General features: G+C 72.4%; 100 protein-coding genes, 4 tRNA genes and 1 pseudogene (2 of these 105 cut by a window edge). 41 read left to right on the top strand and 64 right to left on the bottom strand.

All coding sequences use genetic code 11. The features are described from left to right. From JOD66_RS25890 to thrS, 9 genes are all read right to left on the bottom strand, one after another. Positions 1-37 carry the 5' end (the start) of a hypothetical protein gene (locus tag JOD66_RS25890; protein WP_204839647.1) on the bottom strand. It extends 662 nt beyond the left edge of the window, so the window shows 37 of its 699 coding nt (coding positions 1-37); its start codon is at positions 35-37; its stop codon lies beyond the left edge, outside the window. 16 nt (positions 38-53) lie between these two features. Then, positions 54-608, bottom strand: coding sequence for a signal peptidase I (locus JOD66_RS25885; protein ID WP_307823723.1), 555 nt, complete (start codon positions 606-608; stop codon positions 54-56). Between the two features lie 23 nt (positions 609-631). Further along, on the bottom strand, positions 632-1,162 hold the full coding sequence (locus JOD66_RS25880) for an alternate-type signal peptide domain-containing protein (protein ID WP_204839646.1): 531 nt from the start codon (positions 1,160-1,162) through the stop codon (positions 632-634). Between the two features lie 214 nt (positions 1,163-1,376). After that, a complete protein-coding gene (gene pdxS / locus JOD66_RS25875) occupies positions 1,377-2,270 on the bottom strand; it encodes a pyridoxal 5'-phosphate synthase lyase subunit PdxS (protein WP_204839645.1) in 894 nt (297 codons plus the stop codon). Between the two features lie 31 nt (positions 2,271-2,301). Then, positions 2,302-2,940, bottom strand: a complete 639-nt coding sequence (gene pgsA / locus JOD66_RS25870; RefSeq protein WP_204839644.1) for a phosphatidylinositol phosphate synthase — start codon at positions 2,938-2,940, stop codon at positions 2,302-2,304. 176 nt (positions 2,941-3,116) lie between these two features. Further along, positions 3,117-3,689 carry an HIT family protein gene (locus tag JOD66_RS25865; protein WP_204839643.1) on the bottom strand — a complete coding sequence of 191 codons (573 nt, stop codon included), beginning with the start codon at positions 3,687-3,689 and terminating at the stop codon, positions 3,117-3,119. Further along, positions 3,686-4,426 carry a TetR/AcrR family transcriptional regulator gene (locus JOD66_RS25860; RefSeq protein ID WP_204839642.1) on the bottom strand — a complete coding sequence of 247 codons (741 nt, stop codon included), beginning with the start codon at positions 4,424-4,426 and terminating at the stop codon, positions 3,686-3,688. The genes JOD66_RS25865 and JOD66_RS25860 overlap by 4 nt, the downstream gene beginning before the upstream one ends. A gap of 53 nt (positions 4,427-4,479) precedes the next feature. Continuing rightward, a complete protein-coding gene (locus JOD66_RS25855; RefSeq protein WP_204839641.1) occupies positions 4,480-5,475 on the bottom strand; it encodes a glycoside hydrolase family 25 domain-containing protein in 996 nt (331 codons plus the stop codon). A gap of 3 nt (positions 5,476-5,478) precedes the next feature. Beyond that, positions 5,479-7,461, bottom strand: a complete 1,983-nt coding sequence (thrS, locus tag JOD66_RS25850; RefSeq protein WP_204839640.1) for a threonine--tRNA ligase — start codon at positions 7,459-7,461, stop codon at positions 5,479-5,481. A 152-nt stretch (positions 7,462-7,613) separates the two neighbouring features. Here thrS and JOD66_RS25845 point away from each other — a divergent pair, with 152 nt between their 5' ends. Then, positions 7,614-8,165 carry a Dps family protein gene (locus tag JOD66_RS25845; protein WP_204839639.1) on the top strand — a complete coding sequence of 184 codons (552 nt, stop codon included), beginning with the start codon at positions 7,614-7,616 and terminating at the stop codon, positions 8,163-8,165. A gap of 17 nt (positions 8,166-8,182) precedes the next feature. Here the strand turns inward: JOD66_RS25845 and JOD66_RS25840 are convergent, their stop codons facing one another. Continuing rightward, positions 8,183-8,458 (bottom strand): excalibur calcium-binding domain-containing protein, encoded by a 276-nt coding sequence (locus JOD66_RS25840; RefSeq protein WP_204839638.1) that lies wholly within the window; start codon positions 8,456-8,458, stop codon positions 8,183-8,185. Between the two features lie 75 nt (positions 8,459-8,533). Continuing rightward, positions 8,534-11,152 (bottom strand): PKD domain-containing protein, encoded by a 2,619-nt coding sequence (locus JOD66_RS25835; protein ID WP_204839637.1) that lies wholly within the window; start codon positions 11,150-11,152, stop codon positions 8,534-8,536. Between the two features lie 76 nt (positions 11,153-11,228). Here JOD66_RS25835 and JOD66_RS25830 point away from each other — a divergent pair, with 76 nt between their 5' ends. Further along, the gene (locus JOD66_RS25830) at positions 11,229-11,693 is read left to right on the top strand and encodes a hypothetical protein (RefSeq protein WP_204839636.1); all 465 of its coding nucleotides are present in this window, start codon (positions 11,229-11,231) and stop codon (positions 11,691-11,693) included. Positions 11,694-11,766: 73 nt separating this feature from the next. Here JOD66_RS25830 and JOD66_RS25825 read toward each other — a convergent pair. After that, positions 11,767-11,838 (bottom strand) — tRNA-Val (locus JOD66_RS25825). Positions 11,839-11,931: 93 nt separating this feature from the next. After that, positions 11,932-13,767 carry a flavin-containing monooxygenase gene (locus tag JOD66_RS25820; protein WP_204839635.1) on the bottom strand — a complete coding sequence of 612 codons (1,836 nt, stop codon included), beginning with the start codon at positions 13,765-13,767 and terminating at the stop codon, positions 11,932-11,934. Positions 13,768-13,860: 93 nt separating this feature from the next. Between JOD66_RS25820 and JOD66_RS25815 the strand changes: the two genes are divergently transcribed. Next, on the top strand, positions 13,861-15,039 hold the full coding sequence (locus JOD66_RS25815) for a GAF domain-containing protein (protein ID WP_204839634.1): 1,179 nt from the start codon (positions 13,861-13,863) through the stop codon (positions 15,037-15,039). Between the two features lie 3 nt (positions 15,040-15,042). Here JOD66_RS25815 and JOD66_RS25810 read toward each other — a convergent pair whose 3' ends face one another. After that, positions 15,043-15,870, bottom strand: a complete 828-nt coding sequence (locus tag JOD66_RS25810; protein WP_204839633.1) for an aminotransferase class IV — start codon at positions 15,868-15,870, stop codon at positions 15,043-15,045. A gap of 144 nt (positions 15,871-16,014) precedes the next feature. On the opposite strand from JOD66_RS25810, the gene JOD66_RS25805 reads away from it, so the two are divergent. From JOD66_RS25805 to JOD66_RS25795, 3 genes are all read left to right on the top strand, one after another. After that, positions 16,015-16,087, top strand: a tRNA-Gly gene (locus JOD66_RS25805). 50 nt (positions 16,088-16,137) lie between these two features. Then, positions 16,138-16,208, top strand: a tRNA-Cys gene (locus tag JOD66_RS25800). A gap of 17 nt (positions 16,209-16,225) precedes the next feature. Next, positions 16,226-16,300: transfer RNA gene (locus tag JOD66_RS25795), tRNA-Val, on the top strand. Positions 16,301-16,844: 544 nt separating this feature from the next. On the opposite strand, the gene JOD66_RS25790 is transcribed toward JOD66_RS25795, so the two are convergent. After that, positions 16,845-17,201 (bottom strand): response regulator transcription factor, encoded by a 357-nt coding sequence (locus tag JOD66_RS25790; RefSeq protein ID WP_204839632.1) that lies wholly within the window; start codon positions 17,199-17,201, stop codon positions 16,845-16,847. A 1,806-nt stretch (positions 17,202-19,007) separates the two neighbouring features. Then, a complete protein-coding gene (locus JOD66_RS25785) occupies positions 19,008-19,478 on the bottom strand; it encodes a winged helix-turn-helix transcriptional regulator (RefSeq protein WP_204839631.1) in 471 nt (156 codons plus the stop codon). A gap of 54 nt (positions 19,479-19,532) precedes the next feature. On the opposite strand from JOD66_RS25785, the gene JOD66_RS25780 reads away from it, so the two are divergent. Beyond that, positions 19,533-20,897, top strand: a complete 1,365-nt coding sequence (locus JOD66_RS25780; protein WP_204839630.1) for an MFS transporter — start codon at positions 19,533-19,535, stop codon at positions 20,895-20,897. Between the two features lie 197 nt (positions 20,898-21,094). Here the strand turns inward: JOD66_RS25780 and JOD66_RS25775 are convergent, their stop codons facing one another. The 6 genes from JOD66_RS25775 to JOD66_RS25750 form a co-directional block, all read right to left on the bottom strand. After that, the gene (locus JOD66_RS25775) at positions 21,095-21,499 is read right to left on the bottom strand and encodes a YjbQ family protein (protein WP_204839629.1); all 405 of its coding nucleotides are present in this window, start codon (positions 21,497-21,499) and stop codon (positions 21,095-21,097) included. Between the two features lie 554 nt (positions 21,500-22,053). Then, positions 22,054-22,263 (bottom strand): hypothetical protein, encoded by a 210-nt coding sequence (locus tag JOD66_RS25770; protein ID WP_204839628.1) that lies wholly within the window; start codon positions 22,261-22,263, stop codon positions 22,054-22,056. Positions 22,264-22,294: 31 nt separating this feature from the next. Further along, positions 22,295-22,678: a hypothetical protein gene (locus JOD66_RS25765; RefSeq protein ID WP_204839627.1), complete on the bottom strand. Its 384-nt coding sequence runs from the start codon at positions 22,676-22,678 to the stop codon at positions 22,295-22,297. A gap of 70 nt (positions 22,679-22,748) precedes the next feature. Next, the gene (locus JOD66_RS25760) at positions 22,749-22,919 is read right to left on the bottom strand and encodes a hypothetical protein (RefSeq protein WP_204839626.1); all 171 of its coding nucleotides are present in this window, start codon (positions 22,917-22,919) and stop codon (positions 22,749-22,751) included. 136 nt (positions 22,920-23,055) lie between these two features. Next, positions 23,056-24,171 carry a potassium channel family protein gene (locus JOD66_RS25755; protein WP_307823720.1) on the bottom strand — a complete coding sequence of 372 codons (1,116 nt, stop codon included), beginning with the start codon at positions 24,169-24,171 and terminating at the stop codon, positions 23,056-23,058. 9 nt (positions 24,172-24,180) lie between these two features. After that, a complete protein-coding gene (locus JOD66_RS25750; RefSeq protein ID WP_204839625.1) occupies positions 24,181-25,134 on the bottom strand; it encodes a YihY/virulence factor BrkB family protein in 954 nt (317 codons plus the stop codon). Positions 25,135-25,234: 100 nt separating this feature from the next. Between JOD66_RS25750 and JOD66_RS25745 the strand changes: the two genes are divergently transcribed. Then, positions 25,235-26,365 (top strand): phosphotransferase, encoded by a 1,131-nt coding sequence (locus JOD66_RS25745; protein ID WP_204839624.1) that lies wholly within the window; start codon positions 25,235-25,237, stop codon positions 26,363-26,365. On the opposite strand, the gene JOD66_RS25740 is transcribed toward JOD66_RS25745, so the two are convergent. Continuing rightward, positions 26,353-27,717, bottom strand: coding sequence for a cation:dicarboxylate symporter family transporter (locus JOD66_RS25740; RefSeq protein ID WP_204839623.1), 1,365 nt, complete (start codon positions 27,715-27,717; stop codon positions 26,353-26,355). The genes JOD66_RS25745 and JOD66_RS25740 overlap by 13 nt on opposite strands. A gap of 137 nt (positions 27,718-27,854) precedes the next feature. Here JOD66_RS25740 and JOD66_RS25735 point away from each other — a divergent pair, with 137 nt between their 5' ends. Together JOD66_RS25735 and JOD66_RS25730 are read left to right on the top strand one after the other, a co-directional pair. Then, positions 27,855-29,444: a sensor histidine kinase gene (locus JOD66_RS25735; RefSeq protein WP_204839622.1), complete on the top strand. Its 1,590-nt coding sequence runs from the start codon at positions 27,855-27,857 to the stop codon at positions 29,442-29,444. Continuing rightward, a complete protein-coding gene (locus JOD66_RS25730) occupies positions 29,441-30,133 on the top strand; it encodes a response regulator (protein WP_204839621.1) in 693 nt (230 codons plus the stop codon). Before JOD66_RS25735 ends, JOD66_RS25730 begins: the two co-directional genes overlap by 4 nt. A 1-nt stretch (position 30,134) precedes the next feature. Here the strand turns inward: JOD66_RS25730 and JOD66_RS25725 are convergent, their stop codons facing one another. Further along, a complete protein-coding gene (locus JOD66_RS25725) occupies positions 30,135-31,586 on the bottom strand; it encodes a glycine hydroxymethyltransferase (RefSeq protein ID WP_204839620.1) in 1,452 nt (483 codons plus the stop codon). A 347-nt stretch (positions 31,587-31,933) separates the two neighbouring features. Here JOD66_RS25725 and JOD66_RS25720 point away from each other — a divergent pair, with 347 nt between their 5' ends. The 4 genes from JOD66_RS25720 to JOD66_RS25705 are packed head-to-tail and all read left to right on the top strand — an operon-like array spanning position 31,934 to position 35,379. Further along, a complete protein-coding gene (locus JOD66_RS25720) occupies positions 31,934-33,652 on the top strand; it encodes a nitrite/sulfite reductase (RefSeq protein WP_204839619.1) in 1,719 nt (572 codons plus the stop codon). After that, positions 33,652-33,843, top strand: coding sequence for a hypothetical protein (locus JOD66_RS25715; protein WP_205126609.1), 192 nt, complete (start codon positions 33,652-33,654; stop codon positions 33,841-33,843). The genes JOD66_RS25720 and JOD66_RS25715 overlap by 1 nt, the downstream gene beginning before the upstream one ends. Then, positions 33,840-34,586 (top strand): phosphoadenylyl-sulfate reductase, encoded by a 747-nt coding sequence (locus JOD66_RS25710; RefSeq protein WP_204839618.1) that lies wholly within the window; start codon positions 33,840-33,842, stop codon positions 34,584-34,586. The genes JOD66_RS25715 and JOD66_RS25710 overlap by 4 nt, the downstream gene beginning before the upstream one ends. A 49-nt stretch (positions 34,587-34,635) precedes the next feature. Then, complete coding sequence (locus JOD66_RS25705) at positions 34,636-35,379, top strand: sirohydrochlorin chelatase (protein ID WP_204839617.1); 744 nt, start codon at positions 34,636-34,638, stop codon at positions 35,377-35,379. Between the two features lie 116 nt (positions 35,380-35,495). Here the strand turns inward: JOD66_RS25705 and JOD66_RS25700 are convergent, their stop codons facing one another. From JOD66_RS25700 to JOD66_RS25690, 3 genes are read right to left on the bottom strand one after another with little or no spacing between them, the layout of a single operon-like run. Next, complete coding sequence (locus JOD66_RS25700) at positions 35,496-35,906, bottom strand: DUF3037 domain-containing protein (RefSeq protein WP_204839616.1); 411 nt, start codon at positions 35,904-35,906, stop codon at positions 35,496-35,498. Further along, positions 35,903-36,697, bottom strand: coding sequence for a HipA family kinase (locus JOD66_RS25695; protein WP_307823718.1), 795 nt, complete (start codon positions 36,695-36,697; stop codon positions 35,903-35,905). The genes JOD66_RS25700 and JOD66_RS25695 overlap by 4 nt, the downstream gene beginning before the upstream one ends. After that, a complete protein-coding gene (locus JOD66_RS25690; protein WP_204839615.1) occupies positions 36,694-37,551 on the bottom strand; it encodes a polyphosphate kinase 2 family protein in 858 nt (285 codons plus the stop codon). Before JOD66_RS25690 ends, JOD66_RS25695 begins: the two co-directional genes overlap by 4 nt. Positions 37,552-37,770: 219 nt before the next feature. Between JOD66_RS25690 and JOD66_RS25685 the strand changes: the two genes are divergently transcribed. From JOD66_RS25685 to JOD66_RS25675, 3 genes are read left to right on the top strand one after another with little or no spacing between them, the layout of a single operon-like run. Beyond that, on the top strand, positions 37,771-38,511 hold the full coding sequence (locus JOD66_RS25685) for an ABC transporter ATP-binding protein (RefSeq protein ID WP_204839614.1): 741 nt from the start codon (positions 37,771-37,773) through the stop codon (positions 38,509-38,511). Beyond that, positions 38,508-39,803 (top strand): hypothetical protein, encoded by a 1,296-nt coding sequence (locus JOD66_RS25680; protein WP_204839613.1) that lies wholly within the window; start codon positions 38,508-38,510, stop codon positions 39,801-39,803. Before JOD66_RS25685 ends, JOD66_RS25680 begins: the two co-directional genes overlap by 4 nt. 29 nt (positions 39,804-39,832) lie before the next feature. Then, entirely contained in the window at positions 39,833-40,411 is a 579-nt protein-coding gene (locus JOD66_RS25675; protein ID WP_204839612.1) for a hypothetical protein, read from the top strand. A 9-nt stretch (positions 40,412-40,420) separates the two neighbouring features. Here JOD66_RS25675 and JOD66_RS25670 read toward each other — a convergent pair whose 3' ends face one another. From JOD66_RS25670 to hutH, 14 genes are all read right to left on the bottom strand, one after another. Next, entirely contained in the window at positions 40,421-40,933 is a 513-nt protein-coding gene (locus JOD66_RS25670) for a phosphoribosyltransferase (protein WP_204839611.1), read from the bottom strand. Then, entirely contained in the window at positions 40,923-41,474 is a 552-nt protein-coding gene (locus tag JOD66_RS25665) for a regulatory protein RecX (RefSeq protein WP_204839610.1), read from the bottom strand. The genes JOD66_RS25670 and JOD66_RS25665 overlap by 11 nt, the downstream gene beginning before the upstream one ends. A gap of 712 nt (positions 41,475-42,186) precedes the next feature. Beyond that, complete coding sequence (recA, locus tag JOD66_RS25660; RefSeq protein WP_204839609.1) at positions 42,187-43,239, bottom strand: recombinase RecA; 1,053 nt, start codon at positions 43,237-43,239, stop codon at positions 42,187-42,189. A gap of 195 nt (positions 43,240-43,434) precedes the next feature. After that, on the bottom strand, positions 43,435-44,712 hold the full coding sequence (locus JOD66_RS25655) for an MFS transporter (protein ID WP_307823717.1): 1,278 nt from the start codon (positions 44,710-44,712) through the stop codon (positions 43,435-43,437). After that, entirely contained in the window at positions 44,709-44,903 is a 195-nt protein-coding gene (locus JOD66_RS25650) for a DUF3046 domain-containing protein (protein WP_204839608.1), read from the bottom strand. The genes JOD66_RS25655 and JOD66_RS25650 overlap by 4 nt, the downstream gene beginning before the upstream one ends. Further along, entirely contained in the window at positions 44,900-45,448 is a 549-nt protein-coding gene (locus JOD66_RS25645; protein WP_372442809.1) for a DinB family protein, read from the bottom strand. The genes JOD66_RS25650 and JOD66_RS25645 overlap by 4 nt, the downstream gene beginning before the upstream one ends. A 49-nt stretch (positions 45,449-45,497) precedes the next feature. Then, entirely contained in the window at positions 45,498-46,025 is a 528-nt protein-coding gene (locus tag JOD66_RS25640) for a hypothetical protein (protein ID WP_204839606.1), read from the bottom strand. A gap of 23 nt (positions 46,026-46,048) precedes the next feature. Beyond that, entirely contained in the window at positions 46,049-47,011 is a 963-nt protein-coding gene (locus JOD66_RS25635) for a DUF389 domain-containing protein (RefSeq protein WP_204839605.1), read from the bottom strand. 4 nt (positions 47,012-47,015) lie between these two features. Further along, positions 47,016-47,579, bottom strand: coding sequence for a DM13 domain-containing protein (locus JOD66_RS25630; protein ID WP_204839604.1), 564 nt, complete (start codon positions 47,577-47,579; stop codon positions 47,016-47,018). Between the two features lie 27 nt (positions 47,580-47,606). Then, positions 47,607-48,761, bottom strand: coding sequence for an imidazolonepropionase (gene hutI / locus JOD66_RS25625; RefSeq protein ID WP_204839603.1), 1,155 nt, complete (start codon positions 48,759-48,761; stop codon positions 47,607-47,609). Next, positions 48,758-50,068, bottom strand: coding sequence for a formimidoylglutamate deiminase (locus tag JOD66_RS25620; RefSeq protein WP_204839602.1), 1,311 nt, complete (start codon positions 50,066-50,068; stop codon positions 48,758-48,760). The genes hutI and JOD66_RS25620 overlap by 4 nt, the downstream gene beginning before the upstream one ends. Next, positions 50,065-51,264 (bottom strand): allantoate amidohydrolase, encoded by a 1,200-nt coding sequence (locus JOD66_RS25615; protein ID WP_307823716.1) that lies wholly within the window; start codon positions 51,262-51,264, stop codon positions 50,065-50,067. The genes JOD66_RS25620 and JOD66_RS25615 overlap by 4 nt, the downstream gene beginning before the upstream one ends. A 4-nt stretch (positions 51,265-51,268) precedes the next feature. Next, positions 51,269-52,939, bottom strand: a complete 1,671-nt coding sequence (hutU, locus tag JOD66_RS25610) for a urocanate hydratase (protein WP_204839601.1) — start codon at positions 52,937-52,939, stop codon at positions 51,269-51,271. Further along, positions 52,936-54,480: a histidine ammonia-lyase gene (gene hutH, locus JOD66_RS25605; protein WP_204839600.1), complete on the bottom strand. Its 1,545-nt coding sequence runs from the start codon at positions 54,478-54,480 to the stop codon at positions 52,936-52,938. Before hutH ends, hutU begins: the two co-directional genes overlap by 4 nt. 107 nt (positions 54,481-54,587) lie before the next feature. Between hutH and JOD66_RS25600 the strand changes: the two genes are divergently transcribed. After that, positions 54,588-55,346 carry an IclR family transcriptional regulator gene (locus JOD66_RS25600; RefSeq protein WP_204839599.1) on the top strand — a complete coding sequence of 253 codons (759 nt, stop codon included), beginning with the start codon at positions 54,588-54,590 and terminating at the stop codon, positions 55,344-55,346. Positions 55,347-55,440: 94 nt separating this feature from the next. Further along, positions 55,441-56,250, top strand: a complete 810-nt coding sequence (locus tag JOD66_RS25595; protein ID WP_204839598.1) for a hypothetical protein — start codon at positions 55,441-55,443, stop codon at positions 56,248-56,250. A gap of 11 nt (positions 56,251-56,261) precedes the next feature. Here JOD66_RS25595 and JOD66_RS25590 read toward each other — a convergent pair whose 3' ends face one another. The 3 genes from JOD66_RS25590 to JOD66_RS25580 form a co-directional block, all read right to left on the bottom strand. Continuing rightward, positions 56,262-56,642: a VOC family protein gene (locus tag JOD66_RS25590; RefSeq protein WP_204839597.1), complete on the bottom strand. Its 381-nt coding sequence runs from the start codon at positions 56,640-56,642 to the stop codon at positions 56,262-56,264. 43 nt (positions 56,643-56,685) lie between these two features. Then, positions 56,686-57,690, bottom strand: a complete 1,005-nt coding sequence (locus tag JOD66_RS25585; RefSeq protein ID WP_204839596.1) for a hypothetical protein — start codon at positions 57,688-57,690, stop codon at positions 56,686-56,688. 64 nt (positions 57,691-57,754) lie between these two features. Next, positions 57,755-59,206, bottom strand: coding sequence for an HsdM family class I SAM-dependent methyltransferase (locus tag JOD66_RS25580; RefSeq protein ID WP_204839595.1), 1,452 nt, complete (start codon positions 59,204-59,206; stop codon positions 57,755-57,757). 59 nt (positions 59,207-59,265) lie between these two features. Between JOD66_RS25580 and JOD66_RS28805 the strand changes: the two are divergent. The 10 genes and pseudogenes from JOD66_RS28805 to JOD66_RS25535 form a co-directional block, all read left to right on the top strand. After that, positions 59,266-60,573 (top strand): annotated as a pseudogene (locus JOD66_RS28805) (nicotinate phosphoribosyltransferase); the annotation flags it as partial. Positions 60,574-60,576: 3 nt separating this feature from the next. Further along, a complete protein-coding gene (locus tag JOD66_RS29760) occupies positions 60,577-61,161 on the top strand; it encodes an isochorismatase family protein (RefSeq protein ID WP_239547124.1) in 585 nt (194 codons plus the stop codon). Next, positions 61,158-61,874, top strand: coding sequence for an NUDIX hydrolase (locus tag JOD66_RS25570; protein ID WP_204839593.1), 717 nt, complete (start codon positions 61,158-61,160; stop codon positions 61,872-61,874). Before JOD66_RS29760 ends, JOD66_RS25570 begins: the two co-directional genes overlap by 4 nt. Positions 61,875-61,881: 7 nt before the next feature. Further along, the gene (locus JOD66_RS25565; protein ID WP_204839592.1) at positions 61,882-62,541 is read left to right on the top strand and encodes a hypothetical protein; all 660 of its coding nucleotides are present in this window, start codon (positions 61,882-61,884) and stop codon (positions 62,539-62,541) included. Positions 62,542-62,986: 445 nt separating this feature from the next. Continuing rightward, positions 62,987-63,349 (top strand): ArsR/SmtB family transcription factor, encoded by a 363-nt coding sequence (locus JOD66_RS25560; protein ID WP_204839591.1) that lies wholly within the window; start codon positions 62,987-62,989, stop codon positions 63,347-63,349. Next, complete coding sequence (locus JOD66_RS25555) at positions 63,346-63,843, top strand: SRPBCC family protein (protein WP_204839590.1); 498 nt, start codon at positions 63,346-63,348, stop codon at positions 63,841-63,843. Before JOD66_RS25560 ends, JOD66_RS25555 begins: the two co-directional genes overlap by 4 nt. Then, the gene (locus tag JOD66_RS25550; protein WP_204839589.1) at positions 63,840-64,412 is read left to right on the top strand and encodes a TIGR03086 family metal-binding protein; all 573 of its coding nucleotides are present in this window, start codon (positions 63,840-63,842) and stop codon (positions 64,410-64,412) included. The genes JOD66_RS25555 and JOD66_RS25550 overlap by 4 nt, the downstream gene beginning before the upstream one ends. 41 nt (positions 64,413-64,453) lie before the next feature. Beyond that, a complete protein-coding gene (locus JOD66_RS25545) occupies positions 64,454-64,801 on the top strand; it encodes a TfoX/Sxy family protein (protein ID WP_204839588.1) in 348 nt (115 codons plus the stop codon). After that, positions 64,753-66,063, top strand: a complete 1,311-nt coding sequence (locus JOD66_RS25540; RefSeq protein WP_204839587.1) for an MFS transporter — start codon at positions 64,753-64,755, stop codon at positions 66,061-66,063. Before JOD66_RS25545 ends, JOD66_RS25540 begins: the two co-directional genes overlap by 49 nt. Positions 66,064-66,132: 69 nt before the next feature. Continuing rightward, complete coding sequence (locus tag JOD66_RS25535) at positions 66,133-67,407, top strand: MFS transporter (protein ID WP_204839586.1); 1,275 nt, start codon at positions 66,133-66,135, stop codon at positions 67,405-67,407. Here the strand turns inward: JOD66_RS25535 and JOD66_RS25530 are convergent. Then, positions 67,400-68,071 carry a class F sortase gene (locus JOD66_RS25530; RefSeq protein WP_204839585.1) on the bottom strand — a complete coding sequence of 224 codons (672 nt, stop codon included), beginning with the start codon at positions 68,069-68,071 and terminating at the stop codon, positions 67,400-67,402. The two genes, JOD66_RS25535 and JOD66_RS25530, sit on opposite strands and share 8 nt — an antisense overlap. 47 nt (positions 68,072-68,118) lie before the next feature. Between JOD66_RS25530 and JOD66_RS25525 the strand changes: the two genes are divergently transcribed. Genes JOD66_RS25525 through htpX form a run of 3 tightly spaced genes read left to right on the top strand, consistent with a single transcriptional unit; the run spans position 68,119 to position 74,382 of the window. Beyond that, positions 68,119-72,663: an ATP-dependent helicase gene (locus tag JOD66_RS25525; protein ID WP_204839584.1), complete on the top strand. Its 4,545-nt coding sequence runs from the start codon at positions 68,119-68,121 to the stop codon at positions 72,661-72,663. Beyond that, positions 72,656-73,453 (top strand): DNA-formamidopyrimidine glycosylase family protein, encoded by a 798-nt coding sequence (locus JOD66_RS25520; RefSeq protein ID WP_204839583.1) that lies wholly within the window; start codon positions 72,656-72,658, stop codon positions 73,451-73,453. The genes JOD66_RS25525 and JOD66_RS25520 overlap by 8 nt, the downstream gene beginning before the upstream one ends. A gap of 56 nt (positions 73,454-73,509) precedes the next feature. Then, positions 73,510-74,382: a zinc metalloprotease HtpX gene (gene htpX / locus JOD66_RS25515; protein ID WP_204839582.1), complete on the top strand. Its 873-nt coding sequence runs from the start codon at positions 73,510-73,512 to the stop codon at positions 74,380-74,382. A 48-nt stretch (positions 74,383-74,430) separates the two neighbouring features. Here htpX and JOD66_RS25510 read toward each other — a convergent pair whose 3' ends face one another. The 9 genes from JOD66_RS25510 to JOD66_RS25470 all read right to left on the bottom strand — a co-directional run bounded on the left by JOD66_RS25510 (position 74,431) and on the right by JOD66_RS25470 (position 93,633). Next, a complete protein-coding gene (locus JOD66_RS25510) occupies positions 74,431-78,000 on the bottom strand; it encodes a carboxypeptidase regulatory-like domain-containing protein (RefSeq protein ID WP_204839581.1) in 3,570 nt (1,189 codons plus the stop codon). 136 nt (positions 78,001-78,136) lie between these two features. Beyond that, positions 78,137-78,445, bottom strand: coding sequence for a helix-turn-helix domain-containing protein (locus JOD66_RS25505; protein WP_204839580.1), 309 nt, complete (start codon positions 78,443-78,445; stop codon positions 78,137-78,139). 55 nt (positions 78,446-78,500) lie between these two features. Further along, a complete protein-coding gene (locus tag JOD66_RS25500; RefSeq protein ID WP_204839579.1) occupies positions 78,501-79,016 on the bottom strand; it encodes a CinA family protein in 516 nt (171 codons plus the stop codon). A gap of 58 nt (positions 79,017-79,074) precedes the next feature. Further along, entirely contained in the window at positions 79,075-81,444 is a 2,370-nt protein-coding gene (locus tag JOD66_RS25495) for a bifunctional metallophosphatase/5'-nucleotidase (RefSeq protein WP_204839578.1), read from the bottom strand. A 77-nt stretch (positions 81,445-81,521) separates the two neighbouring features. Next, on the bottom strand, positions 81,522-87,080 hold the full coding sequence (locus tag JOD66_RS25490; RefSeq protein WP_204839577.1) for an ExeM/NucH family extracellular endonuclease: 5,559 nt from the start codon (positions 87,078-87,080) through the stop codon (positions 81,522-81,524). 217 nt (positions 87,081-87,297) lie between these two features. Beyond that, the gene (gene pgsA / locus JOD66_RS25485) at positions 87,298-87,933 is read right to left on the bottom strand and encodes a CDP-diacylglycerol--glycerol-3-phosphate 3-phosphatidyltransferase (RefSeq protein ID WP_204839576.1); all 636 of its coding nucleotides are present in this window, start codon (positions 87,931-87,933) and stop codon (positions 87,298-87,300) included. Beyond that, positions 87,930-89,372, bottom strand: coding sequence for a 30S ribosomal protein S12 methylthiotransferase RimO (gene rimO, locus JOD66_RS25480; RefSeq protein WP_204839575.1), 1,443 nt, complete (start codon positions 89,370-89,372; stop codon positions 87,930-87,932). Before rimO ends, pgsA (JOD66_RS25485) begins: the two co-directional genes overlap by 4 nt. A 65-nt stretch (positions 89,373-89,437) precedes the next feature. After that, positions 89,438-91,021 carry a helix-turn-helix domain-containing protein gene (locus JOD66_RS25475; protein ID WP_239547118.1) on the bottom strand — a complete coding sequence of 528 codons (1,584 nt, stop codon included), beginning with the start codon at positions 91,019-91,021 and terminating at the stop codon, positions 89,438-89,440. A gap of 5 nt (positions 91,022-91,026) precedes the next feature. Beyond that, positions 91,027-93,633, bottom strand: a complete 2,607-nt coding sequence (locus tag JOD66_RS25470) for an FtsK/SpoIIIE family DNA translocase (protein WP_204839573.1) — start codon at positions 93,631-93,633, stop codon at positions 91,027-91,029. A gap of 246 nt (positions 93,634-93,879) precedes the next feature. Here JOD66_RS25470 and JOD66_RS25465 point away from each other — a divergent pair, with 246 nt between their 5' ends. Beyond that, entirely contained in the window at positions 93,880-97,089 is a 3,210-nt protein-coding gene (locus JOD66_RS25465; protein WP_204839572.1) for a M4 family metallopeptidase, read from the top strand. 82 nt (positions 97,090-97,171) lie between these two features. Next, positions 97,172-97,795 (top strand): hypothetical protein, encoded by a 624-nt coding sequence (locus JOD66_RS25460; protein ID WP_204839571.1) that lies wholly within the window; start codon positions 97,172-97,174, stop codon positions 97,793-97,795. A gap of 7 nt (positions 97,796-97,802) precedes the next feature. Here the strand turns inward: JOD66_RS25460 and JOD66_RS25455 are convergent, their stop codons facing one another. The 8 genes from JOD66_RS25455 to gcvT form a co-directional block, all read right to left on the bottom strand. After that, positions 97,803-99,488 (bottom strand): ribonuclease J, encoded by a 1,686-nt coding sequence (locus JOD66_RS25455; protein WP_204839570.1) that lies wholly within the window; start codon positions 99,486-99,488, stop codon positions 97,803-97,805. Beyond that, positions 99,488-100,375, bottom strand: coding sequence for a 4-hydroxy-tetrahydrodipicolinate synthase (dapA, locus tag JOD66_RS25450; RefSeq protein ID WP_204839569.1), 888 nt, complete (start codon positions 100,373-100,375; stop codon positions 99,488-99,490). Before dapA ends, JOD66_RS25455 begins: the two co-directional genes overlap by 1 nt. Positions 100,376-100,465: 90 nt before the next feature. Then, the gene (locus JOD66_RS25445; RefSeq protein WP_204839568.1) at positions 100,466-101,404 is read right to left on the bottom strand and encodes an LLM class F420-dependent oxidoreductase; all 939 of its coding nucleotides are present in this window, start codon (positions 101,402-101,404) and stop codon (positions 100,466-100,468) included. 24 nt (positions 101,405-101,428) lie between these two features. Further along, a complete protein-coding gene (locus JOD66_RS25440; protein ID WP_204839567.1) occupies positions 101,429-101,950 on the bottom strand; it encodes a dihydrofolate reductase in 522 nt (173 codons plus the stop codon). Further along, a complete protein-coding gene (locus tag JOD66_RS25435) occupies positions 101,947-102,756 on the bottom strand; it encodes a thymidylate synthase (protein ID WP_204839566.1) in 810 nt (269 codons plus the stop codon). Before JOD66_RS25435 ends, JOD66_RS25440 begins: the two co-directional genes overlap by 4 nt. Positions 102,757-102,771: 15 nt before the next feature. Further along, positions 102,772-103,605, bottom strand: coding sequence for a PhzF family phenazine biosynthesis protein (locus JOD66_RS25430; protein ID WP_204839565.1), 834 nt, complete (start codon positions 103,603-103,605; stop codon positions 102,772-102,774). Continuing rightward, positions 103,602-103,871: a hypothetical protein gene (locus tag JOD66_RS25425; protein WP_204839564.1), complete on the bottom strand. Its 270-nt coding sequence runs from the start codon at positions 103,869-103,871 to the stop codon at positions 103,602-103,604. Before JOD66_RS25425 ends, JOD66_RS25430 begins: the two co-directional genes overlap by 4 nt. 2 nt (positions 103,872-103,873) lie before the next feature. After that, complete coding sequence (gene gcvT / locus JOD66_RS25420) at positions 103,874-104,992, bottom strand: glycine cleavage system aminomethyltransferase GcvT (RefSeq protein WP_204839563.1); 1,119 nt, start codon at positions 104,990-104,992, stop codon at positions 103,874-103,876. Between the two features lie 56 nt (positions 104,993-105,048). Here gcvT and JOD66_RS25415 point away from each other — a divergent pair, with 56 nt between their 5' ends. Further along, on the top strand, positions 105,049-106,581 hold the full coding sequence (locus JOD66_RS25415; protein WP_307823715.1) for a leucyl aminopeptidase: 1,533 nt from the start codon (positions 105,049-105,051) through the stop codon (positions 106,579-106,581). On the opposite strand, the gene JOD66_RS25410 is transcribed toward JOD66_RS25415, so the two are convergent. Continuing rightward, positions 106,526-106,885 (bottom strand): hypothetical protein, encoded by a 360-nt coding sequence (locus JOD66_RS25410; RefSeq protein WP_204839561.1) that lies wholly within the window; start codon positions 106,883-106,885, stop codon positions 106,526-106,528. The two genes, JOD66_RS25415 and JOD66_RS25410, sit on opposite strands and share 56 nt — an antisense overlap. A 112-nt stretch (positions 106,886-106,997) precedes the next feature. On the opposite strand from JOD66_RS25410, the gene sucB reads away from it, so the two are divergent. Then, positions 106,998-108,764, top strand: a complete 1,767-nt coding sequence (sucB, locus tag JOD66_RS25405; RefSeq protein ID WP_204839560.1) for a 2-oxoglutarate dehydrogenase, E2 component, dihydrolipoamide succinyltransferase — start codon at positions 106,998-107,000, stop codon at positions 108,762-108,764. An 11-nt stretch (positions 108,765-108,775) separates the two neighbouring features. Further along, complete coding sequence (locus JOD66_RS25400; protein ID WP_204839559.1) at positions 108,776-109,687, top strand: TIGR01777 family oxidoreductase; 912 nt, start codon at positions 108,776-108,778, stop codon at positions 109,685-109,687. On the opposite strand, the gene JOD66_RS25395 is transcribed toward JOD66_RS25400, so the two are convergent. Further along, positions 109,621-110,199 carry a hypothetical protein gene (locus tag JOD66_RS25395; RefSeq protein WP_204839558.1) on the bottom strand — a complete coding sequence of 193 codons (579 nt, stop codon included), beginning with the start codon at positions 110,197-110,199 and terminating at the stop codon, positions 109,621-109,623. The genes JOD66_RS25400 and JOD66_RS25395 overlap by 67 nt on opposite strands. 69 nt (positions 110,200-110,268) lie before the next feature. Here JOD66_RS25395 and lipB point away from each other — a divergent pair, with 69 nt between their 5' ends. From lipB to JOD66_RS25375, 4 genes are all read left to right on the top strand, one after another. Next, positions 110,269-110,997: a lipoyl(octanoyl) transferase LipB gene (gene lipB / locus JOD66_RS25390; protein ID WP_204839557.1), complete on the top strand. Its 729-nt coding sequence runs from the start codon at positions 110,269-110,271 to the stop codon at positions 110,995-110,997. Positions 110,998-111,048: 51 nt separating this feature from the next. After that, a complete protein-coding gene (lipA, locus tag JOD66_RS25385; protein ID WP_204839556.1) occupies positions 111,049-111,993 on the top strand; it encodes a lipoyl synthase in 945 nt (314 codons plus the stop codon). A gap of 17 nt (positions 111,994-112,010) precedes the next feature. Beyond that, positions 112,011-112,724: a DUF4191 domain-containing protein gene (locus JOD66_RS25380; protein WP_204839555.1), complete on the top strand. Its 714-nt coding sequence runs from the start codon at positions 112,011-112,013 to the stop codon at positions 112,722-112,724. A 107-nt stretch (positions 112,725-112,831) separates the two neighbouring features. After that, positions 112,832-113,085, top strand: the 5' end (the start) of a protein-coding gene (locus JOD66_RS25375) for a DUF6318 family protein (protein ID WP_204839554.1). The gene runs 331 nt beyond the window's last position; only the first 254 of its 585 coding nucleotides appear in the window; it begins with the start codon at positions 112,832-112,834; its stop codon lies off the right edge, out of view.

Below are 113,085 nucleotides of genomic sequence, written 5' to 3'. Positions count from 1 at the left end.
CGGCTGCGGCCACGAGCGAGGCGAGGCGGCGGATCATGGAGACCTTCCTTCGGTCAGCTGACGGTGCTGGTAGTGGTGGTGGAGCGGTGCGCGCCGCGGGCGGAGCGGCGGCGGTCCCGCAGGGCGCCGGCGAACATGAACGCCGCGTAGCCGATCAGCGCGCCCGAGACCGCCAGGACGGCGACCTCACGCTGCCGACCGCTCAGCGCGCTGTTGACGTAGCCCAGGTAGGGAATGGCGTACCAGAGCCGGCCCCGCACCTGGATCGGCCGGACCGGCGGGTCCGCCACGCCGTTGGCGTCGCCCTGGGTCGTGAGGACCAGGTCGCCGTTCAGCCGGCTGCCGACGGAGACCACCCGGTGGGTGACCACCGCGGCCTCCCCTGACTCGCGCTGATAGGTGATGACGTCCCCGGCCCGGAGGTCGGCGACGTCGACCGGCTTGACGACGACCAGGGTCCCAGGCGGGTAGGTCGGACGCATCGAGCCGGTGAGCACGGTGTACGGCGTCGCCCCGGCGAGTCGCGGTACGACGACCGCGACCGCCAGGACGGCCACGACACCGAGGATCACCAGCCAGGCGACGACCTGCCTGATCCAGGCGAACACGGTCCGGCCGAGAGCGATCGTCCCTAGTGCTTCTGGACCGCGGTGATCACGATGTCCTGCAGCACCTTCGACAGGTCGCCGTTGAGGTCGTTGTCAGCGACCGTGCCGTAGGGCCAGGTGACCGTGATCGAGACCGGGACGTTGTTGGCGCCCTGGTTCACCGCCACGCCGTTGGCACCCGTCGGCGAGCCGCTCACGGTGGCCGCGACGGTCAGCTCGTCCCACGGCGCCGCGAGCGCGCCGTTGGGCCCGGTCGCCTGGATGTCGACCGTGGCGAAGTGGGTGCCCTTGACGTTCACGACCGCGTTGCAGGTCTTGGTCAGCGTGTCACCCGGGATCAGGGTGTCGCTGGACGGGTTGAACGCGGTGCCGCCGTCGAGCTGCCAGCCGGTGTTGCCCTGGCAGGCCGACGCGTCGAGCGTCAGGTGTCCGCTGGTGATGGTGGCGCCGCCGACGGTGTCGTTGTCGGTCCAGTAGGCCAGGGTGCCCGCACCACCCATGAGCAGCACGGCCGCGGTTCCCGCCGCGAACGCGCCCTTCGTCGTCTTCTTCATCGAATCTCCAGTCCCCATGCCTGTTGTCCCCAGGTCTGGTCGTGATGGCCAGGGGGCAGGAAGCGCCCCGTGATCCAGAACGAAGGGGATCACACTCCGGCACGGCACGTCCGGAGAATCGGGACTTTGGTCCCGTAAAGAACCGGGCCGTGGTCCCGGTTCCGGGACCACGGCCTCGATGGGTCGTGCGGGAGGGCGGGTGGCCCGCCCGAGATCACCAGCCGCGCTCGGCGAACTGGATCGAGCGGGCCGGCTCGTCGACGTTGATGCCGACCATGGCCTCGCCCAGGCCCCGGGAGACCTTGGCCACCACGTCGGGGTCGTCGTGGAAGGTCGTCGCCTTCACGATCGCCTCGGCCCGCTGGGCCGGGTTGCCGGACTTGAAGATGCCCGAGCCCACGAACACGCCCTCCGCGCCGAGCTGCATCATCATCGCCGCGTCCGCCGGGGTGGCGATGCCGCCCGCGGTGAACAGCACCACCGGCAGCTTGCCGGTGCGCGCCACCTCGACCACCAGGTCATAGGGCGCCTGCAGCTCCTTGGCCGCGACGTACAGCTCGTCGTCAGCCAGCGCGCCGAGGCGGCGGATCTCGGCACGGATGGTGCGCATGTGGGTCACCGCGTTGGACACGTCGCCCGTGCCGGCCTCGCCCTTGGAGCGGATCATCGCCGCACCCTCGGTGATCCGGCGCAGCGCCTCGCCCAGGTTGGTCGCACCGCACACGAAGGGGACCGTGAAGTCCCACTTGTCGATGTGGTTGGCGTAGTCGGCCGGGGTCAGCACCTCGGACTCGTCGATGTAGTCCACCCCCAGGGACTGCAGCACCTGAGCCTCGGCGAAGTGCCCGATCCGGGCCTTGGCCATCACCGGGATCGAGACCGCGGCGATGATGCCGTCGATCATGTCGGGGTCGCTCATCCGCGACACCCCGCCCTGGGCGCGGATGTCGGCCGGCACCCGCTCCAGCGCCATCACCGCGACCGCGCCGGCGTCCTCGGCGATCTTGGCCTGCTCGGGGGTGACCACGTCCATGATGACGCCGCCCTTGAGCATCTCGGCCATGCCGCGCTTGACCCGGGTGGTGCCGTGCTCCTGCTGCTCGCTCATGTGACCAATCGTACGGCGGCGAGCCGGGTCGCTACGCGGGGGACTGACCCTCGGACGCGAGCGCCTGGCGACGTACCTTCAGCACCCGGAACACGACCGTGTACGTGCTCGCCATGGCCAGCGCCCACAAGGTGACGTACATCAGGATCGGGAGGTCGAAGAGTGCCCCGAGCCCGGTCATCACCAGGATCGAGACCAGCCGGTCCGCGCGCTCCGCGAGCCCGCCCTTGGCGTCCATCCCCAGCGACTCGGCGCGGGCCCGGGCATAGGAGGTGACCGAGCCCATCACCAGGCACCAGAGGGTCACGCACAGGTAGAGGTAGCTGTCGCCCTGGTCCTCGCCGGTGCCGGCGAAGTAGAGGGCCAGGCCGCCGAAGATCGCGCCGTCGCCGATCCGGTCGAGCGTGGAGTCCCAGAACGCGCCGAACTTCGAGACCCGCCCGGTCTCGCGCGCCATCCGCCCGTCGATCAGGTCGCTGAACACGAACGCGGTGATGAACAGCACGCCGATGAGCAGTTCACCCTGCGGGAAGAAGATCAGCGCTCCGGCGCTGACGCCGAGCGTGCCGACGAGGGTGACCGCGTCGGGGCTGATGCCCAGCCGGATGAACAGCCGCACCACAGGGTGCAGCACGGTCCCGGCCCAGAACTCCTTGAAGCGCTCCAACACGGGTCAGGAACATACCCTCGATCCCCCGCAGGGTGACTACCGAGCGCCGACATACGGGTGCGCTGGCTGCGTTGCAGACGCTCGATGGTGCACCCAGACCACCCTCGCGCCTGCGTCTTGCCATCACGCCCGTCTGCCGACGCTCGCCACGCCACCCTGCGGCGGATCGAGGGTGACTAGGCCCAGGCGACAGCCAGCAGATCCCGGGTCTCGCCCAGCAGCTGCGGCAGGGTCTTGGTGCCACCGATCACCGTCATGAAGTTCGCGTCGCCCGACCACCGCGGGACGACGTGCTGGTGGAGGTGGCCCGACAGCGAGCCGCCGGCGGCGCCGCCGAGGTTCAGCCCGACATTGAACGCGTGGGGCTGAGAGACAACGCGGATGGTGCGCAGCGCGGCCTTGGTCAGCGCGGTCACCTCGTCGGTCTCCTCGTCGGTGAGGTCGAGGTAGTCGGCGACGTGGCGGTACGGCAGCACCATCAGGTGGCCGGGGTTGTAGGGGTACAGGTTGAGCACGACGTACGCCGTGCGCCCACGGACCACCACCAGCTCGTCGTCGGTCGAGGTGGCGGGGTCCGGCGTGATCCGGCAGAACGGGCAGGCCGGGCGTGGCTCGGCGTGGGCCGGCTCCTCCGCGGGGTCGTCGGCCTCGCCCCGGACGTAGGCCATCCGGTGGGGGGTCCACAGCCGGTCCAGCCCGTCGGGGCTGGTGGCGCCGGAGGCCCCGGCCTCCCCCACGTCCGGGCTCATGCGCCGCCCTCGGGAGCGCCGTCGGAGGGACCGAGCATCTGGAGCAGGTCGGCGACCGGGAGGTCGGGCAGGTTCAGGCCCCGCGAGAGCGCCATCCCGTTGATCTGCAGCCAGATCGACTCCGACAGGATCGAGATGCAGGCCTCGATCCCGGGCTCGCGCACCTCGCGCTCCAGCCAGCGGCGCACCGCGGCGAAGACGGCGCCGATCATCCCGAAGACCCACGGGTCGAGGGCCGCGCGGTCGTCGTCGGTGAGCTCGACGCCCAGCGCGGCGACCACGATCGCCATGATCCCCTCGATCCCCTCGGCGACCTGCTTGACCGCCTCGCCGAGCGGGCTCGGCCCCCAGCCGGACAGGTCGCGCTCGGCGAACCAGTAGAGCGTGGGGTGGGCCTCGGCCCAGCGCACGAAGCTGCCCACGATGCGGTGGATGATCTGGTCCGGGGTGCCGTCGTAGGACAGCGCGGGCAGCAGCTCGTTGCCGACCTGCTCGCAGATCGCCCGCTGGACGGCCCGGTCGAGGTCCGAGCGGTCCTCGAAGTGCCGGTAGATCACGGTCCGGCTCATCCCCGCCTGGTCGGCGACCGCCTGGACCTGGACCTCCTCACCCGGCGTCTGGCGCTCGAGTACGGCGATCGCCGCGTCGATGATCACCTGGCGACGCACCTGGTTGTGCTCCTGCCAGCGTCGCCGACGCCCGTCGAGCGGCTCGGTGCCCACACCCTCCGAGGTCATTGGCAAACCCTCTCACGTCCCACGATGTCCCCACGCACGCCGCCCGGTCCCCCTCACGCGAACCGGTGGAACCAGCGGCCGAGGTCGGCCGCGATCCCCGGACACGTCAGGTTCTGGTCGCGCTGCTGCTCCACCCACTGTCCCATGACGGCCGTGCCGCCCTGGATCGACCAGTCGGGTCCGCAGCGGTTGAGCGCCTCGGCGCGCGAGGTCTGGCCGGCGGCGCGCCACTCGGGGACGCCGCCGAGGCTCAGCTCGCCGACGACCCGGCGGTAGAGCGCCGGGGTGGAGTAGACGCCGATCGCGAACCCGGCGTCGGTGTAGCCGCGGGCCACGCCCTCGATCACCGCGGCGTTGGCCCGCAGGTCGGAGCTCCAGTCGAAGTTCGGCACCGGCTCGATGTCGATCCACACGATCGGGCTGACCAGGCCGACCTGGCCCATGGTGCCGATGTTGAACCGGGCCTGCTGGTAGCCGACGTTGCGCAGCCGGCCGAGCCGGTCGGACGCATCGTAGGGCCCGTCGGCGCCGTACTTCTTCAGCGTGGCCGCGCTCGGGTAGCTCGACACGGCGTAGACCGAGACCAGCACGTCGTTGTCCTTGGCCCAGGCGACCTGGTCGGCGAGGCACGGGTTGGGCGTGAAGCCGGGGCCGTTGGTCAGCCCGAGGACGACGTATTGCGCCTCGGGCAGCGGCATCGGCAGGCCCTTGCCCTGCTTCTCGGGGATGCCCATGCCCGGCGGGCACTGCGGCCAGCTCACGTCGCCGCCGAGCACCTCACCGTCGCGCGGGGCGATGTCGCTGGTCGGACGCTGCCCGGCGTTGCGGGCGGCCTCCTCGGCCAGCTTGGCCAGGTCGCTCGCATCCGCGCCCGGATCGCCCGCGTCGCCGGCGGGTGCGCCGTCGACCGCGGTGTCGGTGGCGGTCGGCGTACTGACCGGCGGGCGCGGGGGCGCGCCGGTCGTCGTCGACCCGCCGCAGGCCGTCAGGACGCCGGCCAGCGCGACCGTGGCGCAGCCGAGCGCCCTCCGACGACCGGCGCCGAGCATGACTCAGACCTGCTCGCGGGACTCGACCGCGGCCACGACCCGGGCGACCGCCTCGTCGATCGGCACGCCGTTGTCCTGGCGACCGTCGCGGTAGCGGAAGCTGACCGCTCCCTTCTCCGCGTCCTCGCCGCCGGCGATGAGCATGAACGGGATCTTCTGCAGCTGGGCGTTGCGGATCTTCTTCTGGAACCGGTCGTCGGACTCGTCGACCTCGACCCGGATGCCCCGCGCCTTGAGCTGGTTCGTGATCTCGTAGAGGTAGTCGGTGAAGGCGTCGGCCACCGGGATGCCCACGACCTGGACCGGCGCGAGCCACGGAGGGAAGGCGCCCGCGTAGTGCTCGACGAGCACGCCGAGGAAGCGCTCGATCGAGCCGAACTTCGCCGAGTGGATCATCACCGGCTGCTGCTTGGAGCCGTCGGAGGTGGTGTACTCCAGGCCGAAGCGCGCCGGCTGGTTGAAGTCGTACTGGACCGTGCCCATCTGCCAGGTGCGGCCGATCGCGTCCTTGGCCTGGACCGAGATCTTCGGGCCGTAGAACGCCGCGCCGCCCGGGTCGGGGACGAGCTCGAGGCCCGACTCGGTGGCGACCCGCTCGAGGATCGCGGTGGCGGTGGCCCAGTCCTCGTCGCTGCCGATGAACTTGTCGGCCTTGCTGTCGTCGCGCGTCGACAGCTCGAGGTAGAAGTCGTCGAGGCCGAAGTCGCGCAGCACGCTCAGCATGAAGTCGAGCAGGTGCTTGACCTCGGCCGGCGCCTGCTCGGGGGTGCAGTAGGAGTGGGAGTCGTCCTGGGCGAAGCCGCGCACCCGGGTCAGGCCGTGGATCACGCCGGACTTCTCGTAGCGGTAGACGCTGCCGAACTCGAAGAGCCGCAGCGGCAGCTCGCGGTAGGAGCGGCCGCGGCTGCTGAAGATCAGGTTGTGCATCGGGCAGTTCATCGCCTTCAGCTGGTAGTTCGCGCCCTCGAACTCCATCGGCGGGAACATGGTGTCGGCGTAGTGCGGCAGGTGGCCGGAGGTGTGGAACAGGCCGTCCTTGGAGATGTGGGGGGTGCCGACATAGGAGAAGCCCTCCTCGATGTGGCGCCGGCGGACGTAGTCCTCCATCTCCCGCTTGATCACGCCGCCCTTGGGGTGGAACACCGGCAGGCCGGAGCCGATCTCGTCGGGGAACGAGAAGAGGTCCAGCTCGCGGCCGAGCTTGCGGTGGTCGCGGCGCTCGGCCTCCTCGAGGCGGTGCAGGTGGGCGTCGAGCTCGTCCTTGCTCGGCCAGGCGGTGCCGTAGATGCGCTGGAGCTGCTTGTTCTTCTCGTCGCCGCGCCAGTACGCCGCCGCGCTGCGCATCAGCTTGAACGCCGGGATCCGCTTGGTGGTCGGCAGGTGCGGGCCGCGGCACAGGTCCTTCCAGGCCACCTCGCCCTTGCGGTTGACGTTGTCGTAGATGGTCAGCTCGCCGGCCCCGACCTCGGCGCTCGCCCCCTCGGCCGCCTCGCCGGCGTTGCCCTTGAGACCGATCAGCTCGACCTTGTACGGCTCGTCGGCGAGCTCGACCAGCGCGTCGTCGTCGGTGGTGACCCGGCGCTCGAAGCGCTGGTTCTCCTTGATGATCTTGCGCATCGCGGACTCGAGCTTGACCAGGTCCTCGGGCACGAACGGGGTCGCTACGTCGAAGTCGTAGTAGAAGCCGTCCTGGATCGGCGGGCCGATGCCGAGCTTCGCCTCCGGGAACACCTGCTGCACCGCCTGGGCCAGCACGTGGGCGGTGGAGTGGCGCAGGATGTCGAGGCCGTCGGGGCTGCCGATCAGGACGCCCTCGACCTCGTCGCCGTCGGCCAGCTCGTAGGAGAGGTCCTTGAGCTGGTCGCCCACGCGGGCCGCGATCACGTCGGCGTCGTCGCGGAACAGCTCCCAGGCCTTCGTGCCCGTGGCGACCGACTGCTCCTGGCGTGCGTCAGGACTGAGTACGGCGACCTTGATGTCGGGCACGGAAGGACTCCCTCGGGTGGTTCACGGGTGGCGGCGCGACCGGTCGGCGCGCCGGTTCCCGATCGTACCGATCGGGTGGGCCGCGCCGCGCGCCAGTTCGCCGACCTCGTCGTGCCCCGTCTGAACCGGCGCCGACGGCGTACCGAGGGACCATGGCATCCACTCCGACCCTGCACTTCACCACGCCCGGACTCGACGAGAAGACGGCCGCCCGCGTCGTCGAGCTGCTCCAGAGCCGCCTCGACGCGTGCACCGACCTGCACCTCACGCTCAAGCACGTGCACTGGAACGTCGTCGGGCCGCACTTCATCGCCGTCCACGAGATGATCGACCCCCAGGTCGACACCGTCCGCGGCTTCGCCGACGCCCTCGCCGAGCGGATCGCCACCCTCGGCGGCTCGCCGCAGGGCACGCCCGGCGGCCTGGTCGGCCGGCGGGCGTGGGACGACTACGACATCGGCCGCGCCACCACGCAGCAGCACCTCGCCGCCCTCGACGTGGTCTACCAGGGCGTCATCTCGACGTACCGGGACGGGATCAAGGAGCTCGACGACCTCGACCTGGTCACCCAGGACATGTTCATCGGGCAGACCGAGCAGCTCGAGCTCTTCCACTGGTTCGTCCGCGCGCACCTGGAGGACACCGGCGGCCGGCTGAGCACGGCGGGCGACTCGACGGAGAAGGACGCCGCCGCGGACGCCTGATGGCGGGCTGAGCCCGGTCAGGCCTTCTCGCAGGCGATCCCGTCCTTGTCGCGGTCGCTCTTGGCGTTGGCCTTGTAGAGCTTCGCGTTGCGGGTGAAGTTGGTGACCTTGGTCCCCGACGTCTTGTCCACCGCGCCCGGCTTGCCGACACCGTGCGGGTAGTCCTTGTTCAGCGCCGTGCAGTTGCGGTAGGTCTTCGGCGCGGCCGCGTCGGCCGGGCCGGCCAGCGCGAGCGAGGCCGGCGCGAGCAGCGCGGCGGTGACGAGGACAGCGGTCAGTCGGGGGCTCTTCATGGCGCGGGAGCCTAGGCGCGGGCAGCCGCGCTGTCCGGCGAACGCGGCAGATCGGGACCCTCGTCCCGCCGAGGCTCAGCCGGGCTGCAGCACCACCGTGATGGTCGTGGCCCGGCTGGCGGCGTCGGTCGTGGCGGTGAGCGCGGGCGCCGCGCCTTCGGGCGCGGGGCCCCCGCCGTCGGCGAGCAGCGCGTCCACGTGACCGCCGCTGGTGCCGATGGTCTCGTCGCGCACCGTCACGCCCGGCGGCGGGCGCCAGTCCGTGGTCGCCGAGGACTTGTCGGCCCAGTACGACACCAGCCAGCGGCCGGCGCCGGTCACCGCGACCGCGGGCGTCGGGTGGTCGACGGTGTTGGCGGGGTCACCGCGGGTGGCGACCAGCGCGACGGGGGTGGTCCTCGAGGCGCCGGCGTACGCCGCGAGCTGGAGCGCCACCTTCGCGTACCCGCTGAGCTGCGGGCCGACCGGGGTCCCGGCGTCGCTCGCGGTCGCGACCCGGCGCCACAGCAGGGTGCGCTGCGAGCCGGTGACCACGTCGGCCAGCTGGGTCCACCCCGCGGGCGGCGTCACCGTGAGAGTGGTGACGTTGAGGGTCGCGAAGAGCAGCAACGCGTCCCCGTCCCGGACGACGGCCGGCACCGTCACCGACGGCGCCGTCGCGTTGACATTGGTCCGGGCGAGGGCCCGGAACCCGATCGGCGTGCTGTCGCCGACGGTGACCGGGTGCGTCACGGTGGCGGTCTGGCCGGCGGAGTCGGTGACGACGAGGGTGACGTCGTAGCTGCCGGGTGCGGCATAGGCGCGCTGGGCGGACGGACCGCTCGCGGTGCCGCCGTCGCCGAAGGACCACTGCAGCGAGGCGAGCGGTCCCTCCGCGTCAGCGGAGCCCGAGCCGTCGAAGCTGCAGGTGAGCGCACTGCAGGTGGCGGTGAACGCGGCGCTGGGCGGCGCGTCCTGCTGCTGCGGCACGGTGTAGGCGAGGTGCAGCACGGGCGCGGTCGCGCCGTCGTGCGAGGACGCGCGCCGCTCGCCGGTGCCGGTCAGCACGAACGCCAGCGCACCGCCCTGTCGCCACCCGGCCCTGCCGACGACCTCCTGCACGATCGTGCGCAGGTCCGGGGTCCGCTGGGCCGCGCCCCGCTGCCCCGACGTCCACGCCGGTGGGCTCCACCCGACCTGTGCCGTGGTCCGCGGCCGCGAGCTCACCGTCGTCGACGAGGTCGTGAAGGTCGGGGTGTCGTCGGCGGCGATGCCGCGGACCTGCATCGTGGTCGTGCCGCTGGTGGAGCCGCTGGCCGCGAACTGGATCCATGCCTCGGTGATCGTCGCGCCCGCCGGCACCGCGAGGTCGGCGAACCGGATGCCGATGGTCTGGGTGGTGGTCCCCGCGTTCGGCAGGTTCAGGGTCGAGCCGAGCCAGTCGGCGTACCCGGTCGGTCGCTGCTCGACGTCGTCGAACGCCTTGGCCACGGGGGTGTCGAGCGGTCGTGGCGCCCCGCGGGCGACGACCGTGATCGCGACGTCGTCGGAGCCGGACAGCTCGCCGTCGGACGCGGTCGCGCGCAGCACGTAGCTGCCCGCCGTCGCGAAGCTGGCACTGGTCCGCGGCTGGGTGGGTGTGCTGAACGCGGCCTGTCCCGGCCCCGACACCTGGGTCCAGCGCACCGTCGCCGGTGCGGGGAGCCCGTCGTCGCGCACGGCGGCGGCGAGGTCGATCGGCGTACCGACCTCGAGCGGCGCGTCCCTTCCGGCGTCCACCACCGGTGCCAGGTTGCCGATCGGCGGCAGGTCCGCACGCACCTCGTAGAGCCGGCCGTCGTTCTCGCTCGGGTTCGCGTCGTTGTCGACGCCGCGGTCCACGACGTAGTAGTCGTACCGGCTCGGGTCGTTGCTCGCCGGCGCCACCGCCACCCCCGCCGCGAACCGCTGGTTGGTCACCCCGATGTCGATCTGGGAGACCAGCACCAGGTCCCGGTTGAGCTCGTAGATCCGGTCCGAGGTGCTGTCGACGACCACGAGCGTCCCGCGGCCGGGGTGGTAGCCGATGCCCTCGGGGTCCTCCGCGCCGTAGCGCTGGACGTCGAACTCGGTGGCCGTGTCGTCCCCCGTCGGCGCCACGCCGTCGAAGATCCCGTCCGGTCCCGGCGAGACGCGGTGCACGTCGTTGTCCGCGCCGTCGAGGACGAACAGCTCCCCCGTCGGCGGGTAGTAGGTCACGTCCTCCGGGTCGGTGCTGCCGAACGCGGCCGTGCTGATCGAGGTGTGCCCGTCGTCGGCGGTGCCGTAGCGTCCGTCGGCCCCGGTCGTGATCTCGTGCACCCGGAACTGGTCGTCGTCGGAGACGTACACGTGCCCGTTCGACGGGTTGCTCGCGATGCCCGCCGCCTCGTGGCTGTACGCCGACGTGACGCCGCGGTCGACGATCGTCCCGGTCCGGGTCGTCTCGAGGATGTTGGCGTTCTGGTAGATCGGCGTCTCGTCGACCTCGGAGTCGGAGATCAGGAAGTGGTCCCGCCCCGGCAGGTAGGTGATGCCCGCCGGATCGGGCAGCGGCGTCGCCCAGGCCGCCGTCGAGATGTTCTGCACCAGGCTCGCCACGACGGTCGGGACGGCCGCCCCGGCCGGCGGCGACGTCGGCACCAGGACCAGGCTGGTCGCGCCGAGCACGACGGCCGCCGCGGCGGGGAGCTTCATGGCTTCGACAGTAGGAAGGGCACCGGGTCGCGCGCATACCCCGATTCGGTGAAGGCCCGGCCACTACCCTGTCCCCGTGCCAGAGCTGCGATGGGTCGTCGGCGGAGATCCCGAGCGCCCGGACGTCCCCGAGCTGACCCTGCTCGTCGATGCCGACGGGCCGCCCGGCGACCGGGCCGTCGTACGCCTGGGCGACGTCGGCCACGAGGGCGACGACGTGCTCTACGTCCTCGCGACCGACGCCTGGACCGAGCGCACCCTGGACGACGGCGTGGTCACCGTCGGCGTGCACGCCTGGGAGGAGACGCTCGCGGGACTGGACGTCGCCGCCGACGAGCTCCCGGCCTCGATCGAGGGCGCCCGCCTCCTGGCCAGCGCCTCGCTCCCGGCCGAGCCGGAGCAGCTCGCCGCGGTCAACGACGAGGCCACGCTGGTCATCCCCTACGACGGCGAGTCGCCCGCGGACGAGTCGATCCGCCAGGTGCTGGCCCACGAGGAGTGGCCGCTCATCATCAGCAACGGCCGGCCCGAGGCGGAGTAGCCGGCGCGGGTGCGGCCGAAGCAGAACGGCCCCTGACCTGCGCTTCGCAGGTCAGGGGCCGATCTCCGTCCGGTGGGCGATACTGGGTTCGAACCAGTGACCTCTTCGGTGTGAACGAAGCGCGCTACCACTGCGCCAATCGCCCGGACACGGAACCGATAGGAACCGCGGTCGGAGACTCTAACGCATCTCGCGACCGCGGTTCACATCGGGGTGCCCCCAGACACGCCCCGGACGCTCAGCCGAGGTGGTGGACCTCCTGGAGCCGGTGCACCGGGGTGTCGATGCCGACGTGGCGGGCCTTGAGCTGCAGCGCGAGGTAGAGGGAGTAGTGCCGCGACTGGTGCAGGTTGCCGCCGTGGAACCAGAGGTTCTCCTGCTGCGTCGGCTTCCACATGTTGCGCTGCTCGCCCTCCCACGGGCCCGGGTCCTTGGTCGTGTCGGAGCCGAGGCCCCAGACCTTGCCGACCTTGTCCGCGACCTCCTGGCTGATCAGGTCGGCGGCCCAGCCGTTCATCGAGCCGTAGCCGGTGGCGTAGACGACCAGGTCGGCCGGCAGCTCGGTGCCGTCGACCAGGACGACGGACGTCTCGGTCAGGTGGTCGACCTGACCGTGCGCGAGCTTGACGTCGCCACTCGCCACCAGCTCGGCGGCGCCGACGTCGATGTAGTAGCCCGAGCCACGGCGCAGGTACTTCATGAACAGCCCGGACCCGTCGTCGCCCCAGTCGAGCTCGAAGCCGGCGGCGGCCATCCGGTCGTAGAAGTCCTGGTCGCGCTCGCGCATCTTGTCGTAGAGCGGGATCTGGAACTCGTGCATGATCTTGTACGGCAGCGACGCGAAGATCAGGTCGGCCTTCTCCGTCGTCACGCCGGCCTCGAGCGCCCGCTCGGAGTAGAGGTCGCCGAGGCCGATGTCCATCAGGGTGTCGCTCTTGACGATGTGGGTCGAGGAGCGCTGCACCATGGTCACGTCGGCGCCGGTCTCCCACAGCGCGCCGCAGATGTCGAACGCCGAGTTGTTGCTGCCGATCACGACGACCTTCTTGCCGGCGTACGCGTCCGGGCCGGGGTGCTGCGAGGAGTGGTGCTGCTCGCCCTGGAACACGTCCGCGCCCGGCAACGACGGGATGTTGGGCTTGCCGGACATCCCGGTCGCCATCACCAGGTGCGTGGGCTTGAGCACGAGCGGCCTGCCCTCGCGCTCGAGGTGGACGGTCCACTCCCCCGCGCCCTCGTCGTACGACGCGGCGGTGGCGACGGTGTTCGACCAGTACGGCACCTCCATCACCCGGGTGTAGAACTCCAGCCAGTCGCCGACCTTGTCCTTGGGCGCGAAGACCGGCCAGTTCTCCGGGAACTTGAGGTACGGCAGGTGGTCGTACCAGACCGGGTCGTGCAGGCACAGCGACTTGTAGCGGTTGCGCCACTGGTCTCCGGGACGCGGGTGCTTGTCGATGACGAGCGCCGGTACGCCGAGCTGGCGCAGCCGGGCGCCGAGCGCGATGCCGCCCTGGCCACCGCCGACGACGAGGACGTAGGGCTGGGTGTCGACGCCGAGCGCGGCGTCCTCGGCCTGCCTCTTCTCCAGCCAGGTCACGCGCTCCTTGGTGGCGCCGTGCTCGGCGCCCATCGGTCGGCGTACTCCCTTGGGCTCCTCGTGGCCCTTGAGCTCGTACAGCGTGGTGAGGAAGGTCCACGCCTTCGGGCCGTCCTCGTCCACCACCCGCACCAGGCCGCGACCGCGTCCGACGGACGTCTCGAACTCGAACCAGGCGGTCGTGACGCCGTCGGCGGTGTCGGCCGGCTCGGTGAGCCGGAAGCCGCGTGGGTCGACCCGGTCGAGGGTCGCGGTGAGCAGGTCGGCGACGCCGTCGGGGTTCTCGACGGTCGTCAGGTTCCAGGAGAAGGCGATCAGGTCGCGCCAGAAGCTGGTCGCGGCGAACAGGCCGGCGGCCCGGTCGATGTCACGGGCGACGAGGGCGTCCTCGAAGGCCGCGAACCAGGCGGTGGCGGGGTCGATCTCGGGGTCGGTGTCGGCCGTGGCGACGGGCCGGTCGTCGAGCTGGGTCATGCCGAGAAGTCGACCTCGCGACCGCTACGGCCGGGAACCGTTGCACGTTGTTGCATGTGGCCTCGATCACACGGCAGCGCCTACGGTGGACCCATGGCCACGCACGACCTCGCGATGCGGGCCCGCGACCTGGTCCGGATCCACGACGCGGTGCTCTCCGGCTCCGCGCCGCCCGAGCGGCCGCGGGCCGTGGTGGCGCGCTCGTGGACCCGGGTGCTGAGCCTCGGGATCGACCCCGACGGGCGCAACGGCCGCGACCCGCTGCCGCCCTCGGACGTCGAGGAGCGGCGGCGCAGGTCGCGGCTCTCGCTGGTCATCGACGAGATCCGCGAGCTGCTGCTCAGCGCCGCCGACGCGTCCAACTACCTGGTCGTGGTGGCCGACGCCGAGGGCGTCGTGCTGTGGCGCAGCGGCTCGCCGCGGGTCAAGCGGCAGGCCGACGGGCTCGGGTTCACCGACGGCGCCACCTGGACCGAGCAGGCCGTCGGCACCAACGCGATCGGGACCGCGCTCGCGGAGGCCGCGCCGGTGCAGTTGTTCTCGGCCGAGCACTTCGAGAACGCCCAGGTGCCCTGGTACTGCACCGCCTCCCCCATCCACGACCCGATCGACGGCACCCTGCTCGGCATCGTCGACGTCAGCGGACCCGCGCTCACCCTGCACCCGGCGATCGAGGCCCTGGTGACCGCGTCCGTCCGGCTCGCCGAGGCCCGGCTGTGGCGGCACCACGAGGAGCGGCTCGACCAGCTGCGCCGGACGGCGGAGCCGTTGCTCTCCGGCGCCAACGGCCCCCTCCTCGTCGTCGACGACCACGGCTGGGTCGCCGCCCACCAGGGCGTCGCCGTGCGTGACCGGGTCGCGGCGCCGCAGCCCGACCGGGCGCTCGCCGTACCCGGGCTCGGGCTGTGCCTGCCCGAACGGCTCCGCGGCGGGTGGCTGATCCGGCCGTCCTCGTCCGGGCGCGTGCTCTCGGCCGTGCTCGACCTCGACGCCTCCCCCGCGACCCTCGAGGTGCGCGGCGGCGAGTCGCCGTGGCGGGTCGCACTCACGCCCCGCCACGCCGAGCTGCTCGCGGCCATCGCCGCCGCCGGTCCGGCCGGGGTGTCGGCCGGGACGCTCAGCCAGGTGCTGTACGGCGACGGCGAGCGCCAGGTCACGGTGCGTGCCGAGATCTCGCGGATGCGGCGGGTCCTCGGCGCCCTGCTGGCGACCAATCCGTACCGGCTCGGCGAGGGCGTCTCGCTGAGCGTGGTCGGCGCCCCGCCCCGATGACCCTCAGCGGTCCAGGCCGAGCAGCTCCGCCTCGCGCTCGCGCCACACCTGCGCCGCCCGCTGCGTGACCGGGCCGGGTGCCGGCAGCTCGCGGTCGTCCCAGCGGTGCACGCCCTGCACGTCGCGGGTCGTCGAGACCAGGAACACCTCGTCCGCCGTCGCCGCCACCTCGATCGGCTCGTCGACCTCCGTCGCACCGAACCACTCCAGCACCAGCGCCCGGGTCACCCCCGCCAGGCAGCCGCTCGCCAGCGTCGGCGTGCGCACCTCGCCGTCGACGACGTAGAAGACGTTCGTCCCCGTCCCCTCGCACAGGTGCCCTGCCAGGTTCGCGAACACCGCCTCGCTCGCCCCCTTCTCGCGCGCCGCGGCGAGCGCGACCACGTTCTCGGCGTACGACGTCGTCTTCAGGCCCGCCAGCGCCCCCCGCTCGTTGCGCGGCCACGGCACCGTGATCACCGCCGTCGTCTCCGGCGCCGGCTCCATCGGCGCCGCCACCACGATCGTCGTCAACGGGTCCTCACCCCGACCACTGCCCAGCGGCGCGTTGCCGCCCGTGACCGTGATCCGCAGCCGGCCCAGCGGCAACGGCTCGCCCTCGAGCACCGCGGCCACGCCTCGGCGTACGTCATCGATGGCGAGGCCCACCAACCCCAGCCCCGCCGCCGACCGCTCCAGCCGCTCCAGGTGCCGCCCCAGCGCGAACGGCCGCCCCCCGACGACCTTGACCGCCTCGAACACCGCATCCCCCACCGTCAGGCCGTGATCGGTCACCGGCACCACCGGCTCCCTCGGGTCGGACAGGACTCGGCCGTTGATCCACACGCGCATGGAGCCAGCGTAGAAGGCCCCCGCCCGCCCGACGCAGGCGCCGACATGCCGGAAGTGGACCCCGGTTTTGGCGCCGTTCACGCAATCGGCTACTGTTCTCAACGCACCGCAGGGCGGGCCGAAAGGCCAGCAACGCAGTGCGATGCGGACGTAGCTCAGTTGGTAGAGCGCAACCTTGCCAAGGTTGAGGTCGCGAGTTCGAGCCTCGTCGTCCGCTCGGAGTGGTCAGACCCACTGCCTGACCAGGCCAGTGTGTAGGGCCGCCGCGGTGGGTTGGCCGAGAGGCGAGGCAACGGACTGCAAATCCGTGTACACGGGTTCAAATCCCGTACCCACCTCACAGACAACTCCACAAGGGCGATTGGCGCAGCGGTAGCGCGCTTCCTTGACACGGAAGAGGTCACTGGTTCAAACCCAGTATCGCCCACCAGCATCAAACCCGCCCGTGACCTGCGAAAACGCAGAGTCACGGGCGGTTTCGCTTTCCTCGGTGCATCGGATGCATCGGACGCCCCGGATCGGATTGGCGTTCCGATGACTATCACTCAGCACTCGCCGGCACTCATCTGCCCACCGTGGTGCACGTTGGAGTTCCACCAGAGCCAGAACATGGCCGGTTGAATCACACCAACCTCATCGTCTGGGCGGCGGCGGCTTCGGCGTCGGCCGGTACTTTCGATCACTGCGAGGTGGGCGTTGGTCTGGTCGACCTTCGCCCGGAGCGCCGCCAACTCCCCGGCCAGCGTCGCCGTCCGTGCGGCCATCGCCGCGCCCCCTCGCCTTCCGCTCGTATGGTGAAGCGGTTCCCGGATACCGGCCCGCGTCGTGAGTATCGCCGACTCAGTCGATGCGCCTCCTGCAGGACGTCGGCGCGGCCGCAGACGGAAGGACGGGTGGGCTCGTCCCCGACTGCGGTCGGTCACCGGCAGGAACCTGGGGCCGCAGAGCCTGCTGCCCGCGCCGCTCGTACCGGCTCAGGGCCGGGGACAGCGCCAGCCGACCTTGTGCGCGGCGCCGACCGCGGCCAGCTGCGACGTCAGCTCGAGCTTGGCAAGGATCATCTTCACCTGGCTACGAACGGTAGCCTCCGAGACCACCCTTGCCCGAGCGATCTCACGAACCGGGTTCCCCCGCATCAACGACCCGAGAATCTCTGCCTCCCGACGCGTCAGCCGCTCGAGACGGCCTAAGATGTCACGGTTGTCCGACCGGTGCCGGGCCGCGACCTCGATCAGCTCAGCACGGTCCGCGGCCGGCATCAATGCAAGGCCATCGCGCGTGCGCCGCACGGCGCCGACGATCTGGCTCAACGACGACGACTTCAAGAGCACCGCTCGGGCTCCTCGATGCAGGCACTCGCCCCACTCGGGGCGGCTGAGGCTCGCGGTGAGCACGACGACCACTGCCCCCGAGGCGGCCAATGGCGCCACCAGCTTGCGCGGGGCCCTGCGAGATCGACGCACCGAACTGAGTAGCCGTGGTGCTCCAAGGTGAGCGCCACGGCTTCGGCGAAGAGCACGTGGTCATCGACGATCGTGATGCGCATCGCTCGTTCGAGGGACATGGGCCCACCGGTCCTGACGGTCGGGAGTTCGACCCCGGCTCAGGCACGCCCCCGGCCCTGGCGACCGGAACGTCGATCGCGACCGACAAGATTGCTGCAGCTCGAAGACTTGTCCCTCGACAGTCCTCGCAATGCACACCGGTGTCAACCTCGACGGCCGCTCGCCGCCCGACAAGAAGGATGAAGCTTGAGGTGGGGCGGCCGGGGTGGGGCCCTAGCCGCCCCTGCTGGGGGGCTGCTCCTTAATTCAGTTCCCAGCGCGGCCCGACCGAACCCGCTCGACCTCAATCCTCAGGAGTCGAGCAGGTGGACAAGGCCTGGCCGCAGCCCGAAGGCTGCCTATAGGATAGGCTGCCCTAAGAGATATGTCACCTTGCCGGCCCGAAGAGCTGAGCACGCGGTCGCCGACAACTCACAGTCGGCCGGCATCGAGTCCCAGTCGGCGGGATCGAGTCATAGAAGTGGCGACGACGCCGTCACTGCGCCGCATTCACCCGGCACGAACCGGAGTCGCGTGCCGGGGTCAGGGTGACAGGGCTCTAGTTGAGCCGGCGTCGGTCGATACCACCCCAGACGCCTGACCGTTCGCCCTACTCGTCGGCCTGTCGACCGCACTCCCGGATCACCGGTCACCGCAGGCAGACCAGTGGGGCGTTGGGTTCGGCGCCGCTCTCGGGGACGCGCACGACCACGGGCCATCGCACCCAGATCTCGGTGTTCCGATCAGCTCCGCGCCCATGGCCTTCGGGGCATCGTGCGACGGGCCCCCGCCCGCGCTTCGTCCTCGCCGCATCCCGTGAGAGCGATCACCAGGACGACAACGACCGCGGCGCAGGAAGGCACACGGATCCGAGCGAGCCCCATGCGTGTAACGGCACGACACGTGCCGACCCGGACGGCGCGGCCAGCCTCCAATCGGCCCCGCGTCGATGAGCCGCTCGATCGAGTAGGGGGTGGCGCGAGGTGCCGCGACATCGCCAGTCGCCCCCAACCGGACCGAGCTCCGCAAGGCCCTGCCCGGCCAGGGTCTTGCCGGCAACCACGAGGAGCAGCGACCGACTCGTCACGTCCGATACCCGCACCGCCCCTCGCCATTCCGACAGCTCCCGGACGGCAGCCCTCACGGCCTCCTCTCGTCCCAGCCGGGCGCATGCACCCCGAGCTCGTGGTACGCCCGGTGGCAGCCGCAGTCGCGATCGCCCACGTCGCCCGCCACGTCCGACCCTCGCTGCCGCTCGCGGGCGCGTGCGAGGAGGCCGCGGATCTTGGCACGGATCCGGGTCTCTCCCGTCGGATCCGACGCGAGGTCCGCCGAACCCGCGGGTTCCGGGGGATCGTCGGAGTCGCCCTGCCGGTCAGCCATGGCGCTCATGGTCGCGGACGCTGTAGCGCGCGGCCCACCCGGGCCTCCCCGGGTTCGCGATTCATCGGTTCTGGTCTTCCGAGGTGCGGGGCGGCTCGTCCGCCGATCCGGCCCCCGCGTCGTACCCGGCGTCCGGGTCGCGGAATCGACGGATCGGCAACCTGAATGCCGGGTACGACGACCCGACGGGACCCGCCGCTCCGACGGGACTCAGGCCGGCAGGACCCCGCCCTCCGGCGCGCCCGGCCCGTGCCGCAGCGTGAGCTCGCCACCGCGCAGCGGCTCACCGCACTCCGAGCAGACCAGGCGGGCCCGGGTGACGTGGCCGCACGCGTCGTGCACCGCCTCGACCGGTACGCCGGCCGGCGCCGACCACCGGTCGCCCCACTGGCGCAGCATGGTGAGCACCGTCCACAGCTCGCCACCCTTCGCGGTGAGCACGTACTCGAAGCGCGGCGGGCGCTCCTGGTACTGCACCTCGGCGAGGATGCCGTGGTCGACCAGGGACTGGAGGCGGGTGGTCAGCACGTTGCGGGCGATGCCGAGCCGGGCCTGGAACTGGTCGAAGCGAGTCACGCCCATCATCGCGTCCCTGAGGATCAGCAGCGTCCACCACTCCCCTACGGCCTCGAGGCTCTGGGCGATCGAGCAGTTCATGTCGGCGAAGCTGGTGCGGCGCATGCCACGAGAGTAGTCAGTTGCTTCACGAAACGCACTTCTCCTAGAGTCCGTTGCATGACACAACTAACCACGCCGCGTACGTCGACCGACCGGCTCGTCATGCCGGTCGTCGCCGTCGGCGTCCTGCTGTCCGGCTTCGACCTGTTCATCGTGAACGTCGCGCTCGGCGACATCGCGCGAGCGGTCGGGGTCACCAGCCTCGCGGACCTCTCGTGGGTGCTGAACGCCTACACGATCGCGTTCGCAGCCCTGCTGGTGCCGGCCGGACGGCTCGGCGACCACTTCGGCAGCAAGCGGGTCTTCCTGGCCGGGCTCGCCCTGTTCGTGCTCGCCTCCGCGCTGTGCGCGACCAGCCCGAGCCTCGGCGCGCTCGTCGGCTTCCGGGTCGGCCAGGCCGTGGGCGCGGCGCTGATGATCCCCTCGTCGCTGGGCGTCGTCCTCGCGGCCACGCCGCCGGAGCGCCGGGCGGGTGCGGTGCACCTGTGGGCCGGGCTCGGCGGTCTCGGCGCGGCACTGGGACCGGTGGTCGGCGGTCTGCTCGTGCACGCCGACTGGCGCTGGGTGTTCCTCATCAACATCCCCACCGGGCTGATCGCGATCGCCGTCGGACTGCGGGTGCTGCCGGAGACCCCGCGGCACGCCGACGCCCGCCCCGGCCTCGGCAGCGCACTGCTGCTGGTGGTGAGCGTGGCGGCGCTGGTCGGCGGGCTGGTCAACGGCTCGGAGTGGGGCTGGACGTCCGCGGGCACGCTGAGCGCCTTCGCGGTCGCGGCCGCGGGCATCGCGGCGACCGCGCTCTCGGTGGTGCGCGGCGAGCGTCCGATCGTCGACCTCGCGCTGCTCCGGGTGCCGCACTTCGCGCCGATGAGCGTCTACCTGCTGGTGTTCCACGTCGCCTTCGGCGCCATGCTGCTGTCGGTCATCCTCTGGCAGCAGGACGTCTGGCGCTTCTCCGCCCTCGAGTCCGGGCTCGGCGTCGCGCCCGGGCCGCTGCTCGTGCCCCTCGTCGCCTCCCGCGCCGGCCGGCTCGCCGCCCGCCTCGGCGCGCACCGCGTCCTGACCCTCGGCAGCCTGGTCTTCGCGGCCGGCGTCGCGAGCTGGGCGGTGCTCGTCGACCCGACCTCGACGTACGCCGGCAGCCTGCTGCCCGGCATGCTGCTGACCGGCCTCGGCGTCGGCCTGTGCGTGCCGACGGCGATGGCCGTCGGGTCCAGCCAGCTGCCGCCGTCCCGCTTCTCGACCGGCTCGGCGGTGCTGTCGACGGCACGCCAGGTCGGCATCGCCCTCGGCGTCGCGGCGCTCGTGGCGGTGCTCCAGGGCCACTCGGGCAGCGGCGGCTTCGCACCCGGCTGGTGGTTGATCGCCGCAGCCGCCACGCTCGCGGGCCTGACCACGCTGAGCCGGCGCGAGGTCGCCTGACCGAGCCCCGGAACGCGCACAGCCACCCGGACCGGGGCTTACCCGGCGGGTGGCTGTGCGGTGCTGCTCGCTGGTCCGTCAGCCGCCTCTCGGCGAGTGGCCGCTCGGAGCGGCGAAGGGTGAGGCCCGGGGGCATGAGTCGGACCAGCTGACGGGTGCAACCACCTCCCTGCCCGCCGCATTCCCGACCGGGCCGGTCAGCCCGCCAGGAAGCTGAACCGCACCTCCCGCTCGTGGTTGTCCACGTTGAGGTCGACCAGGCAGATGCTCTGCCAGGTGCCGAGGGCGAGGCTGCCGCCGAGCACCGGCACCGACGCGTACGGCGGCACCAGCGCCGGCAGCACGTGCGAGCGACCGTGCCCGCGGGTGCCGTGGCGGTGCAGCCACCGGTCGTCGGCGGGGAGCAGCGTGCCCAGCAGGGAGAGCAGGTCGTCGTCGCTGCCGGCGCCGGTCTCGAGGATCGCGAGCCCGCAGGTGGCGTGCGGCACGAACACGTGCAGCAGTCCGTCGCCGCGGCCGGCGGCGAAGGCGGCGCAGTCGCGGGTCAGGTCGAGGACGACGTCACGGTCGCCGGTGCGGTAGGTCCTGGTCTCGGTGTCCACGGACCCATCATCGACCAGCCGAGCGGCGTCGTCCGCTCCGCCGCGGGCGCGCTCTTCCCGCGGCGGAGCAGACACCCGGCAGGCCGGGTCCGACAGGCACTCAGGGGTCTCCCGGAAAGCACCCGCCCGCGGTCAGGCAGAGTGGGGACGCCTGACCACGGCCGGCTCGACGCAGGGAACAGCCACGAGCCGGGGAAGGAGGGACGCAGGAGTCCACGCGCAGCTGCGGACGTCGCACGATCGACATGCGCGGGATCCCTTCGTCGTCGCCGACCGGGCCCCGATCCCCCAGACTCGCCCGGTCCAGACTCACCCTAGGACCGACCCGCGACGCCCCGGAGCGACTTCGCGAAGGCTTTACCCATCGCGATCACGTCGCCGCGCCGGGCAACCAGGAGCGCCCTGTCCGGCCAGGCCGGACAGGGCGCCTCGCGCCCGGCGAGTGTGGGGTTCGTCGGGCACGCTGTGGTTGGGGAACCGGGACCGAGAGTAGTGGCCGGGACCGCCGGATGTGGCGGAATCGACGAGATGACGCCGACCGGTTCCGGTCGCCCTCAGCGCCCCGGCGACGCGGCCTGCTGCTCGGGTCCGATCGGGCGCAGCGAGGTCGCCGCGAGCCACTCGGTCACCGCCCGGCCCTCGCGGTCGACGTACGACACCAGGCCCTCCCAGCCGCGCTCGGTCGAGCGCCAGTGCAGCACCAGTCCGGGCAGCTCGACCGGCACGAACGCCAGCCGGACCCATACGTGCCGCACCCCCGTCATGGAGCCAGGATAGAACACATGTTCGAATGCGTCAGGTCCGGCTCGGCTCCTCCGGATCGGGCTCGATCCGCTGGGGTGCGACAGCCTCGCGACGGCGTACGACGGCCGCGGCCCCCGCCGCCAGCAGCCCCAGCGCGCCCAGGAGCAGCAGCGTCCGGCCCCGTCGCCGGCGCGGCGTCGGCAGCCGGTCGGCGACCGGGTCCGGGAGCCGGTCGCGGACCTGGTCGGGGATCCGGCCGGCGAGTGAGGTGGCCGCCTGGGCGCCCTTCTCCGCGGCGGCCGCGCGGCCCTGCTGGATCAGCGGTGGCGCCTTCTCCGCCACGGTGTGGACGGCGGACTCGACGTCGGGCACGACGGCGTCGACGAGATCGCGCAGGTCGTGCCTCAGCTGTTCGGCCGTGCTCTTGCGGTGCATGGCTGTGCCTCCTCCTCGAATGCGGATACGCACGCGCAGTACCCGATCCGCGGAGGGCAACCCGGCGGAGTCAGCTCGCGGCGCGCCCCAGGTCCGCGGAGCACTCGTTGCAGCGCACCCGGCGCTCGTGCTGGTCGGGCGGCTCGCCCAGCAGCCGGCGGTACCACCGGGTCTGCTCGGTCAGGCGGTAGCAGCGCGGGCACCAGTCGTGGCGCACCCACGGTCCGAACTCTCTCCCCATGCGGCCAAGACTGCCGGTTCCCGGCCGCGGTGTCGCGTGGCGTGGCCGCGCCGGCACCAGGTCTGCCCGGTCGGCGCCGGCGCGCATAGTCCAGGAGGACCAGTGGTCCCGGCGACGGTCCCCTCCCCGCCGGAGGTCAGTCCTCGTCGGTGGCGAAGTCCTCGTTGTGGGTGCCGGGCCGCGGCGCCCACGGCAGCTCCTTCGCCGGCCGTACGACGACCAGCCGGTCCCCGCGGGCGAGCAGGGTGACCACCGGGTCGAAGTAGCGGTACACCTTCTCGTCGCGGATCACCGCGATCACCTGGTCGGGCAGCGACTGGGGCGGCATGCCGACCTCGTTGACCAGCAGCTCGCGCTCGGCGACCTCCAGACCCTCGCCGTAGGTGAGCAGATCCTCCATCACCGTGCCGAGCGTGGGCGAGAGGGTGGAGAGCCCGAGCAGCCGGCCGACCGCGTCGGAGGAGGTGATCACCGAGTCGGCGCCGGACTGGCGCATCAGCGGCGCGTTCTCCTGCTCGCTCACCGCGGCGACGATCCAGGCGTCCGGGTTGAGCTGGCGCACGGTCAGCGCGGCCAGCACGTTGGAGTCGTCGCGACCGGTGGTGATGATGACCTGGTCGGCCTCCGCGACGCCGGCGCGTTGCAGCACGCCCCGGCGGGTGGCGTCGCCGGTCACCACGGCGAGCTGGTCGGCATGGGCGTCGGCGAGTGCGACCGGGCTCGGGTCGACGACCACGACGTGCTCCCGGTCGAGGCCGTTGCCGACGAGGGTCTCGACGGCGCTGCGGCCCTTGGTGCCGTAGCCGATCACCACGACGTGGTGTCCCATGTTGTTCCTCCAACGGGAGATCCGGAAGAGCTCGCGACTGCGCTGCGCGAGCACCTCGAGCGTGGTGCCGATCAACAGCACCAGGAACCCGATGCGGGCCGGGGTGATGATGAATGCATTGACCAGGCGGGCCGGGTCGCTGATCGGCGAGATGTCGCCGTAGCCGGTCGTGCTCAGGGTGACGGTCGTGTAGTAGATCGCGTCGACCAGCGAGATGACGCCGTTGGGGTCGGCGGCCGTCGCGTCGCCGGTGTCGCGGTAGCCCTCGCGGTCGAAGTAGACGAGCAGCACGGTGCCGACCAGGATGGCGAGCGCGAGCAGCAGCCGGCGGCCGAGCTGCCACCACGGCGAGCGGATCCGCTCGGGCAGCGCGATCTGCCCCGCCTGGGGGGTCTCGGCCGTTCCTCCGCTCAGCACGCCCACGGCCGGAACCTACTCCACCGGGTCCGGGCTGCGCCGCAGCAGGCGGTCGAGCAGCTCCCGGCGCGCCCGCTGGGTCGCCTCCTGCGGGAACACCTCGTCGAACGCCGCGTTGACGCCGGCGCCGATGAGCACGGCCAGCGCGGCGATGTAGAGCCAGACCAGGATGGCGATCGGCGCCGCCAGCGGACCGTAGATCGAGTGCGAGTCCTCGGCCGTGACGGTGAGCACCCAGCGCAGCAGGTAGGACCCGACGATCCAGCTGGCCAGGGAGAACACCGCCCCCGGCAGGTTGAAGCTCCAGCTCGTCCGCACCGGCACCGACACGTGGTAGAGCGTCGCGAGGAAGCACACGCAGAGCACCACGATCAGCGGCCAGTAGAACTCCATCAGGAACTCGGCTCGGTTGGGCAGCCAGGAGCGCACCAGCTTCGGCCCGGCCACCACGAGCGGCAGCGTGATCGCGCCGCTGATCACCGCGAGGATGTAGAGGACGAACGACAACGCCCGGGTGCGCACGATCCCCCGGTGCCCGCCGAGCCCGTGCATGATCGTGATGGTGTCGACGAAGACGTTGAGCGCGCGCGAGCCCGACCAGAGCGCGAGCACGAAGCCCAGCGAGATCACGTCGAAGCGCCCGCCCCGCAGCACGTCGTCCATGGTCGGCTTGATCACCTTGTTGACGGCCGTGTCGGTGAGGAAGCGCGAGAACAGGTCGACCACGGCCCGGCGTACGTCGTCGATCTGGGCCGCGGTGAAGTGCTCGGTGACGTAGCCGACGCCACCGGCGAGCGCGAAGATCAGCGGAGGGACCGACACCACCGCGAAGAAGGCGGCCTCGGCGGCGAGCCCGGTGACGCGGTACTTCAGGCACGAGCTCACCGTCGTGACGACCAGGCGCCACAGCAGGTGGGCCAGCCGGCGGGGCCACGGCGGCACCGTCTGGATGCCCGAGTCCTCCGCCATGGCGCTCACGCTAGCGGCCCGCGACCGGTGCCCCGGGGATCCGGAGGGGCCTACGATCGGGTGATCTGCGTCGCTCGGGCTGCCCACCGAGGAGGTCACCATGCACGACCGCACCGCCCTGGGCGCCGCCGATGTCACCGACGAGGTGCTCGCGGCGATGGTCGCCGAGCTGCTCGGGGTCGACGACGTCGAGCTGGTCTCGTCGTACGCCGAGGTGGTCGACTACGCCCTGCCGGCGATCACCACCGGCGGCCGCTGGTGGGTCCGCGGGACCGCGGCCGTCGACGGGCACGCCCACGACTTCCGGCTGTTCGTGAAGCACGTCCACGAGTGGTCGCGCTCGCCGCTCTTCGCGATGGTGCCGCCCGAGGTGCGGGCATGGGCGGCCGGCATGGTCCCGTGGCGAACCGAGGGCGCGGTCTACGCCTCCGACCTCGCCCACCATCTGCCCGACGGGCTGGCGATCCCGCGCGCCCTGGGCGTCCACGACATCGACGCCGGCTCGTACGCCGTGTGGCTCGAGGTGGTGCCGGCCGTCGAGGTCGCCTGGGACCTCGACCGCTACCGGAGCGCCGCCCGCCTCCTGGGCCGGTTCGCGGCCCGCCCCGGGATCCGGGCACTGGCCCGGATCGGGAGCGCCGAGTGGGACGTCCGCAGCTACGTCGACGGCCGGCTCGGCCACCAGGTGCTGCCGATCCTCGGTGCCGAGGACGTCTGGAGGCACCCGCTCGTGGCCGGGGCGTTCGCCGACCTGCGCCCGCGCCTGCTCGCCGCCGTCGACGACCTCTCCCGGCTCACCGCCGAGCTGCTCGCGCAGCCCGAGCTGGTCGGCCACGGCGACGCCTGCCCCAACAACCTGCTGGTCCGACCCGACCGCGACGGCTTCACCCTCATCGACTTCGGGTTCTTCATGGCGCTGCCGGTCGGCTTCGACCTCGGCCAGCTCCTCGTCGGCGACGTCCAGATCGGGCGCCGCGCGGCCCACGACCTCGCCGAGCGCGACGCGACCTGCCTGGCGGCGTACGTCGACGGGCTGGCCGCCGAGGGCGTCGACCTCGACCTCGGCGCGGTCCGCCGGGCGCACGCGCTACAGCTGCTGATCTTCAGCGGGCTGTCCGCGATCCCGTTCGAGGTGCTCGAGGAGGAGCCCACGAACGCGCTGCGGGCGATGGCCGCCACGAGAGCAGCCATCGCCCGCTACAGCCTGGACCTGGTCGATCAGACCGGCTGAGGCACCCGCTCCTCCTCGACCCGCGGCGCCGCGGGGGCGGCGTGGTCGTCGACCATCGTGGTCTCGTCGAACGGCTCGTCGCCGGCCAGCACCCGGTCCAGCCGGGCGCGGTCCAGGCTGCCGGTCCAGTGCCCGACCAGGACGGTGCCGACGGCGTTGCCGGCGAAGTTGGTCAGCGCGCGGGCCTCGGACATGAACCGGTCGATGCCGACGATCAGGCCGACGCCGTCGACCAGCTCGGGCCGGTGCGACTGCAGCCCGCCGGCCAGCACGGCCATGCCGGAGCCGGTGACACCGGCCGCGCCCTTGGCGGCGATCATCATGAACAGCAGCAGCGAGATCTGCTCGCCCAGCGCGAGCGGGGTGCCCATCGCCTCGGCGATGAAGATCGAGGCCATGGTCAGGTAGATCGCGGTGCCGTCGAGGTTGAACGAGTAGCCGGTCGGGACGACCACGCCGACGGTGGTCTTGTCGACGCCGGCGTGCTCGAGCTTGGCGATCGCGCGGGGCAGCGCCGACTCCGAGGAGGAGGTGGCCAGGATGAGCAGGAACTCCCGGCCCAGGTAGCGCAGCAGCGCGAAGATGTTGATGCCGGTGGCGAGCTTGAGCAGCGCACCGAGCACCACGACCACGAACAGCACGCAGGTGATGTAGAAGCCCACCATCAGCACGGCCAGGCTCTTCAGCGCGTCCACGCCGCCCTGGCCGGTGACCGCGGCCATCGCACCGAACGCGCCGACCGGGGCGGCCCACATGATCATCGCGAGCAGCCGGAACACCAGGCGCTGGAGGTGGCCGACGGCGGTGATGATCGGCGCGCCGGTCGCGCCCATCCGCTGCAGCGCGAAGCCGACGAGCAGCGCGACGAGGAGGGTCTGCAGCACGCTGCCGCTGGTCAGGGCGCTGAACACCGAGGTCGGGATGATCCCGAGCAGGAACGCCGTCGTGTCGGCGTGCCCCTCGGCGGCCTTCTCCTGGGCCGTGGCCGCGGCCTCGGCGGTGAGGTGCAGGCCGTCGCCGGGCTGCAGCAGGTTGCCGACCAGCATGCCGATCGACAGCGCGACCGTCGACATCACCAGGAAGTAGCCGAGTGCCAGCCCACCGACCCGGCCGACCTTCGCGGCGCTCGCCACGGAGCCGACGCCGAGCACGATCGTGCAGAAGATGACCGGCTGGATCATCATCTTGATCAGGTTGACGAAGCCCTCGCCGAGCGGCTTGAGCTCGACCGCGAAGGACGGGAACAGCAGACCGGTGGCGATGCCGAGCAGCACCGCTCCGATCACCGCGAGATAGAGGTAGTGGGTGCGTGTGCCGCTGCGCGGCGTGCTCGTCGTGCTGGTGGTGCCCATGGCTCCTCCTGGTCCGGATGGGTGACCCGGCAACTCTGCGACCGCGGGTGACGACCGTCACCGTTGTGTTCGTACTGTTCGTGACGCGCGCCACAACGGGACCCCCGGCGTGGGGCCGGCATGGGCGAGAATGAGGCGTGCGCCTGCCCCGTCCGCTCCGCGACGCCCCGGTCGCCCGGCAGGTGCTGCTCCTCCAGGTCGGCCTGGTGCTGCTTCTGGTGCTCACCGGCATCCTGATGGCGTCGTACGACGCGCGCCGCGACTCGCGCAGCCGGGCCACCCAGCGCGCGGTCGCGGTCGCGCAGACCGTCGCCGACTCCCCCACCGTCCGGTCCGCGCTGCGCTCCGACGATCCGACCGCGACCCTGCAGCCCTGGACCGAGGACGTGCGCCGCGACACCGACACCGACTTCGTCGTGGTGATGGGCCTGGACCGCACGCGCTACACGCACCCCGACCCGAGCCAGATCGGCGGGACGTTCGTCGGCGACGTCGGCGACGCCCCGCGGGGCGCGGTCTTCACCCAGCAGTACACCGGCACCCTGGGCCCCTCGGTGCGCTCCGTCGTACCGGTCCGCGACGGCGGACGGGTGGTCGCGCTCGTGTCCGTCGGCATCCGGGTCAGCGACATCGACCGCGGGCTGCGCCGCGACGTCACCGTGATCGTGCTGGTCGGCGGCGCGCTGCTCGCGGTCGCGCTGGCGGGCGCCTGGCTGCTCGGCCGGCGGCTGCACCGGCTCACCCACGGCATGGGCGAGCAGGAGCTGGCCCGGATGTACGAGTACTACTCCGCCGTCCTGCACTCCGTGCGCGAGGGCCTGCTGCTGCTCGACGGCGCGGGTCGCGTGCAGCTGGCCAACGACGAGGCGCGCCGCCTGCTCGCCCTCCCCGACGACGTCGTCGGTACGCCGATCGAGGAGCTCGGCCTGGCGCCGGCCCTCGTCGCCGCGGCCCGGGGCCGCACCGCCGAGTCCGACGATCTCTACCTCGCCGGCGAGCGGATCCTCGTGGTCTCCTCGGCGCCCGCCGAGTGGCAGGGCCGCGAGGTCGGCGCCGTGGTCACCCTGCGCGACCACACCGAGCTGCGCTCGGTGACCGGTGAGCTCGAGGTGGTCCGGCGGCTCACCGAGTCGCTGCGCTCGCAGAACCACGAGTCGGCCAACCGGCTGCACGCGATCGTGACCCTCATCGAGATGGGCCGGCCCGGCGACGCCGTCGCATTCGCCACCGAGGAGCTGCAGGTCGCCCAGCTGCTCACCGACCAGGTGGTCGGTGCGGTCGACGACCCGGTCGTCGCCGCACTGCTGCTCGGCAAGTCGGCCGAGGCCGCCGAGCACGGCGTCGACCTGCGGATCACCGGCGCGCTGCCGCCCGCTTCCACGATCGCGCCGCGGGACCTGGTCACCGTGCTCGGCAACCTCGTCGACAACGCCTTCGACGCCGTGGCCGCCGTCGAGCCGCGCCGGGTCGACGTCCGGCTCTCCGGCGACGACGCGGGCCTCGAGATCCGGGTCGGCGACAGCGGCCCCGGCCTCGACGACGATGCGGCCGCGCACGTCCTCGACCGCGGCTGGACCACCAAGGCCGAGCCCGGCGCCGGCCGCGGTCTCGGCCTGGCGCTCGTCGGCCAGGTCGCCCGGCGCCACGGCGGCGAGGTCACGATCGGACGCTCCGCGCTCGGTGGCGCCGAGTTCACCGTCACCATCCGCACGGAGGCCCGGCGATGAGCGTCCGGGTGCTCGTCGTCGAGGACGAGGAGCTCGCCGCCGAGGCGCACGCTTCATACGTCGAGCGGGTCCCCGGGTTCACCCTGGCCGGCGTCGCCCGGTCGGCGCGCGAGGCCGCCCGCGCCCTCGACTCCGCGCGCGACGAGGGTGCGGCCGTCGACCTGGTGCTGCTCGACCTCAACCTGCCCGACGGGCACGGCCTGGGGCTGCTGGCGGGCCTGCGGAGCGCGGGCCACCACTGCGACGTCATCGCGGTCACCGCCGCGCGCGACTCGCAGGTGGTGCGGCAGGCGGTCGGCCAGGGCGTGGCGCTCTACCTGCTCAAGCCGTTCACGTTCGCGACCTTCCGCGCGAAGCTGGAGCAGTACGCCGACTACCGCGCCCAGCTCGCCGCGACACCCGCCGAGGTGGTCCAGGACGAGGTCGACCGGCTGCTGGGCTCGCTGCGGCCCACCGCACCCGCGCCGCTGCCGAAGGGGATGAGCGCCGAGACGCTCCGCGCCGTCACCGGCGCACTGCGCGACGCCGAGGGCGACCTGTCCGCCAGCGAGGTCGCCGACCTGGTCGGCACCTCGCGGGTCACCGCGCGGCGCTATCTCGAGCACCTCGCCGACCAGGGCCTGGCCGACCGCCGCGCCCGCTACCGCGGGGTCGGCGGCCGGCCGGAGCTGGCCTACACCTGGCGCTGAGTCAGGCCAGGTCGAGACCCGGGTAGAGCGGGTGCTTGTCGAGCAGCTCGGCCGACGCCGAGCGGATCTTGTCGGCCACGCCGTCCGCGAGGACGTACGACGCCTTCGACGGCGCGCCCGCGGAGGTGGTGCCGGGCGTGGTGTTCGAGAGGACCTCGACGATCAGGTCGGCCACCGCGTCGAACTCGGCCGCACCGAAGCCGCGGCTGGTGAGCGCGGGCGTGCCGATCCGGATGCCGGAGGTGTACCAGGCGCCGTTGGGGTCGGCCGGCACCGAGTTGCGGTTGGTGACCACGCCGGCGTCCAGCAGCGCCGACTCGGCCTGGCGGCCGGTGAGGCCGAAGGAGGAGACGTCGAGCAGCACGATGTGGTTGTCGGTGCCGTCGGTGACCAGCTTGGTCCCCCGGCGCTGCAGGCCCTCGGCCAGCGACTTGGCGTTGTCGGCCACGGCCTGCGCGTAGGTCTGGAACGCGGGGGTGCGCGCCTCGGCGAAGGCGACGGCCTTGGCGGCCATCACGTGGGAGAGCGGCCCGCCGAGCACCATCGGGCAGCCGCGGTCGACGCTCGGGGCGTACTCCTCGGTGGCCAGGATGAAGCCGCCGCGCGGGCCGCGCAGCGACTTGTGGGAGGTGCTGGTGACGACGTGGGCGTGGGGGACCGGGTCCTCGTCGCCGGTGAACACCTTGCCGGCCACCAGGCCGGCGAAGTGCGCCATGTCGACCATCAAGGTGGCGCCGACCTCGTCGGCGATCTCGCGCATCTTGGCGAAGTTCACCCGGCGCGGGTACGCCGAGTAGCCGGCGACCAGGATGAGCGGCTTGAACTCCTTGGCCTTGGCCCGCAGCGCGTCGTAGTCGATCAGCCCGGTGGCCGGGTCGGTGCCGTACTGCTGCTGGTGGAACATCTTGCCGCTGATGTTGGGCCGGAAGCCGTGGGTGAGGTGGCCGCCGGTGTCGAGGCTCATGCCGAGCAGGCGCTGGTTGCCGAGCTCGTGGCGCAGCTTCTCCCAGTCGGCGTCGGAGAGGTCGTTCATGTTCTTCACGCCGGCGTCCTGGAGCCAGGGGCCCTCGACCCGGTGGGCCAGGATCGCCCAGTAGGCCGTCAGGTTGGCGTCGATGCCGGAGTGCGGCTGGACGTAGGCGTACTCGGCCCCGAACAGCTCGCGGGCGTGCTCGGCGGCGAGCGACTCGACGGTGTCGACGTTCTGGCAGCCGGCGTAGAAGCGGTGCCCGACGGTGCCCTCGGCGTACTTGTCGCTGAACCAGGTGCCCATGGTGAGCAGCACGGCGGGCGAGGCGTAGTTCTCGCTCGCGATCAGCTTGAGCGACGCGCGCTGGTCGGCCAGCTCCTGGCGCGTCGCGTCGGCGATGCGGGGCTCGACGGAGGCGATGACCTCCAGGGCCTGGTTGTACGCGCTGCTGACGAGGGCGCCGTTGAGGGAGTTGTCGCTCATGGCGCACAGCGTAGTGCGGCCGGCGGGCTGGCGGACTGACAGGTGACACCTGGTGTGACATGCGTCGCAGCGGAGGGCCGAACGAGGGTGCCCACGGCCCCACTCGTCCGGATGATGAGACTTGCATCCAGATAATGAGATTCGGATTTGTGGACGGGCCGTCCGAGGGATGAGACTCATTGACATGGTCACTGCTGCCACCCATGCGCACCTCGTGGTTCGACGCCACGTGGACTTCGGGCGCACGCGCAGCATGATGTGTTGGCCCCGCTGACGCCGCCGCCGCATCCACCCGAGCCGCGCGCCCCTCACCGTGGGCGCCCATCAGCGAAGGACCTCCTCTCCGCATGCCTGACCTGCGCTTCAAGCCCGAGCGAGCCAAGTTCACCGAAATCCCGCGCCCCAAGCGCGCGGAGGGCCAGTGGGCCCTCGGCTACACCGAGCCGCTCAACAAGAACGAGCAGTCCAAGAAGGACGACGACCCGCTCAACGTGCGGGACCGGATCCTCTACACCTACTCCAAGCGCGGCTTCGACTCGATCGACCCGGCCGACCTGCGCGGCCGGTTCCGCTGGATGGGCCTCTACACCCAGCGCAAGCCCGGCATCGACGGCGGCAAGACCGGCGCCCTCGAAGAGGAGGAGCTGGACGACCGCTACTTCATGATGCGGGTCCGCTCCGACGGCAAGCTGCTCTCCCCCGCCGCGGTCCGCACCCTCGGCCAGATCGGCGTCGACTTCGCGCGCGACACCGCCGACGTCACCGACCGCGAGAACATCCAGTACCACTGGATCGAGATCGAGAGCGTCCCCGAGATCTGGGAGCGGCTCGAGGCGGTCGGCCTGCACTCCGTCGAGGCGTGCGGCGACTCGCCGCGGCCCTTCCTCGGCTCGCCGGTGGCCGGCGTCGCCAAGGACGAGATCATCGACGGCACGTCCGCGCTGGAGGAGATCGAGCGCCGCTTCATCGGCAACAAGGACTTCTCGAACTTCCCGCGCAAGTTCAAGACCGCGCTCACCGGCCACCCCAGCCAGGACGTCTCCCCCGAGACCAACGACGTCTCCTTCGTCGGCACCGTGCACCCCGAGCACGGCCCCGGCTTCGACGTCTGGGTCGGCGGTGGCCTCTCCACCAACCCGATGCTCGCCCAGAAGCTCGGCGTGTGGATCCCGCTCGACGAGGTCCCCGACGTGTGGTCCGGCGTGGCCGGCATCTTCCGCGACTACGGCTACCGCCGGCTGCGCTCGCGCGCCCGGCTGAAGTTCCTGGTCGCCGACTGGGGCGTCGAGAAGTTCCGCGAGGTCCTCGAGAACGAGTACCTCGGCAAGAAGCTGGTCACCCTCGCCTCCCCCGAGGCGCCGGTCGGCCACCGCGACCACGTCGGCGTCCACGAGCAGAAGGACGGCCGGTTCTACGTCGGCGTCGCGCCGACCGCGGGCCGGGTCTCCGGCACCCTGCTGGTCCAGCTCGCCGACCTGCTCGACGAGTACGGCGTCACGGGGGCCCGCCTCACGCCGTACCAGAAGATCGTGCTGATCGGCGTCGACGGCGACGTCGTCGACGCGCTGCTCGACCGGCTCGACGCGATCGGCCTCTCCGCGCGCCCCTCGGCCTGGCGGCGCAACACCATGGCCTGCACCGGCATCGAGTTCTGCAAGCTCGCCATCGTCGACACCAAGAACCGCGCCAGCGACCTGGTCGACGAGCTCGAGAAGCGGTTCCCCGAGCTCGACACGCCCATCACCATCAACGTCAACGGCTGCCCCAACGCCTGCGCCCGCACCCAGGTCGCCGACTTCGGCCTCAAGGGCCAGCTCGTCGTCGACGAGAACGGCGAGCAGGTCGAGGGCTTCCAGGTCCACCTCGGCGGTGCGATCGGCCTGCGCGCCAACTTCGGCCGCAAGCTGCGCGCCCACAAGGTCACCAGCAAGGGCCTCGACGACTACGTCAGCACCGTGGTGCGCAACTACCTCGCCGACCGCACCGAGGGCGAGGCGTTCGACGCCTGGGTCCATCGGGCCGACGAGGAGCTGCTGCGCGGCGAGAAGGCGCTGGAGTCCGTCTGATGTCCGAGCAGTCGGTGTCGTCGCGGGCCGTGCCGTACCACTGCCCGTACTGCGGCGAGACCGACCTGTGGCCCCACGAGCCCACCGGCTGGGAATGCCGAGGGTGCCGTCGAGCCTTCAAGGTCGAGCTGCTCGGCCTCATCAACCGGGCGTCCGACGCCCGTACCAACGAAGAAGGAGGTGCCTCATGACCACCGCCACGACGCGTGCCGCCCGCGAGTTCCGCGGCTCCCACACCACCGGCCGGTCGCCTGAGGAGCTCCGCGAGCTGGTGTCCCACTGGGGCGCCGAGCTCGAGCTCGCCCCCGCCGAGGTCATCATCGAGTGGGCCGCCGCCACCTTCGGCGAGCGGTTCTGCATCACCTCCTCCATGGGCGACGCGGTCCTCGCGCACCTCGCCGAGAAGGTCGTGCCCGGTGTCGACGTCGTCTTCCTCGACACCGGCTACCACTTCATCGAGACCATCGGCACCCGCGACGCCGTCGCGGCCACGATGAACGTCAACCTGATCTCGATCACGCCCGTGCAGTCGGTCGCCGAGCAGGACGCCGAGTACGGCCCCGAGCTCTACAAGCGCGACCCCGACCTGTGCTGCGCGCTACGCAAGGTCAAGCCCCTGGCCGACTCGCTCGCCGGGTACGACGCGTGGGCGACCGGCCTGCGCCGCGCCGAGACCCACAACCGGGTGATCGCGCCGGTGATCGGCTGGGACGCCAAGAAGCAGAAGGTCAAGGTCTCCCCCATCGCCCGGTGGAGCGACGAGCAGGTCGAGCGCTACATCGCCGAGAACGGCGTGCTCGTCAACCCGCTCGTCTACGACGGCTACCCGTCCATCGGCTGCGCGCCGTGCACCCGTCGGGTCGCCCCCGGCGAGGACCCGCGCAGCGGCCGCTGGGCCGGCACCAACAAGACCGAATGCGGGATCCACTCATGACCATCCGGATCCCGGAGGACCGCACCCTGGAAGAGGGAGGGAACCGACGATGACCGCCCCGGCACTCATCGCCCTTGCCCACGGCAGCCGCGACCCGCGCTCGGCCGCCACCGTTTCAGCGCTCGTCGACGCCACGAAGGCGTTGCGTCCCGACCTGCGCATCGAGAAGGCGTTCCTCGACCTCGCCAAGCCCGGCTTCCACACCGTCGTGGACCGGCTGGTGAAGGCCGGGTACGACGAGATCGTCGTCGTACCGCTGCTGCTGGTCGAGGCCTTCCACGCCCGGGTCGACGTACCCGAGGTGATCGCGGAGGCGACCGCCCGCCACCCGGGCCTGCAGATCCGCGCCACGGCCGTGCTCGGCCTCGAGCCGCGTTTCCTCGAGGTGCTCGACGAGCGGCTGCGCGCGGCCCTGCGTGGCGCCCGGGTCCGCGAGCTCGACGCCCTCGTGCTCGCGGCCGCCGGCACGTCCGACCCGCTGGCCAACCAGGCCGTCGCCCGGCTCGCCCGCCTGTGGGGCGCGCACCACAAGCTGCCCGTCACGGCGGCGTACGCCACCAGCGCCCCGCCGGCGACCGGCGAGGCGGTCCGCGCCTTCCGCGCCGAGGGCCGCCGCCACATCGCGGTCGCCTCGCTGTTCCTGGCACCCGGCAACCTGGTCGACCGGGCCACCGAGCTCGCCCTCGAGGCCGGCGCCGTCGCCGTCTCCGAGCCCCTCGGCGCCCACCCCGAGATCGCCCGCACCATCCTCGCCCGGTATGCGGTCGGCGCCGTCGAGCTGGTCCCGGTCTAGGCCGACCCGGCAGAAACTGGCTCTCGTATCGCGCCGACCCGGCAGAAAGTGGCTTCGCCAGAGACCACTTTCTGCCGGGTCGGCGCGATTTCGGGGCTAGTTTCTGACGGGTCGCGCTAGAGAACGAGCCGCTGCAGGAGGTGCTCGAGGGTGCGGGCGGGGTCGGACGTCACGCCGCCGTGGACCGGGCCGGGCTGCAGGACGGTGCTCTTCGGGGCCTTCAGGAACCCGAAGCGGGTGCTGACGTCGTCCTTCTGGGCCCGGAAGCCGTACGCCGTGGCGCGCAGTCCCACCCCGAAGTCGGCGTGTGCCTCGCCGCGACACACCCGCTCGACCGCCTCCAGCGCCGCCCGTACGGCCGCGATGTCGGCGTCGGCGTCGAGCGCGCGGATCCGGTCGGGATCGACCGAGGAGCGCACCCCGAGGTAGTCCTCGGCGGGGCAGTGCAGCACGACGCCCACGTTGACGAACTCCTCGCGTTCGACGCGAGGGACGCAGCGCAGCGCCACGTACTGGTACGGCTTCACGAGGCCATCTCCGGCGTCGGGAGCCAGGCCCGGCCGCCGTCGCGGCGCGCGGCGAGGAAGGCGACGTACCTCTCCCGGAGCGCGTCGGGGGTCTCCGCGCCCGGCACCGGCTCCAGCCAGTCGTCGCACACCGCGGCCAGTACCTCGGTGAGGGCGGCATCGGTCAGCCGAGCCGCCAGCTGGGCGTCCTGCGCGACGGCCTGGGCGGCGAACCCGCGCAGGATGTGCTCGGAGGCGTCGTACGGCTGCGCGGCGAAGCGGGCCGGATCGCCCGGGCCGCCGGACCACGAGTGGTGGAAGTACAGCGACGCGCCGTGGTCGATGGCTTGCAGGGTGCCGCGCCAGACCAGCAGGTTGGGGTTGCGCCAGCTGCGGTCGACGTTCGCGGTGAAGGCGTCCAGCCAGAGCACCCGCCCCGCCAGGTCGGGGTCCGGTCCGGTCGTCGGGTCGTAGCCGAAGGAGCCCGGCAGGAAGTCGATGCCGAGGTTGAGCCCGGTGCTGGCGTTGATCAGGTCCTGCACCTCCTCGTCGGCCTCGTAGCGGGCGATGTCAGGGTCGAGGTCGAGCACCACCTGGTCCGGCGTGGGTACGTCGAGCAACCGGGCGATCCCCGCCACCACGACCTCCGCCACCAGGACCCGCGCTCCCTGGCCGGCGCCCCGGAACTTGCAGACGTAGGTACCGAGGTCGTCGGCCTCGACGATCCCCGGCAGGCTGCCGCCCTCACGCAGCGGCGTGACGTACCGGGTGACCTTGACCTGCTCCATCCGCGGGCCTCCCCCGCCGCTCACCACGGCTTCTCGTCGACGAGGCGCTGCTTCTCGTGGGCGACGTCGAAGTCGGCCTTCGGCCAGCCGAGGTCGAAGGAGCGCAGCGCGTCGTGGAGCAGGGTCCCGATCGCGAGGTTGCGGTACCACTTCTTGTCGGCCGGGATGACATGCCACGGCGCCACCTCGGTGTTGGTGCGCGCGATCGCGATCTCGTACGCCTCCTGGTAGGCCGGCCACAGCTCGCGCTCGTCGACGTCGCCCGGGTTGTACTTCCAGTGCTTGGTCTCGTCGTCGAGCCGCGCCAGCAGGCGCTCCTTCTGCTCCGCCGCCGAGATGTGCAGCATGCACTTGATGATCGTGGTGCCCTCGGCCGCCAGCTCGGCCTCCCAGGCGTTGATCGCGTCGTAGCGCCGCTCGATCTCCTCCGGCGGAGCGAGCTCGCGCACCCGCGCGATGAGCACGTCCTCGTAGTGGGAGCGGTCGAAGACGCCGATCAGGCCGACCGGAGGCAGCGCCTTGGTGATCCGCCACAGGAAGTCGTGAGCCCGCTCCTCCTCGCTCGGCGCCTTGAAGGAGGTGATCCGCACGCCCTGGGGATCGACCAGGCCCACCGTCGAGCGCAGCGTGCCGCCCTTCCCGGAGGTGTCCATGCCCTGGAGCACCAGCAGGATGCTGCGCCGGCCACCGGACTTGCCGTCGGCGAACAGCCGCTCCTGGAGGTCGGCCAGGGTCGGGCCCAGGTCGGCCAGCGCGGCCTCGCCCTCCTTCTTGCCGCCGTCGAAGCCGGGAGCGGCGTCGGTGTCGATCCGGCTCAGGTCGATCGGACCGGGCGCGATGCGCAGCGTGGACGTGAGGTCCGAGAGAGGAAAGCCCATAGTGGTGAGGGGCGCGATGCCGTTGCCGCACCGCTTCCCGTCCCCCTTTCAAAGGTGGCCGGTCATGGATCGTCCCGGCACGCGACGGGACGGCCTCAGCGTAGTGGTCGGGCCCGCCGGCGACGCGCGCCGGACTCGTCGATCCGCGAACCCGGCATTGACGCGGGGCGGCTCCGGCGCGTCCCCTCGTGCTGAGCCGATGGAGAGGGGCGAGCTGGCGTGATCGCATTCGACGAGGTGACCTCGAGCTACGGACGCCGCGTCGCTCTGGACCGGCTGTCCTTCGCGGCGGGTCCGGGCACCTGCGCGCTCCTCGGACCGAACGGCGCGGGAAAGACCACGGCCCTGGCGGTGACCATGGGGCTGCGGCCGTTCGATGGGCGGATCTCCATCGACGGCTCTCCGGTAGCTACCGGCCGCGTGCGACCGCGCCAGTCTCGCGTCGGCTACTTGCCACAGCGGTTCGACCTCGCCGGCGGCCTTCCGGTCGAGGACACGGTGGCCTATGCGGCCTGGATCAACGGCCGGTCTCGGCGGGACTGCGGGCGCCTTGCCCTCGATGCCCTGACCCGGGTCGGCCTCGTCGACAAGCGGCGGCACCGGGCGCGGACGCTGTCGGGCGGGGAGCGACAGCGGCTCGGCATCGCCTGCGCGATATCCCACCGACCCACGCTCCTCCTCCTCGACGAACCGACCGTCGGTCTCGACCCGAACCAGCGGGCCCGACTGCGGGGCTATCTGCGAGAGATCGCCACGTCCTGCATGGTCATGGTGGCGACCCACCTACTGGAGGACGTCCAGGTGATCGCCGACCGCGTCGTCGTGATCAATCGGGGCGCCGCGGTGTTCCAGGGGACGACCGACGAGATGGCCGCGCTGACAAGCCCCGACCGGGAGCCGCATGAGACAGCCCTCGAGTCGGCATACCGACGCCTGGTCGCGTCGACGGACGCCGCGTGACTGAGCGAGCCGGCGAGCCGACCGTGCGCCGAGCCGCCTGGCTCTGGCTGCCCAACCGATGGCGCACGGGTGCGGCCGCGCTGGTCGGCTCGGCCGTCCTGGCATTCGTGCACAGCCGGCCGCTGCTCGGCTGGGCCTACGGCGACACCGCCGCCGGCGCCGCCGAGTTCCGACAGTCGCTCCTCACGGTCGGCATGCTGGTCGCCGCCGTCGGCGCCTGGACGTCGAGCTCGATCTCGCGGCCGACCAGCGCGCACGTCCCGGCAGGCGCGCAGCGACGCGGCGGGCCACTCGTCGTGTCGCAGATTGGCTTCGTCTTCTCAGCCGGCGCACTCGGCTACACCATCGGCCTCGCCCCGGTCGTGGCGCGGATCCAGGCGACGAAGGTCGATGGGAGCTTCGATGTGGCGACCATCGCCGCGGGGTACGCCGCCCTGCTCGCCTACGTCACCCTCGGCTACCTGATCGGCCTGGTCGTGCCGGCATATCTAGCGGTGCCCATCGCTCTCGGCCTGGCCTGGGTGCTCGTCTTCTTCGGCTCTCACCTGCTGTGTCCCGTCTTCGACTTCGGGGTCGTCAGCGGGCTCGCCGTCCCGACGAGAGTCTCGGTCCTGCGTCTTCTCTTCTACTGTGCCGTCGCCTCCGCCGTCATGCTCGCCGCGAGTGCGTGGTTGCGCGGCCGCACAGCCGACGAGTGGGCGCGTCCCGCGGCAAACGTCGGAACGGTGCTGCTGCCGGTCGTCGTCCTCGTGTGGGCGACCTCGACGTCGCAGACCCGTCTCGTCGAGGGCGACAACGCCCGCCCTGTGTGCCGCCCAGCCTCGTCTTCGAAGGTGTGTGTCCATCCCGCGCGCGCCGGGCTGCTCCCGGACCTCGTCAACGCCGTCGTCGAGCTGAACGCAGCGGCGGGGCCGGCGGTCTTCCCTCCCTCCTCGTTCGTCGATGCGGCCGTCGCCCGCTTCGACGCCGAGTCAGGCGTGCATCAGCTCCAGATCCAGGGCCAACGGAAGGATTGGCTCTCCATCGCCCGCACCGACATCGCGCTCTTCGTCGCCGGCTTCGACGCGTGTCAACGTCCGAGTGCCATGGACGTCGACGCGCGGGAGGTGAGCAGCGCCGTCGCCGGCTGGGTCTTGGCGCAAGCAGGTCGATCCCCCGGCCTCGCCCTCGCCTCACCCGGCGCGGCCGAGCAGTTCCGGCTGCTCGCCCGTCGCGACGAGACCGACGCTCGCGCCTCGGTCGAGGCCTCGATCGGCGAGATCCGCGAATGCGCCGGCCGACCCTTCACCTGAGCGGTCCTTCCCGACCTCTGCTGGTCGTCGTGCGGTCGCGTCGCTGCGTCGCGGCCGGCTGTTGGACCGTTGGTTTCGCGCTGGTCGCCGTCGCCTTGGCCGATCGCGTCTTCGCCTTCCAGATCGGCACCGGTCTCGCCGTGCGGCCGGTCTCCGTCGCTGAGTTGACCCTCGCTATGGCGGCCTGCTCACTGCCGGCGCTGACCTGGCCGCAGCTGTGGACCTGGGAGCGCACCGGATGCCGACTCGTCGTGCGCGTCGTCTCCGGTTCTCTCGTTCCTAGCCTCGTCGGCCTGCTCGCGCTGGTCCCCGTGGTCAGCGCACGGCCGGCCGCTCCGGCTGAGGTGATCGCGGCCAACGTCCTGCTGTGCGCCGCGGTGGCGACACTCGCGGTCATCGGGATCGGGCGACAGGCCGGACCGGCGTTGGGCTTCGCCTGCTACCTGGCCGGTATCGCCACCCAGGCCCTCGAGATGCCGGTGCCGCTTCCGCTGCCGGCCCAGGCCGGGGCTTCAGCCTGGCAGCTCCTCGTTGCCCTCGGCTGTCTCGCGGTCATCGCCGGTGGCTGCGCGGTCAGCCTCGGCAGCTCGGCGTGGGGCCGCGACTGACGTGCGACGTCAGTGCGCCATCCCACCGCGGCGGTCCACCAACGGTGGCGTGGACGACCAGGGGAAGTCGATCCACGCGTCAGTGCGGCGCCAGACGTACTCCGGACGGATCACCGTCCACGGCTTCTCGTAGATCACCGCCGTGCGGGCCTCGGCAACGTGGTCGGCGAAGAAGTCGCGCACCACCTCCAGCGTCTTGCCGGTGTCGGCCACGTCGTCGGCGATGAGGACCTTCATGCCGGTCAGGTCGATGGCAGCCGGCGTCGGCGGCAGCATCATGGGGACGTCGAGGCGCTCGTTGACGCCGGTGTAGAATTCGACGTTGACAGCCGACAGGTTCTTCACGTCGAGCGCGTAGCCGAGGCCCATGGCGAGGCCGAGCCCGCCCCGGGCGATCGCCAGCACGATGTCGGGCTCGAAGCCGTCGTCGACCACCTGCTGCGCGAGGTCGCGCACCGCGGTGCCGAACAGTTCGTAGGTCAGGATCTCGCGCTCGGGCGCCGGCGCCGGGTCAGTCGTCACCCGCCCATTCTGCACCGGCGTCCAGCGATCCGGCCGCGGCCCCGAGCTCACGTCGTACGACGGCGTAGGCGACGCCGGGCGAGTAGCCCTTGCGCGCCAACATCCCCACCAGCCGCCGGGTCGCGACCGGTGGCTCCACGCCGCGCAGGGTGCGCAGCTTCTTGCGGACCAGGGCCGCCGCCGCCTCCTCCTCCCGGGTGGGGTCGACCTCGGCCAACACGGTCTTCGTGGTGTCGTCGTCGACGCCCTTGCGCCGCAGCTCGGCGGCCAGCGCCTTCGTCGCGAGGCCGCGGCTGCGCTGCCGGCCCTCGACCCAGGCGCGGGCGAAGGCCTCGTCGTCGACCAGGCCGACCTCCTCGAAGCGGTCGAGCAGGCGGGTCGCCACCTCGGTCGGCACATTGCGCTTGGCCAGACGGTCCGCGAGCTCGTGGCGGCTGCGGGCCTTGAGGCTGAGCTGGTCGAGGAGGATCTTGCGGGCCACCGACTCGGGGTCGGCGTCCTCGGTCCAGCCGTCGTCGTCGGGAGGTTCTTCGTCGCGCATCAGTCGTCTCCTGTCACGTCGTCACCGTCACGCCGGGTCGGGCCGGGCCGGGCGGTCTGGCCAGGCGCCTCCGGCGCCTCCCGGACCAGTCCGGGCGGCTCGGAGCGGGGACCCCGCCGTCGGCGCCCCTCACCTGCATCAGGGGATGTCCTTCCGACGCCGACGGCACCCCGACTTCGCCGCCCGGGCTGGTCCGTCCGGCGCCTGCGGCGCCCGGCCAGACGCGGGGTCCGACCAGTCCCGGCGGCTCGGAGCGGGGACCCCGCCGTCGGCGCCCCTCACCTGCATCAGGGGATGTCCTTCCGACGCCGACGGCACCCCGACTTCGCCGCCCGGGCTGGTCCGTCCGGCGCCTGCGGCGCCCCGCCAGACGCGGGGTCCGACCAGTCCCGGCGGCTCGGAGCGGGGACCCCGCCGTCGGCGCCCCTCACCTGCACCAGGGGAATGTCCTTCCAACGCCGACGGCACCCCGACTTCGCCGCCCGGGCTGGTCCGTCCGGCGCCTGCGGCGCCCGGCCAGACGCGGGGTCCGGCCAGACGCGGCGCCTGGCCAGACGCGGGGTCCGACCAGTCCCGACGGCTCGGAGCGGGGACCCCGCCGTCGTACGGGGAGTGCGTGCCGCCGCGTTGCCGCCACGCGAAGGCGGGACCTACGGAACCCGACCGCGCGCGCGGCAGCGTGGCGCGAGGAACGAGCGACACGCTCGCGCCATCAGAAACTGTCGACGCCGATCGGCTCGTCGGAGAGGTCGTTGAACTCGCCGTCGACGGTGGGGGTGACGCCGAGCTTCTCGAGGATCTTCTTCTCCAGCTCGTTGGCCAGGTCGGGGTTGTCCTTGAGGAAGGTGCGGGCGTTCTCCTTGCCCTGCCCGAGCTGGTCGCCCTCGTAGGTGTACCAGGCGCCGGCCTTGCGGATCAGGCCCGCCTCGACGCCGACGTCGATCAGGCTGCCCTCGCGGGAGATGCCCTTGCCGTACATGATGTCGAACTCGGCCTGCTTGAACGGCGGGGCGACCTTGTTCTTGACGACCTTGACCCGGGTGCGGTTGCCGACCATGTCGGTGCCGTCCTTGAGCGTCTCGATGCGGCGTACGTCGAGGCGCACCGAGGAGTAGAACTTCAGCGCGCGACCACCGGTGGTGGTCTCGGGCGAGCCGAACATGACGCCGATCTTCTCGCGCAGCTGGTTGATGAAGATCGCGGTCGTCTTGGACTGGTTGAGGGCACCGGTCATCTTGCGCAGGGCCTGCGACATGAGGCGGGCCTGGAGGCCGACGTGGCTGTCGCCCATCTCGCCCTCGATCTCGGCGCGGGGCACGAGCGCGGCGACGGAGTCGATGACGATCAGGTCGAGGGCGCCGGAGCGGATCAGCATGTCGGCGATCTCGAGGGCCTGCTCACCGGAGTCGGGCTGGGAGACGAGGAGGGCGTCGGTGTCGACGCCGAGGGCCTTGGCGTACTCGGGGTCGAGCGCGTGCTCGGCGTCGATGAAGGCGACGATGCCGCCGGCCGCCTGGGCACTGGCCACGGCGTGCAGCGAGACCGTGGTCTTACCGCTGGACTCAGGTCCGTAGATCTCCACCACGCGGCCTCGCGGGAGGCCTCCGATGCCGAGCGCCACGTCGAGCGCGATCGAGCCGGTCGGGATCACGTCCAGGGGAGCCCGCGAGTCGTCGCCGAGCCGCATCACCGATCCCTTGCCGTACTGCTTCTCGATGTTGAGCAGGGCGGTCTCGAGCGCCTTCTGCCGGTCGTCTCCAGCCATGGTCCTCAGTCCTTCGTGTCGTGGTGGGCCAGGTACGTCGGCGACGGTAGAGGGAGGTCCCGACACAACCTGATCAGTCGTGGCGTGGGTGTGGACAACTCGCTCGGACGTCGTACCTGTGGACAGTCGACGGACCCTGAGGGGACCACGTGCTGCCGTACGACCAACCTAGCCGAACACCTGTTCGAAGTCGCGTCAGGCGAGTCGGCGTGTCGCGCCGCGCGACTCGGCGATCGCCCGGGCCGCGCAGCCGAGGACGCCGACGACGAGCAGCAGGCTGCCGAGGGCGAGGGCGGGATAGCCGGCACCGCCGACCACGACGCCGGCGACCGCTCCCGCGGCAGCGGCGGTCAGGCCCATGACGAGGTCGGAGACGCCCTGCACGTCGGTGCGTACGTCGAGCGGCGCGTGCTCGGCGACCAGGGTGGACGCCGAGACCATCGCGAGCGACCAGCCGACGCCGAGCAGGAACAGCCCGGCGGTCACCTCCCACGACATCCCGCTCGGCGAGGACGCGCACAGCAGCAGCGCGGCGAGCAGCACGACTCCCCCGGCGGCGAGCACGGGCGGCCGGCCGACCCGGTCGGCGAGCATGCCGACCAGCGGCGAGAAGGCGAACATGCCGAGGACGTGGACGCTGATGACGATGCCGATCACCTCGAGCCCGGAGCCGCCGTGCTCCATGTGCAGCGGCGTCATCGTCATCACGCCGATCATGGTGGCGTGGGTGAGCGCGAGCCCGGCGATGGCGTACCCCAGGACCGGCCGCTCGCGCACCGTGGCCGCGGCCCGGCTCCACGACGACCCCGTCCGCACGCCGCCCGGCACCGCCCGCGCGGCCGCCTCCTGTGCGAGGAGCAGCGGGTCGGGGCGCAGCAGGAGCCCGACCAGGACCGCCGCGGTGAGCATGCCGATCGCCCCGATCGCGAACGGGCCCGTCAGCTCCGGGATGCCGACGGCGTCGGCGAAGGACCCGGCCGGCCCGGTCAGGTTCGGTCCGGCGACGGCGCCGATCGTGGTGGCCCACACGACGAGGGACAGCGACCGCGCCCGGTTGTCGTCGGTGGCGAGGTCGGTGGCGGCATACCGCGCGGCGTTGTTGGCGGAGGTGGTCGCGCCGAGCATCATCGCGCCGACGAGGAGCAGCACCATCGAGCCGGCCACGCCGGCCAGTACCGCGGTCAGCGCGCCGGCCGAGCCGACGACGTAGCCCGTCACCAGTCCCGTACGACGCCCCCGTCGCGCCATCAGCGGCGCCAGCAGGAACGAGATGACCGCCGCGCCGAGCACCTGCGCGGTCTGGGCCAGGCCGGCCATCGACTCCGAGCCCGAGAGGTCGCGCGCGAGCAGGGACGCGGTGGCGATGCCGATGGTGATGCCGACCGCGCCGACGGCCTGGGTGAGCACGAGGACGCGGACGGTGCGCCGCTGCACCCCGCCGAGGACCAGGTCGGGCTCGGCCAGCCCGGTCACCGCTCGCTCTCCGGGAGCTCGCGCACCTCCCAGACCGCGCGCCAGACCTCCTTCGGCGAGACGCCGTCGGCGAGCGCCTGGCTCGGGGTGCGGTGGTCGAGCGTGCCGATCACGAAGCTGTCGGCCCACACCCGGGCGTAGCCGTCACCGAGGTTGCGGTCCATGCGTGCCCAGAACTCGGTGTGCCTCACTCCCCCATGATCCACCGGACGTCCCAGCGGTGGTGCACCAGGTCGTGCAGGTGGTATCGCCCGAGCGTCTCGACGGTGAAGACGCTGCCGTTGCTGCGCCGCCCCGGCCGGGCCCAGGCGTCGTCGGGCACCGCGTCGTAGGCGTCGGCGACGGCGTCGGCCGCCGCCACCAGGTCGGGTACGACGGCCGCGGGCCGCTGCTCGTCGTAGCGCTCGGCGACGGCGGTCTCGTCCTGGTCCCAGTTCGCGAACCGCGGGTCGGGCTCGGCCAGCATCTGCTCGACCCGGCCGAGGAAGACGCGGTGGACGTCGCGGATGTGGCAGGCGTACTCGGTCGGCGACCAGACCGTCGGCGTGGGCCGGACGTCCGCGCGCGGCGACTCGAGCACCGACACCCAGAAGTCCGCGTTGTCGCGGATGACGTCGCCGAAGGCCACCCGGTCGACGGCCGTCGGGTCGTACCCGCAGTCGGGGCACGGACGGTCGAGCACCCAGGTCCAGTCCTTGGTGTCGGGGACGATCTCGGCGGTGGTCTCGTTGCTCACGGAGACCATCCTCGTGGCGCCGGATCCCCCGCCACGAGCGGGGATCCGGTCAATCGCCGTCGATCAACTGCCAGCGCCGCTCAGTGGCCGCGCGGGTCAGGCCGAGCAGGTTGAAGCGGGCGAGCCGGACCAGTACGTCGGCCGGGTCGGCGTCCAGCAGCGCCGCCACGGCGTCGACCGCCTCGTCGGTGCTGTCGGCGGCACGGACCAGTGCGAGCACCTCCTCGGCGCGGGCGCCGACGTCGGCGACGAACCGCAGTCGGGCCAGGGCCGCGGCGCGCTCGACCTCGGGGTCCTGGGGGTCGGGCGCGCGCCGGACGACCTCGTCGGCGTACCGCTCGCCGTCGACGGCCCACCGGGCGTCGATCCGCTCGGCGACGGCGGTCAGCAGCGCGCACAGCATCGGCACCTGGTCGGTGCGGATCACGAGGTCCTCGAAGTCGGAGGCGCGCAGCCGCAGGTGGGGGCCGGGCGTCCCGGAGTCGGCGTGGCTGGCGAACCAGCCGTCGACCACGACCGAGCGGTCGCGGCGCGCGCTGGGCATGGTGCCGTGGGCATCCTCGTCGGACAGAGCCATGCCCCGCACGGTAGCCGGACGGGTCAGTCCCGCCGGCGGATCCTGGCCGCCAGCAGCGCGCGTCGCTCGGACATCCGGCTCCACACCGCCTGCTGGAAGGCGAGCGTCAGCCAGCCGGCGACCGCCATCCCGGAGATGTTGAGCAGCAGCTGGAGCAGGCTGCCGCGGATCTCGTCGGGGACGCCGAACGCCAGGCCCAGCGCGACGTTGCCGGCCGCCGGGATCGTGGTGACGGAGATGAACACGCCCGAGAGCCCGCCGACCTTGGCCGAGGTGAGCGAGAGGGCTCCTGCCGCGGCGGCGACGACCGCGACGATGAAGGACCACTTGTCGGGCGTGTAGACGAAGGCCGTCGCGGGCCGCGGCGCGGTCACCTGGTCGAGCGTGACCCAGCCGAGCGCCCGCGCCGCGAGCGCGGCGAGCGTGGCGAAGGCGATGGCGACCGCGAAGCCGACCAGCAGCGAGCGGACGGCGTAGCGCAGCAGGGACGGGCGCCGTCGTACGAGGGCGAGGCCGAGCGCCGCGATCGGCACGAACTCCGGCCCCAGCACCATCGCGCCGATCACGAGGATCTGCGAGTCCAGGACGATGGCGATGCTGGCGATGAGGGTGGCCAGGCTCATGAACGTCAGGAAGGTCCAGTTGAGCTCGGACTCCTCGTAGGCGCGCTGGGTGACGTCGGCCCACACCACGGAGTCGGCCGACGACCCCGGCGTACGGCGCTCCGCGTCCAGGGCCGGCTGCGAGAGCCAGGTCGCGACCGGGACCACGTGGATCGCGCCCTCCCGCGGCACGCCGATCGTACGCAGCGCGTCGACGACGTCGTTGACCGCCTCGCGAGGCACGTCCGCCTCGACGACGTCGCCCTCGGGCACCAGGGACGCGCCGTGCACGCAGGTGAGACCGGTGACCGCCGGGTCGCCCCGGAGCGCGTCGATGACGGCGGGAGTCAGGTCGCGGGGCGAGGTGATCCGCAGGTGCTGCACGAGGTCAGGCTAGAGGTGCGGTGCCGAACGCGACGTTGAAGCGGTCGCACCAGATGACGACCGAGCGCATCGACGACAGGTCCGCCGAGGCCGGGATCTCGTAGTTCTGGCTGCCCTGGTTGCCCTTCAGCTCGCCGAGCCGGACGTAGGCGTCGTCGTCGTAGATGCCCCACGAATCGCGGCAGCCGGCGCAGTCGCCGCCGCTGGGCCGGTCGCTGAGCCAGACGTGGAGGTCGGGGCCGTTCGAGGTGTCGAGGTCCTCGATGCGCAGGAACCGAGTGCCGTCGCTACGGCGGTAGATCGTGGCCGTGCCCGACGTGCCGTGCTCGCCGTCGATGAAGTCCGCCGACGCGAGCACCACCCGGGTCAGCTCCGCGCCCGGCGCCGAGGGCACGCTGGTGTCGCCGAGCCCGCCGGTCGCCGTACCGACGACGGCGGCGGGGTCGTCGGTCTCGTCGGCGGTGCGGTCGACGACCAGTAGCCAGGGCTGGAAGACCGCCAGCCCGGCGACGAGGGCGACCACGAGGACGCCACCGACGGAGAGCCAGATCGCGCGCCTGCGGGACATGCCCGCCACCTTAGGCCGAGTGGCTCGTCACGCGCTCCAGGTCCGGACGACGAGTGGCACGCCGGGCCGGTAGGCGAGGTGCACGTGGGTGGGCGCGTCGAGCAGCTGCAGGTCGGCCCGGCCGCCGACCACGACGCGGCCCACGTCGGTGCGACCGAGGGCGGCGGCGCCGCCGGCGGTCGCGGCCCAGACCGCCTCGGCGGGCGTCATCCCCATCTCCCGGACGGCGAGCGCGATGCAGAACGGCAGCGAGCTCGTGTAGCAGGAGCCCGGGTTGCAGTCGCTGGCGAGCGCGACGGTGACACCGGCGTCGATCAGCCGGCGGCCCGACGGGTAGGGGTGCTTCGTGCTGAACTCGACGCCGGGCAGCAGCGTCGCGACGGTGCCGGCGTCGCGCAGGGCGTGGACGTCGTCGTCGCTGAGGTAGGTGCAGTGGTCGACGGCGGTGAGGCCGAGCTCGGCGGCGAGGCGGACACCGGGGCCCTCGCCGAGCTGGTTGGCGTGGAGGCGGCCCTTCAGGCCGACGGCCGCACCGGCGGCGAGAATGGTGCGGGCCTGGTCCTCGTCGAAGGCGCCGCGCTCGCAGAACACGTCGATCCAGCGCGCGTGGGGGGCGGCGGCCTCGAGCATCGGGCCGGTGACCAGGTCGACGTAGCCGGCCGGGTCGTCGGCGTACTCGGGGGCGACGACGTGGGCGCCGAGGAAGGTCGTCTCGTCGGTGAACTCACGGGCGACGCGCAGCGAGCGGGCCTCGTCCTCGACCGACAGGCCGTAGCCGGACTTGATCTCGAGCGTGGTCGTGCCCTGGCGGCGCATCTCGGCGACGTGGCGTGCGACGCCGGCCGCGAGCTGGTCGTCGGACGCCGCACGGGTGGCCGCGACGGTGGTGCGGATGCCGCCCGCGGCGTAGGACTCCCCCGCCATCCGGGCCTGGAACTCCAGCGACCGGTCGCCCGCGAACACCAGGTGGCTGTGGCTGTCGACGAAGCCGGGCAGCACCGCGCGGCCCTGGGCGTCGACGACCTCGTCGGCGGCGGGCGCGTCGGCGGCCGCACCGACCCACGAGACGACGCCGTCGGTGAGGACGACGGCCGCGTCGGTGCGCACGCCGAGCAGGTCGCCCGGCTCAGCGGCGGGGTCGTTGGTGACCAGCTCGCCGATGTTGGTGATGAGCAGGCTCATGGGTTCCAGATCCTTCCGATCACGTCGTCGAGGGAGCGCCCGACGGCGCCGTGGTCGCCCTCGAACACGACCTTGCCGTCGACCACGACGTGCGTGACGTCGGCCGCGGCCGCGGCGAAGACGGCGGCGTGCTCGTCCCGGCCGGTCCCGGCGGTACGGGGCGAGGCGAGGTCGATGGTGACGAGATCGGCGCGCTGGCCGACCGCGATCGCGCCCGCGTCGGCGAAGCCGAGGCTGCGGTGGCCGTCGGCGGTGCCGGCGAGCAGCAGCTCGGCGGCGGTCCAGTGGCCGCGGGCCTGGGTGGCGAGGCGCTCGTCCATCTCCACGGCGCGCATCTCCTCGAAGGCGTCGATGACCGCGTGGCTGTCGGAGCCGAGCGTCAGCACCGATCCGGCCTCCTGCAGCGCGCGCGCCGGGCCGATGCCGTCGCCGAGATCGCGCTCGGTGGTGGGGCAGAACGACGCGAACGCGCGCGCCTCCCCCAACAGTCGGATGTCCTCGTCGGTCAGGTGGGTGGCGTGGACCGCGCTCGTCATCGGGCCGAGCACGCCGTGGTCGGCGAGCAGTCGGGTCGGCGTGACGCCGTGGGCGGCGACGCAGTCGGCGTTCTCCTTGACCTGCTCGGAGAGGTGCACGTGGACCGGTACGCCGTCCGCGACGTAGGGGGCGAACGCCTTCAGCGCGTCGGCGGGGACCGCGCGCACCGAGTGGGCCGCGACACCGATCAGGGAGGCGGCGCCGGTCAGCGGGGCGAGCGCGAAGACGCGCTCGTGCCAGGCCTCCGCGGTGCCGTCGGAGAAGCGGCGCTGCACGCCCTCGGGGGCGGCGCCGAAGCCGCTCGACAGGTAGAGCGTGTCGAGCAAAGTGATCCGGATGCCGGCGTCGCGGGCCGCGGCGAGGAGGGCGTTGCCCATCGCGTTGGGCTCGTCGTACGGCGTCCCGCCGGCCTGGTGGTGGAGGTAGTGGAACTCGCCGACCGAGGTGTAGCCGGCCGCGACCATCTCGGCGTACGTGGCCTTGGCCAGCTCGTAGTACGTGTCGGGATCGAGCCGCCCGGCCACGGCGTACATCTGCTCGCGCCAGGTCCAGAAGGTGCCGCGGTCGGTCTGGGTGCGCCCGCGCAGGGCCCGGTGGAAGGCGTGGCTGTGGGTGTTGGCGAGGCCGGGCAGGGTGAGCCCGCGCAGCGGGATGCCGGTGGTCGTGGCGTCGGGATCGACGGAGGTGATCCGCCCGTGCTCGACCTCGACCCGGACGGTGTCCCGGACCCGGCCGTCGACCCACGCCCGCTCGAGCAGGTACGCCGTCACGGCGCGACCAGCCCGGTGAGCGCGTCGGCCAGCGCCTCGACGCCGGCCAGGCAGTCGGCTGTCTCGGCGGACTCGTACGGCGAGTGCGAGACGCCCGACGGGTTACGGACGAAGAGCATCGCGGTGGGGATGCCGGCGTCCTGGAGGATCCCGGCGTCGTGGCCGGCCTGGGTCGGCAGCACCGGCACTCCCCCGAGCCGCGCGACGAGCTCGTCGCGCAGCGCGGTGTCGAAGGCGACCTCGCCGCTGACCGACTCGGGCGTGACCGTGACCGTGGTGCCGTCGCGGCCGCCTCGGTCGAGGGCCTGCTTCTCGACGGCGGCGACGAGGGCGGCCAGCGCGGCGTCGGACTCGGCCCGGGCGTCGAGCCAGGCGGTGACGTGGGAGGGGACGGCGTTGGTGCCATTGGGCCGCACGTCGATCCGGCCGAAGGTCGCGCGCTGCCCCGAGAGGCGAGCCTGCTTGTTGGCGGCGAGCGCGGTCATCGCGTAGGTGAGCATCGGGTCGGCGCGGTCCTCCATGCGAGTGGTGCCCGCGTGGTCGGCCCGGCCGGCGATGTCGTAGCGGTAGCGCCCGTGCGGCCAGATCGCGCTGTGTACGCCGACGGGTGCGTCGAGGTCGATCAGGCCGCGGCCCTGCTCGACGTGGAGCTCGACGTAGGTCGCGACGCCGTCGAGCAGGGTCGACGTGCCTCCCTCGATCACGTCGCCCAGACGAACGCCCTCGCGGTCGGTGAGCTCGCGCGCGACGTCCCAGGTGGTGGTGCCGACGGCGAGCCGGGAGCCGAGGCAGGCCCGGCCGAAGCGGGAGCCCTCCTCCTCGACGAACGCCGCGACCCCGAGCCGCCGCGCCGGCTGCACCCCGCGCGAGCGCATCAGGTCGACCGCGGCGAACGACGAGACGACGCCCAGCGGGCCGTCGTACGCACCGCCGTCGAGGACGGAGTCGAGGTGGGAGCCGGTGAGCACCTTGTCCGTGCCCGAGCCGAGGCTGTCCGGCCCCCACCAGGCGACCAGGTTGCCGAACGGGTCCTCCTCGAGCTCGAGCCCCCGGGCCGTGGCCGCCTCGCGGAACCACGCCCGCAGCTCGAGCTCGGCGGAGTGCCAAGGCTGGCGGAAGTAGCCGCCGGAGGACGCCGAGCGTCCGACGGGCGCGAGGTCGCGCCACATCTGCTCGAAGTCGGCCACCTGGGTCACGTGATCAGCCCTCCTGCATGGGGATCCGGACGCCGCGCTCGGCGGCCACCTCGATCGCCCGCGGGTAGCCCGCGTCGACGTGGCGGATGACGCCCATGCCCGGGTCGTTGGTCAGCACGGCCTCGATCTTCGCAGCAGCCAGCTCAGTGCCGTCGGCGACGCACACCTGCCCGGAGTGGATCGAGCGGCCCATGCCGACACCGCCGCCGTGGTGCAGCGACACCCAGGTGGCGCCGGACGCGACGGCGGTCATCGCGTTGAGCAGCGGCCAGTCGGCGATCGCGTCGGAGCCGTCGAGCATGGCCTCGGTCTCGCGGTAGGGCGACGCGACGGAGCCGCAGTCGAGGTGGTCGCGGCCGATCACGATCGGCGCCTTGAGCTCCCCGTTCTTGACCATCTCGTTGAACTTGAGGCCGGCCAGGTGGCGCTCCTGGTAGCCCAGCCAGCAGATCCGCGCCGGGAGGCCCTGGTAGTGGACCCGCTCCTGGGCCATGCCGATCCACTTGTGGAGCCGCTCGTTGTCGGGGAACAGCTCGAGGATCGCCTTGTCGGTGGCGGCGATGTCGGCCGGGTCGCCGGAGAGCGCGGCCCAGCGGAAGGGGCCCTTGCCCTCGCAGAACAGCGGCCGGATGTACGCCGGGACGAAGCCCGGGAACTCGAACGCCCGGTCGTAGCCGCCCTTGCGCGCCTCGTCGCGGATCGAGTTGCCGTAGTCGAAGACCTCGGCGCCGGCGTCCTGGAACTCCACCATCGCCCGCACGTGCGCGGCCATCGACGCCTGCGCGTCCTTCGTGAAGCCCTCCGGGTCGCGCTCGGCGGTCTGTTGCCACTCCTCGAACGGCACGCCCACGGGCAGGTACGACAGCGGGTCGTGCGCCGACGTCTGGTCGGTGACGATGTCGATCGGCGCCTTCATCTCCAGCAGCTTCGGGAAGATCTCGGCGGCGTTGCCGAGCAGGCCGATGGACAGGCCGCGTCGTTCGTCGCGCGCGGCCACCGCCAGCTCGAGCGCGTGGTCGAGGTCGTCGGCCTGGACGTCGAGGTAGCGGTGCTCGATGCGACGGGTGATCCGGCTCTGGTCGACGTCGACGCAGATCGCGACGCCGTCGTTCATGGTGACGGCGAGCGGCTGGGCGCCGCCCATGCCGCCGAGCCCGGCGGTCAGCGTGATCGTGCCGGCGAGCGTGCCGTCGAAGCGCTTGTCGGCGACCGCGGCGAACGTCTCGAAGGTGCCCTGGAGGATGCCCTGGGTGCCGATGTAGATCCACGAGCCGGCCGTCATCTGGCCGTACATGGTGAGGCCGAGCTCCTCCAGGCGGCGAAACTCCTCCCAGTTGGCCCAGTCGCCGACCAGGTTGGAGTTGGCGATGAGCACGCGGGGCGCCCACTTGTTGGTCTTCCAGACGCCGACCGGCTTGCCGCTCTGGACGAGCATGGTCTCGTCGTCCTCGAGGTCGCGCAGGGTGCGCACGAGGGCGTCGTACGCCTCCCAGCTGCGCGCGGCCTTGCCGGTGCCGCCGTAGACGACGAGGTCCTCGGGACGCTCGGCGTTCTCGGGGTCGAGATTGTTCATCAGCATCCGCAGCGGGGCCTCGGTCTGCCACGACTTCGCGGTCAGCTCGGTGCCGGTGGCGGCGTGGATGGGGAGGCGCGGGTTGTCCTGCTGGGTGGTCATGCGAGTTCTCCGATCACGTTCGCGACGGCCGCGGTGACGGAGCGGTCGGCGACGAGCTGGTAGGCGGTGTCGATCTCGGGGGCGAGGAAGCGGTCGGTGCCGGGGCCGCCGACGCCGGCGCCGCGGAGCAGCTCGGCGACGGCGCCGGTGGCGGGGCTGGGGGTGAGCGGGGCGCGCAGGTTGAGCGCCCGGGCCGCCGTCATCAGCTCGATCGCGAGGACTCGGGTGAGCCCGTCGACCGAGCGGCGGAGCTTGCGCGCGGACGACCAGCCCATCGAGACGTGGTCCTCCTGCATGGCGCTCGACGGGATCGAGTCGACGCTGGCGGGGTTGGCCAGGCGCTTGAGCTCGGAGACGATCGCGGCCTGGGTGTACTGCGCGATCATCAGGCCGGAGTCGACGCCCGGGTCGTCGGCCAGGAACGGCGGGAGGCCGTGGTTGCGGGCCTTGTCGAGGAAGCGGTCGGTACGACGCTCCGCGATCGACGCGAGGTCGGCGGTGACGATCGCGAGGAAGTCGAGCACGTAGGCGACCGGCGCGCCGTGGAAGTTGCCGTTGGACTCGACGCGGCCCTGGTCGGCGAGGACCACCGGGTTGTCGACGGCCGACGCGAGCTCGCGAGAGGCCACCGAGGCCGCGTGGGCGACCGTGTCGCGCACGCCGCCGTGGACCTGGGGCGAGCAGCGCAGCGAGTACGCGTCCTGCACCCGGTTGCAGTCGGGGCCGCGGTGCGAGGCGACGACGCCGGAGTCGCGCAGCAGCGCGGTGAGGTTGGCCGCGGAGGCCGCCTGGCCGGGGTGCGGGCGGATGGCCTGCAGCTCGGGCGCGAACACCCGGTCGGTGCCGAGCTGGCCCTCGACCGACATGGCCGCGGAGATGTCGGCGACCTTGAGCAGCTCGGTCAGGTCGTGGATCGCGAGCACGAGCATGCCGAGCATGCCGTCGGTGCCGTTGATGAGGGCCAGGCCCTCCTTCTCCTGCAGCTCGACCGGCGTCAGCCCGGCCGCGGCGAGGGCGGTGGCGGCATCCGTGAGCTCGCCGTCGGCCGTGCGCACCGGGCCCTCCCCCATGAGCGCGAGCGCGCAGTGCGCCAGCGGCGCCAGGTCGCCGGAGCAGCCGAGCGAGCCGTACTCGTGCACGACGGGCGTGATGCCGTGGGTCAGCAGGGCGGCGAGCAGCTCGGCGGTCTCCCGCCGTACGCCGGTGCGGCCGGTCGCCAGCGTCGACAGGCGCAGCAGCATCAGGCCGCGGACCACCTCGCGCTCGACCTCGGGGCCGCTGCCGGCCGCGTGCGAGCGGACCAGCGAGCGCTGCAGCTGGGCGCGCAGCTCGGGGGCGATGTGCCGGGTGGCGAGCGCGCCGAACCCGGTGGAGACGCCGTAGTGGGGCGTCGGGGACGCGGCGAGGTCCTCGATGACCGCGCGCGCCTTGTCGATGGCCGCCAGGGCCTCGTCGCTGAGCACCACACCGGCGCCCCCACGGGCGACCGCGACCACGTCGTCGAACGAGACCGCACCCGTACCGATCGTCACTTTCTCCATGCCACGATCCTGTGCCTCAGGGGGTGGCGTCCACCAGGGCCTCGCGGCATGATGAGTCTCAGATCCGAGACAGCGTGACCTCACCGACAAGCCGCGAAGGAGCTGCGATGCCCCAGGTTCCCGCCGCGACCAGGGCCCTGCGCGTGCTGCGCTTCCTCGCCGCGCAGCCGGAGCCGGTCCCGGTCGAGCGGATCGCGCGCGAGCTGGCGATCCCCCGGTCCACGACGTACCACCTGCTCCAGGCGATGGCCGACGAGGGCTTCGTGGTGCACCTGCCCGACGACCGTCGCTACGGCCTCGGGGTGGCGGCCTTCGAGGTCGGCTCGGGCTACGCACGTCAGGCCCCGCTGCAGCGCCTGGCCCGCCGGCCGCTCGCCGCTCTCGTCGACCGCACCGGCCACAGCGCCCACCTCGCGGTCCCCCACGGCCGCGACGTGCTGTACGTCGTGGAGGAGCGTGCCCCCGGACGGCCCCCACTCGTCACCGACGTCGGCGTCCGGCTGCCCTCGCACCTGACCGCCAGCGGACGCGCGATCCTCGCGCACCTGCCGGCCAGCCAGGTCCGCGCGCTCTACCCGGACCGGGCGTCGTTCGTGGACCGGACCGGCGTCGGCCCCAGCTCACCCACGGCGTTGCGCTCGGTGCTCGCCCAGACCCGGCAGCGCGGGTTCGCGGTCGAGGACAGCGAGGTCACCCAGGGCATGGCGAGCGTCGCGGCCGCCGTTCTCGACCACAACGCGATGCCGGTCGCCGGGGTCGCCATCACCTACCCGACCGACGAGTTGGACGCCGGGCAGCGCGCCCGGCTGGCGCGAGCGGTCGTCGCCACGGCCGGCACTCTCGGCCGCCGGCTGCGCGGCCGATAGGGCGGGTCTCCGAAACGGATGTGACCTCTGTGGTTTCGGCACACCCGCCCGGGGGGATCCCTCCCAGGCCAGGAACCACCGAAGGGAGCACCACATGCGACTTCTCACCGCCGGGCCGTCCGCCCTGCTGTTGACCGCCGCCGTCACCTTGGCGACGCCCGCCGTCGCCACCACCTCCGAGACGCCGTCGGCCGTGCGCGCCACCGCCGCCGCGCCCGCGATCTCCATCGCCGTCAAGAGCACGGTCGTCGAGAAGGGCAAGAAGGTCGTCGTCACCGGCGCCGTCACCAGCAAGAAGGTCACCAAGGTGACCCTCCAGCAGAAGCGGGCCGGCTCGAAGTGGAAGGCCCAGGCGACCGTCAAGGTCAAGGCCGACGGCACCTACCGGGTCAAGGACAAGACCACCACCGCGGTCCTCCGCAAGTACCGCGTGGTCAGCGCCGCAGGCCCGAAGAAGAAGTCCGCCAAGGTGACCGTCGGGGTCTACGAGTGGAAGGACCTGACCAAGCTGAAGACGCGCACGATCTCGGGCTGGTCGGTGGAGAAGTCGGTCCAGATCAACGCGACGGCCTACGGCCCGGCGCTCGTCGGGTACAACTGGAGCTACGCCACGCGGCTGGTCGACTACAACGTGAACCGCAACTGCGTGGCGCTGCGCGCCCGCCTGGGCCTCGGCGACAACTCGGACGCGACGGCACAGGCGACCATCTCGGTCCTCAGCGACGACGCCGCGGTCTACTCGAAGGCCTTCCGGCTGACCCAGTCGGAACTGGTCACGGTGCCGCTGAGCAGCCCGTTCCGCCTGGGGCTCTCGTTCACCGTCGACAACCCGGGCAACCTGCCGACGGCGCCCAACCCGGTTCCCGTCGCCGCCGACCCCGAGGTCTTCTGCACCTCGGCGTAGCCGCCGCCGGCTCAGCCGTCCGTCACGAGGTCGGCTTCGGGATTGCCCCCGAAGCCGACCTCGTTGCCGTCCGGGTCCCGGAAGATCACCTTGCGCACGCCCTCGCCGTAGACCTCCTCGGCGTCCGGTTCGATCCCGCGGGCCCTGATCGCCGCCACCCGGTCGTCGAGGTCGGCGACGAAGAGCGTCTGCACGGCGCCACCGGCCCGCTCGGGACGCTCCTCGACGACCAGCCAGCGGTGCGGGGCCACCTCCCACACGGACTCGGTCTCGTGCGCCATGAACGACGGCGGCCCGCCCAACAGCGCCTCGTACCACGGCCGGACCGCGGCGTGGTCCCGCACGCAGATGCCCGCGAACAGCTCGACTCCGTCGGCCAGGAAATCGCTCATGCCTGGTGGAGACCGGCCGCGCGGGCCCGATTCATCGGCCGCCTCATGGCGCGCGGAGCATCAGGGTCAGCCGCTCGATGCCGGCGGCGCCGAACTCGAGGTGCAGGTAGCGCCCGTCGACGACGTACCGCAGGCCGTGGGGGCCGCGCCACTCCGGCGCCCCGAACAGGGCGACGGCGTCCTCGGCGCCGACGCCCGGGTCGAGCCCGTCGAGGAGCGCCGTGGGACGCGGGTAGGACGCCACCCGGACGAAGATCGTCTCGACCACGCCCCGGCGTACGGCGACCTCCAGCCCGTTGGCCCGGAGCACCGCTCCGGCCCAGCGCAGCTCCGTGACGTCGCGAGGTACGACGACGCCCACGGTGGCCGCGACCGCGCGCAGAGCGGCGGCTCCGTCGGGACCGCCGAGGTGCTGGAGCAGCGCCCGCGCGTCGCCGGCGACCACGTCGGCGGCGGGGCTGTCGTCGGGCAGCCGGCGCAGGTCCACCGACGGTGGCGTGCCGCTGGCCCGGTCCACCCAGTCGGTGAACTCGTCCTCGCCGACGGCCGGCCACTCCGACGGCACGACCACGCCGAAGGTCGACTCGACCCAGGCCCGGAAGGGCCCCAGCGCCGCGACCGGCTCCTCGTCGCCGGGCGGCAGCCCGAGGTCGTAGTCGGTCAGCTCGCGGTAGCCGATCGCCACCAGCCGCAGGAAGTCGACGGCGGAGTCGGCGAGGAGGTAGCTCTCGCCCTCCGAGCCCAGGCCGACGAAGCGCGGCGTGCCCTCGTCGTCGAGCCAGAGCGCCACGGCGGAGCCGTCGCCAGCGATCGTGCCGATCGGCACCAGCCGTCCGACCGGGAAGCCCGGGACCAGCCAGTGCTCCAGGAACTCCTCCAGGACGCCGAACACGACGCCGAGCACGCGCTCGCCCGCGTAGGGCGTGAGGAAGTAGCCGTGGTCGCTGTCGATGCCCCAGCCCTGCTCCTCCATCCAGCTCCATGCCTGCTCGAGCTCGTCGGGCACCTCCAGGCCGGCCGGGAGGTGGGGCACGAGGGCCGCGAGCATCTGGGACACGCCTCGGCCCGTGCCCGCCCGCCGGCTCCCGCAAACGCCGCCCGTCAGCCGCCCGTCAGCCGCCCGGGGATCGCACCTGCCGCCGTCGCCACCAGTCGACCACCTCGTGCCCGGCCGGCAGGCCGTAGGCGGCGGTCATCACCTCCGCCAGCTCACCGAGGCGTGCCGCGCGCCCGTCCGCGTCCGCGCGCTGGGCCGCCTCGGCCAGCCGCGCGCCCGCCCGCCACGCGCCGGCGTCGCTCGGGAGGGGCAGCCCGGCGAGCTGGCGGGCGCTGACCTTGACCGAGCCCGCGGTCAGCCCGGCGCCGAGGTAGCGGGTGGCGGCGTGGGCGGCGACCGGCGGCGCCAGCAGCACGGCCAGCAGCCGCCACAGGTCCTCGCCGTCATGAGGTACGACGCTCACCACCGGCACCGACGGCAGCCAGCCGCCGGCCTCGTCGGCGACCGCCTCGATCACCCGGCCCTGCCCGGCCACCAGCAGCTTGGGCACCAGCCGGGACTCGGCCCACGCCGCGAGCGTGCCGTCGGATCGCAGGGCGGCGAGGTCGACCGCCGGGGCGTCGTACGAGCGGCGGGCGAAGCGGGTCGGCGCTCTCCCCCAGCGCAGCTCGGCGGGGTCGATCAGACCGGTGGTGACGAGCGGCGTGCCGCCGGGCAGGCGGTCGTGGACGAAGGGCGCCAGGCCGTAGTACTGGTCGCGGAAGTCGGCGGTGCAGGTCGCCAGGTCCCCGAGCGGCCGCGAACTGACCAGGCGCACGGCCGGGATGCCGAAGTGAGGAGCGGCCAGCGCGCCCCAGCCGTCGGGGTCGGTGGCGGGCCGGGCGCCCACGCGCACCACCGGGACGCAGGTGAGCACGGTGGTCCCGTCGAAGACCGGCCGCGCGGCGCACCAGAAGTCGGTGACCGCGCCGTGCGCGGCGACCGCCTCCCGGACCGGGCCCGCGTCGCGCGTGGCGAGTACGGAGAGCGGCTGGACGAGCGCGACCGTGCCGCCCGGCCCGACCAGGTCGAGCGCGCGGCGCAGGAAGACCGCGCTGGTGTCGGTGTAGGCGCCCAGGCCGCGCCGGTGGTCCTCGCTGCGCCCGGCCGAGCGCCGGCGCAGCTGACCCAGGAAGGGCGGATTGCCGACGACGGCGTCGAAGGTCCGGCCCTCCCAGGCGACCAGCCCGTCGGCGACCACGACCCGCTCGGCGATCTCCGCGGCCGAGAGGTCCGGCTCGAGTGCCTGCAGCCGCTCCCGTGCGATCCGCACCGCCTCCGGGTCGAGGTCGGAGCCGTGCACGGCGCGCACGCCGAGTCGGCGTGCCGCCGCGACCAGGAAGTGCCCGGTTCCGCAGGCGGGGTCGAGCACCGTCCCGGCCGCCGGCAGCGCATGGTCGAGCACCCAGTCGACCAGCTCGGCCGGGGTGTAGAACGAGCCCTGGGCGCGCCTGCGGTCGCGGTCGTTGACGGCCAGATGGCGCTCGTAGGCAGTGGCCGCCTCGTCCGCCTCGTGCCCGCGCGCCATGCTGGGACCCTAGAGGAGTCATGTTATAGTCAAACTGACTACAACATCGAGGAGCTGTGATGGACCGGACCGGGTTGCTCACCGACCGCTACGAGCTGACCATGCTCGACTCCTTCGTGCGCGACGGCAGCGCCGGCCGGCCGGCCGTGTTCGAGGCGTTCGCCCGCCGCCTGCCCGAGGGGCGCCGCTACGGGATGCTCGCGGGACTCGGCCGGCTGCTCGAGGCGCTCGAGCACTTCACCTACGCCGCCGACGAGCTCGCCTGGCTGGAGGCCGAGGGCGTCATCGGGGCCGAGACCGCCCGCTATCTGGCGGACTTCCGCTTCCGCGGCGACGTCGACGGCTACCGCGAGGGCGACCTCTATTTCCCCGGCAGCCCGATCCTCACCGTCACCGGCACCCTCGGCGAGTGCCTGCTGCTGGAGACGCTCGTCCTGAGCATCCTCAACCACGACACCGCGATCGCCAGCGCGGCCGCACGCATGGTCGACGCGGCGGGCGGCCGGCCGATCATCGAGATGGGTGGCCGGCGCACCCACGAGGAGGCCGCCGTCGCCACCGCGCGCGCGGCCTACCTCGCGGGCTTCGCGACGACGAGCAACCTCGCAGCGGGCCGAAGGTACGGCGTACCCACCGCGGGCACCGCCGCCCACGCGTTCACCCTCGCCCACGACACCGAGGCCGACGCCTTCCGCAGCCAGGTCGAGGCGCTCGGCGTCGGCACCACGCTGCTGGTCGACACCTACGACATCGCCGACGGCATCCGCACCGCCGTCGAGGTCGCCGGCACCGACCTCGGCGCGATCCGGATCGACTCCGGCGACCTGGCCGAGGAGTCCCACAAGGCACGGGTCCTGCTCGACTCCCTGGGCGCCGAGCGGACCCGGATCGTGGTCACCAGCGATCTCGACGAGTTCGTGATCACCGCGCTCGCGGACGCCCCGATCGACGGCTACGGCGTCGGCACCCGCGTCGCCACCGGCTCCGGCCACCCGACCGCGAGCATGGTCTACAAGCTCGTCGCGATCGCCGACGGGCCCGGCGAGCCGCTGCGCCCGGTCGCGAAGAAGTCCAAGGACAAGGGCTCGGTCGGCGGCCGCAAGCAGGCCTTCCGCGCGTACGACGACGCCGGCGTCCTGCGCGCCGAGTGGTTCACCGGCCAGGCCGCTCCCCCACCCGACCCGACCTCCCGGGCCGTCCAGGTGGCGCTGATCCGGGCCGGCGAGGTCGTGCACCGGCCCACGCTCGCCGAGGTCCGGGACTTCGCGGCCGCGACCCTCGCCACCCTGCCCGCCGACGCGCGCACCGTCGCCGCCGGGCCGGCGTACCTCACCACCACGCTGCGCGAAGAAACCCGAGAGGAGACAGCCATGGACAGCACCCGGGCCCTGGTCGTCGTCGACGTCCAGAACGACTTCGTCGAGGGCGGCTCGCTGGGCGTCACCGGCGGGCGCGAGGTCGCCGGTCGGATCAGCGACCACCTCGCCGCCCACGCCGGCGACTACGCCGTGGTCGCGGCCTCCCGCGACTGGCACCACGCGGGCGACACCAACGGCGGCCACTTCCACGAGCCCGGCACCGAGCCGGACTTCGTGACCACCTGGCCGGTGCACTGCGTACAGGGCGAGACGGGCGCGGAGTACGCGCCGGAGCTGGCGACCGCCGCCGTGACCCACCACGTGGTCAAGGGCATGGGCGAGCCGGCGTACTCCGCCTTCGAGGGGGTCACCGCCGACGGCGAGCGGCTGGCCGACGTGCTGCGCGACGCCGGGGTCACCGAGGTCGACGTCACCGGCATCGCCACCGACTACTGCGTCCGCGCCACCGCGCTCGACGCCGTGCGCGAGGGCTTCCGGGTCCGGCTGCTCGCCGGCCTGCACGCCGGCGTCGCACCCGACTCGTCGAAGGCGGCGCTCGAGGAGCTCGCCGCGGCCGGCGTGGAGGTGACCCGATGAGCTACACCACCGAGTACCCGCCGTTCGCGGTGGCCGTGGACCTGGCCGTGTTCACCATCCGCGACGGCGCCCTCGCCGTCCTCCTGGTCGAGCGCGGAGAGGAGCCGTACGCCGGCTCCTGGGCGCTGCCCGGCGGGTTCGTCGAACCCGACGAGGACGCCGAGCAGGCCGCCTGGCGTGAGCTGCGCGAGGAGACCGGCATGGCGCGCTTCCCCGGGCATCTCGAGCAGCTGCGCACCTACTCCGCCCCCGACCGCGACCCGCGCCAGCGTGTCGTCTCGATCGCCCACGTCGCCCTGGCCCCCGACCTGCCGGAGCCCCAGGCCGGCACCGACGCCTCCGACGCGCGATGGTGGGTGGTCGACGACCTGCTCGAGGGCGGCGACGACGGCGACGGGCCCACGCTCGCCTTCGACCACCGCCAGATCCTGCTCGACGCCCGCGAGCGGGTCCGGGCCAAGCTGGAGTACACCACCCTCGCCACCGAGTTCGTCGCCGAGCCGTTCACGCTCCCCGAGCTGCGCCGGGTGTACGCCGCCGTGTGGGGCACGCCGCCCGACCTCGGCAACTTCCGCCGCAAGGTGCTCGGGACCGACGGCTTCGTCGTCCCCACCGACGTGCGGGGCGAGGCCACCGAGGCCGGTGGCCGGCGGGCATTGCTGTACCGGCGCGGCCCGGCGACCGTCGTATCGCCGCCGATGGCGCGGGGCTGAGCCGGCGATGGGCGACTTCGCCGACCGGCTCCAGGCCGGGCTCACCGACGACCGACGGCTCCCCGACACCCTGCGCGCCGCCCTCGACTTCCTCGAGGAGATCGGTGCCCGGATCGACAACGACCACGGCACCTTCCTGCGGCTCTACCCGGGCGAGCCGGAGGACGGCCAGTCCGGCGTCTACTTCGCGCTCCCGGACCCCGCGCACCTGCGCTACTACACCGGGAACGACGACCCGGCCGAGACCTCGTCCGTCGTACCCATCGCGCGGACCGGCGGCGACGGCTCCTACGCCGCCCTCTGGTACGACGGCGACCGGGTCCGCTTCGGCCACCTCGGGTCCGGCTCCGGCTCGAGCTGGGTCGGCCTGATCGCCGACGACCCGGTCGACTTCCTGCGCTTCCTCGCGATCGGGTACGGCGAGCCGGCCTGGCCCGAGGTGCACGCCCTCACCCCCGCCGAGGACCTGGCCCGCGAGCTCGCCGACGCCGACGAGTCCGAGCGCTTCGACCTGCGCCCGCCCGTCGAGCTGCAGGACTGGCTGCGGCGCACCTTCGGCGCCACCACCCCGGCCCGCGCCGACGAGATCGTCGCCCGCACGCCCCACATCGACGCCGAGACCGACGACGACCCGTTCTGGCGGCACATCAGCGCGATCAGCCGGTAGCACTCCGCTCCGCGCTGAGCTGGGTCGGCTGGGCGGGGCGCTCCGGGCGGCGTGGGCGGGGTGCTCCGGGCGGCGTGGGCGGGGTGCACGGCGCTGTAACACGGAGTTCGCTGCCCTCCCGGACCCGGGACGTCGCGAACCGGCGTCCGTGCGGGTCCGTGACATACGACGTACGTCGCACAGGCCAGCGAACAACGTGTTACAGCAGGCCCGACCGCGAGCGGCGGGTGCCGAGGACCTCCGCAGGCGCTGCAACACGTTGTTCGCTGCTCTCCCGGACCCGGGACGTCGCGGACCGGCGTCCGTGCGGGTCCGCAACATGCGGCGCGAGTCCGGTAGGTGCGCGAACTACGTGTTACAGCGGCGTGGCCCCGCCCGGCCCCAGCCACCCACTCACTCAACCAACTGGTTGACAAACCCAGCCACCCCCTGTGTACTCAACCACATGGTTGAGCAAGACGACCGACTCTCCCGGGTCTTCGGCGCCCTCGCCGACCCGACCCGGCGCGACATGGTGGCCCGGCTCGCGGCGGGCGACGCGACGGTGAGCGAGCTCGCGGCGCCGTACGACGTGTCGCTCCAGGCGGTCTCCAAGCATCTCAAGGTGCTGGAGGAGGCCGGTCTGGTCAGCCGCAGCCGGGACGCGCAGCGGCGTCCGGTCCACCTGGACGCGGAGGTGTTCGACCTGATGACGAAGTGGATCGAGCGCTACCGACGGCAGGCCGAGGAGCGCTACCGCCGACTGGACCAGGTCCTCGCCCGGATGCAGGGCGAGGACGATCAGCGAAACGAAGGAGCAGCAGGATGACCACCACCCCCGAGACCCTCATCGAGGCCGACCCCGAGGTGCCGACCGTGCGGATGGTCCGCGAGTTCGACGCCCCGCGCGAGCTCGTCTTCCGCGCCCACGTCGAGCCGGACCTGGTCAAGCAGTGGCTGGGTCCCGACTCGATCGGGATGGACATCGACGTGTGGGACATCCGCACCGGCGGCGAGTACCGCTACACCGCGACCCGGGAGGGCGCGGAGGTCGCGCACTTCTACGGCGCGGTGCACCGGGTCGACCAGAACGAGAAGATCGTGCAGACCTTCGGTTTCGAGGAGATGCCCGACGCGGTCAGCCTCGACACCATGGTCTTCGTCGAGCTGCCCGGCGGCCGGTGCCGGCTCGAGGCGCTGTCGGTGGTCTACGACTTCGAGTCCCGCGCCGGGATGCTCGCCAGCGGGATGGAGGTCGGCGTCAACGAGGGGTACGCCGCACTCGACCGCCTGCTCGCCTCCCTGACCGGAGCCCAGGGATGATCCCGGCCGAGCCCGCCGAGGAGCACCGCACCGTCGCGGGCGTCTTCGGCGAGAAGGTGCGCGGAGTCGGCGCGGACGGCTGGGACGCGCCGACCCCGGTCGCCGAGTGGCGCGCCCGCGACGTCGTCCGACACCTGGTCGAGTGGTTCCCCGCCTTCCTCGCCGACGGCTCCGACCTGCGGCTCGCGGCCGGACCCGACGTGGACGCCGACCCGGTCGCGGCCTGGGAGCACCACGCCGCCGGCGTGCAGGCACTGCTCGACGACCCGGCCACGGCGGACGTGGTCTTCGACCACCCGCGGCTGCCTCTGCTGCACCTCCCCCAGGCGATCTCGCAGTTCTACACCGGCGACGTCTTCATGCACACCTGGGACCTGGCCCGCGCCACCGGCCAGGACGACACCCTCGACGCCGAGCGCTGCCGGGTGATGGTCGAGGGAATGGCACCGCTCGACGAGATGCTGCGCCAGAGCGGCCAGTACGGCGCCCGGGTGCCGGTCCCCGAGGACGCGCCCTGGCAGGACCGGCTGGTCGGGTTCATCGGCCGCGACCCGTCCTGGCGGCCGTAGCCGGCCGGAGCGCTGTCGGCGGCCGGTCCTAGCCTCGATCCATGGCGTACGACGAAGAGCTGGCCGGGCGGCTCCGCGACCTCCTCGCCGAGGAGCCGGGGGCGGCGGGCCGCGAGCTGACGGAGAAGAGGATGTTCGGCGGGCTGGGTTTCATGGTCGACGGCCACATGGCGCTCGCGGCCAGCGGCCAGGGCGGCCTGATGGTGCGCGTCGACCCGGCGGAGGGCGAGGAGCTGGTGGCGACCACGCCGGCGTACCCGATGGAGATGCGGGGGCGGTCGATGACGGGCTGGCTGCGCGTCGATCTCGCCGACCTCGCCACCGACGAGGCGCTGGCCGCGTGGGTGCGTCGCGGCGCGACCTACGCCGCGTCGCTGCCGGCGAAGTGAGGTCCTTCTGGGCGGCGCTGCCCAGGGAGGGCCGCTGGCTGCTGTCGACCGTCGCGATCCAGACCCTCGGCCGCGGCCTGACGCTGCCGTTCACGCTGATCTACCTGCACGAGGTCCGCGGCTTCGACCTAGGGCTGTCCGGCACCCTGATGGCACTGATCGCGGTGGTCGGCTTCCTGGTGACCGGTCCGGGCGGCGCCCTCGTCGACCGCTACGGCGCCCGCGCGGTGCTGCTGGTCGGGTTGGCCGCCATGATCGCCGGCAACCTGACCCTCGCCTTCGCGACGACGCCGGCGCTCGCCGCGGTGGCGCTGGTCCTGGTCGGCTTCAACTTCGGCGTGTCCTGGCCGGCGTTCAACGCGCTGATCGCGGCGGTGGTGAGCGGGGAGCTGCGCCAGCAGTACTTCGGCATCAACTTCGCGCTGGTCAACCTCGGCATCGGCGTCGGCGGTGTGGTCGGCGGGCTGTTCGCCGACGTCGACCGGCCCGGCACCTTCACCGCGATCTTCGTCGGCGACGCGCTCACCGGCCTGGTCCCGCTCGCCCTGCTGCTCGGCCCGTTGCGCCACGTCCACGGGCGGGCGAGCGCGCCGGCGGACGGCGCCACCCCCGAGGCGGTCGGCTACCTCGCCATCCTCAGGCAGCCGGCGGTGCGCTGGCTGACCCTGCTCACCTTCGTCGGCACCTTCATCGGCTACGGCCAGCACGAGGCCGGCTTCCCGGGCTTCGCGCGCCAGGCCGCGGAGGTGTCGACCCGCACCGTCGGGCTGGCGTTCGCGGTCAACACGGTGGTGATCGTGGTGCTGCAGTTCTCGGTGCTCAACCGGATCAAGCGACACCTGCGCACCCGGGTGATGATCGCCATGGCCGCGATCTGGGCGGTGGCGTGGGCGCTGCTCGGCGCGGCGGGCGTGGTGCCGGGCGGGGGCCTGGCGATCGCGGGCGTGCTCGCCTACATGGCGGTGTTCGCGCTCGGCGAGACCCTGCTCCAGCCGACCGTCCCGGCGATGGCCAACGACCTCGCGACCGACCACACCCGCGGTCGCTACAACGCGATCACCGCGGCGGCCTTCCAGGGCGGGGCGATCGCCGGTCCGGTGGTCGCCGGCTTCCTGCTGCAGCACCACCTCGGAGCGGCGTACGTCGGCGTGATGGTCGCCGGCTGCGCGGCGATCGCGGTGATGGCGCTGGTCCTCGAGCGGCACGTCCCGGCGGCCGCCAACGGCGTCGGCGCGAGCTCCGCCACCGCCGAGGTGACCTGACCCGACACGATTTCGTCGCAGGGTCACCACAACCGTAGGATTTGCGGTCGTGAAGCACACGGTCCACGCATGATCTCGTTGAAGTCGTTCTGGACCGCACTCCCCACCGAAGGCCGGTGGCTGCTGTCCACGGTGGCGATCTCCACCCTCGGCCGCGGCCTGGTGCTGCCGTTCACCCTCATCTACCTGCACGAGGTGCGCGGCTTCGGGCTCGGGCTGTCCGGCGCACTGATGGCCGTCATCGCCCTGTCGGCGTTCGTGGTGACCGGCCCCAGCGGCGCGCTCACCGACAGGTACGGCGCCCGGGTGGTCATGCTGGGCGGCCAGTCGGCGATGGTGCTGGGCACCGTGCTGCTCGCGTTCGCGACCACCCCGGCCGCGGCAGCGGTCGCGCTGGTCCTGCTCGGCATCAACTTCGGCGCCTCGTGGCCGGCGTTCAACTCCCTCATCGCGACCGTGGTCGAGGGCGAGGTGCGCCAGCAGTACTTCGGCGTGAACTTCGCGCTCACCAACCTCGGGCTCGGCGTCGGCGGCATCGTGGGCGGGCTGTTCGCCGACGTCGCGCGGCCGGAGACCTTCACCGCGATCTACCTGGCCGACGCGGCCTCCGGCCTGATCCCGCTCGCGCTCTTCCTCGGTCCGCTGCGCCACCTGCACGGCCGGGTGCTGCACCCGCCTCGCGACCTCGCGGCCGGCATGGCGCCCGGCTACCGCGCCATCCTGCGCAGTCCCGCGGTGCGCTGGCTGACCCTGCTGACCTTCGTCGCCACCTTCATCGGCTACGGCCAGTTCGAGGTCGGGCTGCCGGCCTTCGCCCGCGGCGACGCCGGGCTGTCGACGGAGCTGATCGGCGTCGGCTTCGCGCTCAACACCTTCGTCATCGTCGCCTTCCAGTTCACCGCGATGGGCCGGATCCGGGGCCGGCGCCGCACCCGAGTGCTGGCGGTGATGGCCGTGCTCTGGGCCGCCGCCTGGCTGCTCCTCGGCGCCGGCGCGCTCGCCCCCGGCAGTGCGCTGGCGATCATCGGCCTGCTCGGCTTCGGCATCGTGTTCGGCATCGGCGAGACCCTGCTCCAGCCCACCCTGCCCGCGATCAACAACGACCTCGCCGCCGACCACCTCCGCGGCCGCTACAACGCCCTCAACGCCGCCGCCGTCCAGGCCGGCACCGTCGCCGGGCCGATCGTCGCGGGAGTGCTCCTCGAGCACGGTCTGGGCGCCGCGCTGATCGCGCTGATGGTGCTCGGGTGCGTCGCGATCGTGGCGGTGACGACGGTGCTCGAGCGGCACCTGCCGGCCGCGGTCAACGGGCGGGTGGTCGTCGTACCGGAAGCGGTCAGGTAGCCGTCGCCGGGCTGGCGAACCACAGCGTGCGGTGCGTCCAGTTCGCCGGCCCCAGCCGCTTCCCGGAGCAGACCACGATCACCACCGCCGGCGGCCCGTCGACCGCGTCCCAGCCCGGGTAGCCGGCGCTGGCCAGCACCTCGGTGCGCTCGGTGACGGTGTAGCAGGCCGCCTGCTTCCCGGCGCGCAGCACGAGCCGGCCGCCGACCTCCAGGCCGGAGAGCAGCCGGTTGCCGAGGGCGGTGCCGTCGGGCCAGGTGTGCGTGTTCAGCAGGACGTGGCCCTCGGTCGACCCGGGCTCGACGCCGCCGCGGTCCCAGGCGAAGGACAGCTTGTCGGAGACCGGAGGCACGCCCGGCACCCCGGCCGCGTCGCGCGGCAGGGCCAGCACCCGCGCCCGGCGGACGATCCCCGGGACGGTGACGGCCGTCGGCGCGAACCCGGTGGTCGCGGGCCGCGCGCAGGGATCCCTCGGCGGCGGGGGCGGTGCGGGAGCCGGGGCCGGGGTCACCGTCGGCGACGGTACGGCGACCGGCCGGGTCGGCTCGTCGCCGCCCCTCAGCACCAGCCACGCGACCAGCGCCGCGAGCACGACCGCGACCACGCCGACCACGCCGACGGGCAGTGCCCGATCGCGCCGGCGGGTCCCCTCCTCCACAGCCACCCGCCCATTGTGACGGTTGTGTCGGTGCCGTGCGCGAGGATGACGGGATGGACGACCCCCTGGCCCGCTTCAGCGAGGCGACGCGCGCCTGGTTCCGCGCCGCCTTCGCCGAGCCCACCGCCGCCCAGGCCGGCGCGTGGGACGCGATCGCGCGCGGCCAGCACACCCTCGTCGTCGCGCCCACCGGCTCCGGCAAGACGCTCAGCGCCTTCCTCGCCGGGCTCGACCGGCTGCTCACCACGCCCGCGCCCGACGACCGACTGCACCGCACCCGCGTCCTCTACGTCTCCCCGCTCAAGGCGCTGGCCGTCGACGTGGAGCGCAACCTGCGGGCCCCGCTGACCGGCATCCGCCAGACCGCCGAGCGGCTCGACCCCGGCCGGCCGCTGCCCGAGGTCACGGTCGGCATCCGCTCCGGCGACACCCCGGCCGCCGAGCGCCGCCGCCTCGCGACCCGGCCCCCCGACGTACTGATCACGACGCCGGAGTCGCTCTTCCTGATCCTCACCAGCCAGGCCCGCGAGACCCTGCGCGGGATCGAGACGGTGATCCTCGACGAGGTCCACGCCGTCGCCGGCACCAAGCGCGGCGCCCACCTGGCGCTCAGCCTGGAGCGGCTCGACGCGCTGCTCCCCCGGCCGGCGCAGCGGGTCGGGCTGTCGGCGACGGTGCGGCCCACCGAGGAGGTGGCCCGCTTCCTGGGCGGCTCCGCGCCGGTCGAGATCGTGGCGCCGCCGACCCACAAGGAGTGGGACCTGCGCGTGGAGGTGCCGGTCGAGGACATGACCGAGCTGGGCCAGGTGATCGACGACGACGACCCGACCGCTCCTCCCGCCCGGGCCAGCATCTGGCCCCACGTCGAGCAGCGGGTCGCCGAGCTGATCGGCGAGCACCACTCCACCATCGTGTTCACCAACGGCCGCCGCACCGCCGAGCGGCTGACCGCGCGCCTCAACGAGATCACGGCCGAGCTGACCACCGAGGGGATCACGCCTCCGGCGCAGATCATGGCCCAGTCGGGTGCCGCGGCCGGGGCCCCGCCGGTGCTCGCGCGCACCCACCACGGCTCGGTGTCCAAGGAACAGCGGGCGCTGGTCGAGGACGACCTCAAGTCCGGCCGGCTGCCGGCGGTGGTCGCCACCAGCAGCCTCGAGCTCGGCATCGACATGGGCGCGGTCGACCTCGTCCTCCAGATCGCGTCCCCGCCGAGCGTCGCGAGCGCGCTGCAGCGGGTCGGGCGCGCGGGTCACCAGGTGGGCGAGACCTCGGCCGGCGTCTTCTTCCCCCAGCACCGCGGCGATCTCGCGCCCGCCGCGGTGGCGGTCGCCCGGATGCGCACCGGCGGCATCGAGGCGCTGCGGGTGCCGGCCAACCCGCTCGACGTACTCGCCCAGCAGGTCGTCGCCGCGACCGCCGCCGACGAGTGGGACGTCGACGAGCTGTTCGCGCTGGTCCGGCGCAGCGCGCCCTACGCCCAGCTGCCCCGCTCGGCCTACGACGCCGTGCTCGACCTGCTCGCCGGGCGCTACCCCTCCGACGAGTTCGCCGAGCTGCGGCCGCGGATCACCTGGGACCGCGTCACCGGCGTCGTCAGCGGCCGCCCCGGCGCCCAGCGGCTCGCGGTGACCAGCGGCGGCACGATCCCCGACCGCGGTCTCTACGGCGTCTTCCTCGCGGGTGAGGGCACCAACCGCCGGGTCGGCGAGCTCGACGAGGAGATGGTCTACGAGAGCCGGGTGGGCGACGTGTTCGCGCTCGGTGCGACCAGCTGGCGGATCGAGGACATCACCCACGACCGGGTGATCGTGACCCCGGCGCCGGGAGTGCCCGGTCGGCTCCCGTTCTGGAAGGGCGACACGGCGGGCCGCCCGACCGAGCTCGGCGAGGCGATCGGCGCCTTCACCCGCGAGCTCGCCGCGCTACCCGACGCCACCGCCGAGGCCCGCGCTCGCGAGGTCGGGCTCGACGACAACGCCGCCGCCAACCTCGTCGCCTACCTCCGCGAGCAGGTCGAGGCGACCCGGGTCCTGCCCAGCGACACCACGGTCCTGGTCGAGCGCTTCCGCGACGAGCTCGGCGACTGGCGGCTCGCCGTGCACTCCCCCTACGGCACCGCCGTCCACGCCCCGTGGGCGCTGGCGATCAACGCCCGGCTGCGCGAGCGCTACGGCATCGACGGGCAGGCCCTGGCCTCCGACGACGGCATCGTGATCCGGATCCCCGACACCGACGCCGATCCGCCGGGCGCCGACCTGATCGCGTTCGAGCCCGACGAGATCGCCGACCTCGTCACCCGCGAGGTCGGCGGCTCCGCCCTCTTCGCGGCGCGCTTCCGGGAGTGCGCCGCGCGGGCGCTGCTGCTGCCGCGTCGCGACCCCGGCCGCCGCTCGCCGCTGTGGCAGCAGCGCCAGCGCGCCGCCGCGCTGCTCGAGGTCGCCGCCCGCTATCCCGCGTTCCCGATCGTCCTGGAGACCGTGCGCGAGGTCCTCAACGACGTCTACGACCTGCCCGGGCTGACCACCCTGCTGCGCCGGGTCGAGCAGCGCGAGGTCACCGTCACCGAGGTCGAGACCACCCAGCCCTCGCCCTACTCCCGCACGCTGATGTTCGGCTACGTCGCCCAGTTCGTCTACGAGGGCGACTCGCCACTCGCCGAGCGCCGGGCCGCCGCGCTCACCCTCGACCAGGGGCTGCTCGCCGAGCTGCTCGGCCGGGCCGAGCTGCGCGAGCTGCTCGACCCCGACGTGCTGGCCGAGGTCGAGGCCGAGCTGCAACGCACCCTCCCCGAGCGCCGGGCCCGCGACCCCGAGGGCCTGGTCGACCTGCTCCGGCTGCTCGGTCCGCTCACCGCCGCCGAGGTCGCCGCCCGCGCCCGCGACGAGGCGCCGGTGGCCGAGTGGCTGGCCGACCTGGTCGCGGCCCGGCGGGTGGTCGAGGTGCGGATGGCCTACGGCGACGCGTGGGCCGTGGTCGAGGACGTCGCCCGGCTCCGCGACGGCCTCGGCGTCCCGGCCCCGCCCGGCACCCCCGCCGCCTTCACCGAGCCGGTCGAGGATCCCCTGGCCGACCTGGTCGGACGCTATGCCCGCACCCACGGGCCGTTCACCGTCGACCAGGTCGCCACCCGGCTCGGCCTCGGGGTCGCCGTCGTCCGCCACACCCTCCAGCGGCTGGAGGCGCAGGGCCGGGTGCTGTCCGGCGAGTTCCGGCCAGTCGGGGCGGGCGAGGAGTGGTGCGACGTCGAGGTGCTGCGCCGGCTGCGCCGGCGCTCGCTGGCCCGGCTGCGCCACGAGATCGAGCCGGTCGAGCCGACCACGTTGGCCCGGTTCTCGACCGCCTGGCACCAGATCACCACCGGCAAGGGACCCCGCGGCGTCGACGGGCTGCTCCACACCATCGAGCAGCTCGCGGGGGCGCCGATGCCCGCGAGCGCGCTGGAGTCGTTGGTCCTGCCGGCCCGGGTGCGCGACTACGAGCCGGCCCTGCTCGACGAGCTCACCGCCACCGGCGAGGTCGTCTGGTCCGGCCACGGTGCACTGCCGGGCAGCGACGGCTGGGTCTCGCTCCACCTCGCCGACCGGGCCCCGCTCACCCTCCCCGAGCCGGGGCCGGTCGAGGACCCGCTCCACCAACGGGTGCTCGACGTGCTGGCGCCGGGCGGCGCCTGGTTCTTCCGGCAGGTCGCCGACCAGGTCTCCCGGGCCTGCCTCGACGCCGGCGAGGACGCCCCGCTCGACGACGCGGTCAGCGCCGCGCTGTGGGCCCTGGTGTGGAGCGGCCACCTCACCAACGACACGCTCACCCCGTTGCGTGCCCTGACCCGCTCCGGCCGCGCCGCCCACCGCACCCGCCGCGCCCCCGCCCGTCCCGGCCGGGTCGCGCGCACCGGCCCTCCCGAGACCGCCGGTCGCTGGGCGCTGCTGCCGGCGATCGACCCCGACCCGACCCGTCGCGCCCACGCCGCCGCCGAGCAGCTCCTCGAGCGCCACGGCGTGGTGACCCGTGGCGCGGTCGTCAACGAGCGGGTGCCGGGCGGCTTCGCCGCGGTCTACAAGGTGCTCAGCGCGTTCGAGGACGCCGGCCGCTGCCGGCGCGGCTACTTCGTCGAGGGCCTCGGCGCCGCCCAGTTCGGCTCCGCCGGCGCGGTCGACCGGCTCCGCTCGTTCTCCTCGACCGGCCCGGGCGCCGCCCCTGACGCCGGCGCCAAGCCGGTCGCCGTCGCGCTGGCCGCCACCGACCCGGCGAACCCCTACGGCGCCGCGCTCCCCTGGCCGAGCGCCGAGCGCGGCCCGGACGCTCCGGGTCACCGTCCGGGCCGCAAGGCCGGCGCCCTGGTCGTGCTGGTCGACGGCGCGCTGGTCCTCTACGTCGAGCGTGGCGGCCGCACCCTCCTCACCTGGACCGAGGAGCCCGACCTGCTCGCTCCCGCGGCCGAGGCGCTGTCGACGGCGGTCCGCCGGGGCACGCTCGGCCAGCTCACCGTCGAGAAGGCCGACGGCACCGCCCTGCTCGGCAGTGGTGGCCCGCTGCGCGACGCCCTCGCGGCGGCCGGCTTCGTCGCCACCCCGCGCGGGCTGCGGATCCGTGCCTGAGGGCGACGCGGTCCGGCGCACCAGCGACCGGCTGAACCGGGCGCTCGCCGGCCAGGTCCTCGCCGGCTCCGACCTGCGCGTCCCCCAGCTCGCCACCACCGACCTGACCGGCGCCACGGTCGAGCGCACCACCACCCACGGCAAGCACCTGCTGACCCGACTCACCCTGCCCGACCGCGCCCGGCTCACCCTCCACACCCACCTGAAGATGGAGGGCAGCTGGCGGGTGATCGCGCCCGGCGCCGGGTGGCCGGGGCCGGCCCACGAGGCCCGCGTGGTGCTGAGCGCGCAGCGGGCCGAGGCGATCGGCTTCCGGCTCGGCCTGGTCGAGCTGCTGCCCACCGCCGAGGAGGAGTCCGTGGTGGGGCACCTCGGCCCCGACCTGCTCGGCGCCTGGACCGCCGACGACGAGACCACCGCGCTGGCGCGGCTGACCGCCGCGCCCGGGCGCGTGCTCGGCAGCACCCTGCTCGACCAGACGGTCGTCGCGGGCCTCGGCACGATCTGGATGTCCGAGGTCTGCTTCGTCCAGGGCGCCCACCCCCAGGCCCCGGTCGCGAGCGTGGCCGACCCGCTGCGGCTGCTGCGCCGCGCCCGGCTGATGCTGCGCTCCGGGCTCGAGCACGGCCAGCCGCTGACCACGGGCGACCGGCGCGACCCGGTCTGGGTCTACCGACGCCAGCGGCAGCCGTGCCTGCGCTGCCGCACGACGATCCAGGCCGGACCGGTGGGCGAGGCCGGACGCGAGCGCACGACGTACTGGTGCCCGCGCTGCCAGCCGGCGACGTGACCCGGGTCTCGTCCGACGTGCGGAACGCGACACCCACCGCCGTTCGTTGACCTGGCATGCACCGCCACTTCAACGGCCTCAAGACCGCCGGCCTGTTCGGCGCCATCTTCGCGCTGCTGCTCGCGGTGGGCGGCCTGATCGCAGCGGCGACCGGCAGCTCGGCGTTCATCTGGATCTTCGCGCTGATCGGCGTCGGCACCACCGCCTACGGCTACTGGAACTCCGACAAGCTCGCCATCAAGGCGATGCACGCCTATCCGGTCTCGGAGTCGCAGCAGCCCGCGATGTACCGGATCGTGCGTGAGCTGTCCGAGCGAGCCGGCCAGCCGATGCCGGCCCTGTACGTCTCCCCCACCCAGGCGCCGAACGCGTTCGCGACCGGCCGCAACCCCGAGCACGCCGCGGTGTGCTGCACCGAGGGCATCTTGAGCCTGCTCGACGAGCGCGAGCTGCGGGGCGTCCTCGGCCACGAGCTGATGCACGTCTACAACCGCGACATCCTCACCGGCTCGGTCGCCGCCGCCGTGGCCGGCGTGATCAGCTCGGTCGCCCAGTTCCTGGCCTTCTCCTCGATCTTCGGCGGCGGCAACAACGACGAGCGCCCCAACCCGCTGGTCATGATCGGCACCGCCCTGCTGGCGCCCTTCGCGGCCGCGGTGATCCAGATGGCGATCAGCCGCACCCGCGAGTACGACGCCGACGAGGACGGCGCCCGCCTCACCGACGATCCGCTGGCCCTGGCCTCGGCGCTGCGCAAGCTCGAGACCGGCACCGCCCGCGCTCCGCTGGCGCCCACCCCACAGCTGCAGAACGCCAGCCACATGATGATCGCGAACCCGTTCCGGGCCGGCGACGTGCAGAAGATGTTCTCGACCCACCCGCCGATGGCGGACCGGATCGCCCGGCTGGAGGCGATGGCGCGCCGCTGAGCGGCGCGCCCGCGAAGCCCTCCTGTCGGCCGACCGTCGGCCCGACCGTCAGCCCAGCCCGGATCTCTGGAACAGCGACCTGCCCATGGTGGCGAGTCCTCCGGCGTGGGTCTCGGCCAGGGCGCTGTGGATCCGGGCCCCCTCCGCGGCGCGCGCCTTGATCCGCCACACGTCGAACCCCGGAATGCTGGTGGTGTCACAGACCGCGTCGCCGGCCACGCACAGCGACTGCGTCACGCTCGCGAAGCGCCCGGGCACGTCCCGTGCGTCGTTGAAGGCGCACACGTCGACGCTCAGCACGTCCTTGGAGTAAGGGCAGATCCCCTTGCCGGACGTCGGTGAGTTCCCCCAGTTGATGAACTCGCCCGGGTTGACCACCCGGGCCGGGTCGGCGACCAGCCCGGCGCCGGCGACCAGGCTCGCGAGGGTGGGGTCCGACTTCGCCGCGAGCAGGAAGTCGTGCACGACCAGCGAGCCCTGCGAGTACCCCGCCATCACCACCTTGGGCGTGACCCCCTGTCGCGCGCACAGGCTGCGCAGCGAGACCACGTAGCCGGTCAGCGCGTCGATGCCGTCCTGGATGCTGGCGACATAGCGGCGGAGGTTGACGTCGAAGAAGCGGTCCAGCCGCTCGTCGTACGCCCCGTGGTCGAGACCCTCGGTCAGGACGTCGACGCTCAGCGCCTGGTACGGAAGCTGGTAGAAGGTGACCTTGTCGGAGGCCAGGCCCGCGGCGTCGTATCTCTGCTTGAAGCCCGTCCACACCGCCTTCGTCACCGACGAGGCGTTCTTGTCGTCGACGCCGCGCGAGGTCTGGCCGGATCCGCGAACGCTGACGAAGTACGTCGGCGTACACCGACCACCGAGGCTCGACTGGCCCGAGGTGATGTGGAAGACGTGCCGGCCGGGCACGGAGCTGCCGGTGCTGGTGCGGGCGAGGCCGGACGCGGCACCGTCGAGGAAGGCACCGTTCTGCAGGCTGCCCGGCAGCTGGCGGAAGTGCGCGGCCTGACCGTCGCCGTTGGAGAAGCCCGCGCCGGCGGACACGCCCGAGCTGGCGTCGCCGGTGTCCCAGGTCAGCGAGCCGTAGTTGAACACGATGTCGAAGTCGCCGCCCGGGTTGGTGTTGACCAGGAGGAGCTGGATGCTGTTGCGCCGGTCGACGTGCTCGGAGTAGTAGCCGACCCGGCTCCAGTTGACGCAGAAGGCGGGCCGGCCCTCGAACGACGTCACGCCCCAGGTCGTGGTCCCCGACGTCGCCGGCCGCGTGTCGATGTCGGCGAAGAAGGCCGCGATGATCGGCGGCGTGTCGGCGTTGATGGTGAACGGCGTGTACGTCGACATCGCTGCGTCGAACGTGACGTTGCCGTTGTTGTTCACGTACAGCGCGTCGTAGCGGCGGCCGTAGAAGTTCAGCTGGAACGGCAGCGAGACCCGTGCCGAGGAGCCGTCGTCGTTGCGGGGCAGCCGGTGGGAGAGGCAGGACGCCGAGGACTGCAGAGCCGCGGTCGGTGCCGCCGCCGAGGCGGTCCTGGTCCGACCGGCCGAGGCCGCCTGGGCGAGGCCGAAGTCCAGCTGGGCGGACTCGCCCGCCGCGAGCGAGAGCGTGGTCACGCCGCCCGGGTCCGTCGGCGCCGTGTCCTGCCAGCACTCCGCGAGCAGCGGCGCGGCCGGCTCGACGCACACGGTGTACGAGCCCGGCGTGAGTCCGACCAGCGAGAAGGCTCCGTCCGCGGCCGAGGTGGTCTCGGCCTGCTCGGCCCCGTCGTCGGCGGGCAGGACGGTGACGACCGCGTCCGCGACCGGCCGGCCGCCGGCGTCGCGCACGGTCCCGGTCACGGTGGCACCGGCCGCGAGCTCGAGGTCGCCCACGTCGACGGCCTCGCCCTCGCCGACGGCCCACCCGGCTCCGTCGCCGGAGGCACAGCCGTCCGCGACGTTGGCGGTGCCGCCGTCCGAGACGAAGCACACCGTGTAGGTGCCGGCGTCGAGCCCGGACGCCACGAAGCGACCGTCGGCGTCGGAGCCGGCATAGGTCACCTGGCCGTCCTGGTCGGCGACCTCGACGGTGAGGCCGGCTGCCGGCTGCCCGCTCCCGGCGGCGAGCACCCGGCCGGAGAGGCTCGCGGCGCGCCGCAGGTCGATGTCGACGTCATCGGTCGACGCCTCGGCGGCGACCTGCACCGGGTCGCCGTCGACCGCCGTCCCGAAGCAGGTACGCCGATGGGTCACGGCGAACGAGGTGTCGTCGACGTCCGCGCAGACCTGGTAGGACCCGGGCACGAGACCCTCGATCGTGAACCCTCCCCCGGCGTCGGTGATCGCCGAGGCCGTCAACGCCTCGAAGCCCACCGGGAAGGCCGTGACGGTCACCCCGCCCGCCGCTCCGGCGCCGGCGGCCCTGACCGTGCCGGACAGCGAGCCGGCGCGCTCGAGCACCGTGTCCGCGTCGGTGACGTCGGTGTCCTCGACGTCGAGGGGCGTTCCGCCGCCGTCGCCGTCGGGGGTGTTGCCCCGACACTCGGCGAGCATCGCCGGGTCGCTGGGGCGGTAGCAGATCGAGTAGGAGCCGGGCGACACGCCCGCGAAGGAGAACCGACCGTCGGCGTCGGTGGAGTCGAACAGCTGACCCTGTCCCCCCAGGTCGGTGAGGACGACCGCGACCATCGGCACCGGCTCCCCGGACGAGTCGGTGACCGACCCGCTCACCGTCGCCCGACGGTGGGTCAGGAGGTCCGGTACGACGACCTGCTCGCCCCGCGCGACGGCGACCGGGTCGCTGCAGTCGGAGGCGTCGGCGGAGACGCCGGTGGGCGCGACCAGGCACACGACGTAGCTGCCCGGCTCGGCGAGGTCGATCCGGTACTCGCCGTCGGTGACCGCCGCGGTCGTCTCCTCGCCGTCCTCGCCCGTCGCGCTGACGGCCAGGCCCTCGGAGGGTCCGACGACCGTGCCGCTGAGCCTGGTCGGCGCGCCGATGGTGATGTCGACGCCGGCGCGCTGCTGGCCGGCGACCAGCTCGACCGGCGCCGCCGCGTCCGAGCCGGCCACCGTGTGGCAGCCGGCCGGCTGCTCGGCCGGGTAGGCGCAGACCGTGTAGCTGCCGGGCACGACGTCGGTGAAGGCGTACCCGCCCGAGGGAGCGGCCTGGACCGTCTGCGGCGCCCCCGCGTCGATCGGGGACAGCGTCACGACGGTCTCGCCGAGGGCGCCGGTCGCGATCACGGTGCCGGTGATGCCTCCGGTCGTCGGTGAGGGCGTGGGTCCGGCCGGCGCCGAGCCGCACTGTGCCACCACGGCGGCGCCGGCGGCCGCCACACCGGCCCGCGCCTGGCTGACCTTGCGCTTGGCCGCCTTCACCTTCGCTCGGGCCGCCTTCGTACCGCGGCCGGACCTCTTCGCCTTCTTCAGGGCCCGCTTCGCCTTGACCAGCCGCTGCAGCGCCTTGGCGAGTCCCTGATCAGCCGAGGTCGCGGCGGCCTGCGCGGCCTGGCAGGGGTCGGCCGCCGCCCGCGCCGCGGCCGGCTCGCTGATGCCCCATCCCCCGATGAGGAGGCTCGCGATGAGCGCGAGCACCAACGCGGATCGAAATCGCCACGACGGCCTGACCAGGTCCATGCTGCACCCCTCGACGTCCCCTGCACCCGGCAGGGAGCAGCCGGGGTGCACGCGACGCTAGCGGCGCCGGCACGGACCGGTAAGTCATCGGAATGGATGACAGGCGCACACCCCTCGCAGGGCGTACGGGCGACGGTCAGGCGGCGGAGGCGACGACCGGGGTCCGGCGCGGGGCGATCGGGGTCGGCGCGGCGGCCACCAGGGCCGCGGCCTCCTCGAGGGCCACCGCGTCGGCGACCTCGCGCAGCACGTCGGACAGCGGCATCTCGAGCGCGTCGCACAACGACGCCAGCAGCTCGGAGGACGCCTCCTTCTGACCGCGCTCGATCTCGGAGATGTAGCCCAGGCTCACCCGGGCCGCCCCGGAGACCTCACGGAGGGTCAGTCCGAGCTCGGTACGCCGGCTCCGCAGGATGTCACCGAGCGATCGGCGGAAGAGCACCATCGCGAGCTCCTCTCCGTCGGTTGGGGGGTGAATGGGGCGGGTCTTGGGCCCAACGCTACCCGAGGCCCGAATCTTCCGCTGGCTGCCCAGCCCTTGAGCGCGCCGCGGCCAGCTCGTCGGCGAGGGCGGCCACCGCCGACCGGACGGTCTGCTCCTGGATCTCGGCACGGTCCCCGGACAGGTCGAGGGCCAGCGCGCGGGTCCCGGCGGGGCCGGCGAGGCCGACGAAGACCGTGCCGACCGGCTGGTCCTCCTGCCGCTCGGGGCCGGCCACCCCGGTCGTGCTCAGCGCGTACGCCGTGCCGAGCAGCCGGCGCGCCCCGTCGGCCATCGCGGAGGCGCACTCGGCCGACACCACGCCGTGCGTGTCGACGACGTCCTGCGGGACGCCCAGCACCTCGACCTTGATGTGGGTCTGGTAGCTGACCACACCGCCGGCGTAGACCACCGAGGAGCCCGGCACCTCGGTCAGCCGCGCCGCCAGCCGCCCTCCCGTCAGCGACTCGGCGGTCGCGACGCTGGCGCCGGCGTCGCGCAGCGCATGGACGAGGGCCTCGGCCGGTGACTCCATGACCGCATCGTGTCACGGGGCACCGACCGAGGCCCTCGGTCCGCTCAGGCGTGTCGGGTCAGCGCCGCACGACCGTGATCTTCTTGACGATCTTCGCCTTCGCCTGGCTGTCGCTGCCGAGGAAGACGATCTTGACCTTCTTGGTGCCGAGCGAGGTGAACGCCTTCAGCTTGATCTTCGCCTTGCCGTCGACGACGTTCACGGTGCGCGCCTTCTGGCCCTTGACCTTGACCTTGACCTGCCCGGACACCGGCTTGCCGTCCGCACCCAGCACGGTCACCTTGACCTTAACCCGGGTCTTGCCGATCTTGGCCTTCTTTCCCGGCTTGAGCTTGGCGCCCAATGCGACCGTGCCCTTCGTCACCACGACTGGGACACGCGCCTGGGTACCGGTCTGCGCGCCCACCAGGGTGAGGGTCTGCGTCCCCGCAGGCGTCGACGACGGCAGCACGACGTCGATGCTGGCGAGGCCGGTCTTGTCGATGGCAGCGGTTCCCACGGCGTTGTCGAGCGTCGCCCTGCCGAGGACACGATCACCGAGACGGACCTCGATCTCGGAGTCCTTGACGTCGGTGGCGTTGGACATGCTCCACGACTCGACGTCGAACTTGACGCGGCCCCCGGCCGGGTAGCTCGCGGCGACGTTGTGCACCTCGACGGCGCGCTGCGAGTAGTCGACCGGCAGCGCAGCACCGCCCGTCTGGGTGTGGGTGGACATGTAGTGGGTCATCGCCTGGAGGTCGGTGACGCCCCACTGAGCAGCGTTCTTGCCGTTGGCGAGCTCCCAGAACGAGTCTCCACCGCCGGCCAGGAATGCGTTGACCGTGACGGAGTAGGTCCGCGCGAGGTCGATCGGCTGGCCGTTGAGCCACATCCCCGTGACCGTGCCGACCCAGGTGTCGACGGGGTTGCCGCCACCTTGGACGGGAACGGCGGGCGCCGGGACCTCACGGTAGGTGTAGGTGAAGCCCTTCGAGACGCCGAGCCGCAGGAAGTAGCGCGTCAGGCCCGACGGGATCTGCGTGCCGTCGGGGGTCCGCGACCACTGCTGCTCGAGAACCTTCTTGATCTGGGCGCCGGTCAGGTCCATGTTGACCAGTCCGTTGGCGAACGGCTGGACGTTGGCGGCCTGACGATAGGTCAGGTTGCGGGTGTCACCACTCAGCGTTCCCTCCATCTCGGCGCGCAGACCGCCGGGGTTCATGAACGCGATGTCCGCGCCACCCTGCTCGACGGGCGTCTCGGCACGCTGCACCTCCGCGACCAGGTTGCCGAGGGTGGACTCGCCACCACGGTTCTCGGTCGTCCCGTTCTGCAGCTTGGCCCGATTGAACGGTCCTTGGATCGGACCGAGCACCTGGTTGCCGATCGGCGTGGCCACGTCGATCGCGTTCTGCACGATCGGGGTGACCGCGGGGTCCGGGGTGTACGTCGTGCAGGAGGTGCTGTTGTTGCAGGTCTTGAGGTTGAGGATCTCCTGGGTCTTGGCCTGGACGTCGCCGGTGTCGGGGTCGACGGTGAAGACCAGCTTGTTGAGCTTCTCGCCGTACTGACCGGCCGAGACCACCGGCCGGTTCTTCACCGGTCGGTCGGCCCACGCGGAAACCGGGAACTCGCAGTTGTAGGCGAGGTGGGTGTGCCCGGAGATGATCGCGTCGACGTCGGGCGAGATGTTGTTGACGATGTCGGCCCACGGTCCCGACGTGTTCATCGTCGCGCAGTTGGTCGACGGCGCACCCTCGTGGACCAGCATCACGACGAGGTCGACGCCCTCGTCGTCGACCAGCTTGGTCGCCTCGGCGTTGACCGATTCGACGATGCTCTTCACCTCGATGCTGGCGATCCCGGTCGGCGAGACCAGGGTCGGCAGCGCCTCGGTGACGGCGCCGACGAAGCCGACCTTGACACCGGCCATCTCCTTGATCCAGGAGGCCGGGACGGCGGGGTCACCGGTTGCGCGCACCTTGAGGTTGGCCGCGATGTACTCCCACTCCGCGCCACCCTCCGGGTTGGTGGACGGGTCATAGGCCGCCATCACCCGGTTCATCAGGTCGTCGTACCCCTGGTCGAGCTCGTGGTTGCCGACCGCGGAGACCTCGAGCCCGGCCTCGTTGAGCGCATCGATGGTCGGCTTGTCGTTGGACACGAACGACTCGAAGGTCGAGGCGCCGATGAGGTCGCCGGCGGCGGCGAAGACCGTGTTCGGGTTGTCCGCCCGCAGCCCCTTGACCGCGGCCGACATGATCGCCGCCCCGGCCGCCGCGGACGTGGGCTCGTTGATGATCCGCCCGTGGAAGTCGTTGGTCCCGATGATCTGGATCTGGACGGGGTCGGCGGCCTGCGCTGCTGGCGCAGCGAGGGCGCTCAGGCCCGAGACGGCCAGGCCGACGCCGAGCGCGCCGGCGACTACTCGTCGTGCTGATCGCATGAAGTGTCCCTCCCGAGGGTTTGTCGGTACGTGAGATGTGAATCGTGACGGATAGGCGAGCCGTCAGGTGGCCGCGCTCAGCGCACCACCCGCACCTTCGTCACGGCGCTGGCGGGCGACAGCAGCGGGCTGCCGGAGTAGGTGACCTTGACCGGGTTCGCACCGGTCGAGGTGAATGCCTTCAGGCGGACCTTCGCCTTGCCGTCCACGAGCGTCACCGTCTTCGCCTTCTGGCCCTTGGTCTTGACCGTGACGGTGCCGGTCACAGGGACACCGTCCGGCGTCATGACGGTGACGACCACCTTCGCCCTGGTCTTGCGGACCTTGACCTTCTTCGGCTTGACCTTGACCGAGACCGCGGCCGAGCCCTTGACGACCGGGCCGACCTGGGCCGACGTCACGGTCGCGTCGAGGTGACCGGCCGCGTGAGCCGTGACTCCGACCGCGATCCGGGCGCCGACCTGGCTGCCTGTCAGGAGCAGCGTGCGAGCGGTCGCTCCGGCGATCGGGGCGCCGTCGGCGTACCACTGATAGGTCACCGAGTCGGGCTGCGGATTCCACGTGCCGGCGTTCGCCGTGAGCGTCTGGCCGACGCGGGCCACGCCCGACACCGACGGAGCGGCCTGGTTCTCCATCGGCGGATCCACCGGGTCGACGCCGCCCTCGACCTGGATGACGACCGGAACCGACGTCCCGGTCACCGGGCCGACCAGGGTCAGCTCGCGGGCGCCGTTGACGACGCCCTCCGGCAGCGTCACCGAGACCGATGCAGTGCCGTACCGGTCGTAGGGCTGGTTGCCGATGGTGTTGTCGACCTGGAACGAGCCGAGGTCCGTGTCGCCGAGCTTGACCTGCAGCTCGGTGTCCTGCTTGTCACCGGCGGCAGACATCGCCCAGGAGCCGACCTGGAAGGCGACCGTGTCGCCGGGCCCGTAGGTGGTCGGCGCACCCGTGGGAAGCGTGACCGCGACCCCACGCTGGCTGTAGTCGACCGGAAGCGGGGTCGCCGCGTACTGCTTCATGTAGTCGACCATCGCCTGGAGGTCGATCTGGCCGGTGTCGACCTTGTCGGCGCCGTCCGCGAACTCCCAGAAGTTGTCACCGCCCCCACCGAGGAAGGAGTTCACCGTCACCGAGTAGACGCGTGCAGCGTCGACCGGCTCCCCGTTGAGCCACATCCCGGTGACCTCGCCCCGGAAGGTGTTGACCGGAGCCGAGTTCGGTGCCGAGACGGTGACAGGGGTCTCCACGTAGGTGTAGGTGAAGCCCTTCGACACACCGAGCCGCAGGAACGGACGCGACGGCACACCGCCCTGGGCGTTGCGCTGCCACTGCTCCTCGAGCACCTGCTCGAGCTGGGCGCCGGTCAGCTTCATGTTGACCAGCGTGTTGGCGAACGGCTGCACATCGGCGGCCTGGCGGTAGGTCAGGTCGTTGACCGAGCCGTTGACTGTGCCGTCCATGTCCGCCCGGAGCCCGCCCGGGTTCATGAACGCGATGTCGGTGTCGATGCCGGCCTCGTCGGTCGCCCAGCGCTGCACCTCCGCGACCTGGTTGGACAGCGTGGACTCGCCACCCCGGTTCTCCGTGGCACCGGCCGACGAGGTGTACGTCGCCCGCTGGAAGGGGCCGGTCATCTGGCCGAGGATGTCGCTGCCCTTCTCGTCAGCGAAGTCCACCGCGTCGTCGACGATCGCCTGCACGGTCGGGTCGGCGGCGTAGCCGACACCAGCCGTGGCGACCACGTCTTGGCTGACCGCCACCAGGTCGCCGGTGTTCTCGTCGTACTTGAACACGAGCTGGTTGAGGTTGGTGCCGTACTGGCCGGCCGAGACGACCGGACGCTTGGTGACCGCACGGCCACCGTCGACCCAGTCCTGGACGGAGTAGCGGCAGTTGTAGGCGAGGTGCGTGTGGCCGGAGATGATCGCATCCACGTCGGACGAGGTGTTCTGGACGATGTTGCCCCACACTGTCGCCGGGTCCGTGAAGCTGCTCGATCCGCAATCGGTCGTCGGCGCCCCCTCGTGGACCAGCAGGATCACCAGGTCCGTGGACTCCTCGGTCACCAGGCGCTCCGCCTCGGCGTTGACCGAGTCGACGACGTCATCGACCGTGATCCCGCCAAGACCGGCCGGGTTCACCAGCCCGGGCAGGTCCTCGGTGACCGCCCCGACGAAGCCGACCTTGACGCCATCGATGGTCTTGGTCCACGACTCGGCGAGCTTGTCCGCCTCGGGGGTGCCCGCGGGATAGTCGAGGTTGGCCGCGATGTACTCCCAGTCGGCCCGGTCCCGGATCCGGCCTTCGAGATCGGCGTACCCACGGTCGAACTCGTGGTTTCCGGCCGCGGAGACCTCGAGCCCCATCGCGTTGAGCGCGTCGATGGTGGGCTCGTCGTCCTGGATGAACGACTCGAACGTCGAGGCGCCGACCAGGTCGCCCGCGGCCACGAAGACCGTGTTCGGGTTCTCGTCGCGCAGCTCCTTGACCGCCGTCGCGAACGGCGCCGCACCGGCGGCGTTGCCGCCGTCGGGCAGCAGCCGCCCGTGGAAGTCGTTGGTGCCGATCACCTGGATCTCCTGGTAGGAGGTCGGGGTGAAGTCCGGCACGTCGATGCCGACGATCTCGGGGTTGTGGTCCGAGGTCGCCCACGGCTGGTTGGGCAGCCAGAAGTCGGTGACGTTGTAGTTGTAGCGGCTGTACTGGAAGGACGCCGCCTCGTTGGCGTTGATCTCCCAGATGTCGGCACCGGTCACCATGTCCAGCGCGGCGGGGTTGGCGAGCACGTGGTCGAGCGAGCCGGACAGGCCGTCGTACGAGTAGCTCTCGTCGCTCTCCTGGTCGGACTCGACGAGCGAGAAGCCGGCCTCCGGGCTGGTGAGGACGCCGATCGGGTCCTCCATGGTGTAGGAGTTGAAGTCACCGGCGAGGAAGATCGGCTCGACGTCGCGCTCGGCCGCGAAGTCGTTGGCGAACTCCACCAGGCGCTGTGCCTGGCGGACCCGGTCGCCGTTGAACGCGCCCACCTCGCCGTCCTGGGCGTTGTCGCCCGCGGCGCACTTCAACGGCACGGTCTCGCGCTCGGCGTCCGTGCAGCTGTCGCCCTTGGACTTGAAGTGGTTGACGATCACCGCGAAGCCGTCGCTGTCGGGGGCGCCCTTCGCCTTGAACACCTGGGCCAGCGGCTCGCGGGCGTTGGCGAACTGGTCGGTGCCGAAGAGGATGTCGGAGCTGCCGACCGGCTCGACGTCGGCCACCTTGTAGATGAAGGCCGGCCGGATCGTGTCCTGCTCGGCGATCGCCGCCGCGGTCAGCGCCTCGCCGGGGCTCTTCACGTAGGCCCAGACGGTGTCGTTGGCGGCGGCGTTGAGGATCTGGACCAGGCGGCCGACCGCGTCGTCACGGTTGAACTCACCGGGGAGCTTGATCGAGTTCTCGATCTCCTCCAGGCCGATGATGTCGGCGCCCAGGGCGTTGATGGTGTGGACCAGCTTCGCCTCCTGGCGGGCCAGGCTCTCGGCAGTGGCTGCACCACGGGGGCCGCGCCCGTCGTTGGTGGTCGCCTCGTTGGCCGGGGTGTCCGGGTCGTCGAGGAGGCGCACGCCGCAGGAGTTGTTGCCGATCCGGTTGCTCGCCCGGTCGGTGTAGTAGGTGCAGAAGGTGTCCTGCGGCGGGTTCTGCAGCGGTCCGGCGGCGGCGTACGCCACACCGGTGGTGTTGAAGTAGTTGAGGACGTTGAAGGTGGCGATCTTCAGGTCACCGCCGACGTTCTGCGGGAACTGGTTGCCCGCCCGGGTGTCCTCGAAGGTCGCGACCGCGGCCCCGTCGGTGGTCACCGGCAGCTGCGGCTGCAGCTTCCAGATGTTGTTGCGGTAGTCGAGCACGACGGGGGCGTGGAAGGTCACGCCCGCGCCCACCCGCGGCGGCGCCGGGTTGGCACCGGCGCCCTGGGTCAGCCACGGCACCGGCTGGCCCTTGGTGGTCTGGTTGCCGAGGTAGTTGACGCCGGTGCCGTCGTCGAGGGTGACGGCGCGCTCGGCGTTCTCGTCGCGGATCGCCTGCAGCGCCGCGTCGTCGCCGGCGTCGGCGAACTCGGTCGGCTGCTTGAGCGGGTGGTCGCCGGACGCGAGGCCGACCTCGGCGTACTGGTTGGTGGCGTACGCGTTGGTCACCGTGTAGTCGCCGCTGGGCTGGATCAGCATGCTCTCCAGCGGCTCGCGCTCCGCGTCGGTCGTCGGGAACCCGGTGACGAGCGGGCTGACGGCCGGCAGCGGCGTACCGAGCTTGGTCACGCCGGTGCCGGTCACGTTGATCTCGGTGAGGCCGAAGAACTCGCTGACCTTGCCGGTGACCCGGACCGAGTCGCCGACCGCGATGTCAGGGACCGCGTTGCTGCCGTAGTAGACGAAGATGCCGTCGGAGGCGCCCGCGGTCTTGTTTCCGGGGCCGGTGCCGCCGGTCTGGATGGTGAAGCCGTCGAACCCGCTGTTGGCGAACGCCGGGTCCTTGTAGATGCCGGTGACCACGCCGGTCGTGGTGACCGCGTCGGTCCCCTGGCCGGTGCCGGTCGGCGGTGCGTACGGCGAGCGATCGCCGTTGCCCTGGATGGTGGCGATCGACAGCGTCGACGGAGCCGGGCCGACCGTGATCGTGAAGGTGACCTGGTCGGACTGCTGCGGGGTCGAGTCGTCGGTGACCGTCGCGGTCACCGAGTAGCTGCCCTCGGTCGTCGGGGAGCCGGACAGCACGCCGGAGGTCGACAGGGTCACGCCCGCCGGCAGGCCGGTCGCGGACCAGGAGTACGGCTCCTCGCCGCCGGACGCGGTGAGGGTGGCGCTCACCTGGGCGTCGACGGTGGTGGTGATGTCGTTGGCGGTCCCGGCGTCGAGGGGGTCGGGCTCGACCACGCCACCGACCGTGATGCTGATGTCGTCGATGCCGACCCACTCGTCGTTGCCGGCGGCATTCGTCGTCATCACGCGGATGTAGACCTGCGCGGAGCCGGCGGCAGCGGCCGGCAGTGTCACGCTCACGGGAGTGACCGCGGTCGCCTCGTTGGGACCGGTCGTCGCGTCGGCGACGTATCCGTTGGCGAGGTTGGTGTAGTCCCCCGTGGTGCCTACCCGGTACTGGACTGCCACCTGCTGGTTGGTGTTGTCCCCACTGCCGTCGAGGTCTTTTGCGTTGAAGGCGAACGTCGGCGCCCCGACGCCCGTGGTGTCGAGGTGGAACACCACGTGGGGCGCATCGGCGGTGCCGCTGCCCTGCATTGCGATCGCGCCGTTGGCCTCCGACTCGATGATGCCGCCGCTGGAGTTGGAGTTGAGCGACCCGGTGTTGTTGGCGATCACGTTCACGGGCGTCCCGCTGCCGTCCGCCACGATCGTGCGCGGGTCGGTGCCGACGGCGGTCGTCAGGTCGTCGCCTCGATAACCCGTCACGCCGACCACGCCCGACCAGTCGTTCGCGGCCGTGATGAGGCCCGGATCCGACCACGTCTGGTTGTAGGGGAACGACGCGATCGCCGTGCCGACGTCGGCCCTCGCCGGGGAGGGGGCGGCGGCCACGGCGAACCCCGAGAGCGCGAGCGCCGCACCGAGGGAGCCGAAAAGGAACTGCTTCGCTGAACGCATGAACTTCTTCCGGGGTCGTCAACAACGGCACGGGACAACCGATCGCGCGCGCCCGAGAGAAGTGCCGCGAGAGAACGGGGGGAAGGGTCCTTAACCTAGGCCGCGCCTCGGTCGCGGTGGCAAGGGGTTGAGGAAAATCAAGTGACGAAAAGGCGACGCCCAGCCGTCAGATGTTGCCCTTGCGGTACGCCGGACCGCACGATCTCAGTGTGGAGGCTCAGTCGGCGGTGGGAGTGCGGAGCGAGGCACGCTGCTTCCACACGTCGCGGAAGAACTCGTAGCCGGACCACAGGGTCAGCACGAAGGCGACGAGGAGCAGGACGATCGCGAAGCCGTAGGTGATCTCGCCGGGTACGTCGAGCCAGCCGTCGACCTCGAGCAGGGGCAGGGTGAGGAAGCCGAGGGCGAGGGCCTGGGCCGCGGTCTTCCACTTGCCGCTGCGGGCGGCGGCGATGACGACCGACTTGAGCACCGAGAGCCGCAGCAGGGTGACCGCCCATTCGCGGACCAGGACGACGACGGTGATCGTCCACATCCACCAGGTGTCCATGATGATCGACAGCCCGATGAACGCCATGCCGGTGATCGCCTTGTCGGCGATGGGGTCGGCGATCTTGCCGAAGTCGGTGACCAGGTTGCGGGCCCGGGCGATGTCGCCGTCGATCTTGTCGGTGACCATGGCGACGAAGAAGATCGCCCAGGCGACGGTGCGCCAGGTGATCGAGTCGCCGCCGTCGTAGAGCAGCGCCCAGCCGTAGAACGGCACCAGCACGATCCGCAGGGTCGTCAGCGCGTTGGGGAGGTTCCAGTTGCTCGGCTTGGTCGCGGCCTGGCCGGTGCTCGTCTCGCTCATGGCTGTCCTCCTGCCGGTTCGGCGATCAGGTCGACGCCGTCGGAGTCGACGACGACGGCCCGGACGATGTCGCCCACCCGCGCCTCGGGTACGCCGAGCACCCGGGTGGTGCCGTCGACCTCGGGTCCCTGCTCGGCGGCGCGGCCCTCGACCGTGCCGTCGCCGGTGCCGTCGGGGTCGAGCTCCTCGACCAGCACCTCGACGGTGCTGCCGATCCGCTCCTCGGCGCGCTGTGCGGTGAGCTCGGAGACCAGGTCGTCGAGGTGCTGCACGCGTGCGTTGATCTCGTCGGCGTCGAGCTTGCCGCCGAGCCGCTCGGCCTCGGTGCCGTCCTCGTCGGAGTAGCCGAAGACCCCGGTGACGTCCATCCGCGCGGCGACCAGGAAGTCGCACAGGGTCTGGAACTCCTCCTCGGTCTCGCCGGGGAAGCCGACGATGACATTGGAGCGGACCCCGGCCTCGGGCGCGTGGCCGCGGACCTGGTCGAGCAGGCCGAGGAAGCTGTCGGGGTCGCCGAAGCGGCGCATCCGGCGCAGCACGCTGGCGCTGGCGTGCTGGAAGGACAGGTCGAAGTAGGGCGCGACGCCGGGCGTGGTCGCGATGGCGCGGATCAGTCCGGGCCGGGTCTCGGCGGGCTGCAGGTAGGACACCCGGACCCGCTCGATCCCGTCGACCGCGACCAGCTCGGGCAGCAGCGTCTCGAGCAGGCCGAGGTCACCGAGGTCCTTGCCGTAGGAGGTGGAGTTCTCGGAGACGAGGAAGAGCTCCTTGACGCCCTGCTGGGCGAGCCACTGGGCGTCCTGCAGCACGTCGGAGGGCCGGCGGCTGACGAACGAGCCGCGGAACATGGGGATCGCGCAGAAGGTGCAGCGCCGGTCGCAGCCGCTGGCCAGCTTGAGCGGGGCCATCGGCCCACCGTCGAGTCGGCGCCGGATCGCGGACCGGCCGGGGATCGCGATGTCGACCTCGGCGGCCGGCGTCTCGACGACGGCCTGGCGCTCCGCGGGGCTGATCGGCAGCAGCAGCCGCCGGTCGCGCGGGGTGTGGGGGTGCGGCCGCTCCCCCGCCAGGATCGAGCGCAGCCGCCCGGAGATGTCCTGGTAGTCGTCGAAGCCCAGCACGGCGTCGGCCTCGGGCAGCGAGTCGGCGAGCTCCTCGCCGTAGCGCTCCGCCAGGCAGCCCACCGCGACGACCGCCTGGGGCCTGCCCGACTCCTTGAGGTCGGCGGCGGCGAGCAGGGTGTCGATCGAGTCCTTCTTGGCCGCGTCGACGAAGCCGCAGGTGTTGACCACGACGGTGTCGGCGTCCTCCGGGTCGTCGACGAGCGTGAAGCCGTCCGCGGCGAGGCGGCCGGCCAGCTCTTCGGAGTCGACGTCGTTGCGCGCGCACCCGAGGGTGAGCAGCGCGACCGAGACGGGGTTCGTGGGTGTGCTCGTCATGTCCGGCCCAGGCTACCGGCGGACGGTGGCCCGCCGGCATTCCTCGCTCGTGTGATCAGGGCTGTTCAGGGCGCCACGAGGGTCTTGGAGGCCTCCGCGCCGGTGTCGCCCAGCGCCTGCGGCTTGGCGTCGCCGATGGCGTAGGTCACCGAGCCGTCGGAGCTCCAGATCCGGACCGGCGGCACGACCTTCAGCTCGGAGGTCTGGCCGAAGGCCAGGTTCCCGTCGAAGACCCGCTCGCCGGCGGCGTCCCGGATGACCAGCTGGGCTCCCCCGCCGGCCGCGACCAGGGTCAGCTTGATCGGGTCGCCCTTGGCGGCGGCGGCCTTGGAGATGCCGCCGCTCTGGTTCAGGACGGGGGTGTCGCCGATCGGAGCGGGGCCGCCCATCACCAGCTTCGCCACCGACCAGATCAACACCGCACCCATCACCGCGGCGATCAGCACCGACCAGTTGCGCCCGCCCCGGGTGCTGCGGATCGAGCCGCCGGCACCGGTCGCGAGCTCGGCCTCGAACACCCGGCGCGGGTCGACCGGCGCGTCGGCGTAGGTCTCGTCGTACGTCGCCACGAGCGGGCCGGCGTCGATGCCGAGGACCCGCGCCAGGGTGCGCAGGTGGCCCCGGGCATAGAAGTCGCCGCCGCACGGGGCGAAGTCGTCGACCTCGATCGCCTCGATGACGTGGGGACGGATCCGGGTGCGCTCGGAGAGCTGGTCGATGGTGAGCCGCAACCGGTCGCGCGCGGCGGTCAGCTCCGGCCCGATCACCGGCTGGGCGGCGGGCCGCACGGCCAGGTCGTCGAGGACGACGGTGACGTCACCGGCCTCGTCGGCGGCGAGCGGCGCCTCGGCCACCGGCGCCCGGACCAGGACCGGACGGTCCAGCTCGACCCGGGCGGCGAGCACCGTCGGGCGCTCGGGCGCGGGCGGCTCCTCGTCCTCGGCGGGGACGGCGGCGATCTCGTCGGTCGACTCGGTGTCGGCGGCGAGGATCACCTCGCCGGTGTCCTCGTAGTCCGCCTCCTGGACGTCCTCGAGGTCCGCCTGCCGTCCGCTCAGCCCGGCGGCCACCCGGGCCGCGATGCCGCGCCGCTGCTCGGGGACGGCCACCTCGTCGGCGTACAGGTCGCTCAGCTGGGGCACCGACTCGGCGCGGGGCGAGGTGCCGTCGTCGCTCATGCCCGGCACCACCTCCACCACGTCGGCGCGGCCGTCGGCGAGGTCGGCGAGCGCGTCGCTCAGCGAGCCGCTGTCGACGCCGACCACCCGCGTCGCCAGGGTCAGCGGTACGACGAGCTGCTGGTCGTCGTAGCCGTCGACGAGGATGTGTCCGTCGCGAACCAGGCCGCGGCGCGGGAGGTGCTCGAGGCAGTCGATCTCGGGCCACGCGATGCCCCGCCAGTCGGCCCCCTGGCGCAGGCGCACGCCGTGGTCGTCGGCGACGAGCAGCGGCGCGCGGCCGTCGACGAGGGCCGCGAGGTGGGCCAGGGTGACCAGGGCCAGCACGCCGAAGGCCAGCCAGTCCAAGGTGGTGCCGCCACCGAAGGCGCGCACGGCGAAGGCGACCGTCAGCAGGGCCGAGAACCCGCCGACGGTGGCCGACAGCGCGACATTGCGGCGGACCTCGATCCGCGGGCTGGTCTCGGTCATCTCGCTCACGCCTCCCCCTGGATGGTCATGATCACGGCATCGATCTCGTCGGGCTTGACCAGCACGTCGCGGGCCTTCGAGCCCTCGCTCGGCCCGACCACGCCCCGGCTCTCCAGGATGTCCATCAGCCGGCCGGCCTTGGCGAAGCCGACGCGCAGCTTGCGCTGGAGCATCGAGGTGGAGCCGAACTGGGTGGAGACCACCAGCTCGATCGCCTGGACGACCAGGTCCATGTCGTCGCCGATGTCGTCGTCGAGGACCTTGTTGGACGCCGCCGGCGCGGTGACGTCGTCGCGGTAGCTGGGCTCGAGCTGGCCCTTGCAGTGCTTGACGACCTGCTGGATCTCGGGCTCGCTGACCCAGGAGCCCTGCACGCGGATCGGCTTGGAGGCGCCCATCGGCAGGAACAGGCCGTCACCCTGGCCGACCAGCTTCTCCGCGCCGGGGGTGTCGAGGATGACCCGGCTGTCGGCGAGGCTGGACGTCGCGAACGCCAGCCGCGACGGGACGTTGGCCTTGATCAGGCCGGTCACCACGTCGACGGACGGGCGCTGCGTGGCGAGCACCAGGTGGATGCCGGCGGCCCGGGCGAGCTGGGTGATCCGGACGATCGAGCTCTCCACGTCGCGCGGGGCGACCATCATCAGGTCGGCGAGCTCGTCGACGATCACCAGCAGGTACGGGTACGGCGTCAACGTGCGCTCGCTGCCCGGCGGCACCTCGACCTTGCCCTCGCGGACGGCCTTGTTGAAGTCGTTGATGTGGCGGAAGCCGAAGTTGGCCAGGTCGTCGTACCGCATGTCCATCTCGCGACAGACCCACTCGAGCGCCTCGGCGGCCTTCTTCGGGTTGGTGATGATCGGCGTGATCAGGTGCGGGACGCCCTCGTAGGCGTTGAGCTCGACCCGCTTGGGGTCGACCATGATCATCCGCACCTCGTCGGGGGTCGAGCGCATCAGCACCGAGGTGATCATCGAGTTGATGAAGGACGACTTTCCGGAGCCGGTGGCACCGGCGACCAGCAGGTGCGGCATCTTCGCGAGGTTCGCCACGACGAAGCCGCCCTCGACGTCCTTGCCCAGACCGGCCACCAGCGGGTGGTGGTCGGTGCGCGCGACGTTGGACCGGAGCACGTCGCCCAGGGAGACGATCTCCTTGTCGGTGTTGGGGATCTCGACGCCGACCGCGGACTTGCCGGGGATCGGGCTGAGGATCCGCACGTCCTCCGAGCCGACGGCGTAGGAGATGTTGCGCTGGACGCCGAGGATCTTCTCGACCTTGACGCCGGTGCCGAGCTCGATCTCGTAGCGGGTGACCGTCGGGCCGCGGGTGTAGCCGGTGACCTGGGCGTCGACGTTGAACTCGTCGAGGACGCCCTGCAGCCGGCTGACGACGTCGTCGCTGGCCTTGGACCGGGCCCGGTGCGGGTCGCCGGGCTTGAGCGCGCTGGCGTCCGGGAGCGTGTAGACGATGTCGCCGGACAGCGCGAGCTGCTCGACGCGCTGCGGCAGGTCGGCGTGCGGCGGCGGCTCGAGCTCGCCGGTCTCGTCGTCGGCCGTCGTGGCGGCCTGCGCCAGGCGGCGGGCGATGAGCGCGTTGGAGCCGGCCTCGGGGTCGACCGGCTCGTCCTCGGCCAGTGGCACGTCGATGGGCTCGAGCAGCTCCATCGACTCCTCGGCCGGGCTCGGCTCCTCGTCCTTCTTGCGCCGCCGCTTCTTCGGCTCGGCGAGCACCGGCGAGTCGTACGCCGGGTCGCCCATCCGCTCGAAGGTGTCGTCGATGCTGAGCGGCCCGGCGTCCTCCTCGTGGTGGCGCCCGAGCAGCAGGTCGCCGATCTCGCGCAGCCGGTCCGGGACCCGGTAGAGCGGGGTCGCGGTGATCACGAGCAGGCCGAACACGGCGAGCAGCGCCAGCAGCGGTACGACGACCGCCGGCGAGCGGAGCAGGTCGAGCAGCAGGGCCGAGACGACGTACCCGACGGCGCCGCCGCCGTCGCGCAGCGGCATGGTGTCGCCCTGCACCGGCTCGGGGCTGCCGTTGGCGATGTGGACGATGCCGAGCAGGCCGAAGGACAGCGCGGTCCAGCCGATCACCTGACGGCCGGCGGGGCCGTTGCCGACCGGGTCGCGCATGATCCGCCAGCCGGCGGCGAGCACGAGCAGCGGCACCAGCCAGCCGACCTTGCCGACCGACCCGGACACGGCCGCCCGGGTGAAGTCCATGACGCCACCGGGCACCTCGAACCAGACCGCGCCGGTGATGACCAGGGCGACGGCGACGAGCAGTAGCCCGAGGCCGTCACGACGCTGCTCGGGGTCGATGTCGCGCGCACCGTGGCCCACGCCGCGGGTGACCGCCCCGATCCCGTGGGCGAAGGCGAGCCAGAGGGCGACCACTCCCCTGCCGAGCGCGGTGAACGCGCGCAGCACCGGCCCGGGCCCACTGCGCACCGCGCGCGGGGCAGGCCGCTTCGCCGCCGACTTCTTCGCCGGCGGTCGCTTCTTGGTGGTCGTACTCCGGGTACGCGAGCTGGCTGTCTTCTTCACGCCCGAGCGGGAGGAAGAGCTGGTCCTGCTGCGCGACGCCGGCGGGGAAGACGTACGGGTCGCCATGACACCAAACCTAGGCGATCGTCACTCCAGTCACAGGGACCACAGAGGGGTGTGTCTCCGCGGCCCGGCGACTCCCCGGGCATCGCCCCCGAACTTCCTGCGGCCCGATCGGCGGGTCGGCGCAGAGTTTGCTCCGAACCTCTGGACCGCCCGCATTCCTGCCCCTAGGGTGCCGAGAACGTGTGCGGGAGGAGCGGCTATCCCCTAGGCCGCTCGACGGCACGTTCTATCTCGAGGAGAACATTCGTGAGACTCAACCTTCCAGACGCCCTGCGGAAGGGCGTCGGACTCTCGCTCGTCGGGGCCGCCCTCGTGGTCATCCCGTCGACGCCGACCGTGGCGACGCCCCCTGATCCGTCGGTCGTCCAGCAGATGCGTGACGAAGCGGCCGGCAAGGTCACCGTCACCAACTCGCCGGCCACCGAGCGCACCAGCTTCATCCGCGCGACCGACGACCTGTTCCCGTCCCATCGGGCGGTCAAGTCAGCGACCGGAGCGGCGGAGAAGGCCACCGCCTACGTCACCAAGTACGGGCGTGCCTTCGGCGGGGCGGGCGTCGAGCTGAGCTCGGGGACCGTCAGCGAGTCGCCGGCCGGCTACACCGTCGACTTCACCCAGACCTACCAGGGGCTGCCGGTCTTCGCCAGCAAGCTCCGCGCCCACGTCGACCGTCAGGGCGACCTGACCTCGGTGGGCGGCTACGTCGCGCCGGGCATCGACGTCGCGACCACACCGGCGTGGGACGAGGCGGCCGCGGTCGCGAAGGCCAAGAAGCTGGTCAAGGCCGCTCCCGCCGGCGGACGTGACGCGGCCAAGGTCAGCGGCGACCTCACCGTGTCGAAGGCCGATCTCTCCATCTACCGGATGGGCGCCATCCAGGGCGTCGAGGGCCGCAACCTCCTCGCCTGGGTCATCGAGGTCACCGACGGCAAGCAGGTGCGGGAGACCGTCGTCCTGGACGCGGCCACGGGCAAGCCGGTGAATCGGTACTCCATGATCGCCCACGACCTCGACCGCGAGCTGATCGAGGCGTACGACGGCGACGAACCTCGCGAGACCGTGTGGCTCGAGGGAGACGACTGGCCGGTCAGCCGCGCTGGTGGCGAACTCGACGAGGACCAGCAGAACGAGGTGCAGGGCACCGGCGAGGCCTACTGGTTCTTCAAGAACTCCTTCGGCCGCGACTCCTACGACGACGAGGGCTCGACGATGGTGACGGTCAACAACGACCCGTCCATCCAGTGCCCCAACGCGAACTGGAACGGCATCTCGACCAACTACTGCTCGGGCGTCTCCTCCGACGACACCGTGGCCCACGAGTGGGGGCACGCCTACACCGAGTACACCTCCGGCCTGCTCTACCAGTGGCAGCCCGGTGCGATGAACGAGGCCTACTCGGACATCTGGGGCGAGACGGTCGACATGCTCAACGAGCGCTACAACGAGATCCCGGACGTGCCGCGCGCGGTCGGTGACTGCTCGAAGTACAGCCTCGGCATCGCGATCTCGATCGTGGCGCCCGCGGAGATCGCCGGCGACTGCGTCGCCGTCAAGGCCTCCGGCGGTCCGGACTTCCCAGCGACGCCGACCTCGGTGACGCTCGTGGTGGGCAAGGACGCGTCCGACCTGCCGAACGACGACCTGCCGACCGATGGCTGCTCGCCGTTCACCAACGCCGACGACATCGAGGGCAATTGGGTCTTCGTCGACGAGAATCTCACCACCGGCTGCGGTGCCGGAAGCCTCGCGGAGTACTACGAGGGCCTCGACGCCAACGCGGTCGACGCGGGCGCCGTGGGCATCATCGTCGGCGGCGATCCGGCGTACGACCCATGGGACATGCCGGGTGCCACGTTCACCCTCCCGGCCGCTCAGGTCGACGGCGACTCCGGCACCGCGATCAAGTCGGTCGACGAGCCGGTGACGATCAGCGTCAGCAAGGCCGAGTCCCCCGGCGGGATCATCGACTCCTACCGCTGGCTGTCCGGTGAGGGCGATCCCGCCTTCGGCGGCGCGATCCGCGACATGTGGAACCCGAACTGCTACGGCGACCCGGCGAAGGTGAGCGACGAGGAGTACTACTGCGACACGGCAGACAGCGGCGGCGTCCACACCAACTCCGGCGTGGTCAACCACACCTACGCCCTGCTGGTGGACGGCGGCACCTACAACGGCGTCGCGGTCGACGGCATCGGCCTGGACAAGGCGGCGAACATCTTCTGGCACACCCAGACGAACTACCTGACCTCGACCTCCGGCTTCGCCGAGCTGGCCGACGGCCTGGAGGCGTCCTGTGCCGCCCTGACCGGGGTGACCACGCTGAAGAAGCTCGCCGTTGGCGTCAGTGACACCGGCGGCCGCGAGGCCGACGGCGGCGCGCTGCCGGCGATCACCGCGAGCGACTGCGCGTCGGTCGCGGCCGTCGCCGACGCCACCGAGCTGCGGGTCGAGCCGGTGCAGTGCAACTTCAAGCCGATGTTCAAGAAGGGCACCATCGGGTGCGGTGACGGGACCGTGACCAAGACCCTGTGGTCCGAGGGCTTCGAGTCGGGGCTGCCCGCGACGTGGACCAAGGACGTCGACGCCGAGCACGCCCACTTCGACCCGACCGTGACGAACAAGCTCCCGCTCGTCACCGAGGGCGGCACCCAGCACAAGGGCGGACCGTCGGTGCTGTACTTCAACGACAAGGGCGACGACGGCAACTACGGCAGCTGCAACGACGACGACGAGGACTACTCGTCGCGGGTCAGCATGGCGACGCCCACGCTGACCGTCCCCGACGGCGAGCTGCCCCGGCTCTCCTTCGACCACTACGTGGCCTCGGAGGTCGAGTTCGACGGCGGCAACGTCAAGGTGAGCGTGAACGGAGCACCGTACGCCCTGGTTCCGGACGGGGCGTGGCTCTACAACGCGCCGGGCGGCCAGCTCGAGACCGCCGACGGGGGCAACACCAACCCCATGGCGGGCGAGGCGGCGTTCACCGGCACCGACGGCGGCAAGCCGACCGGCGCCTGGGGCTCGTCGGTCATCGACCTCGCCGAGCTGGCCAAGCCCGGCGACACCGTCCAGTTCCGGTTCGACTTCGGCATGGACGGCTGCAACGGCATCGACGGCTGGTACATCGACAACGTCGCGCTGAGCATCTGCACCGCTCCCGCCGCCATCCCGCCCGGGACCGCTGCCGTCGTGCCGATCGCCACGGCCAAGAAGGGCACGGTCACCATCAAGGTCGTCGGCACCGTGCCCACCGGCACGGTGACGGTCACGATCAAGGGCAAGCAGTACACCGGGACCGTGGTGAACGGAGTGCTGAAGGTCAAGGCCAAGAAGCAGCTCAAGAAGCTGTGGAAGAAGGGCAAGCGCAAGGTCAAGGCGACCGTCAGCTACCCCGGCGACGCCAAGGTCGCGCCCTTCTCCCAGAAGATCACGATCAAGCTGAAGGGCAAGCAGTAGCCGACCGGCTCCACCTCACGACCGGCGTCCGTCCGGCGGGTCACCCCCGCCGGGCGGGCGCCGGTCTCGTTAGGCTCGGGGAATGCGCCGCACCCGCACCCTGACCACCCGCGTCGGCATCGTCGTCGCGACCCTGACCGCGCTGCTCGCCGCGAGCACGCCCGGCGCCCAGGCGGCGGTCCGCAACCACGACGTGGTCAGCCGGGCCGACATCGTGCGGGTGTTCCCCCAGTTCCGCAACGACGACTACCTCGGCACCATCGTGATCCGCGACAAGGTGCTGCGCTACCCGAACCCGGAGGCGTGCTCGACGTGGGCCGAGGCCCAGGGGACGTCCGGGCGCGAGTACGGCACGGGCTACGGCCTCACGGTCCAGAAGCGGACCTTCAACACCTACCTGGTCGAGTTCGCCAGCCGGGCGCAGGCCAAGGCGATCCTGCGCAGCGCCAAGACCTACGTCACCGCCTGCGCCCAGCACTGGGCGGGCCTGAACGCGACGGTACGACGGGCGAAGCTGCCGCGGCTCGGCGACCAGCGGGTCGCGTTCCGCACGGTCGAGTACTTCACGAGCGGCCCGAAGGAGACCACGACGGTGGTCGTCCGCAAGGGCCGCCGGGTACTGCTCACCCGGATCATGCAGCCGACGACGGTGCCCGCCCGCAAGGTCGCGCAGATCTCGCGGGTCGCGGTCCGCAAGATGGGCTGAGCCCGGCTCAGGCCTCGACCACCACCGGGATGATCATCGGGCGGCGCTTGTGGGTGCCGCTGACCCAGCGGCCGATGGTGCGGCGCACGGTCTGCTGCAACTGGTAGGTGTCGGTGCTGCCCTCGCTGAGCGAGCGGTTCACGGCGTCGATGATCGGCTGCTTGATGGACTCGAAGTCGGAGTCGGCCCAGGCATGGCCGCGGGCATGGATCTCGGGCCCGGCGGACACCTTGCCGGCGACCGAGTCGACGACCACGATCACCGAGATGAAGCCCTCCTCGCCGAGGATCCGGCGGTCCTTCAGCTCGGACTCGGTGACGTCGCCGACGGACTGGCCGTCGACGAAGACGTAGCCGCACTCGACCTTGCCGACCACGGACGCGACGCCGTCGACCAGGTCGACGACGACCCCGTCCTCGGCGTACACGACGTTCTCGACGCCGGTCTGCTTGGCCAGGTCGCCGTTGGCGAGCATGTGGCGCACCTCGCCGTGGACCGGCAGCACGTTGCGCGGCTTGACGATGTTGTAGCAGTAGAGCAGCTCGCCGGCACTCGCGTGGCCGCTGACGTGGACCAGGGCGTTGCCCTTGTGGACGACGTGGGCGCCGAGCCGGGCCAGGCCGTTGATCACCCGGTAGACGGCGTTCTCGTTGCCGGGGATGAGGCTCGAGGCGAGGACGACGGTGTCGCCCTCCTCGAGGTGCACGAAGTTGTGGCTGCGCTGCGCGATCCGGGCCAGCGCGCTCAGCGGCTCGCCCTGTGACCCGGTGGAGATGAGCACCTGCCGCTCGGGGGCGAGCTCGGCCAGCTCCTTGGCCTCGACCATCACGCCCGGCGGGACGTGGAGGTAGCCGAGGTCGCGGGCGATCGCCATGTTGCGCACCATCGAGCGGCCGACGTAGGCGACCTTGCGGTTGTGCTTGACCGCGGCGTCGAGGACCTGCTGGACGCGGTGCACGTGGGAGGCGAAGCAGGCGACGATGATCCGCTGCTTCGACTCCGCGAACGCCTGCTCCAGGACCGGGGTGATCTTGCGCTCGGCGGTGGTGAACCCGGGCACCTCGGCGTTGGTGGAGTCGGTGAGGAAGAGGTCGACTCCCTCCTCACCCAGCCGGGCGAACGCGCGCAGGTCGGTGATCCGGCCGTCGAGCGGGAGCTGGTCCATCTTGAAGTCGCCGGTGTGGAGCACCATGCCGGCGCCGGTGCGGATCGCGACCGCGAGCGCGTCGGGGATGGAGTGGTTGACCGCCACGAACTCGAGGTCGAAGGGACCGAAGGAGATCCGGTCGCCCTCCTTGACCGTGTGGAAGGTGGTCTGCCGCAGCCGGTGCTCGCGCAGCTTGCCGTTGAGCAGCGCGAGGGTGAGCTGGGAGCCGACGAGCGGGATGTCCTGGCGCTCGCGCAGGAGGTACGGCGTCGCGCCGATGTGGTCCTCGTGCCCGTGGGTGAGCACCAGCGCCTCGACCTTGTCGAGCCGGTCGCGGATCGCGGCGAAGTCGGGGAGGATCAGGTCGACGCCCGGGTGGTGGTCGTCGGGGAAGAGCACGCCGCAGTCGACGATGAGCAGCCGGCCGTCGTACTCGAAGACGGTCATGTTGCGGCCGACCTCGCCGAGACCGCCCAGCGGGATGACCCGCAGGCCGCCCTTCGGGAGCTTCGGCGGGGCGGACAGCTCGGGGTGCGGGTGGCTCATCAGATCAGGCCCGCCGCCGCCAGACCCGCGCGCAGGTCGGCGACCTCCGCGTCGTCGAGCGCCATCAGCGGAGGTCGGACCGACCGGTTGTCGAGCACCCCGGCCAGCTCCAGCGCCGCCTTGGCGGTCGTGGCGCCGTAGTTGGCCACGCCCATGATCGCCTCGAAGGCGGGGACCAGGCCGGTGTGGATCCGCAGCGCCTCGGCGTGGTCACCCGCGAGGAAGGCCTCGATCATCGAGCGGAGGTGGGTGCCGGCGACGTGGCCGACGACCGAGACCAGGCCGGTCGCGCCGTAGGCGAGGTAGCCGAGGGTGTTGACGTCGTCGCCGGAGTAGACGGCGTAGCCGAGGTCGACCAGCTGGGCGGTGCGGGACAGGTCACCGGTGGCGTCCTTGACCGCGACGACCGTCTCCCACTCCTTGGCGGCGGCGTAAGTCTCCAGGGCGATCTTGGTGCCGGTGCGGCCGGGGACGTCGTAGAGCATGACGGGAACCGCGGCCGCCTCGACGACCTGGCGGAAGTGCTGGAGCACGCCGGGCTGGCTCGGCTTGTTGTAGTAGGGCGTCACGAGGAGCAGCCCGTCGGCGCCGACCTTCTCGGCCTGCTTGGCGAGCTCGACGGAGTGGCGGGTGTCGTTGGTGCCGACCCCGGCGACCACCTTGGCCCGGTCACCGACCGCGTCCTTGACCGCGGCCAGCGTCTCGCCGTCCTCGGCGCCGGTGGTGGTCGGCGACTCGCCGGTGGTGCCGGACACGACGATGCCGTCGTTGCCGTTGTCGACCAGGTGCTTGGCGACCTTCTGCACCCCGTCCAGGTCGACCGAGCCGTCCTCGTGGAACGGCGTGACCATGGCGGTCAGCAGGGTGCCGAAGGGTGCAGAAGTCATGGGGCCAGGCTATCGCCCCGGACCGCGTCACCCTCACATCGCCGCCGTCGACGTGGCTCGGACGTGCGTCACACCTGGGTCACATGTGGGTCACACGTGCGGCATGACCTCCGCCGCGACCAGCCGCAGGTGGTCGAGGTCGCCCAGGTCGAGGGTCTGCAGGTAGATCCGCTGGGCGCCGAGCGCCTCGTAGCGCTTGATCTTGGCGACCACCTCGTCGGGGGTGCCCGCCAGCCCGTTGGCGCGCAGCTCGTCGACCTCGCGGCCGATCGCGGCCGCCCGGCGCGCGACCTCGGCCTCGTCCTGGCCGACGCAGAGGACCAGCGCGTTGGACCAGGTGATCGTCTCGGGGTCGCGGCCGATCTCCTCCGCGGCCGCGCGGACCCGGCCGAACTGCGCGGCGGTGGTCTCCTCGTCGACGAACGGCAGGTTGAACTCGTCGGCGTACGCCGCGGCGAGCGCGGGCGTCTGCCTCTTGCCGAGCCCGCCGACGAGCAGCGGGACGCCGCCACGGTGCCCGCTGGTCTGCACCGGCTTGGGCAGCGCCGGGCTGTCCTTCAGCTGGTAGTGCGCGCCGTCGAAGTCGAACAGCTCGCCGACCGGCGTGGTCCACAGCCCGGTGACCAGCGCGAGCTGCTCGGCGTACCGCTCGAAGCGCTCTCGGGTGTCGGGGAACGGGATGCCGTAGGCCGTGTGCTCCTGGGTGAACCAGCCCGCCCCGAGGCCGAGCTCGATCCGCCCGCCGCTCATCTGGTCGACCTGGGCCACCTGGATGGCCAGCACGCCCGGGTGCCGGAAGGTCGCGCTGGTCATCAGCGTGCCGAGGCGAATCGTGCTGGTGTCGCGGGCCAGGCCGGCGAGCGTGGTCCAGGCGTCCGTCGAGCCGGGCAGCCCGTCGCCGCTCATGTGCAGGTAGTGGTCGCTGCGGAAGAAGGCGCCGAAGCCGAGGCGCTCGGCCTCCTGGGCGACGGCCAGCAGGTCGTCGTACGTCGCGCCCTGCTGCGGTTCGGTGAAGACACGGAGCTCCATGCCCCTACCCTGCCAGCCGCGTGGTCAGGAGCCGCCACAGGCGAACGAGCGCTCCCACCACACGATGGTGAAGCCCTCGCGCGGCTCGCGCCGGACCTCGCGCCAGCGCTTCTCGCCGAACTCCGGGTAGTGGGTGTCGCCCTCGGGAGCGAGCGGGATCTCGGAGAGGATCTGCTCATCGGCGTACGGCATCGCGGCGGCGTAGACCGCCGCTCCCCCGCCGATCATCACCTGCCGGTCCTCGGGCTGGCCGGCGAGCAGCCGGTCGGCCAGGGCGAGCGCGTCGGTGATCGAGTGCGCGACCTCGACCCCCTCGGCGGCGTAGTCGGGGTCGCGGGTGAGCACGACGGTGGTCCGGCCGGGCAGCGGCCGGCCGATGCCCTCGTGGGTGGTGCGGCCCAGGATCAGCACGTGGCCCGTCGTGGTGGCCTTGAAGTGCTGGAAGTCCTCGGAGATCTTCCACGGGATGTCCGCGTCGGCGCCGATCACGCCGTTCTGGGCGACGGCGGCCACCATCGTGACCCGCCGTCCGGCAGGAGTGCTCATACGGCGATCGGCGCCTTGATCGCGGGGTGCGGGTCGTAGCCCTCGACGGCGATGTCCTCCAGCTCGAAGGCGTCGATCTCGGTGACCGCCGGGTTGAGCACGAGCGTCGGCAGCGGCCGCGGCTCGCGGGTGAGCTGGAGCCGGGCCTGCTCGAGGTGGTTGGCGTAGAGGTGCGCGTCGCCCAGGGTGTGCACGAAGTCGCCGACGCCGAGGCCCGCCACCTGGGCGACCATGTGGGTGAGCAGCGCGTACGACGCGATGTTGAACGGCACGCCGAGGAAGACGTCCGCCGAGCGCTGGTAGAGCTGGCAGCTCAAGGCCGGCCGGCCGTCGGCCCCACGACCCACATAGAACTGGAACAGGCTGTGGCACGGCGGCAGCGCCATGTCGTCGACCTGGCTCGGGTTCCACGCGGAGACGATGTGGCGCCGGCTGTCGGGGTTGGCCCGGATCTGGTCGATCACCTGGGCGAGCTGGTCGATGTGGCCGCCGTCGGGGGTGGGCCACGAGCGCCACTGGGCGCCGTAGACGGGGCCGAGGTCGCCGTTCTCGTCGGCCCACTCGTCCCAGATCGTGATGCCGCGCTCCTGCAGCCAGCGCACGTTGGTGTCGCCGCGCAGGAACCAGAGCAGCTCGCCGAACACCGAGCGGGTGTGGATCTTCTTCGTCGTCACCAGCGGGAAGCCCGCGCTGAGGTCGAAGCGCATCTGGTGGCCGAAGACGCTGAGCGTGCCGGTGCCGGTGCGGTCCCCCTTCTCGGTGCCCTCGTCGAGAATGCGTTGGACGAGGTCGAGGTACGCGCGCACGCCTTCAGCCTACGGTCACAGGGACAGCGTCCCGTGCACGGTCGTCCGGGTGTCGCCGCCGACCCAGATCGTGCCGTCGGCGTCGGTGTCGACATGGATCCGGCCCCGGCGGCCGATGGCGGTGCCCTGCGCGGCGACGTACGACGGCGGCAGGGTGCCGGCACCGGTCAGCCACTGCGCGGCGGCGGCGTTGAAGCTGCCGGTCACGGGGTCCTCGGTGAAGCCGAGGTCGGGACCGAACACCCGCACCTCCAGCGCGCTCTCGCCGCCCGGCTCGTGGAGGCCGACGACGCCGACCTCGAGTCCCTCGAAGGCCGACCAGTCGGGCTGCAGGGCGAGCACCGCCGCCGCGTCGCGGAGCCGGACGCCGACGAAGTGCGGGCCGTTGACCAGCCGGCGCGCCTCGACGACGTCGTCGGGGGCGATCCGGAGCGCGCGGGCCACCGTCGCGATCTCGGCGTCGGTGACGGGCGCCTGGGTCAGCGGCGGCGCCGCGAAAGCCAGCCGGCCCTCGGCGCGGCGCAGCTCGACCAGGCCGACGCCGCACTGCTGCACGACCCGCTCCCCCGCGGGCACGCCGTCGGCCTCGAGCCAGGCGTGCGCGGAGCCGAGGGTCGGATGGCCGGCGAACGGCAGCTCCGCGGCGGGCGTGAAGATCCGCAGCCGGTAGTCGGCCGCCGGGTCCGTCGGCGCCAGCAGGAAGCTGGTCTCGCTCAGGTTCGTCCAGCGGGCGATCGCCCGCATCCGGTCGTCGCTGAGCCCGTCGGCGCCGTGGACGACCGCGAGCGGGTTGCCGAGCAGCGCCTCGGTCGTGAAGACGTCGACCTGGCGGAAGTCGCGGGTGCTCATGCCGACAGCGACATGGGTCCATAGACCTCGCGGTCCACCTCGAACAGGGTCACCTGGGTGACGCCCAGGTCCGCGAGCGCCGACCAGGTCTCCCCGATCCACGACTCGGCGTCGCCCTGGTTGGGGAAGGCGACCTCGGCGTACTCCGTTGCGGCGTCACCGGTCAGCGTCACCTCGGCGCCGGAGGCGTCCTCGAGGCGCCAGTGCCAGGGGTTCTCGGCCGGGGCGGAGGGGCGGTACGGCGCGGGCTGCTCGGGAAGGCTCATGGTCACGACTCTCGCACGGAGGGCTGTACGAACGGCGGCTTGGTGATCTGGAAGACCTCGGGCCGGCCGCGTACGTCGACCATCACCTCGGCGCCGTCGTCGACCACCGTCGAGACCAGGGCCAGCGCGATGCCCTTCTTCATCGTCGGCGAGAAGGTGCCGGAGGTGACCTCGCCCAGAGGGACGTCACGCAGCAGGCGCACGCTCATGTGGGGCCGCGGGATCGCGCGACCGGTGGAGACCAGGCCGACCAGCTTGCGGCGCGGGCCCTCCTCGCGCTCGGCGAGCAGCCGGTCCCGGCCCCAGAACGCGGGCTTCTTCCAGCCGACCGCCCAGCCCAGCCGGGCCTCGTTGGGGGTGATGTCCGGCGAGATGTCCTGGCCGTGCAGCGGGTAGCCCATCTCGGTGCGCAGCGTGTCGCGGGCGCCGAGCCCGGCCGGCACCAGGCCGTACGGCTCGCCGGCCCGCATCAGCGCGTCCCAGAGCGCCGGCGCCACCTCGGACGGCGCGATCAGCTCGTAGCCGCGCTCCCCCGTGTAGCCGGTGCGGCACACCACGACCTCGGCGCCCTCGAAGGGCGCCTCGACGAAGGTCAGGTAGTCGTGGCCGACGGGCAGGCCGACGCCCGCGACCACCTCGTCGGACCTGGTGCCCTGGACCGCCAGCACGACGTAGTCGCGGTGGTGGTCGAGCACCTCGACGCCCTCCGGCGCGGCCGCGACCAGCCGGCGGCGCACCTCGTCGTTGTTGGCGGCGTTCGGGACGACCAGCACGTGGTCGTCGTCGCGGTAGTAGGTGAACACGTCGTCGACGATCCCGCCGGTCGCGTCGTCGACGACCAGGCTGTACTGGGCCCGGCCGGGGCCGATCCGGCGCAGGTCGTTGGTCAGCGTGGCGTTGAGGAAGTCGACCGCGCCGGGTCCGCGCACCACGAGCTTGCCGAGGTGGCTCACGTCGAAGATGCCGACGCCGTCGCGGACCGCGGTGTGCTCCTTCACCACGCCGGTGGGGTACTCCAACGGCATCAGCCAGCCCCCGAACTCCGAGAACTTGGCGCCCAGCGCCTCGTGCCGGTCGTGGAGCGGGCTGGTCAGCGGGGACGAGGAGGTCGCGTCGGCCATGATCCGGAATCTATGGCATGCGGCTCCCCGGCGGGAGCGTGGCTATTCTGCGACGCGTGACGACCTTCGCCCTCCGCACGGCCAGCCCCGCCAAGACCCGCGCCGAAGCGGTGGTCGTCGGGGTGCTGCCCGACGGGAAGCTGGCGCCCGGCGCCGAGGACGTGGCCGCCGCCTACGGACGCAAGCTCGCCGGCCTGCTGGCCACCGTCGGCGTCAAGGGCGCGCCGGGCGAGGTCGCCAAGGTGCCGACCGGCGGCACCATCGCCTCGCCGCTCCTCGTGCTCGTCGGGCTCGGCGCCTCCCCCGACCCCGACGGCGTCCGCCGGGCCGCCGGCAACGCCGCCCGCGCCGTCACCAACGCGGCCTCGGTCGCCCTCGCCCTGCCCGCCGACACGCCGGAGCTGGTGCGCGCCGTGATCGAGGGCTACCGGCTGGGCGGCTACGCCTTCACGGCCTACAAGAGCAAGCCCGCCACCCCGACCACGCCGGCCGAGGTCGTCGTGCTGACGCCGGCCGCCCGTCGTACCGAGGTCGTGGCGGCCGTCGAGCCGGCCCAGGTCCTCGTCGACGCCGTGCTCGCCGCCCGCGACTGGGTAAACACGCCGCCCGGCGACCTGACCCCGCCGGCCTTCGCCGACGCGATCGCGGACGCGGTGAAGGCCACCAACAAGGGACTTCCCAAGGGCGCCGCCCGGCTCAAGGTGGACGTGCTCGACGAGGTCCGCCTCGCCGAGCTCGGCTGCGGCGGGCTGCTCGGCGTCGGCGCCGGCTCGGACGCGCCCCCGCGCCTGGTCGAGCTCGGCTACGCCCCCAAGGACGCCGTCGCCCACATCGCCCTGGTCGGCAAGGGGATCACCTTCGACTCCGGTGGCCTGTGGATCAAGCCCGCCGCCAGCATGGCCACCATGAAGGAGGACATGGCCGGCGCCGCGGCCGTCGTCCAGGCCACCCTCGCCGCCGCCCGCCTCGGCCTTCCGGTGCGGATCTCGGCGTACGCCGCCCTCGCCGAGAACATGGTCGGCGCCTCCTCGATGCGTCCCGGCGACGTGCTGACCACCTACGACGGCACCACCGTCGAGGTCACCAACACCGACGCCGAGGGCCGGCTGGTGCTCGCCGACGCCCTCGGCCGCGCGGTCGAGGCCGCGCCCGACACCATCCTCGACATCGCCACGCTCACCGGGCACATGGTGATGGCGCTCGGCGAGAAGATGGCCGGCGTCATGGGCGACGACGACGTGGTCGCCGCCGTCCTCGCCGCGGGCTCCGCGGCCGGCGAGGACGGCTGGCCGATGCCGATCCCCGAGTTCATGGACGAGCGGATCCACAGCTCGACCGTCGCCGACCTCGCCCAGTACGACGGCATCCGCTGGGGCGGCGGCCTGTTCGCGGCCGCCTTCCTGCGCGAGTTCACCGGCGGGCTGCCCTGGGCGCACCTCGACATCGCCGGACCGACCTTCGTCAAGGGCGGTCCGTCGGGGCACCTCGTCCCGGGCGCCACCGGCTACGGCGTGGCGACCCTGGTGGAGTACCTCAGGACTCGGGCGACTGCCGGCGCTGCTGCTCCCGCTGCTTCTGTGCCTGCCTGACCCGGGAGTTGTAGTCGCGCATCCGCTGCGGGATGCCGACCACCGCGGCGTCGTACGACGGCACCTGGTGGCGGTTGCAGAAGTCGTGGGCCCAGTTGACCGACGGCACCCGGCGCCGGGTCCACTCGCCGTCGTGGGCCACGAGCAGCAGCGTCACCTCGCTCACGGCCGTCCGCGGCTCGACGAAGCCCTCGACACCACGCCGCTCCTGGACCCAGGTGCGCAGGTGCTCCTCGTCGGCGCGGTCGGCGGCGCGCACCCGCGTGGAGCCCGTGCGGGCGGCGTCACGCGCGGGGTTACTCATTCGTACCTTCGAGCGCCCGCGGAACCGGTCGAACAAACCCATGGTCCCAGTTTGCCCGAACCGTGGGTGGGCCGTTGCGACTTGGCTTCTCCGTGGTGCAAGGATGAGACCCATGGCGACCGAAGTCACTCTCCCCGCGCTCGGTGAGTCCGTCACCGAAGGCACCGTCACTCGCTGGCTCAAGCAGGTCGGCGACCAGATCGCGATCGACGAGCCGCTGCTCGAGGTCAGCACCGACAAGGTGGACACGGAGATCCCGTCCCCCGTCGCCGGCACGCTGGTCGAGATCCGGGCGAACGAGGACGACACGGTCGAGGTCGGCGCCGTGCTGGCCGTCGTCGGCGAGGCCGGCGAGGCGCCCGCCGCCGCCCCCGCTCCCGCTGCCGAGGAGCAGGCCGCCCCGGCTGAGCCGGCCGCCGAGCCCGCCGCCGCCGAGCCCGCCGCCGCCGAGGCTCCCCCGACCCCGGCCGCCCCCGAGACCCCGGCCGCCGCTGCCGCGCCCGAGCCCGCCGCGTCGGGCTCCGCCGAGGGCACCGCCGTCACCCTGCCCGCCCTGGGCGAGTCGGTCACCGAGGGCACCGTCACCCGCTGGCTCAAGCAGGTCGGCGACGCCGTCGCCGTCGACGAGCCGCTGCTCGAGGTCTCCACCGACAAGGTCGACACCGAGATCCCCTCGCCCGTCGCCGGCACGCTGCTCGAGATCAAGGCCGCCGAGGACGAGACCGTCGAGGTCGGCGCCGAGCTCGCCATCATCGGGTCGGGTGCTCCGGCCGCTGCTCCGGCCGCTGCTCCGGCCGCTCCGGCGCCCGCCGAGCCCGCCCCGGCCGCTGAGGCCCCGGCCGAGCCGGCCGCCCCGGCCGAGCCGGCGCCCGCTGCTCCCGCACCTGAGGCGGCGCCCGCTGCCCCGGCCCCCGCTGCGCCGGCCCCGGCGGCCCCGGCCCCCGCGGCCGACGGAGGCGAGGGCCCCGGCTACGTGACCCCGCTGGTCCGCAAGCTCGCCGCCCAGCACGGCGTCGACCTCGCCCAGGTCACCGGCTCCGGTGTCGGTGGCCGGATCCGCAAGCAGGACGTCCTCGACGCCGCCGCGTCGAAGGCGCCGGCCGCGGCCGCCGCGCCCGCCGCCGCTGCCCCCGCCGCCTCGGGCGCCGCGCCCGCCACGCCGTCGCCGCTGCGTGGCCAGACGGTCAAGGTCAGCCGGCTGCGCAAGATCATCGCCGAGCGGATGGTCGAGTCGCTGCACGTCTCCGCCCAGCTCACCCAGGTGGTGGAGGTCGACGTCACCAACATCGCCCGGCTGCGCGAGAGCGTTAAGGCGGAGTTCCAGTCGCGCGAGGGCGTGAAGCTGACGTACCTGCCGTTCTTCACCAAGGCGGCGATCGACACGCTGAAGCAGCACCCGGCGCTCAACGCCAACCTCGACCTGGAGAAGGGCGAGATCACCTACTACGACCGCGAGAACGTCGCGTTCGCCGTCGACACCGACAAGGGCCTGCTGACCCCGGTCGTCAAGGACGCGGGCGACCTGTCGATCTCCGGCCTGGCGAAGAAGATCGCCGACGTCGCCGAGCGCACCCGGACCAACAAGATCGGTCCTGACGAGCTCTCCGGCGGCACCTTCACCATCACCAACCTCGGCAGCTTCGGCGCGCTGTGGGACACCCCCATCATCAACCAGCCGCAGGTCGCCATCCTCGGTCCGGGTGCGGTGGTGAAGCGTCCCGTGGTGATCGACGACGAGGACCTCGGTGAGACCATCGCGGTGCGCCACATGGTCTACTTCGCGCTCACCTACGACCACCGGGTGGTCGACGGCGCCGACGCCGGCCGCTTCCTGCGCGACCTCAAGAAGCGCCTCGAGTCCGGTCAGTTCGAGGTCTGAGCGAGTCCGCCGTGCACGTCGTGGTCGCCGGCTCCTCCGGCTTCCTCGGCCGCCAGCTCGTCACCGAGCTGCGCGGCCGGGGCCACGACGTGACCTGCCTGGTACGCCGTGACCCGGCTCCCGGCCGCGCGCCGGCCGAGTCCCGTTGGGACCCGCAGGCCGGCACCGTCGACACCGGCCTGGTCCAGGCCGCCGACGTGGTCGTCAACCTGGCCGGCTCCCCGCTGGTCGGCAACGTCCACTCCAAGAAGTGGGCGCACGACGTCCTGGCCAGCCGCCGGGCCACCACCGGTCTGCTCGCGGCCACCATCGCCGCCGCCCCGGAGCCGCCGGCGCTCGTGAACGCCTCCGGCGTCAGCTGGTACGGCGACCACGGGTCCGTCGAGCTGACCGAGGCATCCGACACCCGCGGCCATGCCCTGCTCACCCGGGTCGCCCGCGAGTGGGAGGCGGCCACCCGGCCGGCGGCCGCGGCCGGGGCGCGCGTCGTACTCCTGCGCACGGCGCCGGTGCAGGACCGCGCCAACCCGCCGCTGCGCCAGCAGCGACTCCAGTTCCTCGCCGGCCTCGGCGGTCGCCTGGGCAACGGTCGTCAGTACTACCCCCTCATCTCGTTGCGCGACTGGGTGGGTGCGGCCGCGTTTCTCGTCGAGCACCCGACGGCGTCGGGGCCGGTCAACCTGTGCGCACCGGTCACGCCGACCAACGCCGAGTTCACCCGCACGCTGGCGCGACTGGTCCGGCGGCCAGCGGTGCTGCCGGCACCCGCGCCGGCTATCCGGCTGGCGGCCGGACCGATGGCCGACGAGGTGCTCGGCTCACTCAACCTCCGGCCGGCAGCGCTCCTCGGCCTCGGCTACGACTTCGCCGACCCGGACGTGGGGTCGGTGCTGGCCACGGGACTGCGCGGAGCCGCGTCCTGAGCGGACGCGAGCAGCCAGGAGTCGCCGGGCCGCACGAACACCAGCCTGCGGGTCGACGGTCCGTCGCGGGGCAGCACCAGCCGCTCGCCGGTGCCTGATCGGACGCCGACGGCGCCGGTGAGCCGATCGGTCACGACGAGCACGATCCGCCGGTCGGTGCGGCGGCGCAGCTCGATCCCGAGGACCTGCATCGCCATGTCCTCGACGCGCAGGCCACGGCGCAGCCAGGCCCGGAGCATCGCCACGTCGCGCGAGCCCGCGGGCGAGCCCCGGACGTAGAGCGCCCGGAGCCCGGCGAGGTCGCCGTCCGCCCAGGCCCGCGCCCGCGCGCGGTCCCAGTCGCGGAGGACCGCCAGCGAGCCCACCACGGGCCGCTCGGCGGCGCTCGCGCGCGGGCCGGGGTCGGGCGTACGGGACGGGGCGCGCAGGACCAGGCCCGCGACCACCGCGACGACCGTGAGCACGACCGCGGTGGTGGCGAGGAGGACGGCTCGAGGGCCCGAGATCAGCATGGGACGATCTTGGACCGAACCCCCGACACATCGCGGAGCTCATCCACAGGCCCGGAGTAGGCTCGCTGCGTGACGCTGATCTTCCGCGAGGACGGACTGGGGCCCGACTTCATCGACTACGTCACGGCGTGGGACCTGCAGCGCGAGCTGCACGCGCAGGTCGTCGCCGGCGAGCTGACCGACACGGTGCTGCTCGTCGAGCATCCGCCGGTCTTCACCGCGAGCCGTCGTACCGAGGCGCACGAGCGTCCTGCCGACCCCGGTGGCGCACCGGTCATCGAGGTCGACCGCGGCGGCAAGATCACCTTCCACGGCCCCGGCCAGCTGGTCGGGTACCCCATCGTCAGGCTGCCCGACCACGTGAAGGTGGTCGACTACGTCCGCCGCCTCGAGGAGGCGATCATCGCGGTCTGCGCCGAGCTCGGCGTGGAGACCGCGCGGATCCCGGGGCGTACGGGCGTCTGGCTCAAGGCCGACGACAGGGGCGGCGAGCGCAAGATCGCGGCGATCGGGATCCGGGTGCGCAAGGGCGTCGCGATGCACGGCTTCTCGCTGAACTGCGACGTCGACCTGGGCTGGTACGACCGCTTCGTGCCGTGCGGCATCTCCGACGCGGGCGTCACGTCGCTGAGCGCCGAGCTGGGCCGCGACGTACCGGTGCGCGAGGTCGTCGGGTCCGTACGACGACACCTCGCCACCTACCTGGCGTGGACGGACTACGTGCCCACGCCCGACTACGAGCCGCGGCCGGACCCGGCCAGGACCGCCGTACCCGTGCTGAGCTACCCCGCGCGCTGAGCCGTCTCCACCGGTGGCGGGCGGCTCCCGGCCCCGGAGTAGGCTGAAGCGGTGACTGCGACACCCGAGGGGCGCAAGCTCCTCCGCCTGGAGGTACGCAACGCGGAGACCCCGATCGAGCGCAAGCCATCGTGGATCAAGACCCGCGCGAAGATGGGTCCGGAGTACACCGCGCTGCACAAGCTGGTGAAGTCCGAGGGCCTGCACACCGTGTGCCAGGAAGCCGGCTGTCCCAACATCTTCGAGTGCTGGGAGGACAAGGAAGCCACCTTCCTGATCGGTGGCGACCAGTGCACCCGACGCTGCGACTTCTGCCAGATCGACACCGGCAAGCCCCAGCCGCTGGACCGCGACGAACCCCGGCGGGTAGCGGAGTCAGTGCAGACCATGGGCCTGAAATACGCCACCATCACCGGCGTCGCCCGCGACGACCTGCCCGACGGCGGCGCCTGGCTGTACGCCGAGACCGTCCGCGCGATCCACGACCTCAACCCCGAGACCGGGGTGGAGAACCTGATCCCGGACTTCAACGGCGACCCCGACCTGCTGGCCGAGGTCTTCGAGTCCCGACCCGAGGTCCTCGCCCACAACGTCGAGACCGTGCCGCGGATCTTCAAGCGGATCCGCCCCGCGTTCCGCTACGAGCGCTCCTTGGGTGTGTTGACCGCGGCCCGGGAGTTCGGGCTGGTCACCAAGTCCAACCTGATCCTCGGCATGGGCGAGACCCGCGACGAGGTCTCCCAGGCACTGCGCGACCTGCACCAGGCGGGCTGCGAGCTGGTCACCATCACGCAATACCTGCGGCCCTCCGTGCGCCATCACCCCGTCGAGCGGTGGGTCAAGCCCGAGGAGTTCGTCGAGCTCGCCACCGAGGCCGAGGAGATCGGCTTCGCCGGCGTGCTGTCCGGACCGCTCGTGCGTTCGTCGTACCGGGCCGGACGTCTGTATCGTCAGGCGATGGCCGCGCGTGACGTGCGCGCCGAAGCGACTGCCTGAGGAGACCGCAGCACCCCATGTCGAACACGCCACTCGACCCGTCCACGATGAGCCGCCGCCGGCAGATCCTCGAGACCTACAAGATGTCCCGGGACGTCGACCCGGCCATCCGCTGGTGGATGCTCGGCGCGTTCCTGGTGGCCGGCGGGCTCGGCTTCGCGCTCTTCCACTGGGTCCTGCCCGGCAGCGGCACGTTCAAGCTGGTGCTCACCATCATCGGCACCTTCCTGATCGGCCTGCTCGCCGTGATGATCGTGTTCGGTCGGCGTGCCCAGAAGGCGGCGTTCGCCCGCCTCGACGGCCAGCCCGGCGCGGCCGCGCGCGCCCTCACCATGCTGCGTCGCGGCTGGGTGATCGAGGAGGTCGTCGGGTTCACCAAGCAGCAGGACATGGTCCACCGCGTCGTCGGCCCCCCGGGGATCGTGCTCGTCGGCGAGGGCAACCCCGGCCGGCTCAAGGCGCTGATGGCCAGCGAGCACAAGAAGCACGAGCGGGTCGCCGGCGACTACCCCGTGCACGACGTACTCGTCGGCAAGGAGGACGGCCAGGTCCCGCTCGACAAGCTGGTCCGCCACGTCCAGAAGCTCGGCCGCCAGGTCAAGCCCGCCGAGATCACCGAGCTCCGCCAGCGCCTGCGCGCCCTCGACGCCCAGCGCCCCAAGGTCCCGCTCCCCCGCGGCCCCGTGCCCACCTCGATGAAGGGCATGCGCGGCAACCTGCGCGGCCGCTGATCGGCGTTTTCCACAGCCCGCCACCCTCCCGGTGGTGCTCGTCGCCCGGATCGGGTTAGCGTCACGGCGCGTCCCCGGTCCGGGCGCGCTGCTTCTCGGGAGGGCCCATGCGTACGACGACGATCCGTGCCGCGGTCGCGGCTGGCGTCCTCCTGCTCGCGGGTGCGTGCACCGACGACGGGCCGGCGCCCGTGGACCCGACCTCGTCGTGGAGCCCGACCGGGACGATCGATCCTCCTAGCCCTTCTTCTTCCGCTGGTCCGGTGGAGCCGACGCTGCCCGATGCCGCCAGGGAGGCGAGTGAGGCGGGGGCTCGGGCGTTCATCGAGTACTACTGGGAGCTGGTGAACTACGCGCAGGT

Origin of the sequence: Nocardioides nitrophenolicus, from assembly GCF_016907515.1 — a bacterium.
Lineage (GTDB): Bacteria > Actinomycetota > Actinomycetes > Propionibacteriales > Nocardioidaceae > Nocardioides > Nocardioides nitrophenolicus.
This window is presented reverse-complemented; position numbering and strand designations above follow the sequence as displayed.

Bases quoted from the DNA above. Each gene is read 5' to 3' on its own strand.
- JOD66_RS25490 (WP_204839577.1), bottom strand. From the start codon at position 87,080: ATGCGTTCAGCGAAGCAGTTCCTTTTCGGCTCCCTCGGTGCGGCGCTC.
- dapA (WP_204839569.1), bottom strand. From the start codon at position 100,375: ATGACTTCTGCACCCTTCGGCACCCTGCTGACCGCCATGGTCACGCCG.
- JOD66_RS25765 (WP_204839627.1), bottom strand. From the start codon at position 22,678: ATGCACCGCAAGAGCACGGCCGAACAGCTGAGGCACGACCTGCGCGAT.
- htpX (WP_204839582.1), top strand. From the start codon at position 73,510: ATGCACCGCCACTTCAACGGCCTCAAGACCGCCGGCCTGTTCGGCGCC.
- JOD66_RS25440 (WP_204839567.1), bottom strand. From the start codon at position 101,950: ATGAGCACTCCTGCCGGACGGCGGGTCACGATGGTGGCCGCCGTCGCC.
- JOD66_RS25580 (WP_204839595.1), bottom strand. From the start codon at position 59,206: ATGGCGCGCGGGCACGAGGCGGACGAGGCGGCCACTGCCTACGAGCGC.
- JOD66_RS25640 (WP_204839606.1), bottom strand. From the start codon at position 46,025: ATGGCTCTGTCCGACGAGGATGCCCACGGCACCATGCCCAGCGCGCGC.
- JOD66_RS25600 (WP_204839599.1), top strand. From the start codon at position 54,588: ATGCCCCAGGTTCCCGCCGCGACCAGGGCCCTGCGCGTGCTGCGCTTC.
- JOD66_RS25840 (WP_204839638.1), bottom strand. From the start codon at position 8,458: ATGAAGAGCCCCCGACTGACCGCTGTCCTCGTCACCGCCGCGCTGCTC.
- hutU (WP_204839601.1), bottom strand. From the start codon at position 52,939: ATGACCACCCAGCAGGACAACCCGCGCCTCCCCATCCACGCCGCCACC.
- hutH (WP_204839600.1), bottom strand. From the start codon at position 54,480: ATGGAGAAAGTGACGATCGGTACGGGTGCGGTCTCGTTCGACGACGTG.
- pdxS (WP_204839645.1), bottom strand. From the start codon at position 2,270: ATGAGCGAGCAGCAGGAGCACGGCACCACCCGGGTCAAGCGCGGCATG.
- JOD66_RS25785 (WP_204839631.1), bottom strand. From the start codon at position 19,478: ATGCGCCGCACCAGCTTCGCCGACATGAACTGCTCGATCGCCCAGAGC.
- JOD66_RS25810 (WP_204839633.1), bottom strand. From the start codon at position 15,870: ATGCGCGTGTGGATCAACGGCCGAGTCCTGTCCGACCCGAGGGAGCCG.
- JOD66_RS25860 (WP_204839642.1), bottom strand. From the start codon at position 4,426: ATGACCTCGGAGGGTGTGGGCACCGAGCCGCTCGACGGGCGTCGGCGA.
- JOD66_RS25630 (WP_204839604.1), bottom strand. From the start codon at position 47,579: ATGTCCCGCAGGCGCGCGATCTGGCTCTCCGTCGGTGGCGTCCTCGTG.
- JOD66_RS25725 (WP_204839620.1), bottom strand. From the start codon at position 31,586: ATGAGCGACAACTCCCTCAACGGCGCCCTCGTCAGCAGCGCGTACAAC.
- JOD66_RS25445 (WP_204839568.1), bottom strand. From the start codon at position 101,404: ATGGAGCTCCGTGTCTTCACCGAACCGCAGCAGGGCGCGACGTACGAC.
- JOD66_RS25595 (WP_204839598.1), top strand. From the start codon at position 55,441: ATGCGACTTCTCACCGCCGGGCCGTCCGCCCTGCTGTTGACCGCCGCC.
- JOD66_RS25835 (WP_204839637.1), bottom strand. From the start codon at position 11,152: ATGAAGCTCCCCGCCGCGGCGGCCGTCGTGCTCGGCGCGACCAGCCTG.
- JOD66_RS25425 (WP_204839564.1), bottom strand. From the start codon at position 103,871: ATGAGCCTTCCCGAGCAGCCCGCGCCGTACCGCCCCTCCGCCCCGGCC.
- JOD66_RS25555 (WP_204839590.1), top strand. From the start codon at position 63,346: ATGACCACCACCCCCGAGACCCTCATCGAGGCCGACCCCGAGGTGCCG.
- JOD66_RS25690 (WP_204839615.1), bottom strand. From the start codon at position 37,551: ATGGGCTTTCCTCTCTCGGACCTCACGTCCACGCTGCGCATCGCGCCC.
- JOD66_RS25665 (WP_204839610.1), bottom strand. From the start codon at position 41,474: ATGCGCGACGAAGAACCTCCCGACGACGACGGCTGGACCGAGGACGCC.
- JOD66_RS25705 (WP_204839617.1), top strand. From the start codon at position 34,636: ATGACCGCCCCGGCACTCATCGCCCTTGCCCACGGCAGCCGCGACCCG.
- JOD66_RS25865 (WP_204839643.1), bottom strand. From the start codon at position 3,689: ATGAGCCCGGACGTGGGGGAGGCCGGGGCCTCCGGCGCCACCAGCCCC.
- JOD66_RS25535 (WP_204839586.1), top strand. From the start codon at position 66,133: ATGATCTCGTTGAAGTCGTTCTGGACCGCACTCCCCACCGAAGGCCGG.
- JOD66_RS25475 (WP_239547118.1), bottom strand. From the start codon at position 91,021: ATGACCGAGACCAGCCCGCGGATCGAGGTCCGCCGCAATGTCGCGCTG.
- hutI (WP_204839603.1), bottom strand. From the start codon at position 48,761: ATGAGCCTGCTCATCACCAACATCGGCGAGCTGGTCACCAACGACCCC.
- JOD66_RS25525 (WP_204839584.1), top strand. From the start codon at position 68,119: ATGGACGACCCCCTGGCCCGCTTCAGCGAGGCGACGCGCGCCTGGTTC.
- JOD66_RS25845 (WP_204839639.1), top strand. From the start codon at position 7,614: ATGGCATCCACTCCGACCCTGCACTTCACCACGCCCGGACTCGACGAG.
- JOD66_RS25430 (WP_204839565.1), bottom strand. From the start codon at position 103,605: ATGAGCACCCGCGACTTCCGCCAGGTCGACGTCTTCACGACCGAGGCG.
- JOD66_RS29760 (WP_239547124.1), top strand. From the start codon at position 60,577: ATGGACAGCACCCGGGCCCTGGTCGTCGTCGACGTCCAGAACGACTTC.
- pgsA (WP_204839576.1), bottom strand. From the start codon at position 87,933: ATGAGCGAGACGAGCACCGGCCAGGCCGCGACCAAGCCGAGCAACTGG.
- JOD66_RS25750 (WP_204839625.1), bottom strand. From the start codon at position 25,134: ATGGCGGAGGACTCGGGCATCCAGACGGTGCCGCCGTGGCCCCGCCGG.
- recA (WP_204839609.1), bottom strand. From the start codon at position 43,239: ATGGCTGGAGACGACCGGCAGAAGGCGCTCGAGACCGCCCTGCTCAAC.
- JOD66_RS25410 (WP_204839561.1), bottom strand. From the start codon at position 106,885: ATGAGTAACCCCGCGCGTGACGCCGCCCGCACGGGCTCCACGCGGGTG.
- JOD66_RS25585 (WP_204839596.1), bottom strand. From the start codon at position 57,690: ATGCTCGCGGCCCTCGTGCCCCACCTCCCGGCCGGCCTGGAGGTGCCC.
- JOD66_RS25710 (WP_204839618.1), top strand. From the start codon at position 33,840: ATGACCACCGCCACGACGCGTGCCGCCCGCGAGTTCCGCGGCTCCCAC.
- JOD66_RS25565 (WP_204839592.1), top strand. From the start codon at position 61,882: ATGGGCGACTTCGCCGACCGGCTCCAGGCCGGGCTCACCGACGACCGA.
- JOD66_RS25780 (WP_204839630.1), top strand. From the start codon at position 19,533: ATGACACAACTAACCACGCCGCGTACGTCGACCGACCGGCTCGTCATG.
- JOD66_RS25880 (WP_204839646.1), bottom strand. From the start codon at position 1,162: ATGAAGAAGACGACGAAGGGCGCGTTCGCGGCGGGAACCGCGGCCGTG.
- JOD66_RS25380 (WP_204839555.1), top strand. From the start codon at position 112,011: ATGTCGAACACGCCACTCGACCCGTCCACGATGAGCCGCCGCCGGCAG.
- JOD66_RS25745 (WP_204839624.1), top strand. From the start codon at position 25,235: ATGCACGACCGCACCGCCCTGGGCGCCGCCGATGTCACCGACGAGGTG.
- JOD66_RS25730 (WP_204839621.1), top strand. From the start codon at position 29,441: ATGAGCGTCCGGGTGCTCGTCGTCGAGGACGAGGAGCTCGCCGCCGAG.
- JOD66_RS25550 (WP_204839589.1), top strand. From the start codon at position 63,840: ATGATCCCGGCCGAGCCCGCCGAGGAGCACCGCACCGTCGCGGGCGTC.
- JOD66_RS25545 (WP_204839588.1), top strand. From the start codon at position 64,454: ATGGCGTACGACGAAGAGCTGGCCGGGCGGCTCCGCGACCTCCTCGCC.
- rimO (WP_204839575.1), bottom strand. From the start codon at position 89,372: ATGACGAGCACACCCACGAACCCCGTCTCGGTCGCGCTGCTCACCCTC.
- sucB (WP_204839560.1), top strand. From the start codon at position 106,998: ATGGCGACCGAAGTCACTCTCCCCGCGCTCGGTGAGTCCGTCACCGAA.
- JOD66_RS25720 (WP_204839619.1), top strand. From the start codon at position 31,934: ATGCCTGACCTGCGCTTCAAGCCCGAGCGAGCCAAGTTCACCGAAATC.
- JOD66_RS25510 (WP_204839581.1), bottom strand. From the start codon at position 78,000: ATGGACCTGGTCAGGCCGTCGTGGCGATTTCGATCCGCGTTGGTGCTC.
- JOD66_RS25560 (WP_204839591.1), top strand. From the start codon at position 62,987: ATGGTTGAGCAAGACGACCGACTCTCCCGGGTCTTCGGCGCCCTCGCC.
- JOD66_RS25820 (WP_204839635.1), bottom strand. From the start codon at position 13,767: ATGACCCAGCTCGACGACCGGCCCGTCGCCACGGCCGACACCGACCCC.
- JOD66_RS25740 (WP_204839623.1), bottom strand. From the start codon at position 27,717: ATGGGCACCACCAGCACGACGAGCACGCCGCGCAGCGGCACACGCACC.
- JOD66_RS25395 (WP_204839558.1), bottom strand. From the start codon at position 110,199: ATGCTGATCTCGGGCCCTCGAGCCGTCCTCCTCGCCACCACCGCGGTC.
- JOD66_RS25770 (WP_204839628.1), bottom strand. From the start codon at position 22,263: ATGACGGGGGTGCGGCACGTATGGGTCCGGCTGGCGTTCGTGCCGGTC.
- JOD66_RS25815 (WP_204839634.1), top strand. From the start codon at position 13,861: ATGGCCACGCACGACCTCGCGATGCGGGCCCGCGACCTGGTCCGGATC.
- JOD66_RS25455 (WP_204839570.1), bottom strand. From the start codon at position 99,488: ATGAGCCACCCGCACCCCGAGCTGTCCGCCCCGCCGAAGCTCCCGAAG.
- JOD66_RS25460 (WP_204839571.1), top strand. From the start codon at position 97,172: ATGCGCCGCACCCGCACCCTGACCACCCGCGTCGGCATCGTCGTCGCG.
- JOD66_RS25590 (WP_204839597.1), bottom strand. From the start codon at position 56,642: ATGAGCGATTTCCTGGCCGACGGAGTCGAGCTGTTCGCGGGCATCTGC.
- JOD66_RS25760 (WP_204839626.1), bottom strand. From the start codon at position 22,919: ATGGGGAGAGAGTTCGGACCGTGGGTGCGCCACGACTGGTGCCCGCGC.
- JOD66_RS25500 (WP_204839579.1), bottom strand. From the start codon at position 79,016: ATGGAGTCACCGGCCGAGGCCCTCGTCCATGCGCTGCGCGACGCCGGC.
- JOD66_RS25495 (WP_204839578.1), bottom strand. From the start codon at position 81,444: ATGCGATCAGCACGACGAGTAGTCGCCGGCGCGCTCGGCGTCGGCCTG.
- JOD66_RS25505 (WP_204839580.1), bottom strand. From the start codon at position 78,445: ATGGTGCTCTTCCGCCGATCGCTCGGTGACATCCTGCGGAGCCGGCGT.
- JOD66_RS25715 (WP_205126609.1), top strand. From the start codon at position 33,652: ATGTCCGAGCAGTCGGTGTCGTCGCGGGCCGTGCCGTACCACTGCCCG.
- gcvT (WP_204839563.1), bottom strand. From the start codon at position 104,992: ATGGCCGACGCGACCTCCTCGTCCCCGCTGACCAGCCCGCTCCACGAC.
- JOD66_RS25570 (WP_204839593.1), top strand. From the start codon at position 61,158: ATGAGCTACACCACCGAGTACCCGCCGTTCGCGGTGGCCGTGGACCTG.
- JOD66_RS25855 (WP_204839641.1), bottom strand. From the start codon at position 5,475: ATGCTCGGCGCCGGTCGTCGGAGGGCGCTCGGCTGCGCCACGGTCGCG.
- JOD66_RS25470 (WP_204839573.1), bottom strand. From the start codon at position 93,633: ATGGCGACCCGTACGTCTTCCCCGCCGGCGTCGCGCAGCAGGACCAGC.